Origin of the sequence: Streptomyces nigra (assembly GCF_003074055.1) — a bacterium.
Lineage (GTDB): Bacteria > Actinomycetota > Actinomycetes > Streptomycetales > Streptomycetaceae > Streptomyces > Streptomyces nigra.
In genome coordinates this window covers 2,112,768-2,225,087 of record NZ_CP029043.1, presented here as the reverse complement: position 1 = coordinate 2,225,087, position 112,320 = coordinate 2,112,768, and the positions used below count along the sequence as shown (strand labels likewise).

The 112,320-nt window shown below is 72.3% G+C and carries 106 protein-coding genes and 1 tRNA gene (2 of these 107 running past the window's edge); 46 read left to right on the top strand and 61 right to left on the bottom strand.

Features of this window, described 5'->3' with window-relative positions; translation table 11 throughout:
- The 10 genes from DC008_RS10320 to DC008_RS10275 form a co-directional block, all read right to left on the bottom strand.
- Positions 1-1,784, bottom strand: partial view of an Hsp70 family protein gene (locus tag DC008_RS10320; protein WP_108706713.1) — the 5' portion only. The gene continues 52 nt to the left of window position 1, outside the view; 1,784 of the gene's 1,836 nt are visible here — the first part of the coding sequence; it begins with the start codon at positions 1,782-1,784; its stop codon lies off the left edge, out of view.
- Positions 1,781-3,073, bottom strand: a complete 1,293-nt coding sequence (locus DC008_RS10315) for a KAP family P-loop NTPase fold protein (protein WP_108706712.1) — start codon at positions 3,071-3,073, stop codon at positions 1,781-1,783. Before DC008_RS10315 ends, DC008_RS10320 begins: the two co-directional genes overlap by 4 nt.
- Before the next feature lie 85 nt (positions 3,074-3,158).
- Positions 3,159-4,784, bottom strand: a complete 1,626-nt coding sequence (locus DC008_RS10310; RefSeq protein WP_108706711.1) for a pyridoxal phosphate-dependent aminotransferase — start codon at positions 4,782-4,784, stop codon at positions 3,159-3,161.
- A gap of 127 nt (positions 4,785-4,911) precedes the next feature.
- A complete protein-coding gene (locus DC008_RS10305; protein WP_108706710.1) occupies positions 4,912-6,063 on the bottom strand; it encodes an aldose epimerase family protein in 1,152 nt (383 codons plus the stop codon).
- Positions 6,064-6,122: 59 nt separating this feature from the next.
- Positions 6,123-7,367, bottom strand: coding sequence for a multiple monosaccharide ABC transporter permease (gene mmsB / locus DC008_RS10300; RefSeq protein ID WP_108706709.1), 1,245 nt, complete (start codon positions 7,365-7,367; stop codon positions 6,123-6,125).
- Positions 7,364-8,914, bottom strand: a complete 1,551-nt coding sequence (gene mmsA, locus DC008_RS10295; RefSeq protein ID WP_108706708.1) for a multiple monosaccharide ABC transporter ATP-binding protein — start codon at positions 8,912-8,914, stop codon at positions 7,364-7,366. Before mmsA ends, mmsB begins: the two co-directional genes overlap by 4 nt.
- Positions 8,915-8,946: 32 nt before the next feature.
- Positions 8,947-10,056: a multiple monosaccharide ABC transporter substrate-binding protein gene (chvE, locus tag DC008_RS10290; protein ID WP_374207437.1), complete on the bottom strand. Its 1,110-nt coding sequence runs from the start codon at positions 10,054-10,056 to the stop codon at positions 8,947-8,949.
- A 182-nt stretch (positions 10,057-10,238) separates the two neighbouring features.
- A complete protein-coding gene (locus DC008_RS10285; RefSeq protein ID WP_108706706.1) occupies positions 10,239-11,201 on the bottom strand; it encodes a hypothetical protein in 963 nt (320 codons plus the stop codon).
- A gap of 154 nt (positions 11,202-11,355) precedes the next feature.
- Positions 11,356-12,360: a zinc-dependent alcohol dehydrogenase gene (locus DC008_RS10280; protein WP_108706705.1), complete on the bottom strand. Its 1,005-nt coding sequence runs from the start codon at positions 12,358-12,360 to the stop codon at positions 11,356-11,358.
- Positions 12,357-13,514 (bottom strand): mandelate racemase/muconate lactonizing enzyme family protein, encoded by a 1,158-nt coding sequence (locus tag DC008_RS10275; protein WP_108706704.1) that lies wholly within the window; start codon positions 13,512-13,514, stop codon positions 12,357-12,359. The genes DC008_RS10280 and DC008_RS10275 overlap by 4 nt, the downstream gene beginning before the upstream one ends.
- Positions 13,515-13,828: 314 nt before the next feature.
- Here DC008_RS10275 and DC008_RS35695 point away from each other — a divergent pair, with 314 nt between their 5' ends.
- On the top strand, positions 13,829-14,815 hold the full coding sequence (locus tag DC008_RS35695; RefSeq protein WP_208645838.1) for an SCO2400 family protein: 987 nt from the start codon (positions 13,829-13,831) through the stop codon (positions 14,813-14,815).
- Positions 14,816-14,834: 19 nt separating this feature from the next.
- Here DC008_RS35695 and DC008_RS10260 read toward each other — a convergent pair whose 3' ends face one another.
- Positions 14,835-15,272 carry a MarR family winged helix-turn-helix transcriptional regulator gene (locus tag DC008_RS10260; protein ID WP_108706702.1) on the bottom strand — a complete coding sequence of 146 codons (438 nt, stop codon included), beginning with the start codon at positions 15,270-15,272 and terminating at the stop codon, positions 14,835-14,837.
- Between the two features lie 91 nt (positions 15,273-15,363).
- On the opposite strand from DC008_RS10260, the gene DC008_RS10255 reads away from it, so the two are divergent.
- Both DC008_RS10255 and DC008_RS10250 read left to right on the top strand, forming a co-directional pair.
- Positions 15,364-16,362 (top strand): NADP-dependent oxidoreductase, encoded by a 999-nt coding sequence (locus DC008_RS10255; RefSeq protein WP_108706701.1) that lies wholly within the window; start codon positions 15,364-15,366, stop codon positions 16,360-16,362.
- Positions 16,363-16,456: 94 nt separating this feature from the next.
- A complete protein-coding gene (locus DC008_RS10250; RefSeq protein WP_108706700.1) occupies positions 16,457-16,876 on the top strand; it encodes an organic hydroperoxide resistance protein in 420 nt (139 codons plus the stop codon).
- 55 nt (positions 16,877-16,931) lie between these two features.
- On the opposite strand, the gene DC008_RS10245 is transcribed toward DC008_RS10250, so the two are convergent.
- Complete coding sequence (locus tag DC008_RS10245; protein WP_108706699.1) at positions 16,932-18,083, bottom strand: serine hydrolase domain-containing protein; 1,152 nt, start codon at positions 18,081-18,083, stop codon at positions 16,932-16,934.
- A gap of 157 nt (positions 18,084-18,240) precedes the next feature.
- Between DC008_RS10245 and DC008_RS10240 the strand changes: the two genes are divergently transcribed.
- Positions 18,241-19,029 carry an EI24 domain-containing protein gene (locus DC008_RS10240; RefSeq protein ID WP_108706698.1) on the top strand — a complete coding sequence of 263 codons (789 nt, stop codon included), beginning with the start codon at positions 18,241-18,243 and terminating at the stop codon, positions 19,027-19,029.
- Here DC008_RS10240 and DC008_RS10235 read toward each other — a convergent pair.
- Together DC008_RS10235 and DC008_RS10230 are read right to left on the bottom strand one after the other, a co-directional pair.
- On the bottom strand, positions 19,019-20,296 hold the full coding sequence (locus DC008_RS10235; protein WP_208645837.1) for a pyroglutamyl-peptidase I: 1,278 nt from the start codon (positions 20,294-20,296) through the stop codon (positions 19,019-19,021). The genes DC008_RS10240 and DC008_RS10235 overlap by 11 nt on opposite strands.
- Before the next feature lie 105 nt (positions 20,297-20,401).
- Positions 20,402-20,983, bottom strand: coding sequence for a TetR/AcrR family transcriptional regulator (locus DC008_RS10230; protein WP_108710633.1), 582 nt, complete (start codon positions 20,981-20,983; stop codon positions 20,402-20,404).
- Positions 20,984-21,086: 103 nt separating this feature from the next.
- On the opposite strand from DC008_RS10230, the gene DC008_RS10225 reads away from it, so the two are divergent.
- Positions 21,087-23,522 carry a glycoside hydrolase family 3 protein gene (locus DC008_RS10225; protein WP_108706697.1) on the top strand — a complete coding sequence of 812 codons (2,436 nt, stop codon included), beginning with the start codon at positions 21,087-21,089 and terminating at the stop codon, positions 23,520-23,522.
- A gap of 84 nt (positions 23,523-23,606) precedes the next feature.
- On the opposite strand, the gene DC008_RS10220 is transcribed toward DC008_RS10225, so the two are convergent.
- On the bottom strand, positions 23,607-24,584 hold the full coding sequence (locus tag DC008_RS10220; protein ID WP_108706696.1) for an aldose epimerase family protein: 978 nt from the start codon (positions 24,582-24,584) through the stop codon (positions 23,607-23,609).
- Between the two features lie 10 nt (positions 24,585-24,594).
- On the bottom strand, positions 24,595-25,485 hold the full coding sequence (locus DC008_RS10215; protein WP_108706695.1) for an SGNH/GDSL hydrolase family protein: 891 nt from the start codon (positions 25,483-25,485) through the stop codon (positions 24,595-24,597).
- A 253-nt stretch (positions 25,486-25,738) separates the two neighbouring features.
- On the opposite strand from DC008_RS10215, the gene DC008_RS10210 reads away from it, so the two are divergent.
- Positions 25,739-26,233, top strand: a complete 495-nt coding sequence (locus DC008_RS10210) for a DUF3145 domain-containing protein (RefSeq protein WP_055620771.1) — start codon at positions 25,739-25,741, stop codon at positions 26,231-26,233.
- An 85-nt stretch (positions 26,234-26,318) separates the two neighbouring features.
- On the opposite strand, the gene fabF is transcribed toward DC008_RS10210, so the two are convergent.
- The 5 genes from fabF to fasR form a co-directional block, all read right to left on the bottom strand.
- Positions 26,319-27,590 (bottom strand): beta-ketoacyl-ACP synthase II, encoded by a 1,272-nt coding sequence (gene fabF / locus DC008_RS10205; protein ID WP_055620770.1) that lies wholly within the window; start codon positions 27,588-27,590, stop codon positions 26,319-26,321.
- Between the two features lie 86 nt (positions 27,591-27,676).
- Positions 27,677-27,925 (bottom strand): acyl carrier protein, encoded by a 249-nt coding sequence (locus DC008_RS10200; protein WP_004001566.1) that lies wholly within the window; start codon positions 27,923-27,925, stop codon positions 27,677-27,679.
- A 109-nt stretch (positions 27,926-28,034) separates the two neighbouring features.
- Positions 28,035-29,033 (bottom strand): ketoacyl-ACP synthase III, encoded by a 999-nt coding sequence (locus DC008_RS10195; protein WP_108706694.1) that lies wholly within the window; start codon positions 29,031-29,033, stop codon positions 28,035-28,037.
- A gap of 15 nt (positions 29,034-29,048) precedes the next feature.
- The gene (locus tag DC008_RS10190) at positions 29,049-29,960 is read right to left on the bottom strand and encodes an ACP S-malonyltransferase (RefSeq protein WP_108706693.1); all 912 of its coding nucleotides are present in this window, start codon (positions 29,958-29,960) and stop codon (positions 29,049-29,051) included.
- Positions 29,961-30,049: 89 nt separating this feature from the next.
- Positions 30,050-31,255, bottom strand: coding sequence for a fatty acid biosynthesis transcriptional regulator FasR (gene fasR, locus DC008_RS10185; protein ID WP_055620767.1), 1,206 nt, complete (start codon positions 31,253-31,255; stop codon positions 30,050-30,052).
- An 85-nt stretch (positions 31,256-31,340) separates the two neighbouring features.
- Between fasR and DC008_RS10180 the strand changes: the two genes are divergently transcribed.
- Both DC008_RS10180 and DC008_RS10175 read left to right on the top strand, forming a co-directional pair.
- On the top strand, positions 31,341-31,994 hold the full coding sequence (locus DC008_RS10180; protein ID WP_108710632.1) for a pirin family protein: 654 nt from the start codon (positions 31,341-31,343) through the stop codon (positions 31,992-31,994).
- Positions 31,995-32,102: 108 nt separating this feature from the next.
- Positions 32,103-34,352: an MMPL family transporter gene (locus tag DC008_RS10175; protein ID WP_108706692.1), complete on the top strand. Its 2,250-nt coding sequence runs from the start codon at positions 32,103-32,105 to the stop codon at positions 34,350-34,352.
- A gap of 6 nt (positions 34,353-34,358) precedes the next feature.
- Here the strand turns inward: DC008_RS10175 and DC008_RS10170 are convergent, their stop codons facing one another.
- A complete protein-coding gene (locus DC008_RS10170) occupies positions 34,359-35,174 on the bottom strand; it encodes a serine hydrolase domain-containing protein (RefSeq protein ID WP_108706691.1) in 816 nt (271 codons plus the stop codon).
- A gap of 140 nt (positions 35,175-35,314) precedes the next feature.
- Here DC008_RS10170 and DC008_RS10165 point away from each other — a divergent pair, with 140 nt between their 5' ends.
- Together DC008_RS10165 and DC008_RS10160 are read left to right on the top strand one after the other, a co-directional pair.
- Positions 35,315-35,797 (top strand): MerR family transcriptional regulator, encoded by a 483-nt coding sequence (locus tag DC008_RS10165; RefSeq protein ID WP_108706690.1) that lies wholly within the window; start codon positions 35,315-35,317, stop codon positions 35,795-35,797.
- Positions 35,794-36,807: an aldo/keto reductase gene (locus DC008_RS10160; protein WP_108706689.1), complete on the top strand. Its 1,014-nt coding sequence runs from the start codon at positions 35,794-35,796 to the stop codon at positions 36,805-36,807. Before DC008_RS10165 ends, DC008_RS10160 begins: the two co-directional genes overlap by 4 nt.
- 26 nt (positions 36,808-36,833) lie before the next feature.
- On the opposite strand, the gene DC008_RS10155 is transcribed toward DC008_RS10160, so the two are convergent.
- The 3 genes from DC008_RS10155 to DC008_RS10145 form a co-directional block, all read right to left on the bottom strand.
- Positions 36,834-37,697 (bottom strand): DUF4429 domain-containing protein, encoded by an 864-nt coding sequence (locus tag DC008_RS10155; protein ID WP_108706688.1) that lies wholly within the window; start codon positions 37,695-37,697, stop codon positions 36,834-36,836.
- Between the two features lie 58 nt (positions 37,698-37,755).
- On the bottom strand, positions 37,756-38,973 hold the full coding sequence (locus tag DC008_RS10150; protein WP_108706687.1) for an alpha/beta hydrolase: 1,218 nt from the start codon (positions 38,971-38,973) through the stop codon (positions 37,756-37,758).
- A gap of 93 nt (positions 38,974-39,066) precedes the next feature.
- A complete protein-coding gene (locus tag DC008_RS10145; RefSeq protein ID WP_108706686.1) occupies positions 39,067-39,693 on the bottom strand; it encodes a TetR/AcrR family transcriptional regulator in 627 nt (208 codons plus the stop codon).
- A gap of 150 nt (positions 39,694-39,843) precedes the next feature.
- On the opposite strand from DC008_RS10145, the gene DC008_RS10140 reads away from it, so the two are divergent.
- Both DC008_RS10140 and DC008_RS10135 read left to right on the top strand, forming a co-directional pair.
- Entirely contained in the window at positions 39,844-41,379 is a 1,536-nt protein-coding gene (locus DC008_RS10140) for an MFS transporter (RefSeq protein WP_374207443.1), read from the top strand.
- A gap of 271 nt (positions 41,380-41,650) precedes the next feature.
- Positions 41,651-41,956 (top strand): hypothetical protein, encoded by a 306-nt coding sequence (locus DC008_RS10135; RefSeq protein WP_055620758.1) that lies wholly within the window; start codon positions 41,651-41,653, stop codon positions 41,954-41,956.
- A gap of 148 nt (positions 41,957-42,104) precedes the next feature.
- Here the strand turns inward: DC008_RS10135 and aceE are convergent, their stop codons facing one another.
- The gene (aceE, locus tag DC008_RS10130) at positions 42,105-44,852 is read right to left on the bottom strand and encodes a pyruvate dehydrogenase (acetyl-transferring), homodimeric type (RefSeq protein WP_108706684.1); all 2,748 of its coding nucleotides are present in this window, start codon (positions 44,850-44,852) and stop codon (positions 42,105-42,107) included.
- Positions 44,853-45,215: 363 nt separating this feature from the next.
- On the opposite strand from aceE, the gene DC008_RS10125 reads away from it, so the two are divergent.
- The 6 genes from DC008_RS10125 to DC008_RS10100 all read left to right on the top strand — a co-directional run bounded on the left by DC008_RS10125 (position 45,216) and on the right by DC008_RS10100 (position 49,768).
- Positions 45,216-45,653: a DUF3052 domain-containing protein gene (locus DC008_RS10125; RefSeq protein WP_055620756.1), complete on the top strand. Its 438-nt coding sequence runs from the start codon at positions 45,216-45,218 to the stop codon at positions 45,651-45,653.
- Positions 45,654-45,769: 116 nt separating this feature from the next.
- The gene (locus DC008_RS10120; protein ID WP_055620755.1) at positions 45,770-46,228 is read left to right on the top strand and encodes a peroxiredoxin; all 459 of its coding nucleotides are present in this window, start codon (positions 45,770-45,772) and stop codon (positions 46,226-46,228) included.
- Between the two features lie 150 nt (positions 46,229-46,378).
- Positions 46,379-46,954, top strand: a complete 576-nt coding sequence (locus tag DC008_RS10115) for a TerD family protein (RefSeq protein ID WP_055620754.1) — start codon at positions 46,379-46,381, stop codon at positions 46,952-46,954.
- A 116-nt stretch (positions 46,955-47,070) separates the two neighbouring features.
- Positions 47,071-47,646 (top strand): TerD family protein, encoded by a 576-nt coding sequence (locus tag DC008_RS10110; RefSeq protein WP_055620753.1) that lies wholly within the window; start codon positions 47,071-47,073, stop codon positions 47,644-47,646.
- A gap of 126 nt (positions 47,647-47,772) precedes the next feature.
- Positions 47,773-48,918 carry a DUF475 domain-containing protein gene (locus DC008_RS10105; RefSeq protein WP_108706683.1) on the top strand — a complete coding sequence of 382 codons (1,146 nt, stop codon included), beginning with the start codon at positions 47,773-47,775 and terminating at the stop codon, positions 48,916-48,918.
- 106 nt (positions 48,919-49,024) lie between these two features.
- The gene (locus tag DC008_RS10100; RefSeq protein ID WP_108706682.1) at positions 49,025-49,768 is read left to right on the top strand and encodes a TerD family protein; all 744 of its coding nucleotides are present in this window, start codon (positions 49,025-49,027) and stop codon (positions 49,766-49,768) included.
- Positions 49,769-49,783: 15 nt separating this feature from the next.
- On the opposite strand, the gene DC008_RS10095 is transcribed toward DC008_RS10100, so the two are convergent.
- Positions 49,784-50,596: a TerD family protein gene (locus DC008_RS10095; RefSeq protein WP_108706681.1), complete on the bottom strand. Its 813-nt coding sequence runs from the start codon at positions 50,594-50,596 to the stop codon at positions 49,784-49,786.
- 186 nt (positions 50,597-50,782) lie between these two features.
- Between DC008_RS10095 and DC008_RS10090 the strand changes: the two genes are divergently transcribed.
- The 3 genes from DC008_RS10090 to DC008_RS10080 all read left to right on the top strand — a co-directional run bounded on the left by DC008_RS10090 (position 50,783) and on the right by DC008_RS10080 (position 55,289).
- Entirely contained in the window at positions 50,783-51,952 is a 1,170-nt protein-coding gene (locus DC008_RS10090; RefSeq protein ID WP_108706680.1) for an HpcH/HpaI aldolase/citrate lyase family protein, read from the top strand.
- A gap of 62 nt (positions 51,953-52,014) precedes the next feature.
- Positions 52,015-54,465, top strand: a complete 2,451-nt coding sequence (locus DC008_RS10085) for a phosphoribosyltransferase (protein ID WP_108706679.1) — start codon at positions 52,015-52,017, stop codon at positions 54,463-54,465.
- Entirely contained in the window at positions 54,465-55,289 is an 825-nt protein-coding gene (locus tag DC008_RS10080) for an HAD family hydrolase (RefSeq protein ID WP_055620747.1), read from the top strand. Before DC008_RS10085 ends, DC008_RS10080 begins: the two co-directional genes overlap by 1 nt.
- On the opposite strand, the gene DC008_RS10075 is transcribed toward DC008_RS10080, so the two are convergent.
- The 3 genes from DC008_RS10075 to DC008_RS10065 all read right to left on the bottom strand — a co-directional run bounded on the left by DC008_RS10075 (position 55,286) and on the right by DC008_RS10065 (position 57,776).
- A complete protein-coding gene (locus tag DC008_RS10075) occupies positions 55,286-55,501 on the bottom strand; it encodes an FmdB family zinc ribbon protein (protein ID WP_108710631.1) in 216 nt (71 codons plus the stop codon). The genes DC008_RS10080 and DC008_RS10075 overlap by 4 nt on opposite strands.
- 9 nt (positions 55,502-55,510) lie before the next feature.
- Complete coding sequence (locus DC008_RS10070; protein WP_108706678.1) at positions 55,511-56,932, bottom strand: coiled-coil domain-containing protein; 1,422 nt, start codon at positions 56,930-56,932, stop codon at positions 55,511-55,513.
- Between the two features lie 73 nt (positions 56,933-57,005).
- Entirely contained in the window at positions 57,006-57,776 is a 771-nt protein-coding gene (locus DC008_RS10065) for a DUF4097 family beta strand repeat-containing protein (RefSeq protein WP_108706677.1), read from the bottom strand.
- A gap of 186 nt (positions 57,777-57,962) precedes the next feature.
- Here DC008_RS10065 and DC008_RS10060 point away from each other — a divergent pair.
- A tRNA-Val gene (locus DC008_RS10060) sits at positions 57,963-58,034 on the top strand.
- Positions 58,035-58,080: 46 nt separating this feature from the next.
- Here DC008_RS10060 and DC008_RS10055 read toward each other — a convergent pair.
- Positions 58,081-58,422: a hypothetical protein gene (locus DC008_RS10055; protein ID WP_108710630.1), complete on the bottom strand. Its 342-nt coding sequence runs from the start codon at positions 58,420-58,422 to the stop codon at positions 58,081-58,083.
- 117 nt (positions 58,423-58,539) lie between these two features.
- Between DC008_RS10055 and DC008_RS10050 the strand changes: the two genes are divergently transcribed.
- Together DC008_RS10050 and DC008_RS10045 are read left to right on the top strand one after the other, a co-directional pair.
- Positions 58,540-59,283: a class I SAM-dependent methyltransferase gene (locus tag DC008_RS10050; protein ID WP_164492283.1), complete on the top strand. Its 744-nt coding sequence runs from the start codon at positions 58,540-58,542 to the stop codon at positions 59,281-59,283.
- 40 nt (positions 59,284-59,323) lie between these two features.
- On the top strand, positions 59,324-59,554 hold the full coding sequence (locus DC008_RS10045) for a DUF2277 domain-containing protein (RefSeq protein ID WP_108706675.1): 231 nt from the start codon (positions 59,324-59,326) through the stop codon (positions 59,552-59,554).
- Between the two features lie 24 nt (positions 59,555-59,578).
- Here the strand turns inward: DC008_RS10045 and DC008_RS10040 are convergent, their stop codons facing one another.
- From DC008_RS10040 to DC008_RS10025, 4 genes are all read right to left on the bottom strand, one after another.
- Positions 59,579-60,220, bottom strand: coding sequence for a hypothetical protein (locus tag DC008_RS10040; protein WP_108706674.1), 642 nt, complete (start codon positions 60,218-60,220; stop codon positions 59,579-59,581).
- Between the two features lie 109 nt (positions 60,221-60,329).
- Positions 60,330-60,950, bottom strand: a complete 621-nt coding sequence (locus DC008_RS10035) for a DedA family protein (protein WP_055620741.1) — start codon at positions 60,948-60,950, stop codon at positions 60,330-60,332.
- Between the two features lie 176 nt (positions 60,951-61,126).
- Positions 61,127-62,770, bottom strand: coding sequence for an alkaline phosphatase D family protein (locus tag DC008_RS10030; protein ID WP_108706673.1), 1,644 nt, complete (start codon positions 62,768-62,770; stop codon positions 61,127-61,129).
- Between the two features lie 101 nt (positions 62,771-62,871).
- Positions 62,872-63,516, bottom strand: a complete 645-nt coding sequence (locus DC008_RS10025) for an HNH endonuclease family protein (protein WP_108706672.1) — start codon at positions 63,514-63,516, stop codon at positions 62,872-62,874.
- 372 nt (positions 63,517-63,888) lie between these two features.
- On the opposite strand from DC008_RS10025, the gene DC008_RS10020 reads away from it, so the two are divergent.
- Positions 63,889-64,467, top strand: a complete 579-nt coding sequence (locus DC008_RS10020) for a TMEM165/GDT1 family protein (protein ID WP_108706671.1) — start codon at positions 63,889-63,891, stop codon at positions 64,465-64,467.
- Positions 64,468-64,691: 224 nt separating this feature from the next.
- A complete protein-coding gene (locus tag DC008_RS10015) occupies positions 64,692-65,360 on the top strand; it encodes an HAD family hydrolase (RefSeq protein WP_108706670.1) in 669 nt (222 codons plus the stop codon).
- 458 nt (positions 65,361-65,818) lie between these two features.
- On the opposite strand, the gene DC008_RS10010 is transcribed toward DC008_RS10015, so the two are convergent.
- The gene (locus tag DC008_RS10010) at positions 65,819-66,691 is read right to left on the bottom strand and encodes a peptidoglycan-binding domain-containing protein (RefSeq protein WP_108706669.1); all 873 of its coding nucleotides are present in this window, start codon (positions 66,689-66,691) and stop codon (positions 65,819-65,821) included.
- Positions 66,692-66,982: 291 nt separating this feature from the next.
- Between DC008_RS10010 and DC008_RS10005 the strand changes: the two genes are divergently transcribed.
- Positions 66,983-69,052, top strand: coding sequence for an MDR family MFS transporter (locus tag DC008_RS10005; protein WP_108706668.1), 2,070 nt, complete (start codon positions 66,983-66,985; stop codon positions 69,050-69,052).
- A 12-nt stretch (positions 69,053-69,064) separates the two neighbouring features.
- On the opposite strand, the gene DC008_RS10000 is transcribed toward DC008_RS10005, so the two are convergent.
- The gene (locus DC008_RS10000; RefSeq protein ID WP_208645836.1) at positions 69,065-69,556 is read right to left on the bottom strand and encodes a GNAT family N-acetyltransferase; all 492 of its coding nucleotides are present in this window, start codon (positions 69,554-69,556) and stop codon (positions 69,065-69,067) included.
- Positions 69,557-69,711: 155 nt separating this feature from the next.
- On the opposite strand from DC008_RS10000, the gene DC008_RS09995 reads away from it, so the two are divergent.
- Together DC008_RS09995 and DC008_RS09990 are read left to right on the top strand one after the other, a co-directional pair.
- Positions 69,712-70,317 (top strand): hypothetical protein, encoded by a 606-nt coding sequence (locus DC008_RS09995; RefSeq protein WP_108706666.1) that lies wholly within the window; start codon positions 69,712-69,714, stop codon positions 70,315-70,317.
- Position 70,318: 1 nt separating this feature from the next.
- Positions 70,319-70,945 (top strand): hypothetical protein, encoded by a 627-nt coding sequence (locus DC008_RS09990; protein WP_108706665.1) that lies wholly within the window; start codon positions 70,319-70,321, stop codon positions 70,943-70,945.
- Here DC008_RS09990 and DC008_RS09985 read toward each other — a convergent pair.
- On the bottom strand, positions 70,934-71,383 hold the full coding sequence (locus tag DC008_RS09985; RefSeq protein ID WP_055620731.1) for a DnaJ family domain-containing protein: 450 nt from the start codon (positions 71,381-71,383) through the stop codon (positions 70,934-70,936). The genes DC008_RS09990 and DC008_RS09985 overlap by 12 nt on opposite strands.
- Positions 71,384-71,481: 98 nt before the next feature.
- Between DC008_RS09985 and DC008_RS09980 the strand changes: the two genes are divergently transcribed.
- A complete protein-coding gene (locus DC008_RS09980) occupies positions 71,482-71,874 on the top strand; it encodes an FHA domain-containing protein (RefSeq protein ID WP_108706664.1) in 393 nt (130 codons plus the stop codon).
- A gap of 58 nt (positions 71,875-71,932) precedes the next feature.
- On the opposite strand, the gene DC008_RS09975 is transcribed toward DC008_RS09980, so the two are convergent.
- Positions 71,933-72,604: an O-methyltransferase gene (locus DC008_RS09975; protein WP_108706663.1), complete on the bottom strand. Its 672-nt coding sequence runs from the start codon at positions 72,602-72,604 to the stop codon at positions 71,933-71,935.
- A 291-nt stretch (positions 72,605-72,895) separates the two neighbouring features.
- On the opposite strand from DC008_RS09975, the gene DC008_RS09970 reads away from it, so the two are divergent.
- Positions 72,896-74,950 (top strand): bifunctional glycosyltransferase 87/phosphatase PAP2 family protein, encoded by a 2,055-nt coding sequence (locus tag DC008_RS09970; protein WP_108706662.1) that lies wholly within the window; start codon positions 72,896-72,898, stop codon positions 74,948-74,950.
- Here DC008_RS09970 and DC008_RS09965 read toward each other — a convergent pair.
- Together DC008_RS09965 and DC008_RS09960 are read right to left on the bottom strand one after the other, a co-directional pair.
- A complete protein-coding gene (locus DC008_RS09965; RefSeq protein ID WP_425276565.1) occupies positions 74,883-76,535 on the bottom strand; it encodes a glycosyltransferase family 87 protein in 1,653 nt (550 codons plus the stop codon). The genes DC008_RS09970 and DC008_RS09965 overlap by 68 nt on opposite strands.
- Before the next feature lie 89 nt (positions 76,536-76,624).
- On the bottom strand, positions 76,625-77,794 hold the full coding sequence (locus tag DC008_RS09960) for a steroid 3-ketoacyl-CoA thiolase (RefSeq protein WP_108706660.1): 1,170 nt from the start codon (positions 77,792-77,794) through the stop codon (positions 76,625-76,627).
- 229 nt (positions 77,795-78,023) lie between these two features.
- Here DC008_RS09960 and DC008_RS09955 point away from each other — a divergent pair, with 229 nt between their 5' ends.
- Entirely contained in the window at positions 78,024-79,259 is a 1,236-nt protein-coding gene (locus tag DC008_RS09955; RefSeq protein WP_108706659.1) for a cytochrome P450, read from the top strand.
- A 61-nt stretch (positions 79,260-79,320) separates the two neighbouring features.
- Here DC008_RS09955 and DC008_RS09950 read toward each other — a convergent pair whose 3' ends face one another.
- The 6 genes from DC008_RS09950 to DC008_RS09925 all read right to left on the bottom strand — a co-directional run bounded on the left by DC008_RS09950 (position 79,321) and on the right by DC008_RS09925 (position 85,613).
- Positions 79,321-79,737: an aggregation-promoting factor C-terminal-like domain-containing protein gene (locus DC008_RS09950; protein WP_164492281.1), complete on the bottom strand. Its 417-nt coding sequence runs from the start codon at positions 79,735-79,737 to the stop codon at positions 79,321-79,323.
- Positions 79,738-80,067: 330 nt separating this feature from the next.
- On the bottom strand, positions 80,068-80,895 hold the full coding sequence (locus DC008_RS09945) for an ECF transporter S component (protein WP_108706657.1): 828 nt from the start codon (positions 80,893-80,895) through the stop codon (positions 80,068-80,070).
- Positions 80,892-82,583: an ABC transporter ATP-binding protein gene (locus DC008_RS09940; RefSeq protein ID WP_108706656.1), complete on the bottom strand. Its 1,692-nt coding sequence runs from the start codon at positions 82,581-82,583 to the stop codon at positions 80,892-80,894. Before DC008_RS09940 ends, DC008_RS09945 begins: the two co-directional genes overlap by 4 nt.
- Complete coding sequence (locus tag DC008_RS09935) at positions 82,580-83,767, bottom strand: energy-coupling factor transporter transmembrane component T (RefSeq protein WP_108706655.1); 1,188 nt, start codon at positions 83,765-83,767, stop codon at positions 82,580-82,582. Before DC008_RS09935 ends, DC008_RS09940 begins: the two co-directional genes overlap by 4 nt.
- Positions 83,767-84,405, bottom strand: a complete 639-nt coding sequence (locus DC008_RS09930; RefSeq protein WP_108706654.1) for an SCO2322 family protein — start codon at positions 84,403-84,405, stop codon at positions 83,767-83,769. The genes DC008_RS09935 and DC008_RS09930 overlap by 1 nt, the downstream gene beginning before the upstream one ends.
- Positions 84,402-85,613, bottom strand: a complete 1,212-nt coding sequence (locus DC008_RS09925) for an SCO2321 family membrane protein (protein WP_108706653.1) — start codon at positions 85,611-85,613, stop codon at positions 84,402-84,404. The genes DC008_RS09930 and DC008_RS09925 overlap by 4 nt, the downstream gene beginning before the upstream one ends.
- 343 nt (positions 85,614-85,956) lie before the next feature.
- On the opposite strand from DC008_RS09925, the gene DC008_RS09920 reads away from it, so the two are divergent.
- Positions 85,957-86,610, top strand: coding sequence for a phosphotransferase (locus DC008_RS09920; RefSeq protein ID WP_108706652.1), 654 nt, complete (start codon positions 85,957-85,959; stop codon positions 86,608-86,610).
- Position 86,611: 1 nt separating this feature from the next.
- Here DC008_RS09920 and DC008_RS09915 read toward each other — a convergent pair whose 3' ends face one another.
- Positions 86,612-87,640 (bottom strand): Strvi_7410 family MBL fold metallo-hydrolase, encoded by a 1,029-nt coding sequence (locus tag DC008_RS09915; RefSeq protein WP_108706651.1) that lies wholly within the window; start codon positions 87,638-87,640, stop codon positions 86,612-86,614.
- Positions 87,641-87,881: 241 nt separating this feature from the next.
- Here DC008_RS09915 and DC008_RS09910 point away from each other — a divergent pair, with 241 nt between their 5' ends.
- Both DC008_RS09910 and DC008_RS09905 read left to right on the top strand, forming a co-directional pair.
- Positions 87,882-89,339, top strand: coding sequence for an aldehyde dehydrogenase (locus DC008_RS09910; RefSeq protein ID WP_108706650.1), 1,458 nt, complete (start codon positions 87,882-87,884; stop codon positions 89,337-89,339).
- A 2-nt stretch (positions 89,340-89,341) separates the two neighbouring features.
- Positions 89,342-89,575, top strand: a complete 234-nt coding sequence (locus DC008_RS09905; protein ID WP_108706649.1) for a ferredoxin — start codon at positions 89,342-89,344, stop codon at positions 89,573-89,575.
- Positions 89,576-89,580: 5 nt separating this feature from the next.
- Here the strand turns inward: DC008_RS09905 and DC008_RS09900 are convergent, their stop codons facing one another.
- Complete coding sequence (locus DC008_RS09900; protein ID WP_055620712.1) at positions 89,581-90,210, bottom strand: TetR family transcriptional regulator; 630 nt, start codon at positions 90,208-90,210, stop codon at positions 89,581-89,583.
- A gap of 209 nt (positions 90,211-90,419) precedes the next feature.
- On the opposite strand from DC008_RS09900, the gene DC008_RS09895 reads away from it, so the two are divergent.
- The 3 genes from DC008_RS09895 to DC008_RS09885 are packed head-to-tail and all read left to right on the top strand — an operon-like array spanning position 90,420 to position 93,660.
- Entirely contained in the window at positions 90,420-91,868 is a 1,449-nt protein-coding gene (locus tag DC008_RS09895; protein WP_108706648.1) for a glycosyltransferase family 4 protein, read from the top strand.
- The gene (locus DC008_RS09890) at positions 91,862-92,596 is read left to right on the top strand and encodes a class I SAM-dependent methyltransferase (protein WP_108706647.1); all 735 of its coding nucleotides are present in this window, start codon (positions 91,862-91,864) and stop codon (positions 92,594-92,596) included. Before DC008_RS09895 ends, DC008_RS09890 begins: the two co-directional genes overlap by 7 nt.
- Positions 92,593-93,660: a prenyltransferase/squalene oxidase repeat-containing protein gene (locus tag DC008_RS09885; protein ID WP_108706646.1), complete on the top strand. Its 1,068-nt coding sequence runs from the start codon at positions 92,593-92,595 to the stop codon at positions 93,658-93,660. Before DC008_RS09890 ends, DC008_RS09885 begins: the two co-directional genes overlap by 4 nt.
- Positions 93,661-93,676: 16 nt before the next feature.
- Here DC008_RS09885 and DC008_RS09880 read toward each other — a convergent pair whose 3' ends face one another.
- From DC008_RS09880 to DC008_RS09855, 6 genes are all read right to left on the bottom strand, one after another.
- A complete protein-coding gene (locus DC008_RS09880; RefSeq protein ID WP_108706645.1) occupies positions 93,677-93,970 on the bottom strand; it encodes a hypothetical protein in 294 nt (97 codons plus the stop codon).
- 45 nt (positions 93,971-94,015) lie between these two features.
- The gene (locus DC008_RS09875; protein ID WP_108706644.1) at positions 94,016-95,026 is read right to left on the bottom strand and encodes an LLM class F420-dependent oxidoreductase; all 1,011 of its coding nucleotides are present in this window, start codon (positions 95,024-95,026) and stop codon (positions 94,016-94,018) included.
- Between the two features lie 93 nt (positions 95,027-95,119).
- Positions 95,120-95,830, bottom strand: coding sequence for a hypothetical protein (locus DC008_RS09870; protein ID WP_108706643.1), 711 nt, complete (start codon positions 95,828-95,830; stop codon positions 95,120-95,122).
- A gap of 197 nt (positions 95,831-96,027) precedes the next feature.
- A complete protein-coding gene (locus DC008_RS09865; protein ID WP_108706642.1) occupies positions 96,028-96,951 on the bottom strand; it encodes an N-acetylmuramoyl-L-alanine amidase in 924 nt (307 codons plus the stop codon).
- A 46-nt stretch (positions 96,952-96,997) separates the two neighbouring features.
- Positions 96,998-97,648 (bottom strand): class I SAM-dependent methyltransferase, encoded by a 651-nt coding sequence (locus tag DC008_RS09860; RefSeq protein WP_108706641.1) that lies wholly within the window; start codon positions 97,646-97,648, stop codon positions 96,998-97,000.
- Between the two features lie 100 nt (positions 97,649-97,748).
- Positions 97,749-99,491, bottom strand: coding sequence for an MFS transporter (locus DC008_RS09855; protein WP_108706640.1), 1,743 nt, complete (start codon positions 99,489-99,491; stop codon positions 97,749-97,751).
- Between the two features lie 229 nt (positions 99,492-99,720).
- Here DC008_RS09855 and DC008_RS09850 point away from each other — a divergent pair, with 229 nt between their 5' ends.
- Both DC008_RS09850 and DC008_RS09845 read left to right on the top strand, forming a co-directional pair.
- Positions 99,721-100,263: a SigE family RNA polymerase sigma factor gene (locus DC008_RS09850; protein ID WP_108706639.1), complete on the top strand. Its 543-nt coding sequence runs from the start codon at positions 99,721-99,723 to the stop codon at positions 100,261-100,263.
- A complete protein-coding gene (locus DC008_RS09845) occupies positions 100,260-101,207 on the top strand; it encodes a hypothetical protein (RefSeq protein WP_244221340.1) in 948 nt (315 codons plus the stop codon). The genes DC008_RS09850 and DC008_RS09845 overlap by 4 nt, the downstream gene beginning before the upstream one ends.
- A gap of 49 nt (positions 101,208-101,256) precedes the next feature.
- On the opposite strand, the gene DC008_RS09840 is transcribed toward DC008_RS09845, so the two are convergent.
- Complete coding sequence (locus DC008_RS09840; RefSeq protein WP_108710628.1) at positions 101,257-101,889, bottom strand: response regulator transcription factor; 633 nt, start codon at positions 101,887-101,889, stop codon at positions 101,257-101,259.
- Between the two features lie 58 nt (positions 101,890-101,947).
- Positions 101,948-103,159 carry a sensor histidine kinase gene (locus DC008_RS09835; RefSeq protein ID WP_108706638.1) on the bottom strand — a complete coding sequence of 404 codons (1,212 nt, stop codon included), beginning with the start codon at positions 103,157-103,159 and terminating at the stop codon, positions 101,948-101,950.
- Between the two features lie 331 nt (positions 103,160-103,490).
- Between DC008_RS09835 and DC008_RS09830 the strand changes: the two genes are divergently transcribed.
- Genes DC008_RS09830 through DC008_RS09820 form a run of 3 tightly spaced genes read left to right on the top strand, consistent with a single transcriptional unit; the run spans position 103,491 to position 106,447 of the window.
- On the top strand, positions 103,491-104,348 hold the full coding sequence (locus DC008_RS09830) for a MaoC/PaaZ C-terminal domain-containing protein (protein WP_108706637.1): 858 nt from the start codon (positions 103,491-103,493) through the stop codon (positions 104,346-104,348).
- Positions 104,349-104,387: 39 nt separating this feature from the next.
- Positions 104,388-105,464, top strand: a complete 1,077-nt coding sequence (locus DC008_RS09825; RefSeq protein WP_108706636.1) for a Zn-dependent alcohol dehydrogenase — start codon at positions 104,388-104,390, stop codon at positions 105,462-105,464.
- Between the two features lie 41 nt (positions 105,465-105,505).
- Positions 105,506-106,447 carry a 3-oxoacyl-ACP reductase gene (locus tag DC008_RS09820; RefSeq protein WP_108706635.1) on the top strand — a complete coding sequence of 314 codons (942 nt, stop codon included), beginning with the start codon at positions 105,506-105,508 and terminating at the stop codon, positions 106,445-106,447.
- 70 nt (positions 106,448-106,517) lie between these two features.
- Here DC008_RS09820 and DC008_RS35400 read toward each other — a convergent pair whose 3' ends face one another.
- Together DC008_RS35400 and DC008_RS09815 are read right to left on the bottom strand one after the other, a co-directional pair.
- On the bottom strand, positions 106,518-106,685 hold the full coding sequence (locus DC008_RS35400; RefSeq protein ID WP_164492280.1) for a hypothetical protein: 168 nt from the start codon (positions 106,683-106,685) through the stop codon (positions 106,518-106,520).
- A 96-nt stretch (positions 106,686-106,781) separates the two neighbouring features.
- A complete protein-coding gene (locus DC008_RS09815; protein ID WP_108706634.1) occupies positions 106,782-107,933 on the bottom strand; it encodes a hypothetical protein in 1,152 nt (383 codons plus the stop codon).
- A gap of 257 nt (positions 107,934-108,190) precedes the next feature.
- Between DC008_RS09815 and DC008_RS09810 the strand changes: the two genes are divergently transcribed.
- From DC008_RS09810 to DC008_RS09800, 3 genes are read left to right on the top strand one after another with little or no spacing between them, the layout of a single operon-like run.
- A complete protein-coding gene (locus DC008_RS09810; protein WP_108706633.1) occupies positions 108,191-109,045 on the top strand; it encodes a Nif3-like dinuclear metal center hexameric protein in 855 nt (284 codons plus the stop codon).
- Positions 109,042-109,785, top strand: coding sequence for a zinc ribbon domain-containing protein (locus tag DC008_RS09805; protein ID WP_108710627.1), 744 nt, complete (start codon positions 109,042-109,044; stop codon positions 109,783-109,785). The genes DC008_RS09810 and DC008_RS09805 overlap by 4 nt, the downstream gene beginning before the upstream one ends.
- A 19-nt stretch (positions 109,786-109,804) precedes the next feature.
- Positions 109,805-111,016 carry a bifunctional RNase H/acid phosphatase gene (locus DC008_RS09800; protein WP_108706632.1) on the top strand — a complete coding sequence of 404 codons (1,212 nt, stop codon included), beginning with the start codon at positions 109,805-109,807 and terminating at the stop codon, positions 111,014-111,016.
- Here the strand turns inward: DC008_RS09800 and eda are convergent.
- Positions 110,999-111,631 (bottom strand): bifunctional 4-hydroxy-2-oxoglutarate aldolase/2-dehydro-3-deoxy-phosphogluconate aldolase, encoded by a 633-nt coding sequence (gene eda, locus DC008_RS09795; RefSeq protein WP_108706631.1) that lies wholly within the window; start codon positions 111,629-111,631, stop codon positions 110,999-111,001. The genes DC008_RS09800 and eda overlap by 18 nt on opposite strands.
- 75 nt (positions 111,632-111,706) lie before the next feature.
- A protein-coding gene (gene yaaA / locus DC008_RS09790; RefSeq protein WP_108706630.1) for a peroxide stress protein YaaA crosses the window boundary here: on the bottom strand, positions 111,707-112,320 show its 3' portion. Its footprint extends 169 nt past the window's final position; only the last 614 of its 783 coding nucleotides appear in the window; its start codon lies off the right edge, out of view — the gene reads right to left on this strand; it ends in the stop codon at positions 111,707-111,709.

The following is a 112,320-nucleotide window of genomic DNA, read 5'->3' as shown; positions in this document are numbered from 1 at the left end:
ATATGGGCGCGGATGTTCTCCGTCAGCTCATCAGCCTTCCCCTCGTCCAGGGAAAGCGCCTCGATCTCCTTGACCATCCTGCTCACGGACCACTCCTGCATGGCCCAGAGGGCCACCGGCACGCCCCATACCGCGGCGGTCCGGGCGATGTCCGCATAGGGGTTGCCGCTGTGAGCCGGTCGGAACGTGTTCTTGCGCTGCTGCCACCACTCGGCCGTGCGCCGGGAGGCCTGCATGCTCCAGGCGCGCACACCGGACTGAAGGTTGCTCTGCCGTTTTGCGAACCGTGTCAGCTGGTCGGTGAGGGCCTCCGCGACGCTGAGCGGCAGCTGGAAGTCCAGATCCAGCGCGTCGTGAGGCACGCCGTGGTCCCGGCACAGCGAGCTGACACGTTCACCGAGATGCTGGTTCAAGGCTTCGCGCAAGGCCGTGATGGCCGGGGGCTCGCCCCCGTCCACGGGCTCCACGGCAGTGGTCGCGGTGATGTCAGCGGCGCCGCGCACACGTCCGGCCAGACGCCTCTTGAGCTCGGCGAAGCCTTCCGAGATGTGCTTCGAGCACAGGGCGTCGAGCGCCGACTCCTCCAGCAACTCGGTCAACGACGCCCGGAAGCGCTCCAGGCGCAGCTCCGTGTAGCCGGCCAGGGCCAGACCCCGGGCCACCGAGAAGGCGGGATCGGGATCGTTGTCGATGGCCGCCTCGGGGAAGACCTCGCGGCATATCCGCCTCGTCAGCGGCATACGCGAGCCGCCTCCGGTGAGCACCACCTGGTCGGGGTCCTGGTCTTCCATCAGCCGGCGGGCCTGCTTCAGCAGGGCCCGGAACTCGTCGGCCCAGCCGCCAGGGGCGGACACCTGCGCCGGGATCTCCGCCTGGCGCAGCCAACCCCAGGCCAGCTTCATGATGGGCTCGAAGCGGGGGTTCACCGGCTGGTCGAAAGTGGCGGCCTGGGTGCCCGAGAACTGCGCCTCCTTGGCCCGGCGGCAGGCCAGCAGAAGGAACTCCCGGCCACCGTCGGCGGCGAGCGCGGCGTTCAGGGTCTCGTTGTCGCGGTGGTGAGCCGTGACCAGATCGGCGACCTCGAAGTCGATCCTGCGGCAGCCGAAGTCGGCCCCGAGAGCCAGACTGCGCGGCTCCATGTCCGTGATGAGAGTGAAGTCGGTGGTCGAGGATCCGATGTCGACCACCAGGACCCGGCCCGCCGTGGGCTGTTCGGCCATGCTCCGATCCGACGCCTCGGACCCGGCCGTGGCTCCCGGCCGGCGAACATGCACGAGCGCCGCCTGCGACTCCGGCAGCAAACGGGTGTGAACGCCGCGCAGCTGGAGATGGCGCGCGTAGGCCTCGACCACCTCGGGTTCCCAGCCGGCCGGGTGGCCGACGACCATCATGGGCTCGGCGGCCGACTCGGCGGTGTCCGCCTGGTCCGTGGACCGGGCGGGACCGGTGCGCTCCGGCGGCGTCCCGTGTTCCGCCAGAAACTCCGCGAGCAGCGCCTGGACGAACAGCACCGCCTCGGGCGTCTCCAGGCCTCCGGGGTCCGGGCCCTGCTTGAAGTTCAGGCTGAACTCGGCCGCGCCGGCCGCGCACACGGCCTCCTCCCCGAGGAGCCGACGCCGGTCGCCGACGGAGCGGGCCATGGCTGTGAGGACACTGCGTTCCCCGGTGGACCGGCGCTTGAAGACCTGGATGCCCCCGTCGCCGTAGCGCGTCGTCCAGGCGAGCGTGGTCTCGCCGTCCCCCAGGTCGAAGCCGATGACCAGGCCGTCCGGGCCGCCGCTCACCGTGTCCCGACCCCCGCGACGGAAGTGCCGGGCTCGGGGGAGCCGTCGGACCCGCCGCCGGTCGTCACACTCAGCACCTCCGTCAGCGCGTCGATCTCGGTCTTGCCGGGCGGCGGCGGGAAGGCCGGTTCCCGGCGGCTGCTGGAGGTCGCGTGCAGAAGCTCGGCGAGGTCGTTGTCCCGCTGGAAGAGGACGAGCTCTTCCTGGCGCAGCGCGCTGATGTCGCCGTTGGCCGCCTCGTCCATCCGCCGCCACGACTCCGGGCTACGGCTGATCATGGCGTAGAACTCCGGGTGCTGCAGCCGGATGGTGAGCAGGACCGCGGCGTGCAGCATGCGGTCGCGGCTGGGCATGGAGTGCATCCGCAGGGACACGACGGTGAGGTTGAGCGCGTTGACGAAGCGGCGGACGCGCCGGGGGTTCTGGCCGTAGGCGACGCGGATGAGCTGCCACAGGGCCGAGTCGTCGCCGAGGCCCACGACCTCCTGACGGAGGTGACTGAACATGGACTCGAAGGTGACATGGGGCAGGTGGTAGGGGAACTGGACCAGCTTCTCGAGGTATCGCCGGCCTATCTCCTCGTCGCCGCTGAACCGCTGCGCCACGGCCGAGGCGATCACCTGCTGGTCCATCGCCAGGACGAAGACGCAGGACGCCTCGCCAAGAAAGAGCTTCAGCGAGTCCAGGACGGTGATGGCGGCCTCGGGTGTGCAGCGGTCCAGGTCGTCGATGAGGATGACCAGACGGCCGCCGCCGGTGAACTCCTCGACGACCTCGGCGAAGTCGTGCTCGAACTGGTTGACGTGCCGGTACTCGAGAAGATTGCCGTCGTCCCACGCCTCCTTGAGCGCGTCCGCGTCGGCAGTCGAGACAAGACCGCCGCTGAGCGGCACGACCGCCTTGCGGGTCATCAGCCAGGCAGCGGTGCGGCTCAGGGTGGCGGCCTTCTTCAGCGCGTGCTGGAGCTGCACGCTGCGTCCGGCCTCCGGGCCCTGGGTGATCTTGGCTGCGATCTCGTCCAGGATGGTCTGGATCAGCGCATGCCAGATCTCCTCCCGTTGGTCGTACTTCCACGGGTTGAACGTCACCACCGGCGTGCCCTGCTCCTCGAAGAGCGAGCGGCAGATGTTCATGAAGCTGGATTTCCCAGTGCCCCAGGCCCCGTAGAGGGCCACGCTGAGGGGGAGGTCACGAGTCGCCTTGATCGCGTCGCACAGGACCCGGGCATGGGGGACGAAGCCGAAGCGGTCACCCGTCGAGTCCAGCACCGGGTTGTCGGTCAGGAGCATTCACACATGGTGACAGTGCATCACCGCAGTGTCAGGAGATTATCGGAAAGTCCAACCTATACGGGATGAGTGTGCAGGTGCCGGTTCAGGCGCCCGCCGCGTTCGGCCAGCTCTGGGCGGCGGGCCAGCCGGTGGCCGGGGCCGGGGCGAGGCCCGGGACCGGGCCGGTGGTGCCGCGGACCTGGGCGGCGGTGAGGCCGCCCCGGGCCGGTACGCCGGGCGGGGTGGGGCCCGGCGGCACCATCGTCGCGGCCGGCGCCACGGGGGACGGGAACGGCATCGGTGTCGGGGTGGGCTGGGGAGCCGGGGCAGGCGCGGGGGCCACGGCCGCCGCGGCCGGGACCGGGGCGGGGGCAGGCATGGGCGCGGGGGCGGGGGCGGGGGCGGGGGCCACCGGGACCGGGGCCGGCATGGGGGCGGCCACCGGCTGGGGGACCTGCTGCGGCATCTGCTGAGGTGCTTGCTGCGGTACCGGCTGCGGCTGGGGCACCGCCGTGAAGCCCGCCCCGTTGGTGGAGCCGACCAGGCGGTCCACGGCCGCCGTACCCGAGCTGTAGCTGGTCCCGTTGCCCAGCTCGGGTACGGCGGCTCCCCTCCTGGTCCCGTAGAGCACCTGTTCCAGACCGGACACCAGGCGACGCACGTCCGTCTGGGGGCGCACCACGAGTCTCAGGAAGCGGCTGGACGAACCGATCTTGTTGCCGCACTCGCGGACCAGGATCCGGTGCTCGGTGAGCAGCCGGTCGCGGACCACGGTGCCCTCGGCGCCCACGGGCAGGCGCACGAAGAGGAAGTTGCCCTGGGACGGGTAGACCGTCAGACCGGGCAGCGCGGAGAGGGCCCCGGCCATCTCCAGCCGGTCCTTGCGGACCTGCTGGAGGCTCTGCGCGTACTCCGCGCCATGGTCCTTCAGCATGAACACCACGTGCTCGGCGAAGGAGTTGAGGTTCCACTTCGGCAGCATCGAGCGGACCATCCGCGCGAGCGCCGGGTTGGCCACCAGGTAGCCGAAGCGGATGCCGTGCAGGCCGAAGTTCTTGCCGAGGCTGCGCAGCACGATGACGTTCGGCCGCAGCATGGCCTCCTGCACGACCGACGGCTCCTGCTCGGCGTCCGCGAACTCCAGGAAGCTCTCGTCGACGACGACCAGGTCCAGATCGGCCATCGCGTCCATGAACTGCACGATCGCGTGCTTGTGCAGGAAGCCGCCGTCGGGGTTGTTCGGGTTGCAGATCACCGCGACCCGGGTGCCCCTGGCCCGGATGAACTCGGCGTACTGGGCGAGGTCCAGGGCGAACCCGCTGGACTCCTGGAGCGGGAACATGTCGACGCGCTTGCCGGTCTCCATCGGCTGGTCGGTCCAGCGGCCGAACGTGGGGACGGGGATGGCGAGGGACTCACGGACCATCAGATGGTCGATCCAGGTGATCAGCTCGGTGGATCCGTTGCCCATCGCCACGCACTGCGGCGGAAGCTGGAGCAGGCTGCACAGCTCGGCCGTGATGGTGTCGGCGCTGCTCGGGTAGTACGTGATGATGTCCCGCAGCTTCCCCGCCATGTCGTCGAACATCTCGGGGGTGGGGAAGTACGGGTTGCAGGGGATGCAGAAGTCGACCGGGCCGGCCCCGTCGCCGCCCTCGCGTGCCAGCGCCGCCATCGACGGGCTGTGTGCCGCGGTGCTGCGGAACAGCGAGGTGACGTTGTCGGCCATGGAACCTCCGTATGGGGCGGGCCCGGCGGGGACGACCGGGCCCGTCGTCATTGGGTGGCCCGCGCGGGGGAGCACGGGCCGCCGTTACATACGGAGACTGGGGTGACGCCGTTCAATCACCGGGGAATCAGCGGGTGAACGAGTGCACCGTCGTGGATCGGTAGGTCTGGCCCGGCCGCAGCACCGTGGACGGGAACGACGGACGGTTCGGCGAGTCCGGGAAGTGCTGGGTCTCCAGGCACAGTCCGTCGCCCTGCCGGTAGACCCGGCCGCCCGTGCCGACGAGGGTGCCGTCGAGGAAGTTGCCGGAGTAGAACTGCAGCCCCGGCTCGGTCGTCGCGATGCGCAGGGTGCGCCCCGAGGACGGGTCCTGGAGGGTGGCGGCCCACTCCGGGCGCGGTGAGATCCCCTTGTCCAGCACCCAGTTGTGGTCGAAGCCCTGGCCGTACAGGAGCTGCTGATGGGCTACGCGCAGATCCTCGCCGACCGTCTTGGCGCGGCGGAAGTCGAACGGGGTGCCCGCGACCCGCGCCTGTTCGCCGGTGGGGATGAGGCCCGCGTCGACGGGGGTGTAGCGGGAGCCGTCGATCTTCAGCCGGTGGCCCTCGATGCTGCCGCTGCCCTCGCCGGCGAGGTTCCAGTAGACGTGGCTGGTCAGATTGACGACGGTCGGCTTGTCGGTGGTCGCCGCGTAGTCGATGCGCCAGTCGCCGTACCGGGTCAGCGTGTACGTCACCTTCACCCGCAGTGTGCCCGGGTAGCCCATCTCGCCGTCACGGGAGGTGAGATGGAGGTGCAGGCCGACGTCGGCGCCCTTCGTGAACGGCTCGACGTCCCACACCCGCTTGTCGAACCCCTGGGCGCCGCCGTGCAGGCTGTTCTCGCCGTCGTTGACGTCGACCTGGTACGTCCGGCCGTCGAGGGTGAAGCGCCCCTTGCCGATCCGGTTGCCGTACCGGCCGATCAGCGCGCCGAAGTACGGGCTGGAGGCGACGTAGTCGTCGAGGGAGCGGAAACCCAGCGAGACGTTGGCGAGCCGGCCCCGGCGGTCGGGGACCTCCAGGGACTGCACGACACCGCCGTAGGAGAGGACCTTCATCCGGGTGCCGCCGTTGGCGAGCGACCAGCTGTGGACCTTGGTGCCGTCGGGGAGGACGCCGAAGAGGGACCTGACCGGGGCGGCGGCCCCGCTTCCCGTGGCGTGCGCGCTGCCGAGGGTCGCGGCGGTGAGACCCGCCGCCGCGGCTCCGGCGATGACCGTGCGTCTGCTCATGTCCATGTGCGGCTCCTGTTCAGGAAGGCGGGGCCCCGCCGTGCGGCGGGGCCCCGTGCGTGGACCTACGAACCGACCTTGCGCTTGTTCCACACGTCGAAGCCGACCGCCGCCAGCAGGACCAGGCCCTTGATGACCTGCTGCCAGTCGGTGCCGATGCCGACGAGGTTCATGCCGTTGTTCAGCACACCCAGGACCAGACCGCCGATGATCGCGCCGAGGACGGTGCCGACACCGCCGCTCATCGACGCGCCGCCGATGAACGACGCGGCGATCGCCTCCAGCTCGAAGTTGAGGCCCGCCTTGGGGGAGGCCGCGTTGAAGCGGGCGGCGAAGACCAGACCCGCCAGGGCCGCGAGCATGCCCATGTTCAGGAAGACCAGGAAGGTGACCTTCTTGTCCTTCACGCCCGACAGCTTGGCCGCGGGCAGGTTGCCGCCGATCGCGTAGATGTGCCGGCCGATGATCGCGTTGCGCATGACGTAGCCGAACCCGACGAGCAGCACACCGAGGATGAGCAGCACGATCGGGGCGCCCTTGTAGCTGGCCAGCAGCATCGTCAGGGTGAGGATGGCGGCGGCCAGTGCCACCAGCTTCAGCAGGAACAGGTTGAACGGCGGGACGTCGAGGTGGAACTCCAGCTGCCGGCGGCGGTCGCGGAACTCCTGGAAGACCACGAACGCGACCATCGCGAAGCCCAGCAGCAGGGTGAGGTTGTGGTAGTTGGTGTCCGGGCCGACCTCGGGCAGGAAGCCGTTGGCGACCTTCTGCAGCCCCTCCGGGAAGGGGCCGAGCGTCTGCCCCTCCAGGAAGATCTCCGTCAGACCGCGGAAGATCAGCATGCCTGCGAGGGTCACGATGAACGACGGTATGCCGCCGTACGCGATGAAGAACCCTTGTGCGGCACCGGCGACGGCGCCCATCGCGAGGCAGAGGATGACGGCGACCGGCCAGGGCAGATCGTTCTTGACCATGAAGACGGCTGCCATCGAGCCGATGAACGCCGTCAGCGATCCCACCGACAGATCGATGTGGCCGGCGATGATGACCAGCATCATGCCGATCGCGAGGATCAGGATGTAGCTGTTCTGCAGCACCAGGTTGGAGACGTTGCGCGGCAGCAGCAGGTCGCCCTCGGTCCACACGGCGAACAGCACCACGATCAGGCCGAGCGCGATCAGCATGCCGTACTGGCGCATGTTGCGGCGCAGGCCCGCCAGCACCAGCTGGAGCAGGCCGTCGGCCCCGCCCTGCGCGCTCTTCCCCGGCGGCGCGGGGGCCGGGCTCTTGGCGGTCACATCCGTGCTCATCGGGTTACCTCTTTGTCCTTCGTCATCTGACGCATCAGCGATTCCTGCGAGGCCTCTTCGCGCGAGAACTCGCCGGTGAGCCGGCCCGCGGCCATCGTGTAGATGCGGTCGCACATGCCGAGCAGCTCGGGCAGCTCGGAGGAGATGAAGACGACCGCCTTGCCCTGGGCGGCCAGCTGGTCGATGACCGTGTAGATCTCGTACTTGGCGCCCACGTCGATGCCGCGGGTGGGCTCGTCCAGGATCAGCACATCGGGACCCGCGAAGATCCACTTGCTGAGGACGACCTTCTGCTGGTTGCCGCCGGAGAGCTTGCCGACCGGCTCGAAGACGGTCGGCGCCTTGATGTTCATGGACTTCCGGAAGCCCTCGGCGACCTGCCGCTCGCCGTGCTCGTCGACCACGCCCCGCTTGGAGACCTTGCCCAGCGCGCTGAGCGAGATGTTGCGGTTGATGGTGTCGATGAGGTTCAGGCCGTAGTGCTTGCGGTCCTCGGTGACGTACGCGATCCCGTGCTTCACCGCCTCCGGGACGGTCTTGGTGCGGATCTCCTTGCCGTCCTTGAGGACCGAGCCGCCGTGATAGCGGCCGTAGGTGCGCCCGAAGACGCTCATCGCCAGCTCGGTGCGGCCCGCGCCCATCAGCCCGGCGATGCCCACGATCTCCCCGCGCCGCACCTGGAGCGACACGTCGTCGACGACCTTGCGCTGCTGGTCGATCGGGTGGTGCACGGTCCAGTTGCGGATCTCCAGGGCCGGCGCCGCGCCCTCCTCCGGCTCGTGCGGAGTGCGCTCGGGGAAGCGGTGCTCCAGGTCCCGGCCGACCATCCCGCTGATGATCCGGTCCTCGGTGGTCTCCGGGGCCTTCACGTCGAGCGTCTCGATGGTCCGCCCGTCGCGCAGGATCGTCACCGAGTCGGCGACCTTGCGGATCTCGTTGAGCTTGTGGCTGATGATGATCGAGGTGATGCCCTGCTTCTTCAGCTCCAGGATGAGATCCAGGAGCTTGCCGCTGTCCTCGTCGTTGAGCGCCGCGGTCGGCTCGTCGAGGATGAGCAGCTTCACCTTCTTCGACAGCGCCTTGGCGATCTCCACCAACTGCTGCTTGCCGACGCCGATGTCGGCGACCCGGGTGTCCGGGTGGTCGGACAGCCCCACCCGGCGCAGCAGTTCGGTGGCGTGCCGCAGCGTCTCCCGCCAGTCGATGAAGCCGCCCTTGGCGTGCTCGTTGCCGAGGAAGATGTTCTCCGCGAGGGAGAGGAACGGCGACAGCGCCAGCTCCTGGTGGATGATGACGATGCCGCGCTGCTCGCTCGCCCGGATGTCCTTGAACTCGCAGACCTCGCCCTCGAAGAGGATGTCCCCCTCGTAGGTGCCGTGCGGGTGGACTCCGGAGAGGACTTTCATCAGCGTCGACTTGCCGGCGCCGTTCTCCCCGCAGATGGCGTGGACCTCGCCCTGCCGGACGGTCAGGGTGACGTCCGACAGCGCCTTGACGCCGGGAAAGGTCTTGACGATCGAGCGCATTTCCAGGACGGGTCCCGCCATGGTCGTGCCTTCCAATCAGAGTGGGCGGGCGGTTACTTGAGGTCGCTCTCCTTGATGTAGCCGGAGTCCACGACCTCCTTCTGGTAGTTGCCCTTGTCGACGGCGACCGGCTCGAGCAGGAAGGCGGGGACGACCTTCGAGCCGTTGTCGTAGGTCTTGGTGTCGTTGACCTCGGGCTTCTTGTCGTTGAGCAGGGCGTCGACCATGCCCGAGGCGACCTTGGCGAGTTCGCGGGTGTCCTTGTAGACGGTCATCGACTGCTCGTCGGCGATGATCGACTTCACCGAGGCGACCTCGGCGTCCTGACCGGTGACGACCGGCAGCGGCTTGTTCTTGGAGCCGTAGTCGTCCGACTTCAGGGCGGACAGGATGCCGATGGAGATGCCGTCGTACGGCGAGAGCACCGCGTCGACCCGCTCGGACTTGTAGGCCGAGGTGAGGATGTCGTCCATGCGCTTCTGGGCGGTGCCGCCGTCCCAGCGCAGGGTGGTGACCTGGGTCAGCTCGGTCTGGCCGGAGCGGACGACGAGCTGCTTCTTGTCGATGTAGGGCTGGAGCACCTTCATCGCGCCGCCGAAGAAGTAGCGGGTGTTGTTGTCGTCGTTGGAGCCGGCGAACAGCTCGATGTTGAACGGGCCCTTCTTGCCGGACTTCAGGCCGAGCTTGTCGACGATGTAGCTGGCCTGCAGCTCGCCGACCTTCTCGTTGTCGAAGGAGGCGTAGTAGTCGACGTTCGGGGTGCCGAGGATCAGGCGGTCGTAGGAGATGACCGGGATGTCCGCGTCCTTGGCCTGCTGGAGCACGTTGTTCATCGACTTGTTGTCGATGGCGGCCACGATCAGCGCCTTGACGCCCTGGGTGATCAGGTTCTCGATCTGGGAGACCTGCTGGTCGGGGTCGTCCTCGCCGTAGACCAGCTTGGTCTTGTAGCCCTTGGACTGGAGGTCCTTCACGACGTTGTTGCCGTCGGCTATCCAGCGCTCGGAGGACTTGGTGGGCATCGCGATGCCGATCGTCGCCCCCTTCGTGCTGCCGTTGTCGTCCTTGCTCCCGCCCTCGCTGTCCTGGCCGCAGGCGGTCAGGGTGAGCGCGAGGGAGGCGACGGAGGCCATGGCGGCGAGTGCGGCTCTGCGACTACGCATGATCATCATCCTTGATGTGAGTGGAGCGGGGCTCGGTCGGGCCGGTCCGGTCGGGCCGGGTGCTGCGAGGGGCGATGCGAGGACGTGTCCGGGGCTGTTCGGGTCGGTCGGCCGTTCGACCGAGGGTGTGTGGGATTGTGTTCGCCTGCGTCCGCTTCTGTGAAGGGGGTTTCGCCGGAACGTTATGCGCGCGTTTCGAAACGGGTCAGCGTTCCGGGCAGCCGTGAACCGAGCGGCGCCATCGCGCCGTCGGCCCCGTGCCGGGCGAGCAGGTCCAGGGCCAGCCGTCCGCGCCGGACGCGTTCGCGGGCGGTGGCCAGCGTCAGCTCTCTCATGTGGTGGCCGTAGGGGTAGATGCCGGGCGCCTTGGAGAGCCCGAACTTCAGGTACAGCGGGGCGCCGCGCCGGATGAGCTCGGCGACCTCGTACATGCGCACATAGCCGCCGAGGTCGTCGGGGGCCTCGATGTACAGGTCCATGGGGGCCGCGGAGACCCGCCGGATCTCGGTGAGGTGGTCGAGCGTCAGATCGCTCGGCACATTGACCGAGTCGGCGCCGAGCCGCTCGTACACCGCGTACGAGGCCGGGTTGACCGGGCCGATCAGGGCGCTGACCTTCAGGGTGGTGTCGGCCGGGATGATGCCGGCGACCCGCGCCCGGTGCAGCGTCCACAGCACGCCCTCGTCGGCGACCAGCAGGCACTTCACGCCGAGTTCGGTGGCGCGTACGGCGTCCTCCACACAGCCGGCGACCGCGTCGTGGCCGCGGGCGCGCAGCCCGGCCCCCCGGGAGTCGGTGCGGGTCGAGGCCCCGATGTCCCAGGTGCCGCGCGGGCCGGTGAAGAGGCAGAGCTCGATGTCCCGTTCGGCGGTCGCCTCGGCCATCTCGGTGATCTCGGCGTCGGTCAGCATCCAGACGCCGCTGCCCTGGCTGATCCGGTGGATCGGCACGTCCAGCCGGGAGGCTTCCTTCAGGACGACGGCCAGCGCCTCGGGACCCTCGCACGAGGGGATCTCGGTGCGCCAGCGGCCCCCGCCCGGGAAGGTGTGGGGCGAGGCGTCGGCGGGGGAGAGGTCGGGCGCGCCCAGGCCGAGGGCGGCGAGCGCCGGCTCACCGGGTCGTCGGGCTGCGGAGGCGTCGGTCACGGGCTGTCCTTAGTGTTCGGTATTTCGGACGAGGTTCGCGTCTCGGGGCGTGCGGACCTCGGGTACGCCGGCACGGGGACCGTCAGGGTGCCCCCGTGCCGGCGTACGGCGAAGGGATGGCGCGTACGGCGGGAGCCGCGTGGGCGGAGGGCCGTCAGGGGCGGAGGAGGACCTTGCCCACCTTCGGGTCGCCGGACCCGACCAGCTCGATCGCCTGCGCGAACTCCGTCAGCGGCAGTTCGTGCGTGACCAGCGGCAGCGGGTCGAGCAGCCCGGCGGAGAACACCCGCACGGCGTGCGCCCAGGCGTCGGGCGGCGCCCCGAAGACCGTCTGCACCTCCAGCTGCCGTACGACCAGATCGGTCGGGTCGAGCCCCGGCGCGCGCGGCGCCGGGATCCCGGTGAGGACCAGCCGCCCGCCCCGCCGCAGCAGCGCGGCAGAGGTACGCGCCGCCTCGGCGGACCCGGCGGTCTCCACGACCACGTCGTAACCACCCCCGAGATCCTCGTCCTTGGTGCGGAAGCCGGTCGCCCCGTACGCGTACGCCGGCTGCTCCCGGTCGCGGCGCGTGCCGACCACGAGCAGCTCGCCGGGCGAGCCCGCCGCCAGGAACTGCACGGCGAACATCCCGAGCGTCCCGGTCCCGACCACCGCCACCCGCTCCCCGGGCAGCGCCCGCGCCTTCATCGCCGCGGCGGCGATACAGGCGGCCGGCTCCAGCAGGGCGGCGGCGGTGAGGTCGCAGTCGTCCGGCAGGACGTGCAGCAGCCGGGCCGGAAGGGTGAGCGTGGCCGCCATGGCGCCCGGCTGGGTGAACCCGGTCTCCTCGTACCCCGCCTCGCACAGCGTCGTCTCACCGGCGTGACAGCGGTCGCAGACCTGGCAGTTGCGGAACCCCTCGCCGACCACCTTGCGGCCCACCAGCCGCTCCGGCACCCCGGCGCCGACGGCGGCGACGGTCCCGGACCACTCGTGGCCCGGGGTCAGCGGGTAACGGACGTACCCCTCGGGCCGGTTGCCCTGGTACAGCTCGCGGTCGCTGCCGCAGATCCCGGCCGCGTGCACCCGGACCAGCGCCTCGCCGGGACCGGGATCGCGCGGGGTGTGCTCGACGAGCCGGTGGGCGCCGGGCGCCTCGACGACGACCGCGACGCTCATCGCGTCCCCTTCGGCTTGCGCTGCTCCCAGCCCTCGGCCCACAGGTCGAACCGGGCCTGCTGCTGCGGGAACTCGGCGGCGGCCTCGGCGTCGAACTCCACGCCGAGCCCGGGGGCGTCGGAGAGATGGAAGTAGCCGTCCACGACCTGCGGCGCGCCCTTGACCACCTTCTTGATCTCGGCGTCGGCGAAGTCGTTGAAGTGCTCCAGGATCTTGAAGTTCGGCGAGGTGAAGCCGACTTGGAGCGAGGCGGCGGTGAGCACCGAACCGCCGACGTTGTGCGGGGCGATCAGCGTGTAGTGGGTCTCGGCGGTCGCGGCGAGCTTGCGGGTCTCCCAGATGCCGCCGATATGGCCGACGTCGGGCTGGATGATGTCGGCCGCCTGGCTCTCGAACAGCTCCCGGAACTCGATCCGGTCGTGGATGCGCTCGCCGGTGGCGACCGGGATGTCGACCTTGGCGGCGACCTTCTCCAGCGCCTTCAGGTTCTCCGGCGGGCAGGGCTCCTCCAGCCAGGCGGGCTTGAAGGGGGCCAGCTCGTGCGCGAGGCGTACGGCGGTGGCGGGGGAGAAGCGGCCGTGCATCTCCAGCATCAGCTCGGCGTCGGGGCCGATGGCGTCCCGTACGGCCTCGATGAGGGAGACGGCGTACAGGGTCTGCTCGTGGTCGAGCTCGAAGTGCCCGGTGCCGAAGGGGTCGATCTTGAGCGCCCGGTACCCGCGCTCCATCACGCCCCGGGCGGCCTTGTGGTACGCCTCGGGCGTGCGCTCGGTGGTGTACCAGCCGTTGGCGTACGCCTTCACCCTGTCGGTGACCTTGCCGCCGAGCAGCTGCCAGACCGGCACCCCGAGCGCCTTGCCCTTGATGTCCCAGCAGGCCATCTCGATCACGGCGATACCGGACATCACGATCTCGCCGGCCCGGCCGTAGTCGCCGTACTTCATACGGCGCACCAGGTCCTCGACGGCGAACGGGTCGGAGCCGATGATGTGGTTGGCCTCGGCCTCCCGCAGATAGCCGATCAGCGCGTCGGTGTGGCCCAGCATCCTGGTCTCGCCGACTCCGGTCAGCCCTTCGTCGGTGTGCACCTGGACGTAGGTCAGATTGCGCCACGGCGTCCCGACCACGTGTGTGCTGATTCCGGTGATGCGCACGGCAGTTGCCCCTTGATGCGTCGTCGGCTCATTCGGTTGTGCATCCGACGGTGTTCGATATTTCGTCACACGTTCGAAATGCTGACGTGACAGTAGGGAGGGGGCGACGGGGGTGTCAATGGGTCGCGCGTATAACGGTTTCGACACCACTCGCGGGGCTCAGAACGGGGCTCTTCGTCGCGCAGTGTGCGGGGCGTGTCTGGCGTGTCCTGGCATATCCGCCAACTGGTCATGCCTGTGCGCATTGTTGTCCACAAAACTTTCACAGCCGTGACTAGGAACGGCGCGCGTCCGGAACCTAGTCTTCCCGCGTCATGGACTACTGCCACCCGTGCCGACGGCACCTGAACGGCGCCCTCGCCTGCCCGGGGTGCGGCGCCACGACCGAACAGCCGCACGTGTACGCGGACGCCATGGGCGGCGCCCGGTACCCGCAGCAGGCCGAGCGGTCCCCGGGCGCGCCCGCGGCGCACGCGGGGCAGTACGGCGAGCCCTCCGGCGGCTCCTACGGCGCCCCGGTGCCGGCACCGGACGCCCCCGAGAGCACGTACGAGGCCGAGAGCACCTATGAGGCCGAGGGCGCCGGTGAGACGGCCGAGGCGGCACCCGAGGGCGGCCGGGCCGCACGGCGCGCGGCACAGCGGCGCGGCGGCCGGGGCCGCCGGCGCGGCCGCGACGAGCAGCCGGTCCCCGATACGTACGACGACGGCGAGGCCTACGACGACGCCGACGCGTACGACGAAGAGGACGGTGACCCCGAGGACGAGTCCGGGACCGGCACGAGCCGCCGGGACCGCAAGGCCGCCGCGCACCGCCGCCGCAGGCGCCGCACCCTGCTCGTCACCGCCGGCTTCGTCCTGGCCGCCGGCGGGCTGAGCCTCGCCGAACTCGGCATGGACGCCCCGGGCGACAGCCCCAAGTCGGCCGTGGCCGGGGACTCCTCGGCGGACGGCGCCGCCAAGGGCGAGCTGACGACATCACCCGGCGCCACCGACCCCGCCGCCCTCCCGGGCGGGGGCGCGGCCTCGGGGAACCCGTCCGCCTCCCCCTCGGCGTCCGAGTCCGGCAAGGACAAGGACGACGAGGACGAGAAGAAGGACGAGGACGCCGACGGCACCCCGGACCCCGAGTCGCAGTCGGCGACCACCGGCACCGGTGTGGACACCCCGCCCCCGGCCCCCGATCCCACGCCCACCTCGGGCGGCGACTCCACCCCCACCGAGGAACCGCCCCCCGCGAACCCCACGCCCGACCCCAAGCCGACGGACGAGTGCAAGCGGTTCCTCTGGTGGTGCACGTAGTCGGGAAAGCGGGCGGGCGTCAGTCCGCCAGCATCCGGCGCAGCAGATCGCGCAGCGCCAGCCGTTCGTCCTCCGACAGGCCCGCCAGCGGCTCCCGGGCGAACCGCAGGGACTCCCTGAGGCTCCGGGCCACCTGACGGCCCTCCTCGGTCGCGGCGGCCAGCTTCACCCGGCGGTCCGCCGGGTCCGGCCTGCGCTCCACCAGCCCCCGGGCCTCCAGCCGGTCCACGATGCCGGTCACGTTCGACGGCTCGCAGCGCAGTCGCTGCGCCAGCTTGCGCATCGGCAGCGGCTCCAGCGAGAGCAGGCTCAGCAGCCGCGCCTGCGCGCCCGTGAGCGCGTGCTCCGCGGCCGCCTCCTCGTACTCCGCGTGATAGCGGGCCACGACCGCGCCGATGAGGTCGACGACCTCGAAGGTCAGTTCATCCGGACGGTGGGTCTTGGGTGGAGTGGTCACGCTTCCAGGGTACTCGGTTACTTGACATCCTGAAATGTTCAGGCGCATGGTTGTTTCAGGTACTGAAGTATTTTGATGGAAGGGCACCCCCGTGATCAACCGCGAATGGCACCTCGTCTCCCGTCCCGTCGGCTGGCCCAAGACCGAGGACTTCGCCCTGGTCGAGGCCGAGGTGCCGACCCCGGGCGAGGGCCAGGTGCTCGTCCGCAACAAGTACCTCTCGGTCGACCCGTACATGCGCGGCCGCATGTCGGCCGCCAAGTCCTACGCCGACCCCTATGAGCTCGGCAAGGTCATGCAGGGTGGCGCGGTCGGCGAGGTCGTCGAGTCGAACGCCGAGGGCATCGCGGTCGGCGACCACGTCCTGCACTTCTTCGGCTGGCGCGAGTACGCGGCCCTGGACGCCCGGCACGCCGTCAAGGTCGACGCGGACGCCGCGCCGCTGTCCACGTATCTCGGCGTCCTCGGCATGACCGGCCTCACCGCCTACGCCGGCCTGCTGCGCACCGCCGCCTTCAAGGAGGGCGACGCGGTGTTCGTCTCCGGCGCGGCCGGTGCCGTCGGCAGCCAGGTCGGGCAGATCGCCAGGCTCAAGGGCGCCTCGCGGGTCATCGGCTCGGCCGGCTCCGACGAGAAGGTGAAGCTCCTGGTCGAGGAGTACGGCTTCGACGCCGCGTTCAACTACAGGAACGGCCCCGTCGCCGAGCAGCTGAAGCAGGCCGCCCCGGACGGCATCGACGTGTACTTCGACAACGTCGGCGGCGAGCACCTGGAGGCCGCCATCGGCCGGCTCAACCGGAACGGCCGGATCGCCGTCTGCGGCATGATCTCCGTCTACAACGACACCGAGCCCGCCCCCGGCCCGCGCAACCTCGCCCGGCTGATCCAGACCCGCGGCCGGATCGAGGGCTTCCTGGTCGGCGACCACTACGACCTCCAGCCGCAGTTCGTCCAGGAGGGCGGCCCCTGGGTCGCCTCGGGCGGGCTGAAGTACCGCGAGACGGTCGTCGAGGGCATCGAGAACAACCTGGAGGCGTTCTTCGGGGTCCTGCGCGGCGACAACATCGGCAAGATGATCGTCAAGCTCTGACCCCTACTGCGGGATTTCGGTATGCGGTAACTTCTTTCCGAAACCGTCGTCGATCGTGGGCGCGAGTCGCGGCGGACCGAGAAGGAGACACCGCATGCCCATCCAGCCCGCAGACGTCCTCTACGCCGCCGTCGCCACCGCCGAGAACGGCCGTGACGGCCGGGTCGCCACCGACGACGGCACGCTCGACGTCGTCGTGAACCCGCCGAAGGAGATGGGCGGCAGCGGCACGGGGACCAACCCCGAGCAGCTGTTCGCCGCCGGCTACAGCGCCTGCTTCCAGGGCGCCCTCGCCGTCGTCGCCCGCCGGGAGAAGGCGGACGTCACCGGCTCCACCGTCACCGCGAAGGTCGGCATCGGCAAGAACGACGACGGCTTCGGCCTGATCGTGGAGATCTCCGCGAACATCCCGAACGTGGACGGGGAAACGGCTCGCGCCCTGCTGAAGAAGGCCCACGAGGTGTGCCCGTACTCCAGGGCGACACGCGGGAACATCACCGTGACCCTGGTCTGACCCGGCACGAAGGCCGCACCCTCGCACGCGGGGTGCGGCCTCACGCGTTCCCGCCTCAGACGGCCAGCGCCGCGCTGTGCACCAGCCGCACCAGCCGGTCGTTCTCCAGGGCCGCCCCGCCCGGATAGGCGTAGCGGCGCCGCGTGTAGCCGTACGCGAGACCGCTGCGGGGGTCGGCGAACGCCTGGGAGCCGCTCGCGCCGGCGTGCCCGAACGACCCGGCGCCCAGGAACGGGTACCACGGGTCCGCGACCGCCTGGAAGCCGAGCCCGAACGACTTGTACGTCCCGGACACCAGGTCCTGGCCGGTGGAGTGGATCTGCCCGACCTCGGCGACCATGTCCGGCTTGAGCAGCGGCGGCCGCCCGTCCAGCCCGCTCACGGCGGCCGCGTACATCCCCGCCAGGCCCCGCGCGGACCCGACCCCGCCCGCAGAGGAGGGCCCGTTCGCCCGCACCGCGCGGGAGTTGGGGTAGTCCGCCAGCTCACCCGGCATCGGCACATGCGTGTTGAACGCGATCGAGGCCAGCGTGTGCGGGCCGGTCGGCGTCGCGTCCAGCACCGCCTGCTGCTCCGGCGTCGGCGCCATCGGCTGCACGGACCGGTAGCGGGGCTCCAGGGCCTCGGGAAGCCCGAGATGGAGGCCCAGGTCGTGCGGGGCGCGCACACGCTCCTCCCACACCTCCTGCAGGGTGCGGCCGGTGGCGCGCCGGACGACCTCGCCGGTGAGCGCGCCGATGGTGAGCCCGTGGTAGCCGAAGGCCGTGCCCGGCCGCCAGAACGGCCGCTGCCCGGCGAGGCGCTCCGCGATGGCGCGGTCGTCGGCCAGCTCCTCCACCGTGAACCCCGCGTCGAGCCCGACGACCCCGGCGCGGTGCGCGATCAGCTCGCGCAGGGTGATCCGGGCCTTGCCCTCGGCCGCGAACTCCGGCCAGTACGACGCCACTTCGCGGTCCAGGTCCAGCACACCGTCCTGGACGAGCAGCGCCACCACCAGATGGGCGGCGCCCTTCGTGGAGGAGAACACCCCGTAGAGGGAGTCGGCCTCGGCGCCCGGGCCCGCCCACAGGTCGACCAGCCGCCGTCCGTGCACATACGCGCACACCTGGCCCTCGTAGTCCGCCCGCTCCGTGGCCACGAAGGCCGCGAACTCCTCCCGCACCGCCTCGAAGCCGTCCGCGACCGTGCCGTGGATCTCCGCTGTCATCCGCTCTCCTCACCCAGGGGCCAGTGATGTCCGCCACGATCTCAACACCCTCCGTACACGGGCCCATTCCCCCTCGCGGCGAGCGCGCCGGCCGCCGTGACCGGGTGCCGAAACCGCCGTGACGGCCGTGTGACACACCCCGGCTACAGTGATCCGCATGCGCGATCTCGGCTCCGGTTTCCGGTACTTCCTCAAAGGCCAGCGATGGGTGGCCCGGCACGGCAGGCAGTACGGCTTCGGGCTGATCCCGGGCCTGATCACCCTCGTGCTCTACGCGGGCACGCTCGTGGCGCTCGCGCTGTGGGGCCAGGACCTCGTGGCCTGGTCGACCCCGTTCGCCGACGACTGGTCCAGCCCGTGGCAGGGCCTGTTCCGGGGGCTGCTCACCGCCGTCCTGTTCGCCCTGGGCCTGCTCCTGTCCGTGGTCACCTTCACCGCCGTGACCCTGCTGATCGGCCAGCCCTTCTACGAGAACCTCTCGGAGAAGGTCGACCGGGACGTCTCGCCCGACGGCACGGCACCCGAATCCGGGCTGCCGCTCTGGCGCGAGCTGTGGATCTCGGGCCGCGACAGCCTGCGGATCGTCGTGCGCGCCGCCCTCTGGGGCGTGCTGCTGTTCGCGGCCGGTTTCATCCCGGTCGTCGGCCAGACGGCCGTCCCGGTCCTCGGTGTCGTCGTCACCGGCTTCTTCCTCACCGAGGAGCTGACGGCCGTCGCCCTCCAGCGCCGCCGGGTCGAGCTGCGGGAGCGCCTGGCGCTGCTGCGCTCCCGCAAGAGGCTTGTCTGGGGCTTCGGCACCCCGCTCGCCGCCGCCTTCCTGGTGCCGTTCGTCGCGGTGTTCCTGATGCCGGGCGCGGTCGCGGGCGCCACCCTGATGGCCCGGGAGCTGTCCGGCGAGGAGACACGGGAGGACGAGCCGGCCGAGCCCGAGAAGGTCACCTGGTGACCGGGCTGCCGGCCGCCACCTTCAGGATCGTCCGGACCTGGGCGATGATGTCCAGCCGGTTGCGGACGAACTCCGGGTCCGTCACCGCCCCCGACGCCGGATCGGTGTTCCCGGCGCCGAACTGCAGCACCGGTGTGTGCACATGCCCGCCCGGCAGCGTGTCGTGCAGCCCCAGCCGGTCGCGCAGCAGCGTCGCCCGGTAGGCGATCTCGTTCGACAGGTAGTCGCCGCCGCCCCCGGCCCGGGCGCTCGACCCGGGCGTCGGCCCGTCCGGCCGGACGACGGGCGTGGTGCCCCCCGCCGGGATCTCGGTCACGCTCGTGTTGTCGTACACGGGGAACCGTCCGGTGGGCGCGGCGACGATCGCCGCGTACGGCAGCGTGGTCGTCGTCCACTGCGGCTGCGAGCCGGGGTCCGCGACCGGGGCGAGGCCGGTGCTGGAGGCGTTCTCGTTGTCCGCGAAGCCGCCCCGCCAGGCCCCGTTGGTCCGCTCCACGTCGAACCGCCCCACCCGTCCCTGGCTCACGGTCGTGAACAGGTCGACCCGCTCCAGATACGGCCGCAGCGCCCGCTCCACCGTGCCCTCGGCGAAGTCCCGCCAGCGCACCGGGAACACGGCGGTCTCGACCCGCGCCGGACCGTCCGCCGTCTCGACGACCGTGCCGTCCAGCGCCAGCGCGGTCGCCCCGGACGGGTTGGAGATACGGATGTCCCGGTCGAGCGTGAACGGGTCGAACCCGGTGAGCAGAATGCGCCGGACCCCCTTCTCGCCCTTGTCGCGCCCCTCATGCGGGAGCCGGATGTCGCGCTGCCCGCGCGAGGTGCGCTCCAGGGCGTCGAGGAGCGCCGCCCGCCGGGTCTCGCCGAGCGCGAAGCCCGGCTCCCAGGTGCGCAGTTCCCGCGTCATCGTCAGCCGGGCCCAGTACAGCGGCCGGTCGTCGTCCCGGCTGAGGTCGCCGCCCGCCGGGCCCCGCCCCTGCGCCCGGTCGACGGCTCGCCGCCACAGCGCCGTCCCATGGCGCTCGACGGCGCGGCGGGCCGACGCGTAGCCGCGCGCGGAGTCCAGGGCGCGGGTGAAGGCGGCGGTGGCGGTGTCGAATCCGGAGCGGCGCAGGATCTCCTGCGGCACCGCCCGGGTGAGCCGTTGTTCCTCGACGGTGGGTGCGGCGGCCGTCCCGGCGGCGGCAGCGGTGCCGGTGGCGGGTGCGGCGAGGCCGGTCAGCAGGGCCAGGGCGAGCACTCCGGTCCGAACACGGGGGGATATCACAGGGGTTCCGGTCCTTCCGTCACGGTGGGGGTCGTGCGGGACGCCGGAAGTATCGCGTGACAGGAGAGGTCCACGCCATGGTGCGTACGGGCTCATCCGCCGCCGTCAGTCGCGGAGTTCGCCCAGCAACCGCAGGAAGTCGCGGAAGGCGCCGGGCATGTCGACCGACGAGGGGTCCAGGAGCCACTGGTACTGCAGGCCGTCCATGACGGCGACCAGCAGCGGGGCGGTGCGTTCGGGCGTCAGCCCGTTCGGCAGCCGGTCGCCGTACTCGGCGCGCAGCATCTCCGCCATGCTGGCGCGCACCCGGGTGTACCGCTCGGAGAAGAACGCCCGCGCCGGGTGCCCCTCCGTCACGCTCTCGCCGAGCAGCGCCGAGAAGGTCTGCACGATCCCTGGCCGCATCGCGTTGTACTCGACCAGCGCGGCCAGCAGATCGGTCCGCCACCGGCTGCCCGGCACGGCGTCCCACTGGTCCCGCTCCTGGAGCACGGCGACGAGCAGCGCGTCCTTGGTCGGGAAGTGGTGCATCAGGCCCTGCTGGGTGAGCCCCACCCGCTCGGCGACCGCGGCCAGGCTCGCGCCCCGGTAGCCGCGCTCGGCGATCACCTCCAGCGTCGCCCGGACGATCTCGGCGCGGCGCTCCTCGCTCCTGACCCTCGCGTTCATGGCGTCACGGTACGGGATGCCCACCGCACATGTGTAACACGCGGATAACGAAACCTACCGGTCGACAAGTGGCCGATGCAGGATGGTGCCCACAGCCCGGACTCGACGAGGAGGCACCGCGATGGCGGGAACGCGCACCCAGGCCGATGCAGCACGCGAGGCAGTCGTGGAGGCGGCCCTCGCCCGGCTCGACCTCGACGCGAAGACACGGCTGCTGTCCGGCCGGGACATGTGGTCCCTGCCCGACCTCCCCGAGATCGGCCTGCCCTCCCTCGTGATGTCCGACGGCCCGATCGGTGTCCGCGGGGTGCGCTGGACCGCCGACGACCCGTCCGTCGCCCTGCCGTCCCCGACCGCCCTCGCCGCCACCTGGGACCCGGACCTCGCCCACCGGGCCGGCGTCCTCCTCGCCCAGGAGGCCCGCCGCAAGGGCGTCCACGTCCTGCTCGCCCCCACCGTCAACCTGCACCGCTCCCCGCTCGGCGGCCGCCACTTCGAGGCGTACAGCGAGGACCCGTTGCTCACCGGGGCCATCGGCGCGGCCTATGTCTCCGGGGTGCAGTCCGGCGGCGTCGGCACCACCGTGAAGCACTTCGTCGCCAACGACGCCGAGACCGAACGCTTCACGGTCGACAACGTCGTCGGCGAACGCGCCCTGCGCGAGCTGTACCTGGCGCCCTTCGAGCACATCGTGGAACACGCCCGACCCTGGGGCGTGATGACCGCGTACAACTCCGTCAACGGCACGACCATGACCGAGCACCGCCGGCTGGTCGAGGACGTGCTGCGCGGCGAATGGGGCTTCGACGGCGTCAACGTCTCCGACTGGGCCGCCGCACGCGACACCGCCGCCGCCCTCCACGGCGGCCTCGACATCGCCATGCCCGGCCCTCGCACCGTCTACGGCAAGGCCCTCGCCCGGGCCGTGCGCGCCGGCCAGGTGCCCGAGACCCGGGTCGACGACGCGGTGCGCAACGTCCTGCGGCTGGCCGCCCGCGTCGGCCTCCTCCCCGGCGCCGAACCGGCCGTCACCGAGCTCCCGCCCGAGACCGACGGCCCCGCCCTGGCCCGCGAGATCGCCCGCCGCTCCTTCGTCCTGGTCCGCAACCAGGACGTCCTGCCGCTGCCGCCCGGCGGCACGGTCGCGCTGATCGGCGGCGCCGCCCGCGACGCCCGGGTCCTCGGCGGCGGCTCCGCGACCGTCTTCCCGGCCCGCACCGTCTCCCCGCTGGACGGCCTCACCGCCGCCCTCCCCGAGGGCGCCCTCACCTACGCCGTCGGCGCCGACCCCAGCACCGAACTCGGCGTCGCCGACCGGGGGTTCGAGCTGCGGGCCGTATGCCGGGACGCCGACGGCCGTGTCCTCGGCACCGGTTCCGCGCCCAGCGGGCACATCCAGTGGATGGGCTCCGACCTCCCCGACGGCGTGACCCACGAGAGCCTGCACAGCGTCGAGCTGACCGGCACCTTCACCCCCCGCGACACCGGCACCCACACCTTCGGCATCAAGGGCATCGGCGCCTTCCGGCTCGTCGTCGACGGCACCACCCACTACGACGACGTCCAGCGCCCCACCAAGGACGACCCCTTCATCAGCTTCTTCGGCGCCCCCGTCGCGCACGCCCGGCCCCACCTCACCGCCGGCGTCCCGGTCGAGGTCTCCCTCACCCACGTCGTCGAGCACCCCGAGGACGCCCCGCTGAGGGTCGTCGGCTTCACGCTCGCCCACCAGGAGCCGCTGCGCGACCCCGACGAGCTGATCGCCGAGGCCGCCGAGGCCGCGCGCGCCGCCGACACCGCCGTCGTCGTGGTCGCCACCACCGAGCGGGTCGAGTCGGAGGGCTTCGACCGCACCGATCTGCGGCTGCCCGGCCGCCAGGACGACCTGGTCCGCGCCGTCGCCGCCGCCAACCCCCGCACGGTCGTCGTCGTCAACTCCGGCTCCCCGGTGGAGCTTCCGTGGCGCGACGAGGTCGCCGCGGTGCTGCTGAGCTGGTTCCCGGGGCAGGAGGGCGGCGCGGCCCTCGCCGACGTGCTCACCGGCGCCGAGGAGCCCGGCGGCCGGCTGCCCACCACCTGGGGGTCGCTCGCTGACGCCCCGGTCACCGAGGTCGCCCCCACCGACGGCACCCTCGTCTACTCCGAGGGCGTCTTCGTCGGCCACCGGGCCTGGGAGAAGGCGGGCCGCAGCCCGTCGTACCCGTTCGGGCACGGCCTCGGCTACACCACGTGGGCGTACGAGTCCGCCGAGGTCAAGGGCACCACGGTCCGGGTGCGGGTGCGCAACACCGGCGAGCGGGCGGGCCGCGAGGTCGTGCAGGTCTATCTGGCGCCCGCGAAGCCGGACGCCGGGCGCCCGGCGCGCTGGCTCGCCGGATTCGCCGGGGTCTCGGCCGAGCCGGGGGAGAGCGGCGAGGCCGTGATCGAACTGTCCCGCCGCGCTTTCGAAGTGTGGGACGAGACGACCGAGGCGTGGACCTTTGTGAAGGGTTCGTACGAGATTCAGCTCGGACGCTCGATCGCCGACCGCAGGCTGACCGCGACCATTAACGTCTGATCGGGAGAAGTACCCAGGAACAGCCCCGGTCCGGGCCCTGACACCGGGACCGGGGCTCGGGCCTCCACCGCGCCTCGGCGCCTGTCAGCGCGCCGAGAAGGCGTACACCGTCTCCGAGTGGTACACCTCGCCGGGCCGCAGCACCGTGCTCGGGAAGTCCGGCCGGTTCGGGGAGTCCGGGAAGTGCTGTGTCTCCAGCGCGACGCCGTCACCGGGGGAGAAGGGCTCCTCGATCTGGTCGGCGGTGTAGAGCTGCAGACCGGGCTCGGTGGTGGACACCGTCAGCACCCGTCCGCTCGACGGGTCGTACAGCTCGGCGACCTCCCGCGCGTCCTCCGTCACCCCCTTGTCCAGCGCGAAGTTGTGGTCGTACCCGGAGCCGACCTTGCGCGCCTGGCGGAAGTCGAAGCGGGTGCCCGTGACGTCCTCCAGGACGCCGGTCGGGATCAGGTCCGCGTCGACCGGGGTGAACCGGGAGGCGTCCAGCCGCAGTTCATGGCCGCCCGCGTCACCGGACCCGGCCCCGGCGAGGTTGAAGTAGCTGTGGTTGGTCAGATTGACGACGGTCGGCGCGTCCGTCACCGCCTCGTACACGAACCGAAGCGCCCCGTCGGCCTCCAGCGTGTACGTCGCCGTCACCTCCAGCCGCCCCGGGAAGCCCTCCTCGCCGTGCGGGCTGACCCGGGTCAGCCGCAGCCCGTGCTCGACCGGCGCCACGTCCCACACCCGCTTGTCGAACCCGTGGGCACCGCCGTGCAGGGAGTTGGGCGGGGTGTTGGGGTCGAGCGCGTAGGTGACGCCGTCCAGCGGGAAGCGGCCGCCCGCGATCCGGTTGGCGTACCGGCCGATCAGAGCGCCGAGATACGGCCCGGGATGCGTCACATACCCGTCGAGATCGGCGAACCCGAGGACCACGTCCGCCGTCCGGCCGTCCCGGTCGGGCACCTCCAGTGACTGCACGATCCCGCCGTACGAGAGGACTCGCACCCGAACGCCCGCGCGCTCCAGGGTCCAGCGGTGGACCTCCGTGCCGTCGGAAAGTGTGCCGAAGTGTTCGCTCATGAGCGGAACACTAGTTCGTGACCGTCCGGTAGGCGATCTCCGCCAGCCGGGCCTGACCGTCGACGCTCGGATGGAAGAAGTCCCACTGGCTCAACTGCGCCTGGCCGAACCGGAAGTCGTGCACCGCCCCGCCGTCGAAGCGGCACCGGCGGTCCTTGGCGCAGACGTCCTTCAGCACCTTGTTGTACGCCTCGACCCGGTCCTGCACGGTGGACCGGCGCTGCTTCGCCCCCGCCGTCAGGGACTCCGCGTCCCCCAGCATCGACGGGCAGATCCCCAGCTTCCACACCTGCAGGCCCATCGGGCTGGTGCGGCCCTGCTCCCACAGCCGCATCAGATTCGGCACGCTCGCCACGTACACCTGCGACTTCGGCAGCGAGCGGCGCAGGGTGCGCAGCGCCTCCTCGAAACTCGCGCGGAACTCCGCGACCGGCGTCATCGAGTCGACCGACCTGCGGCAGGCGTCGTTGGCGCCCGCCATCACCGTGACCAGCTCGGGCCGGTGCGTCACGGCCCGCGCCATCTGGGCGGGCACGTCCTCCATCCGGGCCCCGGTCACCGCGAGGTTCCAGCTGCGGTCCGCCGCCTTCGCCCGGCCCAGCAGCCGCACCGCCAGACTGTCCACCGAGGCCCGGCTCCCGGTCGCCCAGGACACCTCGGGGCAGTCCGACAGGATCGCACACGCGTCGAAACCGGTCGTGATGGAGTCGCCCACCGCCGCGACGGAGGCCGGACTGCGGTCCCACACCGGCGTCGGCCTCGGCGACGGCCGCGCGCCCCGCGCCTCGGTCCCGGACGGCGCGGGGGAGGCCCCGCCCACGGCGTCACAGCCGGCCGCGCCCAGCACGGCCGCGGCCACGGCGGCGAGGACGGCGCGCGAGACATGCCGTGGCTTCCGCATACCCGTCCATCCCCTCGTCGGACCCGTCGAAGTGTCCAACCCATGACACCGCACCCGGGTTCCCGGGCCGCGCATGCAACGGCTCACACCCGCACAAGCGTCCTGCCGGGTGAATGGCGGGCGTTTCACGGCCCCGGGACCGACGGTACGTCACACTCCTTGCGCCGCCGCACGGTAGCCTCGCCTCAAACGTGGCTCCCCGGCCACGATCGTCCGCCAGTTCGCAAGATGTCCGCTCAGCCCGGAGGTCCCGGTGACGACACGTGGAGTTCTGTACGTGCACTCCGCGCCGCGCGCGTTGTGCCCGCACGTCGAGTGGGCCGTCGCCGGGGTGCTCGGCGCGCGTGTCAATCTCGACTGGATCCGGCAGCCCGCCGCGCCCGGCACCTGGCGCTCGGAGTTCTCCTGGCAGGGCGAGGCGGGCACCGCGTCCAAGCTGGCGTCCGCCCTGCGCGGCTGGCAGCTGCTGCGCTTCGAGGTGACGGCCGAGCCGTGCCCCACCGCCGAGGGCGAGCGCTACAGCTGCACCCCCGACCTGGGCATCTTCCACGCCGTCACCGGTATGCACGGCGACATCCTGATCCCCGAGGACCGGCTGCGCGCCGCGCTGACCCGCGCCCAGCGCGAGGAGACCGACCTGGAGGCGGAGATCGCCAAGCTGCTGGGCAAGCCCTGGGACGACGAACTGGAACCCTTCCGCTACGCCGGCGAGGGCGCGCCGGTGCGCTGGCTGCACCAGGTGGTCTGACGGGTCTGACCCCCGCTCAGCTCAAGGCACACGAAAGGGCCCCCGCCACGAAGGCGGGGGCCCTTCCTGTGCGTACGGGGGTCGCTCAGACCGTCCGGAACGCCAGCACCACGTTGTGGCCGCCGAAGCCGAACGAGTCGTTCAGCGCGGCGATACGGCCCTCCACGGGCAGCTTGCGGGCCTCGCCGCGGACCACGTCGGCGTTCGCCTCGGCCTCCGGGTCGAGGTTCTCCACGTTGATCGTCGGCGGGGCCACCCGGTGGTAGAGCGCCAGCACGGCCGCCACGCTCTCGACACCGCCGGCGCCGCCCAGCAGATGACCCGTCATCGACTTGGTCGCCGAGACGGCCATGTGGTCGGCGTCGTCGCCGAAGACCTTGCGCAGCGCCTTCAGTTCCGCGATGTCACCGGCCGGGGTCGACGTGGCGTGCGCGTTCACGTGCACGATCTCCGCCGGGTCCAGGTCGGTGCGGTCCAGCAGGTTCTGCAGGGCGTGCGAGATGCCGCGGCCCTCCGGCTCCGGCTGCACGATGTCGTGCGCGTCGGCGGAGATGCCCTGCCCGACGGCCTCGGCGTACACGCGGGCACCGCGCTTGGCGGCGTGCTCCGCGGACTCCAGGACGATCACGCCGGCGCCCTCGCCGAGGACGAAGCCGTCCCGGGCGACGTCGTAGGGACGCGACGCGCCCTGCGGGTCGTCGTTGTTCTTGGACATCGCCATCATGTTGCCGAACGCGGCGATCGGCAGCGGGTGGATGGCCGCCTCCGTGCCGCCCGCGATCACCACGTCGGCACGGCCGCTGCGGATCATCTCGATGGCGTAGCCGATGGCCTCGGCGCCCGAGGCGCACGCCGACACCGGCGTGTGCACGCCCGCGCGGGCGCCCACGGCCAGACCGACGTTGGCGGAGGGGCCGTTCGGCATCAGCATGGGGACGGTGTGCGGGGAGACGCGACGGACGCCCTTCTCCTTCAGCACGTCGTACTGGTCGAGCAGCGTCGTCACACCGCCGATGCCGGAGGCGATGACCGCGCCCAGCCGGTCGGGGTCGACGTTCGGGTCCTCACCGGCCTTGGCCTCGAACCCGGCGTCCTTCCACGCCTCCTGAGCGGCGATCAGCGCGAACTGCGCCGAACGGTCCAGACGGCGGGCCTGCGGCCGCGGGATGACCTCGGTGGGCTCCACCGCGATCGTCGCGGCGATACGGACCGCCTGGTCGGCGGCCCACTCCTGCTCCAGGGGCTTGACGCCGGAACGTCCGGCGACCAGGCCCTCCCAGGTAGAGGCTGCGTCGCCACCCAGCGGTGTGGTTGCGCCGATACCGGTGACGACCACGGTGCGATTGGTCGGGCTCACGGGAATTCTTTCTCCAACGGATACGAGGATTCAGCGGCGCCACCGCCGGGTGGCGGGGCAGTCGGCCCAGAAGCCGGATCGGCAGATCAGCCCTGGTGCTTGAGGATGTAGTCGGTCGCGTCGCCGACGGTCTTGAGGTTCTTGACGTCCTCGTCGGGGATCTTCACGTCGAAGCGCTCCTCGGCGGCGACGACGACCTCGACCATGGACAGCGAGTCGACGTCCAGGTCGTCGGTGAAGGACTTGTCCAGCTGGACGTCCTCGACCGGGATGCCGGCGATCTCGTTCACGATGTCGGCGAGACCGGCGACGATCTCTTCCTGAGTGGCGGCCATGGTGGCGCTCCTTCGTTGTTGTTCAGGTTCTTCAGAGGGTTGGGCGCCCGCCGCACGAGCGGCAGGTGGTGCGCGTCCCGTGCCGGTTCAATGATCCGGCACGGAGTGCCTAGGGGAGAGTAACGACCGTGGCGGCGTAGACGAGACCCGCCCCGAATCCGATGACGAGCGCGGTGTCGCCGCTCTTCGCCTCACCGGTCGCCAGGAGCCGCTCCATCGCGAGCGGGATCGAGGCGGCCGAGGTGTTGCCGGTGGTGCGCACGTCACGGGCGACCGTGACATGCTCCGGCAGCTTGAGTGTCTTCACCATCGAGTCGATGATCCGCTCGTTGGCCTGGTGCGGGATGAAGACGTCCAGGTCGTCCGGGCTGATCCCGGCCGCGTCCAGCGCCTGCTGGGCGACCTTCGCCATCTCGAACACGGCCCAGCGGAAGACCGCCTGGCCCTCCTGCGTGATCGCGGGGAACTTGTCCGTGGAGCTGTCGTACTCGTTCCACGGCACGGTCTGCTTGATCGTCTCGGACTTGTCGCCCTCGGAACCCCAGACCGTGGGGCCGATCGCCGGCTCCTGGGAGGGGCCCACGACGACCGCGCCGGCGCCGTCGCCGAACAGGAAGGCCGTCGCGCGGTCCTCCAGGTCGGTCAGGTCGCTCAGCCGCTCCACACCGATCACCAGCACGTACTCGGCGCTGCCCTCGACGATCATGCCCTTGGCGAGGGTCAGGCCGTAGCCGAAGCCCGCGCAGCCGGCCGAGATGTCGAAGGCGGCGGCCTTGTTCGTGCCGAGCTTGTCGGCGATCTCCGTGGCGACGGCCGGCGTCTGCTTGAAGTGCGAGACGGTCGAGACGATCACGCCGCCGATCTGCTCGGCGGCGATGCCGGCGTCGGCGATCGCCTTGCCGGACGCCTCGATGGACATCGCGGCGACGGTCTCCTCGTCGTTCGCCCAGTGCCGCGTCTGGATGCCGGAGCGCGAACGGATCCACTCGTCGGACGAGTCGATCTTCTCCAGGATCACCTCGTTGGGCACCACCCGCGTGGGCCGGTACCCGCCCACGCCGAGGACGCGCGCGTACGGGGCGCCCTTGCTGGGCTTCAGCTTCGCCATGCTCCGGGCTCCTTGTCAGGCGTGCTCTGCGACGAGCTCGCGAGCAGCGTCGAGATCGTCGGGGGTCTTCAGCGCCAGGGTCTTCACACCCGGCAGTGCGCGCTTGGCCAGACCGGTCAGCGTGCCGCCCGGGCACGCCTCGATCAGGGCCGTCACGCCGAGCTCCTTGAAGGTCTCCATGCACAGGTCCCAGCGGACCGGGTTGGCGACCTGGCCGACGAGACGCTCCAGCACCTCGGTGCCGGTGGTCACCGTCCTGCCGTCCTTGTTGGAGACGTAGGCGACCGTCGGGTCGGCCGGGACGAGCTCCTTGGCGGCCTCGGCCAGCTTCTCCACCGCCGGGCCCATGTGGTGCGTGTGGAACGCGCCGGCGACCTTCAGCGGGACGACCTTGCGCACGCCCTCGGGCTTGTCCTCGTTGAGCGCGGCGAGCTGCTCCATGGTGCCGGCGGCCACGATCTGCCCGGCGCCGTTCATGTTCGCCGGGGTCAGGCCCAGCTTCTCCAGGTGCGCGACGCTGACCTCGGAGTCGCCGCCGAGCAGCGCCGACATGCCGGTCTCGGTGATCGCGGCGGCCTCGGCCATCGCCAGGCCGCGCTTGCGTACGAGGGTCAGCGCGGCGGTGTCGTCGAGGACGCCCGCGTAGGCGGCCGCGGTGATCTCGCCGACGCTGTGGCCGGCGACGGCGCCGGGGACGATGTCACCCAGTGCCGCGGCGGACAGCAGGCCGGCCGCGACGAGCAGCGGCTGGGCCACCGCGGTGTCCCGGATGGCGTCCGCGTCGGCCTGCGTCCCGTAGTGGGCGAGGTCCAGTCCGATGGCGTCCGACCAGGCGCCGAGGCGGTCGGCGGCACCGGGCAGTTCGAGCCAGGGGGTCAGGAAGCCGGGCGTCTGGGCGCCCTGGCCGGGAGCGACGAGTACGAGCACTCTCACACTCTCTCTTGGGGACGGCCGACGCCGCCCGTGGGGACAAGGACGAAGAACACGAGGGGGTTTTGTGGGCCCCCGACAAAAGACTAGAGCTGGAGATCGCCGTCGGCCAGGCGCCCCAGGATCAGCGCGATTCGCAGTGTGAACGCGGAGCGTACATCGGACGGTGACCAGCCGGTGACGTCAGTCACACGTCGAAGCCGGTAGCGCACGGTGTTGGGATGCACGAACAGCATCCGTGCCGCGCCCTCCAGACTGCTCGCCTGTTCGAGATAGACGGAGAGCGTCTCCAGCAGAGCCGACCCCGCCTCCTCCAGCGGTCTGTAGATCTCCTCCACCAACTGCTCGCGCGCGCTGGGATCTCCGGCTATGGCGCGCTCCGGGAGGAGATCGTCCGCGAGGACCGGGCGGGGCGCGTCCTGCCAGGCCGTGCACGCCTTCAGCCCGGCGGCTGCCGCCTGCGCGGACCGGGTCGCGGCCAGCAGGTCCGGTACGACGGGCCCGGCCACCACGGGGCCGGCCGCATACGGTCCGATCAGCGACTTCGCCACCGCGAGCGGGTTGTCGCTGCCGCCCGCGATCACCACGAGCCGGTCCCCGAGCACCCCGGTCAGCACCTGGAGCTTGGCGTGCCGGGCGGCCCGCCGGATGGCCTCCACGGTCAGTTCGCTGTCGCCGTCGGGCGCCGTTCCGAGCACCACGCACACATGCTCCGGCGAGTTCCAGCCCAGCGCCGCCGCCCGGGAGACGGCCCCCTCGTCGGCCTCGCCGCTGAGCACGGCGTTGACCACCAGGGACTCCAGCCGGGCGTCCCAGGCACCGCGTGCCTCGGCGGCCTGGGCGTAGACCTGCGCGGTCGCGAAGGCGATCTCCCGGGCGTACACGAGGAGCGCCTCACGCAGCACCCGCTCGTCGCCGGGCGCCGCGACCTCGTCGATCGCCGACTCCATGACCTCGATGGTGGTGCGCACCATCTCCACGGTCTGCCGCAGCGTGATGGCCCGGGTCAGCTCGCGCGGCGCCGTGCCGAACACGTCGGTGGAGATGGCCTGCGGGGCGTCGGGATGCCGGAACCACTCGGTGAACGCGGCGATACCGGCCTGGGCGACGAGACCGATCCAGGAACGGTTCTCCGGGGGCATGGCCCGGTACCACGGCAGCGTCTCGTCCATGCGCGCGATGGCCTGCGCGGCGAGCGAGCCGGACGACTTCTCCAGTCGCTTCAGGGTCGCGGCGTGGGCGTGGACGTCGTGCGCGGCGGCTTCGGACTTTCGGGTTACGGGTTCGGGCACGGGGACAAGACTGCCTTATCGGGACGCCGGTGCGTGCCGGAGGGTCGCCCGCGGGCTCCCCGGTGGGTCTACGGTGGTCCCCGTGATGGACGTACGGCGCGCCGCTGAGCGCTATCCGGGAGGGGATCCGGCAGCGGGCATCACCTCCCGCCACGCCTTCTCCTTCGGACCCCACTACGACCCGGACAACCTCCGCTTCGGCGCGGTCATCGCCTGCAACGAGGAGCGGCTCGCGCCCGGCGCCGGCTTCGACGAGCACCCGCACAGCCACACCGAGATCGTGACCTGGGTGGTCGAGGGCGAGCTGACCCACCGCGACTCCACCGGGCACGCCACCGTGGTGCGCCCCGGCGACGTCCAGCGGCTCAGCTCGGCGGGCGGCGTCCGGCACGTCGAACGCAACGACGCCGACGTGCCCCTCGTCTTCGTGCAGACCTGGCTGGCCCCGCTGTCGCCGGGCGGCGACCCGGCGTACGAGATCGTCCACGGCATCGCGGACTCCACCCCGTACGCCGTCCCCGAGGCCGGCGCGATGCTCCATGTACGGCGGCTCGCGGCGGGGGAGCGGACGGCCGTACCGGACGCCGCCCGTCTGTACGTGCACGTCGCGCGCGGCGAGGTGCGGCTGGCCGGGGAGGAGCTGGGCCCCGGCGACGCGGCGCGGATCACCGGCGCCGCGGACCTGGAGGCGGTCGCGCTGGCCCCGGCGGAGCTGCTGGTCTGGGAGATGACCGGCTGACCGGCGTCAGCCGAACGGCCCACGACGGCTCCGGCACGGGATGCCGGAACGATCTCCCCGGCATCCAATGAAGAGGTCAGTGACCGCTCGGCAGAGATGAGCCGGGGCATGGCCGGCAAGACCGCGGAAGTGCGGGGCGGAGCCCCGAAGGGGGGCCTGCGCCGGCTCGGCGAGTGGTGCGCACGGCACTTCGTGATCGTGATCGCCGCCTGGGTCGTGGCGCTCGGTGTGCTCCAGGCCCTGAACCACATCCACGGCGGCGAGTACTCCGACAACTTCGCCCTGTCCGACGTGCAGTCCGAGAAGGGCCTGGACGTCCTGAAGGCGCACGACCCGCAGGCCGGCGGGTACAGCAGCCAGATCGTCCTGCACGACGCGGACAAGCCCCTCAGCTCCTCCGGCTCGCAGCTGTCGACCGCCGTCTCCGACCTCCAGAAGCTGCCCCACGTCCTGAGCGTGCAGAACCCGCTGGAGGGCACCTCCTCCAAGGTGGGGCCGCTGTCCTCGGACGGGAAGACCGGGTACATCACCATCCGCTTCGACGAACAGCCCTCGCTGCTCGGCGACAGCTATCTGGACGGCGTCGACAACGCCGTGGAGCCACTGCGGCAGGCCGGTGTCGAGGTCGAGTACGGCGGATCGCTGGGCGAGCTCGAGCGGCCCGCCGGCAACGACCGGATCAGCGAGGCCATCGGGTTCGGCGTCGCCGTCGTCGTCCTGCTGATCGGCTTCGGCAGTGTGATCGCGGCCGTCCTGCCGCTGCTCTCCGCCCTGATCGCCGTGGTCGGCGGACTGGCCTGCCTCGGGCTGCTCGCCCTCGCCTTCACCTTCGCCACGGTCTCGCCCACGCTGGCCACGATGATCGGGCTCGGCGTCGGCATCGACTACGCGCTCTTCCTGCTCACCCGGCACCGGCAGAACCTCATGGACGGCGCCGACCCGGTGCGCGCCGCCGGGCACGCCGCGGCCACCAGCGGACGCGCGGTCCTGGTCTCCGGCACCACCGTCATCGTCGCCCTGATGGGCCTGTGGGTGTCCGGCGTGACCTTCATCGGCCTGCTCGGCGTGGCCGCCGCCGTCACCGTCGTCTCCGCCGTGCTCGGTGCCCTGACCCTGGTCCCGGCCCTGCTCGGGCTGGTCGGACGCGCCCTCGACCGCTGGCACGTCCGCACCCCCATCGCCGAGACCGAGGCCGGCCGCGACACGGCCCAGGGCACCTGGCACCGGTACGCCAAGCGCGTCGAGCACCATCCCTGGCGGTATCTGTCCGCCGGCGTGGTCACCGTCGCGGTGCTGGCCATCCCCGTCTTCTCGATCCAGCTCGGGCACATCGGCGACGGCGCCGACCCCACGTCCTTCACCGACCGGCGGGCCTTCGACCTGATGACGGACGCCTTCGGCGCGGGCTCCAACGGACCGCTCACCGTCGTCGTCGACCAGAGCGGCGTACCGGACTCGCAGCGCTCCGACCTGTCCTCGAAGACCCAGCAGGCGCTGAACGACGAGTCAGGGACGTCCTTCGTCAGCCCGCTGCAGCCGACACAGGACGGCGACGTCCTGGTCGGCACGGTCTATTCGTCGGTGTCCCCGCAGAACAAGGACACCACGAACCTCGTCAACCGCCTCTACGACCACACGCTCCCCGACGCGGCGTCCGGCACCGCCGCCAAGGGCTATGTCACCGGGACCACCGCCGCCCAGGTCGACTTCCGCGACATCGTCGCGGAGCGGCTGCCCTGGATCATCCTCGTCGTGGTCGGCCTGGCGTTCCTGATCGTCCTCGCCGTCTTCCGCGGGCTGCTGGTCGCCGTGAAGGCGGCCGTCCTCAACGTCCTGTCCATCACGGCCTCGTACGGCGTCGTCGTCGCCGTCTTCCAGTGGGGCTGGGGCGGGCCCGCGCTGGGCGTGCACGGCAAGGTGCCCATCGAGAGCTATGTGCCGATGATGATGTTCGCGATCATCTTCGGCCTGAGCATGGACTACGAGATCTTCCTGCTCTCCCGGGTGCACGAGGCGTGGAAGCGCACCGGCGACGCCAAGGACTCCGTCGCCCACGCGCTGGAGATCACCGCCCGGGTCATCACCTGCGCGGCCCTGATCATGGTGAGCGTCTTCGCGGCGTTCATCATCAGCGACAACATCGTCGTCAAGATGCTCGGGCTCGGGCTCGCCGTCAGCGTGCTCATCGACGCGACGGTGGTCCGGCTGCTCATGGTGCCCGCCGTGATGACCCTGCTCGGCGAGCACGCCTGGTGGACCCCCCGGTGGCTGGACCGGATCCTGCCGCACATCGACACCGAGGGGACCGGCGAGAAGCTCGGCGCCCTGCCCGCGCCCGGCGCGCCGGACGACCGCTGACCCGGGCTACACCTCGGCCAGCACCGCGTCCGTGAACGGCGGCCACACCTCGGCCGCCCACGGCCCGAACGCCCGGTCCGCGAGCGCGACACAGGCCACGCCCGCGTCCGGGTCGATCCACAGGAACGTCCCCGACTGGCCGAAGTGCCCGAAGGTGCGGGGCGAGGACGAGGCGCCCGTCCAGTGCGGCGCCTTGCCGTCCCGGATCTCGAAGCCCAGCCCCCAGTCGTTGGGGTTCTGGTGCCCGTACCCCGGCAGAACCCCCTTCGTCCCCGGGTACTGCACGGTCATCGCCTCGGCGACCGTCCGCGGGTCCAGCAGCCGGGGCGTCTGCACCTCCGCCGCGAACCGCAGGAGATCCCCGACCGTCGACACGGCGTCCTTCGCCGGGGACCCCTCCAGCGAGGTGTCCGTCATGCCCAGCGGCTCCAGCACCGCCTGGCGCAGGTACTCCCCGAACGGGATGTCGGTCGCCTTGGCGATGTGGTCCCCGAGCTGCTCGAACCCGGCGTTGGAGTACAGCCGCCGCTCCCCGGGCGGGGCCGTCACCCGGTGCTCGTCGAAGGCGAGGCCCGAGGTGTGCGCGAGCAGATGCCGCACCGTCGAGCCCTCGGGCCCGGCCGGCTCGTCGAGTTCGACCGCGCCCTCCTCGTAGGCGACCAGCGCCGCGTACGCGGCCAGCGGCTTGGTCACCGAGGCCAGGGGGAAGCGGTGTGCGACGGGGCCGTGGGTACCGAGGACCGTGCCGTCGGCGCGGACGACCCCGGCGGCGGCGGTGGGAACAGGCCAGTTCTCGATCAGTGCGAGGCTGCTCAGCGACATGCCGTCGAGCTTAGGGGGTGTCCTGTCGATCATGCCGGGCTCCCGTACGGCAGGGGGGCCGCGGGGATCAGGCCAGGTCCCACTCTTTTCTCACCGTTCTCCTTGCTTGGAGCGCACTCCAAGGTCATAGCGTGGACGGTATGACGGTGATGGAGACCACGAGCACCGACAGCTGCGCCGCCCCACCGCGCCCGGACCGGCGACCCCAGGGCCAGGACAGCTACACGATCAGCGAGGTCGTCGCGTTCACCGGCCTGACGGCCCACACGCTGCGCTGGTACGAGCGCATCGGCCTCATGCCGCACATCGACCGCTCGCACACCGGCCAGCGCCGCTACAGCAACCGGGACCTGGACTGGCTCGACCTCGTCGGCAAGCTGCGGCTCACCGGGATGCCGGTCGCCGACATGGTCCGCTACGCCGAGCTGGTGCGCGAGGGCGACCACACCTTCGGCGAGCGCTTCGAGCTGCTGGAGACGACCCGCCGCGACGTCCTCGCCCGGATCGCCGAGCTGCAGGACACGCTGGCGGTGCTCGACCGGAAGATCAACTTCTACGCCGACGCGGGCCGCCTCCACGAGCGGCAGGCGTACACCGAGCAGAAGACGGAGCAGGCCGGATGAGCGACGGCAGGGCAGGCACGGCACGCCTCGGCGCGGACGGCCCCGAGGTGGGCGTCCAGGGCCTCGGCTGCATGGGCATGAGCTTCGCCTACGGACCGTCCGACGCGGACGCGTCCCGGGCCACCCTGGAGCGGGCACTGGACCTGGGCGTCACGCTGTACGACACGGCGGACGCGTACGGCAGCGGCGAGAACGAACGGTTCCTCGCGCCCTTCTTCAAGGCGCACCGCGACGAGGTGGTGATCGCCACCAAGTTCGGTCTGGCGATCCACCCCGACGACCCCACGAAGCGGATCATCCGCAACGACGAGCCCTACATACGCCGCTGTGTCGAGGCGAGCCTGAAGCGGCTGGACGTCGATGTCATCGACCTCTATTACATGCACCGCCTCCAGGTGGAGATCCCCCTGGAGGACACCGTCGGCGTGATGGCCGACCTGGTCCGCGAGGGCAAGGTGCGCCGGCTGGGCCTGAGCGAGGTCACGGCCGGCGAGCTGCGCCAGGCGCAGGCTGTGCACCCGATCGCGGCCGTGCAGTCCGAGTGGTCGCTGTTCAGCCGTGACATCGAGACCGGCGTCGTCCCGGCCGCCCGCGAGCTGGGTGTGACCCTGGTGCCGTACTCCCCGCTGGGCCGGGGCTTCCTCACCGGCTCGTTCGCCCGGGCCGAGGAGCTGAGCACCGACGACTTCCGCCGCGGGCAGCCCCGGTACACGGGCGAGAACGCCGCGGCCAACGCGGCCCTGCTCGACCCGATCCGCGCGATCGCGCAGGCGCGGGGCGCGACGGCCGGGCAGATCGCCCTGGCCTGGGTCCAGCAGCGCGCGGAGGTGCACGGCCTGCCCGTCGTCCCGATCCCGGGCACCCGCAGCCCGGCCCGGGTGGAGGAGAACACGGCGGCGACCCGGATCGAGCTGGACGCGGCGGAGCTGGCCCTGCTGGAGCCGCTGGCGGACCGGGTGTCCGGCACCCGCTACGCGGACATGTCCTTCACGTCCGCGGGCCGGGAGTAGGACCCGGGACCCCGGAGCGGGAGTGCTCACAGCTCGGCGAGCAGCTCCGCCTTCTTGCCCGCGAACTCCTCGTCCGTGACGAGCCCTGCCTGGTGCAGCTCGCCCAGGTGGCGGATCCGCTCGGCGATGTCGGCCGGATCGCGCCGCGGCGCCCCGGCCGGCGCCGCGGTCACCGGTTCGGCGCGGCGCACGGCCTCGAGCACGGCGGCGGCGAAGGGCAGCGACTCGTGCACCGGCCCGTAGCCGAGCCCGAAGACGACGGCCGCCGGGTCCTGGTCGGCCTGGGCCGGCTGGGCCTGCGCGGTGTCGCGCCGGAGCAGCCGCAGATGCCCCTCGAAGAGTTCGGGGGAGCGCCACTCGACGCCGCTCAGCTCCGACACCGGGAAGCTCTGGTCGCCGGCTTTCCACTTCGCCGAGGACGCACCGGTCCAGAACCACCTGAAATGGACTATTTTTCCGTCAAACGACGCTTTGCCGTCGTATGCCTTGAACTGCAAGGGCACTTCGGGCGCTCCCACGAGGAAGTCCTCGGCCGCCGAGGGGTCCTCCGTCAGCCGGTCGCGCACCTCGTCGCGGTAGTACTCGGCGAGCGTCTCGCGCTCGGCCGGCAGCACCAGCCGGTACGGATCGCTTCCTTCCTTCAGCTGCCCCGCGGCCGCCGTGAGCAACGGATCGGCACCCGGGCGCAGTTCGAGGCGCAGCACCACGGTCCCGCGCCGGCCCGGCGCCAGCGTCGCGCCGGCGAGGGCCCGGTAGGGGACACGGCGCTCCCCGAGCGCCTGGAACAGCTTCGGTGTCCGAAGGCCCCGTTCGTAGCGGATGAGCACGGAGTCGGACTCGAACTCCCAGGCGGCATGAAATCCGGCCAGTACGTCACCCATGCGGCTCATCGTATGCGGCACGTGTTCCTCCGTCCCCACCCCGCGCACACCGCAATTCCTTCCGTCTCTACGCGCGTCCGGCCGACGCGGCGTCGGACAGGCCCGCACGGCACCCGACCGTGCCGTCGGCGCACCGCACCGACTCGTACGCGCCGACCCCGATCTCCGCGAAGTTCTTCACACTCTCCGTGCCGGGCTCGAAGTAGCCGCTGTGGCCCTTCGCGTCCCGCGCCGACAGCACCCGCGCGCCGAACACCGAGGCCACCGGGTCCTCGCCGTGCCCGAGCCCGCCGAGCTCCAGATACGGCACGTCCTGCACCCAGTCGTCGGCGTCCCGCATCGCCCACACATGGGCGGACGTGCGCAGCTGCGAGGCCCGCTCCACCCGCATGCCGGGGCTGCCCGCCACCGCTATGTCGGTCACCCGGCCCGGCAGTTCGCGTGCGGCCAGACCGCACAGCACCGAGCCGTAGCTGTGGCAGAACAGGGAGACGGGCGAGCGGCCGGGCAGCGTGCGCACCAGCGCGTTCAGCCGTACGGCCCCGTCGGCGGCACGGGTCGCGGTCGCCGAGTCGAGCCCGAGACCGCCGGGCGAGGTGTAGTCCGCCCAGGCGATGACCGCCGTACGCGTCCTGGGCGCGGCCCGGCGCTCGGCGTCGTACAGGGAACGGGCCATGCCGACCGGCGCGGAGTACGCGCGGTGCGTGCGCTGGAAGGTGAGCACGTCGGTGTCGACGCCGGGGACGACGACCGAGACCCGCTCGGCCCGCTCCAGATCGCCGAAGACCTCCGCGGCCCGTCCGGTGCCGGCCGGGTCGAAGGCGAGGATCCGGCGGTCGGAGTGCATCAGCACCCCGAAGCGCTCGGCGCGGCGTGCCGCCTCGCGCTGCCCGTCCGGCGTGAGTCCCTTGTCGTGCACCCGCTTGCGCTCCACCTCGCGCGCCTCGCCGAGCGCCACCCGATTGGCCCGGTAGCGCAGTTCGACGGGCGCGCCGTTCATGTTGCCGATCGCGAGCGGATAGCGGCGTACGAGATGGGCGCGCTGGTGCTCGGTCAGCGAGTCGAAGAACGCGGCGAGCCGGGTGGGCGGGGAGTCCGCCGCCGGAAGCCGGTGGCCGGCGATGCTGCCGTGCTCCCAGGCGCTGATCGACGCCTGGAGCGGCGCGGCACCGCGATGGTGCCGCAGAGCGGTCCAGCCCGTGGTCGCCAGCATCACGAACACGACGGCCAGAGCGAGCAGTGCGCGCCGGACGTTCAGCTGCGGGGTGGTGTCGAAGGAAGTCACTGGGAGGACACACTAGGAGAACGAGAGGGTCTCGCGTTAACCAAGTGACGGGTATCACGTTTTGATCAAGGTGACGTGAACGCGCCGATCTTCTCAGTGTGTTCGCCAGCTCCCGGTGAGTGCCGGACCCACCTGTTCCAGGTACTGGACCGTCAACGCCCGTATGGCGTCGAGGCTCGCCTCCTCGCCGGTGCTCCACCGGCGTTCCGTGAGCCGCATCACCCCGCCGAACACGGCCACCGCCAGCCGCGGCCGCGGGTCGGCGTCGATGTCGACGCGCTCCCGCTCGGCCAGCACCCGCGCGATCGCCTCCTCCGTCTCCAGCGAGCGCCGCAGATGCGCGGCGAGCAGCACCGGGGTCGACTCGATGACCTGGTACATGCGCAGGAACACCTCGACCGGCGCCACCGACTCGACGACCTCGCTGAGGCTGTCCCAGCTCTCCAGGACGGCCTGCCGCAGCGCCTCCATCGGGGGCTCGTGGGCCGGCCGCTCGCGCACCGCCTGCAGGAAGTGCGTCTCCGTCATCTCCTGGAGCGCGAGGGCGGCCTCCTCCTTGCCGGCGAAGTACCGGAAGAACGTGCGTTGCGACACCTCGACCGCGTCGGCGATGTCGTCGACGGTCGTGTCCTCGTACCCGCGTGTCGTGAAGAGCTCCAGCGCGGTCCGCAGCAGCGCTTCCCGGGTGCGCTGTTTCTTGCGTTCGCGCAGCGTTTCCATATGTGTCAGTTACCGACTTGTGAATTGGTTTGTCAATTGTCAGTGACTGTCACTAGCCTCGAACACATGACTAGTCAGACCACCATCGACACGACGGGGTCGGGGGGCGACGCGCAGGCGGTCCCCTCGGACGCGACGTCGGCCAAGGGGATGCGCGGACACCCCTGGCTCACGCTCATCACCGTCGCAGTGGGGGTCATGATGGTGGCCCTCGACGGCACCATCGTGGCCATCGCCAACCCCGCCATCGGCGACGACCTGAAAGCCAGCTGGTCCGATCTGCAGTGGATCACCAACGCGTACTTCCTCGCGCTGGCCGTCTCGCTGATCACCGCCGGCAAGCTCGGCGACCGCTTCGGGCACCGCCAGACCTTCCTCATCGGCGTGGCGGGCTTCGCCGCCTCCTCCGCCGCCATCGGGCTGTCCCAGGGCATCACGATGGTCATCGTCTTCCGTGTCTTCCAGGGCCTCTTCGGCGCCCTGCTGATGCCGGCCGCGCTCGGCCTGCTGCGCGCGACCTTCCCGGCCGAGAAGCTCAACATGGCCATCGGCATCTGGGGCATGGTCATCGGCGCCTCCACCGCCGGCGGCCCGATCCTCGGCGGTGTCCTCGTCGAGCACGTCAACTGGCAGTCGGTGTTCTTCATCAACGTGCCGGTCGGCGTCCTCGCCGTCGCGCTCGGCGTGTGGATCCTGCTCGACCACCGCGCGGAGAACGCGCCCCGCTCCTTCGACCTGCTCGGCATCGCCCTGCTGTCCGCGGCGGTGTTCTGTCTCGTCTGGGCCATCATCAAGGCCCCCGAGTGGGGCTGGGGCGACACCGGCGTCTGGGCGTTCATCATCGCCTCGCTCGCCAGCTTCGGGTTCTTCGCCTACTGGGAGACGAAGGTCAAGGAGCCCCTCATCCCGCTGGGCCTCTTCCGCTCGGTCCCGCTGTCCGCGGGTGTCGTGCTGATGGTCCTGATGGCCATCTCCTTCATGGGCGGCCTGTTCTTCGTCACCTTCTATCTGCAGGGTGTCCGCGGTCTGGGCCCGGTCGACGCCGGTCTGCACCTGCTGCCCCTGACCGGCATGATGATCGTCGGCTCCCCGCTCGCGGGCGCCATGATCACCAAGGTCGGCCCGCGCGTCCCGCTCGCGGGCGGTATGGCCCTCACCGCGCTCGCCATGTACGGCATGTCGACGCTCGACACCAACACCGGCAGCGGCCTGATGTCGCTCTGGTTCGCCCTGCTCGGCCTGGGTCTCGCCCCCGTCATGGTCGGCGCCACCGAGGTCATCGTGGGCAACGCCCCGCTGGAGCTGTCCGGGGTCGCCGGCGGTCTGCAGCAGTCCGCGATGCAGGTCGGCGGAAGCCTCGGTACGGCGGTGCTGGGCGCCGTCATGGCCTCGAAGGTCGACAGCGACCTCCCGGGCAACTGGACGGACGCGGGACTGCCGCCGCTGGCCCCGGAGCAGCTCGAAGGGGCGGCGACGGCCGTGCAGAAGGGCGGCGCCCCCGTTCCCCCGGGCACCCCCGAGGCCATCGCCACCAAGATCACGGATGTCGCCCACGACACCTTCATCTCCGGGATGAGCGCGGCCTCGCTGGTCGCCGCCGGGGTGGCCGTCGTCGCCGTCCTCGTCGCCTTCCTCACCAAGAGGGGCGAGAACGCGGGCGCGGGCGCGGGCGCCGCGCACATCTGACGCGTGCGAACGGAGGGGTTCGCGGCGGGAGTTCCCTCATCAGGGTGACAACCGCCGCGGATCCCTCCCGTCGTCCGGCGCCTCGGGTGACAGTAAGTCAAGCCCTCCGTACGGCACGGTCCACGGGCAGGTGGACGCCGTGGGGGAGGGTGACCGCGGCCAGCGGCGCGCTGCCGGAGGGGGATGGCGCGCCGACGGTCCGGCCCGCGCGGGCATGAAGTCCGCCGCATCGGTTACTCGTCAAGTCCAACGCCGAACCAGGGAGTTGACGATGGCGGGCTTCGGACACGGCACGCGCAGGCACCCCCGCTCACGTGGCCGGACGTGGTCACGGACCGGGCCGGATCGCGCGACGCTGGGAATCGTCGGAGCCATCTGCGCGATCGCCGGATTCTTCGTACTGGGCATCATCCTCGGCCCGGTGGCGATCGTCTGCGGCTGGCTGGCCATGGGCCGCTCATGGTCGGGAGCCCGCCCGGCACCCGCCCTGGTGGCGCTGGTCCTGGGCGCGATCGACACACTGCTGGCGGTCATCTGGCTGGCGGGCGCGGCCACCCCGGGCATGGGCCTGGCCTGACGCGCCCTCGCCGCGGTGAACGGCGACGGCGGCGCGTCACCCGGCGCCCTGATGTTCCCCTTCAGTACCTGATCTTCAGCACATGACGACGGGGTGGGGCGCTCCGCGGATCATCCGCGGAGCGCCCCACCCCGTCGCTCCGTCCTGCCTAGGCGTCGCCGCCGGCCGCGCCCGGGTCCGCCGCCGACACGTCGAGCAGCTGGTACCGGTCGATCGCCTGCTTCAGGGCCGAGCGGTCCACCTTGCCCTCCTTCGCCAGCTCGGTGAGCACCGCCAGCACGATCGAGTGCGCGTCGATGTGGAAGAACCGCCGCGCCGCACCGCGCGTGTCCGCGAAGCCGAAGCCGTCGGCCCCCAGCGACTGGTACGTGCCCGGCACCCAGCGCGCGATCTGGTCCGGCACCGCCCGCATCCAGTCGGAGACGGCCACGAACGGCCCCTCCGCGCCGGTGAGCTTGCGCGTCACGTACGGCACGCGCTGCTCCTCCTCCGGGTGCAGCAGGTTGTGCTCCTCGCAGGCCACCGCCTCGCGCCGCAGTTCGTTCCAGGAGGTCGCCGACCAGACGTCCGCCTTGACGTTCCACTCCTCGGCGAGGATCTTCTGCGCCTCCAGGGCCCACGGCACGGCCACACCGGACGCCATGATCTGCGCCGGCACCGCGCCGGAGGCGCCCTGGCTCAGCCGGTACACGCCCTTGAGGATGCCCTCGACATCGACGTCCGCCGGCTCGGCCGGGTGCTGGATCGGCTCGTTGTAGACGGTGAGGTAGTAGAAGACGTCCTCGCCGTGCGGGTGCTCGGCGTCGCCGCCGTACATCCGGCCCAGACCGTCCTGGACGATGTGCGCGATCTCGTAGCCGTACGCCGGGTCGTAGGCGACACAGCCCGGGTTGGTCGAGGCGAGCAGCTGCGAGTGCCCGTCCGCGTGCTGCAGGCCCTCACCGGTCAGCGTCGTACGCCCGGCGGTGGCGCCCAGGACGAAACCGCGCGCCAGCTGGTCGGCCATCTGCCAGAACTGGTCACCGGTGCGCTGGAAACCGAACATCGAGTAGAAGACGTACACCGGGATCAGCGGCTCGCCGTGGGTGGCGTAGGCCGAGCCCGCCGCGATCAGGGAGGCGGTGCAGCCCGCCTCCGAGATGCCGTCGTGCAGCATCTGGCCCTGCGGCGACTCCTTGTAGGCGAGCAGCAGATCGCGGTCGACCGCCTCGTACTGCTGCCCGAGCGGGTTGTAGATCTTCGCGCTCGGGAAGAACGAGTCCATGCCGAACGTGCGGTACTCGTCCGGCGCGATCAGCACGAACCGCCTGCCGAGCTCCTTGTCCCGCATGAGGTCCTTCAGCAGCCGGACGAACGCCATGGTCGTGGCGATCGACTGCTGACCGGAGCCCTTCTTCACGGTCGCGTACGTCTTGTCGTCCGGCAGGGCCAGCGGCTTGGACCGCACGACCCGGGTGGGCACATAACCGCCGAGGCTCCGGCGGCGGTCGTGCATGTACTGGATCTCCTCGGAGTCGCGCCCCGGGTGGTAGTACGGCGGGAGCCCGCTCTCCAGCTCCCTGTCGGCGATCGGCAGATGCAGCCGGTCGCGGAATCGCTTGAGGTCGTCGACCGTCAGCTTCTTCATCTGGTGCGTGGCGTTGCGGCCCTCGAAGTTGGGGCCGAGGGTCCAGCCCTTGATCGTCTTGGCGAGGATCACCGTCGGCTGACCCTTGTGCGCCTTGGCCGCCGAGAACGCCGCGAAGATCTTCCGGTGGTCGTGACCGCCGCGCCCCAGGTGCAGGATCTGGTCGTCGGTCATGCCTTCGACCATGGCGCGCAGCCGCTGGTCGTCGCCGAAGAAGTGCTCGCGGATGTACGCGCCGGTCTCGGTGGCGTACGTCTGGAACTGGCCGTCCGGCGTGGTGTTCATCTTGTTGACCAGGATGCCGTCGCGGTCCTGCGCGAGCAGCGGGTCCCACGAGCGGTCCCAGATCAGCTTGATCACGTTCCAGCCGGCGCCGCGGAAGATCGACTCCAGCTCCTGGATGACCTTGCCGTTGCCCCGGACGGGGCCGTCGAGGCGCTGCAGATTGCAGTTCACCACGAACGTCAGGTTGTCCAGGCTCTCGCGCGCGGCGATGGACAGCTGGCCCAGCGACTCCGGCTCGTCCATCTCGCCGTCGCCGAGGAACGCCCACACATGCGACTTGGCGGTGTCCGCGATGCCGCGCGCCTCCATGTAGCGGTTCATCCGCGCCTGGTAGATCGCGCCGATCGGGCCGAGGCCCATGGACACGGTCGGGAACTCCCAGAAGTCCGGCATCAGCCGGGGGTGCGGGTACGACGACAGGCCGTGCGGCGCCTTGGACTTCTCCTGGCGGAACGCGTCCAGGTTCTGCTCGCTGAGACGGTCCAGCAGGTAGGCGCGGGCGTAGATGCCCGGGGAGGCGTGCCCCTGGAAGAAGACCTGGTCGCCGCCGTCGCCCTCGTCCTTGCCGCGGAAGAAGTGGTTGAAGCCGACGTCGTAGAGCGAGGCGGAGGAGGCGAACGTGGCGATGTGGCCGCCGACGCCGATGCCGGGGCGCTGGGCCCGGGACACCATCACCGCGGCGTTCCACCGGGTGGCGTTCAGGATGCGGCGCTCGATCTCCTCGTTGCCCGGGAAGAACGGCTCGTCCTTGGTGGCGATCGTGTTGACGTAGTCCGTGCTGCGCATCTCGGGCACGGCGACGCGCTTCTCGCGGGCCCGCTCGATCAGGCGCAGCATCAGGTACCGGGCCCGCTCCCGGCCGCGCTCGTCCACGGCGGCGTCGAGCGAGTCGAGCCACTCCTGGGTTTCCTCGGGATCGAAGTCAGGAACCTGACTCGGAAGGCCGCCAATGATGATCGGGTTGCGATCTGAACCGGAAGCCACGCTGTTCCTTACCTGTCGGAGGGCCGTGTTTCTGGGGACTCTGGGTGCCAGCACCGCTCCCCATCGTGTACCTCGGGGGGCCGGACGTCATCTTTACTGCGAGGTAACCGCCGGTCCGGACAACGGTCGAGACCCCCTAGAGGGTTCCCAAACTCACAAAGGGGGCACATTGGTGTGGTGCACGTCACCATGGAGGCATGTTCGCGTGCCAGGAGTTGCGGTGACACGTTCCGGATCGTCACCGTTTCGGCGGTCCGGACGGCCGGGTACTTGCGCGATCCGCCCCGCCCGTGTGGACTACGGCCAATGCTTCGCGCACGCGCGTGGCTGAGTTATTCCCAAGACATGATCAGGAGGCAACCCGTGAGCGCGACCGCGGACCACGCGGAGGAGCGGACGAGCCCTGCCGTCAGGCTGGGGTTCCAGCCCGAGCAGGTGGTCCAGGAGATCGGCTTCGACGACGACGTCGACCAGGAGCTCCGCGAGGCCATTGAGGAAGTCATCGGCAGCGAGCTGGTGGACGAGGAGTACGACGACGTCGCCGACGCCGTGGTGCTGTGGTTCCGCGACGAGGACGGCGACCTGACGGATGCGCTGGTGGACGCCACCACGTACATCGAGGAGGGTGGCTCGATCCTTCTCCTGACGCCGAAGACCGGCCGTGACGGCTACGTGGAGCCCAGCGACATCTCTGAAGCCGCGACCACGGCGGGGCTGTCGGCGTCCAAGAGCGTCAGCGTCGGCAAGGACTGGAGCGGCAGCCGGCTGGTGACGCCCAAGGCCGCGAAGTCCAAGAAGTAACCGGTGGCCGAGCCGGGCCGGACCCCAGGGCCCGGCCCGGCCTTCTGCGCGGCCCCCGGTGGCCGCTGCATAGGGTGGACACCACCCGAACAGCCCACCGAAGGGACACGACGACGATGGCGATCCAGGTCGGCGACAAGGCTCCGGACTTCGCGCTCAAGGACAACCACGGCCGCACGGTGCGGCTCTCCGACTTCCGTGGCGCGCAGAACGTCGTCCTTCTCTTCTATCCCTTCGCCTTCACCGGCGTGTGCACCGGCGAGCTCTGCGCCGTGCGGGACAACCTGCCGCGGTTCACCGACCGCGACACCCGGATCCTCGCCGTCTCCAACGACTCCGTCCCCACCCTGCGCGTCTTCGGCGAGCAGGAGGGCCTGGAGTACCCGCTGCTCAGCGACTTCTGGCCGCACGGCGAGGTCAGCCGCGCCTACGGCGTCTTCGCCGAGGACAAGGGCTGCGCGGTGCGCGGCACCTTCGTCATCGACAAGGAGGGCGTCGTGCGCTGGACCGTCGTCAACGCCCTGCCGGACGCACGCGACCTCAACGAGTACGTCGAGGCACTCGACGCGCTCTGAACCCCCTACGGCACCGACTCGACCCCGACACCCGCGATCGGTGGGTTCCAAGCCCTGCGAGCCGCGGGAACCCGTCACTAGGATCGAGTCGTTGATCCGATACCGAACGCACGGCGGGGCTCCCAGCCCCCGGACATCAATGGAGGACTCGTGGGAGTCAGCCTCAGCAAGGGCGGCAACGTATCACTGACCAAGGAGGCCCCCGGCCTCACCGCGGTCATCGTCGGTCTGGGGTGGGACGTCCGCACCACGACCGGCACCGACTTCGACCTCGACGCCAGCGCTCTGCTGCTGAACAACACGGGCAAGGTCGCCAACGACCAGAACTTCGTGTTCTTCAACAACCTCAAGAGCCCCGACGGCTCCGTGGAGCACACCGGTGACAACCTCACCGGTGAGGGCGAGGGCGACGACGAGCAGATCAAGGTCAACCTGGCGGGCGTCCCGGCCGACATCGAGAAGATCGTCTTCCCGGTCTCGATCTACGACGCGGAGAACCGTCAGCAGTCCTTCGGCCAGGTGCGCAACGCCTTCATCCGCGTCGTGAACCAGGACGGCGGCGCCGAGATCGCCCGCTACGACCTCTCGGAGGACGCGTCCACCGAGACGGCCATGGTCTTCGGTGAGCTGTACCGGCACGGTGCGGAGTGGAAGTTCCGCGCCATCGGCCAGGGCTACGCCTCGGGTCTGCGCGGCATCGCCCAGGACTTCGGGGTCAACGTCTGACGTCACCGCACGTGCCCGTCCAGGACACGTCCGGCCGATTCCGGCGCCGTACCGTTTCGGTGCGGCGCCGGACGCGCAGAACAACCGAGAAGCACCACCCGGGGAGGACCAGCATCATGGGCGTCACACTCGCCAAGGGAGGGAACGTCTCCCTGTCCAAGGCCGCACCCAATCTCACCCAGGTGATGATCGGGCTCGGCTGGGACGCGCGCTCGACCACAGGAGCACCCTTCGACCTCGACGCCAGCGCCCTGGTGTGCAGCGGCGGCCGGGTCATGGGAGACGAGTGGTTCGTCTTCTACAACCAGCTCAAGAGCCCCGACGGCTCGGTCGAGCACACCGGGGACAACCTGACCGGCGAGGGCGACGGCGACGACGAGTCGATCCTGATCGACCTGTCGAAGGTGCCCGCCCAGTGCGACAAGATCGTCTTCCCCGTCTCCATCCATATGGCCGACGAGCGCGGCCAGACGTTCGGCCAGGTCAGCAACGCCTTCATCCGTGTGGTCAACCAGGCCGACGGCCAGGAGCTCGCCCGCTACGACCTCAGCGAGGACGCCTCCACCGAGACCGCCATGATCTTCGGCGAGGTCTACCGCTATCAGGGCGAGTGGAAGTTCCGCGCGGTCGGACAGGGGTACGCGTCGGGTCTACGCGGCATCGCCCTGGACTTCGGGGTCAACGTCTCATGACGCGATATGGGCAAAACCAGGGTCCGGGTGGGGTCCGCCACTAGGCCGACATAGACTCCGGGTTCAAAGTTTCGTAAAGCCGAGTACGGCGCGGGGGAGCCCCGTACACACAGGATTGGGTAGCCAGTGGTTCTGAAAACCTTCGGCTGGTCGTTCGCGGTCACCGCGCTCGGCTTGGTCGCAGCGGTCCTCTTCGGGGGGTGGACCGCCCTCGGTATCGTGGCGATCCTCTCGGTCCTGGAGATCTCGCTGTCCTTCGACAACGCGGTGGTCAACGCCGGGATCCTGAAGAAGATGAACGCCTTCTGGCAGAAGATCTTCCTCACCATCGGCATCCTGATCGCCGTGTTCGGCATGCGGCTGGTCTTCCCCGTCGTGATCGTGGCGATCAGCGCGCAGCTCGGTCCGATCGAGGCCGTCGACCTCGCACTGAGCGACAAGGACCGCTACCAGGAGCTCGTCACCGACGCCCACCCGGCGATCGCCGCCTTCGGTGGCATGTTCCTGCTGATGATCTTCCTGGACTTCATCTTCGAGGACCGGGACATCAAGTGGCTGGGCTGGCTGGAGCGGCCGCTGGCCAAGCTCGGCAAGGTCGACATGCTGTCGGTCTGCATCGCGCTGATCGTGCTGCTGATCTCCGCGCTGACCTTCGCGACCCACGCCCACCAGCACGGCGGCACCCATGTCGACAAGGCCGAGACGGTCCTGCTGTCCGGAATCGGCGGTCTGATCACGTACATGGTCGTGGGCGGTCTCTCCGGGTTCTTCGAGGAACGCCTCGAGGAACAGGAGGAGCGTGAGCACGAGGCCGAGGAGGAGGCCGAGCGCAGCGGCAAACCCCGCTCCGCGGTCGCCCTGGCCGGCGAGGCCGCCCTCTTCATGTTCCTGTACCTCGAGGTCCTGGACGCCTCCTTCTCGTTCGACGGCGTCATCGGCGCCTTCGCGATCACCAACGACATCGTCCTCATGGCCCTCGGCCTCGGCATCGGCGCGATGTACGTCCGGTCGCTCACGGTCTACCTGGTCCGCCAGGGCACCCTCGACGACTACGTGTACCTGGAGCACGGCGCCCACTACGCCATCGGCGCCCTCGCCATGATCCTGCTGGTCACCATCCAGTACCAGATCAACGAGATCATCACCGGCCTGATCGGTGTCGTGCTGATCGGCGCCTCCTTCTGGTCCTCGGTCCGCCGCAACCGCGCCCTCGCGGCGGCGGAGGGAAAAGCGGAGACCCCGGACAAGACTGAGGTGTCGTCCGGGGTGTGACACCCCCGAGGGTGAGGAACGCTCTGAGCGGGGCGGCCGGACGTCCGGCCGCCCCGCCGGTTTGTGTGCGGACACTGGGAACGTCCCGCGGGACGTGGGGGGCGCAATGGGCTTCTTGGACGGGTTCTGGCGTGGACGGGCGGCCGAGTTCGACTCGGGCAGCGCGTCGTCGAACGCGATAGAGCTGACGAAACGGCACGACCGGGTCTCACTCACCCGGCAGGGGGCGGCCACCGGCCATCTGCGGATCAATCTGACGTGGCGCATGCGCACGTCCGACATCGGCGGGTCCCAGCGGGAGAGCCTGCTGCGGCACCCCTTCAAGGCGCTGAAGCCCCCGGAGGTCCTCGGGCACAGCCAGTCCATGGTCAACGTCGACCTCGACCTCGGCTGCCTGTACGAGCTGGCCGACGGCACCAAGGGCGTCGTCCAGCCGCTCGGCGGCTTCCTCGGCGATGTCAACGCACCGCCCTATGTGAAGCTCAGCGGCGACGACCGGTTCGGCTCCGCGTCCGGCGAGACGATCTACGTCAACCTCGACCACCGGGACGACATCAAGCGGCTGCTGGTGTTCGTCTACATCTACGACCAGACCCCGGCCTTCGACCGCACCCACGCCATCGTCACGCTCTACCCGAGCAACGGGCCGCGCATCGAGATCGGCCTCGACGAACGGCACCCGCAGGCCCGCTCCTGCGCGGTCGTCACCATCGAGAACGTCAAGGGTGAGGTGTGGGTCCGCCGCGAGGTCAAGTTCGTCTACGGCTTCCAGGCCGAGCTCGACCGCCTCTTCGGCTGGGGACTGCAGTGGGGCCGCGGCTACAAGACCAAGGCCGAGCCCCAGCACTGAGCGGGAGCGCCCCGCTCAGCGGCCGATGAACTGCGGGCCCTGCGGAGGCAGCCGGACCTCCGACGCCGGCCCCGGGGCGGTCGCCGGGGGCGGATAGCCGTACCCCGCGGCGGCGGCCGTCCCGGCCGGCTGCGGGTAGCCGTACGCCGGCTGGGTCGGCGGGGGCTGCTGCGGATAGCCGTACGACGGCTGCGGCGGCACCACCGTCGTGGGCTGCTCCGGCGGCAGGGGCTGGGAGACCTCGGGCGCCGGGTGGGCCGCCGGCGGCTCCTGCGCCGCCGCCTCCGACTCGTCCACCGAGATCCCGAAGTCCGTGGCCAGCCCCTTCAGGCCGTTCGAATAGCCCTCGCCCAGCGCGCGGAACTTCCAGCCCTCGCCCCGGCGGTACAGCTCGCCGCAGATCAGCGCGGTCTCCTCGCCGGTCTCCGGCTTGATGTCGAAATGAGCCAGCGGATCGCCGTCGGAAGCCGAGGCGTCGTACAGCACGATGCACAGGTCGCGTACGCGGTCGAACGGCACACCGTCCGCCGACGCGACGAGCAGAATCTGGCCGACGGCGGGCTCGACACCGCCCAGGTCTGTCTGGATCGTGTCGGTGAGGCCCTCGGCGTCCCGCTTCTTGCCGAGCCGCCACACCGTCCCGGAAGGGTGCCGGGGCTGGTTGTAGAAGACGAAGTCCTCGTCGGAGCGCACACGACCGTCGGGGCCGAGGAGCAGAGCCGAGGCATCGACGTCGGGGACCCCCTGCCCGGGCGTCCAGCGCAGCACGGCGCGTACCGTGGTGGCCTCCAGCGGGATGTTCGACCCCTTCAGCATCGCGTGCGTCATACGGTCATCCTGCCTTCTCCGTCCTGGTCACGACAACGCGGGGTACACGGGATGTGCGCGGACGTGCAGGTCCGCGTTACCAGAAATTCATGCCCGTCGGGAACCCCCGACATGGGTATCTACGTACTATTACCGGCCACCTGTGAACAGGTCACAGGGGCCACTGAGTCACCACGGGGGAGTTCCATGCGTCATTTCGGGCATATCGCCCCAGAGGTGCGTCAGCGTCTCTTCCACCGGGAGCCGGCCTCCTTCACCGCCGACTCCGCGCCCCGGCTGCTCTCCGCGGCCCTGGGCGCCACGCTCTACAGCCCCGCCACCCGGCCGCGGCTGACCGACGACATCGTCAAACAGAGCGGCCGCGGTGTGGTCTCGATGGTGCTGTGCCTGGAGGACTCCATCGGCGACGAGGACGTGCAGGCCGGCGAGGCCAACCTCGTCACCCAGCTCACCGAGCTCGCCCGGCAGCCCGACGCCGACGACCCGCCGCTGCTCTTCATCCGGGTCCGCACCCCCGAGCAGATCCCCGACCTCGTGCGCCGCCTCGGCCCCGCCGTACGGCTGCTGTCCGGATTCGTCCTGCCGAAGTTCACCGAGGAACGCGGCATACCGTTCCTGGAGGCCCTCGCGAGCGCCGAGACCGACAGCGGACGCCGGCTGTTCGCCATGCCCGTCCTGGAGTCGCCCGAGCTGCTCTACCGCGAATCCCGCGTGGAGACCCTGGAGGGCATCTTCCGGGCCGTCGACAAGTACCGCGACCGGGTCCTGGCGCTGCGCCTCGGCGTCACCGACTTCTGCTCCTCGTACGGCCTGCGCCGCGCCCCCGACATGACCGCCTACGACGTGCAGATCGTCGCCTCCGTCATCTCCGACGTGGTCAACATGCTCGGCCGCGCCGACGGCACCGGCTTCACCGTCACCGGACCCGTCTGGGAGTACTTCCGGGTCCAGGAGCGCATGTTCAAGCCGCAGCTGCGCCGCAGCCCCTTCCTGGAGGGCCGGGCCGAGGCCCTGCGCGAGGCCCTCATCGAGCACGCCATGGACGGCCTGCTGCGCGAGATCACCCTCGACCACGCCAACGGACTGCTCGGGAAGACCTGCATCCACCCCTCCCACGTCCTGCCCGTGCACGCGCTGTCCGTCGTCAGCCACGAGGAGTTCAGCGACGCCCAGGACATCCTCAAGCCGGAACGCTGCGGCGGGGGTGTACTGAGGTCGCAGTACACGAACAAGATGAACGAGGTGAAACCCCACCGCGCCTGGGCCGAACGCACGCTGCTGCGTGCCGAGGCGTTCGGCGTGGCCAACGAGGACATCGGCTTCGTGGAGCTGCTCGCCGCCGGCATCCCGGCCTGACCGGACCGGCAACCACCCGGCCGGGCCCACGCCGACGCCCGGCCCCTCGAACCAAGGGACGCATGAACAACGCAGTGAACGACGGGGACTGGTCCGGCAGCTGGGTCGCCGAACGGCTCGGAGTCCAGCTCGTGGGCGACGACACGCTCACCGACCTGCTGGGCCTGGCCCTGCGCCGCAACCCGAAACGAGCCCACCTGCTCGTCTCCAACGTGCTCGGCAAACACGTCCCCCAGTCCCCGTCCGTGGTCCACGGCGCCGGTTACGACCTCGGCCGCCGCGTCCGCGACCTGCTGGGCGCCGAGGACGCCGCCGCCGCGGTCGTCCTGGGCTACGCCGAGACCGCCACCGGCCTCGGCCACTGCGTCGCCGACGGCCTCGGCTCCGCGCCCTACCTGCACTCCACCCGGCGCCCCGTCCCCGGCGTCGCCCGCGCCGGCGGCTTCGAGGAGTCCCACTCCCACGCCACCTCCCACCTGCTGCTCCCCGAGGACCCCACCCTCCTCGTCGGTGACGGCCCGCTCGTCCTCGTCGACGACGAGTTCTCCACCGGCAACACGGTGCTCAACACCATCCGCGAACTCCACGAGCGCTACCCGCGCGGCCGGTACGTCGTAGTCGCCCTCGTCGACATGCGGTCCCCGGCCGACGCCGGACGCCTGGACGACTTCGCCCGCGAGATCGGCGCCCGCGTCGACCTCGTCACCGCCGCCTCCGGCACCGTACGGCTGCCCGACGGCGTACTGGAGAAGGGCCGGGAACTCGTCGCACGCCACGAGACCGCGCCCCCGGCCGCCCCCGCCACCGGCGCCCCCCGGCCCACCCGCGTCGACCTGCACTGGCCCGCCGGGCTCCCCGACGGCGGCCGGCACGGCTTCACCCCCGCCCACCGCACCCGGCTGGACAGCGCCCTGCCCGCCATGGCCTCCCGCCTGGCCCAGGCCCTCCCCGCCGGCGCGCGCCGCGTCCTCGTCCTCGGCTTCGAGGAACTCATGTACGCCCCGCTCCGGCTCGCCCACGAGCTGGAACAGACCACCGGCCTCGAGGTCCGCTACTCCACCACCACCCGCTCACCCGTCCTCGCCGTCGACGACCCCGGCTACGCGATACGCACCCGCCTCGTCTTCCCCGCCCACGACGACCCCGCCGACGGCCCCGGCGAGCGCTACGCCTACAACGTCGCCGGCGCCGGCTTCGACGCCGTCGTCACCGTCGTCGACTCCGCCGCCGACACGCCCGCCCTGCACGCCCCCGACGGACTCCTCGCCCAGCTCGCCGCGCAGACCCCGCACGTCCTGCTCGCCGTCGTCCCCTCGTACGTCCCCGGCCCCCTCGCCCTGCCCGAAAGGCCCCCGATGCTGCCCGAGCCCCTGCGCGGCCCCGCCTTCTCCTCGTACGCCCCCGAAGAGGTCGGCTGGCTGCTGCAGGACCTCTCGGACGTCACCCTGGAGGCGCCCACCGAGGAACGCGAAGAGGCCATCCAGAGCGGCGGCGCCCACTACGCCGAATCCCTGCCCGTCGAGTACCAGCCCAGCGAGCAGTACCAGGCGCTCTTCCACAGCGCCCTCGACGAGTCCGCCACCCGCCTCGCCCAGGCCGTCGGCGCCGTCACCGAGATCGTCCTCGCCGAACGCTCACCCCGCCCGGTGCTCGTCTCCCTCGCCCGCGCCGGCACCCCCGTCGGCGTCCTCATGCGCCGCTGGGCCCACTTCCGGCACGGCCTCGAACTGCCCCACTACGCCGTCTCCATCGTCCGCGGCCGCGGCATCGACGCCAACGCCCTGCGCTGGCTCGCCCGCCACCACGACCCCCGCGACGTCGTCTTCGTCGACGGCTGGACCGGCAAGGGCGCCATCACCCGCGAACTCGCCGCCGCGATAGGCGAGTTCGAGGCGTCCGACGGCATCACCGGCTTCGACCCCGAGATCGCCGTGCTCGCCGACCCCGGTTCCTGCGTCCGGACCTACGGCACCCGCGACGACTACCTCATCCCGTCCGCCTGCCTCAACTCCACCGTCTCCGGGCTCATCTCCCGCACGGTGCTGCGCGCCGACCTCGTCGGCCCGCACGACTTCCACGGCGCCAAGTTCTACCGCGAACTCGCCGGCTCCGACGTCTCCGTCGCCTTCCTCGACGCCGTCTCCGCCCGCTTCCCCGACGTCACCGACACCGTCGACGCCACCGCCAAGGAACTCCTCTCCACCGACCGCACCCCCACCTGGGAAGGCTGGGCCGCCGTCGAACGCATCAGCGAGGAGTACGGCATCCACGACGTCAACCTCGTCAAGCCCGGCGTCGGCGAGACCACCCGCGTCCTGCTGCGCCGCGTCCCCTGGAAGATCCTCGCCCGCGCCGGAGCCGGCGCCGACCTCGACCACGTACGCCTGCTCGCCGAACAGCGCGGCGTCCCCGTCGAAGAGGTCCCCGGACTGCCCTACACCTGCGTCGGACTCATCCACCCCAAGTACACCCGTGGCGCCACCGGCGCCGACGGCCGGACGGTGAACCTCTGATGCCCGTGATCGTCGCCAGCGACCTCGACCGCACCCTGATCTACTCCGCCGCCGCCCTCGCGCTCACCATGCCCGACGCCCGGGCCCCACGCCTGCTCTGCGTCGAGGTCCACGAGAGCAGACCGCTGTCCTACATGACCGAGACGGCCGCTCAGCTGCTCACCGACCTCGGCGACCGCGCGCTCTTCGTCCCCACCACCACGCGCACCCGCAAGCAGTACCAGCGCATCAACCTGCCCGGCCCGCCCCCCACCTACGCCATCTGCGCCAACGGCGGGCACCTCCTCGTCGACGGCGTCTCCGACCCCGACTGGCACGCCCAGGTCACCGCCCGCCTCGCCGAGAGCTGCGCACCCCTCGCCGAGATCCAGGACCACCTGATGGCCACCGCCTCACCGGCCTGGGTCCGCAAGCACCGCGTCGCCGAGGACCTCTTCGCCTACCTCGTCGTCGAACGCGAACTGCTCCCCGAGGAATGGGTGAAGGAACTCGCCGTCTGGGCCGAGAACCGCGGCTGGACCGTCTCCCTCCAGGGCCGCAAGATCTACGCCGTCCCCAAACCGCTCACCAAGAGCGCGGCCCTGCGTGAACTCGCCCGCCGCACGGGCGCCGAACTCACCCTCGCCGCCGGGGACTCCCTGCTCGACGCCGACCTGCTGCTCGCCGCCGACCGCGGCTGGCGCCCCGGCCACGGCGAACTCGCCGACACCGCCTTCACCGCCCCCGCCGTCACCGCCCTGCCCGAACGAGGCGTCCTCGCGGGCGAACGCATCCTGAGGGAGTTCCTGAAGGCGGCCGGCACGACAGCCGGCGCAACGGGCTAGCCGCAGCAGCCCCCGCCGCAGCAGCCGCCCCCGCCGGACGCCCTGGGCGCCGCGGGGGCGCTCGCGGTCCCACCCACGGCCACCGTCGACAACAGCTTCACCGTGTCGTCGTGCCCGGCCGGGCAATTCGCCGGAGCGGACGACTCCGCCATCGGCCGGCTCAGTTCGAACGTGTCGCCGCAACTGCGGCAGCGGTACTCGTAGCGAGGCATGACCACAGATTAGCCCGGCCCGTGACCGCCGCCCCGCTCCTCACGGATCCGCGCCACCACCCGCGCCACCGACTGCCGCACCGCCTCGGTCTCGGTCAGGAAGTGCCAGTAGTCCGGATGCCGGCCCTCCAGCGTGCCGATCGCCCGCTCCAGCCGCGCCACCGACTCGTCCAACGGCCGCGCGTGCCGCGGATCCGGCGTGTTCCGCCCCGCCATCGCCAGCCGCTGCGCGTCCCGGATCGCGAACCGCGTCCGCTCGATCTCCCGCTCCGGATCCTTCTGCACCTCGTTCAGCCGGCGCAGCCGGTCACCCGCCGCCGACACCGACTCGTCCGTCGCGTTCAGCAGCGCCCGCACCGTCGACAGCAACGCCGTCGCGTCCGGCCAGCGCTGCGCGTCCCGCGCCGCCCGCGCCTCCGCCAGCTTCACCTCGGCCTGCCGTACGTTCTCCGCGGCCGTCTCCGGCACCCCCTGCAGGTCCTGCCAGCACGCCACCGTGAACCGCCGCCGCAACTCGCTCAGCACCGGCTCCACCTGTTCCGCCCGCGTCGTCAGCGCCTGCGCCCGCGTCCGCAGCGACACCAGCCGGTGATCGATCTCCGCCGCGCGCTCCGGCAGCCGCTCCGCCTCCGCCCGGATCGCCCCGGCCTCCCGCGCGACCCGCTCCGCCCGCTCCAGCGTCTGCGGCACACCGTGCCGCCCCGCCCCCTCGTTCAGCAGCGTCAGCTCCGGCCCCAGAGCCGCCAGCCGCGCCGCCAGATCGTCCGCCCGCAGCCCCGACCCCCGCACCGAGTCCAGCGCGTTCGACGCCGCGAGCAGCCCCTGCCGGGCCCGCTCCACCGCCGGCGCCAACCGCGCCAGCTGCGTCTCCGCCTTCCCCAGCAACGGCCCCAGCCCGTCCGCGAACCGGTCCAGCTCACGCCGTACGCCGTCCAGGTCGTCCTTCGCCCGGCTCAGCTCGGCACGCGCCCGGCCCGCCGCCGAGGCCTCCAGATCGTCACGGTCCAGATCGTGCGCGTCGACCGCCTGGATATAGCGGTGGCTGGCCTCGTCGATCCGCCGGCCCAGCGCCTCGAACCCCTCGACCGCCCGGCGAGCCGCCGGCGAGTCGTCCACGGCCGCGATCGTCTCTATCGAGATCCGCAGATCCCGCTGCGCGGTGTCCAGCTCATAGAAGGCGGCAGCCGCGGCGTCCTTCGCCGCCTGCGCCTCCGCCCGCTGATTCTCCGCCCGCCCACCGAACCATCGCCGCGTCCCGCCACCCGCGAACGCGGCCGGCAGCGCGAGAACGGCGACGACGGGAAGGGCGACGGCCAGCACCAGACGGTCCAGGGCGAGACGCGCACCGGGCCGCACCCGGCGCACAGGACGGGGCCGCCGCATCACGGGCGGCACGGACGGCGAGTTCGGCTGCGGAGGTGTCGCCGTCACATCCCTCTCCCGTGCTGTCATTCACCCTGCCGGTGTCATTCTCCCACCGGTGAAGGACGAACACACGGGCCGGTCAGTTCGCCGTTCGCACCGTGATGTTCCCGTCGCCGCTGTGCGCGCTGATCCGACGGGAGCTGGAGGCGTCCCGCGGCACCGACACATCCACCGAACCGTCCCCGGCCTCCGCCTCCACCCGGTAACCGGCCCGAGGCACCTCGACGGTCACCGAACCGTCCCCGCTCCGCGTCTCCACCAGATCCGGCACGCTCCCCAGGGACAGCCGCACCGACCCGTCCCCGGACTTCGCCCGCACCTTGCGCGACGCGACGTCGAACACCCGCACGGAACCGTCCCCGGTCTCCAGATCCAGCGCCCCACTGGAGTCGCTGACCTGCACCGAACCGTCCCCGGTCTTGATGTGCAACGGGTCCTCGAACCCCCGCGCCCGCACACTCCCGTCCCCGTCCAGCACCCGCACGGTGACCCCGCGCGGCACCTCGATCCGATGCCTGGACGAGCAGTCGGCGACCACCCCGGAGCACTTCTCCCGCAGCACCAGCCGGTCGTCCTTCATCGACCAGGTCACCTTCGGATCCGCCCCGAAGACCACCGACCCCTCGAACCACCGCGTCACCTCGACCGCCCCGGCCTCATGCTCCTCGGCCGCGATGATCTCGAGCGCCGAGTCGTCCGAGTCCACGGTCAGCGTCCGCCCCTCCAACGCGAACGACCGCCGCTCCGGCTCCTCGTCGTCCCCGGCGGACGCCCCACACCCACTCACCCCCGCGACCACGGCCACGAGCACCCCGGCGACAGCGATCCGAACAGGAACGGAACGGGCCACGACGATCTCCCCCCGAGCAGCACCCGGCCTCTTCCGGCCCGGCCTCCGACGATGCTCCGACCGTACGGACCGCGCGCCACCCGGAGAATCCGGCCTTCTACCGGACCGGGGGTGGGGTTAGCCCCCGGGCGGGGATATCGGTATGTGGCCCGGAGCCGGGGACAATGTAGGCTGTCGACTCGTCCCGGGTGCGTAGCTCAGTGGTAGAGCGCCTGCCTTACAAGCAGGATGTCGGCGGTTCGAAACCGTCCGCGCCCACACGGGGAAAGGACCCCGGTCGTCATGGCCGGGGTCCTTTCGTGTGTCAGGGCGTCTCCTCCGGGTCGTCCTTCGTGTGCTTGAGCTTCATCCGGGCGTCGACCCGGGCCGCCCCGTCGAGCTGCGACCAGAAGCGGTGGCCGCTGACGAACACCGCGAGTTCGTGTTCGCGGCGGCGGAGCTTCTCCACTTCCGCCTGTTCGTCCTCCGTCCAGCCGGGGGACGCCGGGCGCTCGATCTTGCGCCAGCCGTTGTCGTCGCTGAAGCCGTCCAGGGGCACGACCGACCAGGGCAGCCGTCTCAGCAGGGCCGACAGCTCGGCCCGGACCTGATGCAGCTCCTCCTGGCCGGCGAGGAGGTCACTCGGAAAGTCATAGGGCGTAGCCACGCCTCAATGCTACGCCTGTTCGATTTTGGGTGGCGAGTCGCTTCGGGAGGTTCATGCGAACGGGTGTGTGAGGGGCGGGCGTCGACGCGGAAATGCGGTGGTTGCGCGGAGGCCGCGTTGCCTACGGTCGCGCTCATGGCTGACGACTGTTTCGCTGATCCGCGGCTCGCCGCGCTCTACGACCCCCTGGACTCCGACCGCAGTGATCTCGACGTCTACGTGGGGATCGCCGAGGAGTTCGGGGCGCGGAGTGTGCTGGACATCGGCTGTGGGACGGGGGTGTTCGCGCTGCTGCTGGCCGACCGGGGCATCGAGGTCGTCGCCGTCGATCCCGCCGGGGCGTCGCTCGATGTCGCCCGGGGCAAGCCGGGTGCCGGGCGGGTGCGCTGGATCCACGGGGCTGCCACGGTGCTGCCGCCTTTGACGGTCGATCTCGTGACCATGACGGCGAACGTTGCGCAGGCCATCGTCGATCCCGGTGACTGGCGGGGCACGTTGCGCGGGGCCCGTGAGGCTTTGCGGCCCGGTGGGCGTCTGGTGCTGGAGACGCGGGATCCGGGCCGGCGGGCCTGGGAGGAGTGGACCCGTGAGCGGTCCCGGCGGGTGACGGAGGTTCCGGGGGTCGGGGCCGTCGAGACGTGGTTCGAGTTGACGGATGTGCGGCTGCCGTCGGTGTCCTTCCGGGCGAACTTCGTGTTCGCCGGGGACGGGTCTGTGCTGACCTCGGAGTCGACGTTGCGGTTTCGGGAGCTTGAGGAGGTGGCGGCGGATCTCGTTGCCGAAGGGTTCGTGGTGGACGAGGTGCGGGATGCGCCTGATCGGCCGGGGCGGGAGTTCGTCTTCGTCGCGCGGCGTCCGTGAAAGGTTCACGCGGCGGGGTCGGCGGGGGGAGACTGGGCGCATGTGCCGCAGTATCAAGACGCTTCGTCCGCCCGTGTTGCCCGAGGAGGCGACGGAGGACGAGATCCGTGCCGCCGCGCTCCAGTACGTGCGCAAGGTGTCGGGTTTCCGGGCCCCCGCCGCGCACAACCGCGAGGTCTTCGATCGTGCCGTCGATGTGATCGCGCAGGCCACGGCCGAGTTGCTCGACGGCCTGGAGGTCCGGGGGCAGGCGGCCCGGCAGGCGGGGTGAGTCGAGCGCGGGCTCAGCTCGCCGTCAGTAGCGCTGGGCCTTGGCGATCTCGGCGGTCAGGCGGGGCTCGGGGGGCTTGCGGCTGATGGCGACGGGCTCGGCGCGTTCGCCGGGCTCGAGGTCCTCGGCGCCGACGAACCGGGTCTCGACGACCTTGCCGTCCGGGTCGCGGAAGTCGACCTGCACGGCGTAGGACGCGGTCTCGTCCGTGCGGTTGGTGATGGCCACGACGACGGCCAGCAGGTCGCCGGTGTCGGCGCGGGGTTTGCCGGTGAGGGAGACGTCGGCGGTGGCGTTGCCGCGTCCGTCGACGTCCTTGAGCTGTTCCTGGGCGGCGTCGTTGGCCCGTTGGATCTCCGCCGACACGGAGGCCTCGAACGCGGAGGCGCGGGCGGAGGCGGAGGAGGCGGCGGCCGAGGCGCGTTCGCGGGCGGAGGCCTCCAGGGAGGACAGGCCGGGCGCGGGCGAGCCGGAGAAGGAGGCCGTGTCGGGGGGTGTGGGGGTGGGGCGGGCGGACGCGGAGCCGTCGCCGTCGTCGTCCCCGCCGCATCCGGTGAGGGCCGTCGCACCCAGGACGGCGAGGAGGAGTGCGGTCAGGGCGGTGCGTGCGCGGGCCCGTCGGGGTGGTGTCGTCGCCTTCGGCGCGCGAGCGCTCTTACCGCTCATGGGGGTCCCTTCCGGACGCGGACACGTCGGGCGGGCCGGGCGGCCCTTCCTCGTGACCCATCGTGCACGCGGAGGGGTCCACCGGCCACTCAGGGTCACATGAGCGCGCTCACGCCGGGTTGCGGCGCATCAGGAACGTGGCCACGGCTCCGGCGCCGAAGAGTGCCGCCACCGAGACGAGCGTGGCGACCCAGGTGGCACCCAGCCACTGGGCGCCGAGGTAGCCGAGGGCCACGCTGTAGACGGCCCAGGCGAGGCCGGCGACGGCGGACCAGGGCAGGAAGTCGCGGGGGCTGCGGCGGGTGGCACCGGCGCCGAAGGAGACCAGGGAGCGGCCGGCGGGGGCGAAGCGGGCCAGGACGACGAGGGCGCCGCCGCCCCGGGACAGGGCGGCGCCGAGACGTTCCTGCGCGGAGGCGAGCCGCCGGGACCGGGCGAGGGCGCGGTCGAGGCGGGGGCCGCCGCGCCAGGCGAGCCGGTAGGCGACGAGGTCGCCGAGGACGGACGCGGTGGCGGCGCACAGGGTGAGGGCGAGGATGTCGGGGACGTCGTCGGGGACCTGTCCGGTCGCGGCGCCGGAGCCGGCGGCCGCCGCCGTGGCCGCGGTGATGACGAGGACGCCGCTGGGCAGGACCGGCAGGAACACGTCCAGCAGGACCGACAGCCCGACGGCCGCGTAGATCCATGGGGCCGCCGTCAGCGATCCCACGTCCGCGAGACTTTCGAGCACCGCAACTCCCCGTTTCCACCCCCGTGGCCAACCGTGCCGCGATGTCGCGGGGGAGCGGCAGGAGCGGCCTGTGTCAGCCATACAGCGTACGCCGCCGGTGTGACATCCGGTTCATCGGGGGCTCGTGTGTTCGTTGTGGAGTTTTCTTCTTCCGGGCCCCGGAGCGGGCCGCCGGGTCAGTCCGTCAGGTCGGTCTCCATGACGGTCCGCAGCTGTGCCGGTGCGCCGCGTCGTGCGCGGGCCTGTTCCAGCCGCAGTCGTGCCGAGCGTCCGTCGAGGGTGAGGGTCATCAGCTGGTTGCCGAACCAGGGTCCGCCGGTGCGGCGCCAGTCGATCTTGGGGCGCCGGGAGCGGCCGTGTCCGGCGATCCAGCCGCCGAGGCCGCGGGCGAGTCCGCTCCAGCCGAAGCGGAAGCCGAACCGGATGGCCGCGGGGACCGCGTTGTGCACGGGGGAGCAGGTCAGCTGGAGGACCCGGGCGCGGGGGCTCCTCTCGCCGTCGGGCCAGGTGGGTTCGGCGACGTAGGCGTGGTGGACGTCCCCGGACAGGACGCACACGGTCGCGGGGGCGTCCGGCCCGGACCCGGCCTCGGCGACGAGGTCGGTCAGGGCGTCGAACGACTCAGGGAAGGCCGCCCAGTGCTCGAGGTCGGCGCCGCGCCGCAGCTTCTCCCCGAAGCGGGCCCAGCGCTCCCCGCGGGCGCCCTTGCACAGCGCGGCGTCCCAGGCCTCGGCGTCGTGCACTAGGTGGGGGAGCAGCCAGGGCAGTGAGGTGCCGATGAGGAGGTGGTCGCAGGACTCGGGCGTGTCGAGCGCCTGTTCGCGCAGCCAGCGCTCCTCGCCCGGGTCGAGCATGGAGCGGTTCTGTTCGTCGAGGACGCGGGCGGCCCGGGTGTCGACCATGAGCAGGCGGACGCGTCCGAAGTCGCGCCGGTAGCTCCAGCGCACGGTGGCGGGTTCGGCGTCCGCCTTGCAGGCGAGGTCCCGCAGCGGGTCGGTGCCGTCGGCGACGGCGCGGACGGCGCCGTAGAGCGGGTCGGCGGCGAGTTCGCCGGGGGAGAGGTTCCCGAGGTGCTGATACACCCAGTACGACATGAGGCCGCTCAGGATGCGTTCGCGCCACCAGGGGGTGGCCCGCATGTCGGCGAGCCAGGAGGCGGAGGTGTTCCAGTCGTCGATCACGTCATGGTCGTCGAAGATCATGCAGCTGGGCACGGTGGACAGCAGCCAGCGCACCTCGGGGTCGAGCCAGGACTCGTAGTAGAGGTGGGTGTACTCCTCGTAGTCCGCGACCTCGGCGCCGGGCGGGTCGTTCAGGTCGCGGCGGGCGGCGAGCCAGCGGCGGGTCGCCTTGGAGGTCTCGTCGGCGTACACCTGGTCGCCGAGCAGGACGAGCACGTCGGGGCGTTCGCCGTCGGGCGCGGTGACGATCCGGGCGGCGAGGGTGTCGAGGGCGTCGGGGCCGACGGGGTCCGGTTCACCGGCGGGGGCGGAGGCCCAGCGGCAGGAGCCGAAGGCGAGGCGGACGGGGTCGCCGGGCGCGGGGGTGCGGATGACGGAGGGCGGGAACGGCGAGTCGGGCGGCGGCCAGACGGGTGTGTCGTCGAGGAGCACCTCGTAGGGGTGGTCGGCGCCGGGGGTGAGTCCGGTCACCGGGACGAGCGCGTAGTGGTGGCCGGCGATCTGGAAGGTGCGCGCGGTGCCGCCCGGGGCGCCGCCGACCCGTACCTCGGCGGTGCAGGGGCGGCTCGTCTCGACCCATACGGTCGCCGCCGAGCCGTCGGCGTACCTCAGCAGTGGACCCAGGCGCAGTTCCGCCACGTGACCTCCTCCGTCGCCCCGTACGGTACGGAACGACGGAGGGGGACGGACAGGCCCCGGGGATCACGGTTTCGCCGGAGGGGCCGTCCGGGTGACAGCGGTCAGCAGTTGGCGAGGTACGAGGTGAGGGCGGACTTCTCCGCCGAGTCGACGGAGAGGTCGTAGTAGTACTTCACCTGGACCCAGGCGCGGACGTAGGTGCAGCGGTAGGCCGTGCGCGACGGCATCCAGGTGGCGGGGTCCTGGTCGCCCTTGGACTGGTTGACGTTGTCGGTGACGGCGATGAGCTGGGGGCGGGTCAGGTCGTTGGCGAACGACTGGCGCCGGGAGGTGGTCCAGGAGCCGGCGCCGGAGTCCCAGGCCTCGGCGAGCGGGACGAGGTGGTCGATGTCGAGGTCGGAGGCGGCGGTCCAGGTGGCGCCGTCGTAGGGGGAGTACCAGCTGCCGCTCGTGGCGGCGCAGGAGGAGTCGGTGACGACGCCCGAGCCGTCGCGCTTGAGGACGGTCTCGCGGGTGTTGCAGGTGCCGGACTGGGTGATCCAGTGCGGGAAGAGGTCGCGGTCGTAGCCGGTGCGGTTCTCGGTGGCGACGGTGAGCTGGGCCAGGTAGCTGCGCGCGGTGGCGGCGCTGACCGGGGTGGGGAGCGCGGCGGAGGCCGTCGGCCCGTTGAAGAGTCCGACGGAGGCGATGACGCCGGTCAGCGCCGCGAGTATGCTGACGCGTCGACGCGCGTAGAACTTGGACATGGTGAACTCCCTTGTGGGGTGGGGATGTTGGCGTCCGGGCACGGGCATGCTCGCGACGCCGTGTTGCGGGGAGGTGTGCGCGCGGTAAGAAGTTAGTGGCGCGTACATGACATAACAAGGTTTACGGCGAAACGTTTCGCGTATGCTGGGGGCAGCAGAAGGGGAGTAGCTCTTCGCCGGACCGTCGACATACTGCTCAGCTCGTCTGAGCCGGCGCCCGGAGGCGGACCTCGGTCACGGGGTCGGCCAGCGAGACCTTCGGCCAGCAGTGCACGTCCGTACCCGTGGTGCGGACGCCCGAGCGCTGCCGTGCCGAGGTGTCGCAGCGCAGAGCGCACTCTCGGTGGGGCGGCCCCGACCGATTGAGGACCCTTGATCAGCCTGACCGTGACGGCCGTCGTCTTCGGCGTCGTCTTCCTCGCCGAACTGCCCGACAAGACCGCGCTCGCCGGACTCGTGCTCGGCACCCGCTACCGCGCCTCGTACGTCTTCGCCGGGGTCGCCGCCGCCTTCACCGTCCACGTCGTGCTCGCCGTGGCCGCCGGCAGTGTGCTGACCCTGCTGCCGCAGCAGATCGTGCACGCCCTGACCGGCGTCCTCTTCCTCGGTGGCGCCGCCGTGCTGCTGATGAAGAAGGACGAGAGCGAGGAGGACGTCCGCAAGCCGGAGGACCAGTCCTTCTGGAAGGTCTCCGGCGCCGGGTTCATGCTCATCCTGGTCGCCGAGTTCGGGGACCTGACGCAGATCATGACCGCCAACCTCGCCGCCCGCTACGACGACCCGCTCTCCGTCGGCATCGGCGCGGTGCTCGCCCTGTGGAGCGTGGCCGCCATCGGGATCGTCGGCGGGAAGGCGCTGATGCGCCGGGTGCCGCTGGCGCTGATCACGAAGATCGCGGCGCTCGTGATGCTGGCGCTGGGCGTGTGGAGCCTGTACGAGGCGATCGCCTGAGGATCCGGTGGCCCGGGTGGCGTGAGCGGCGCGGGTGGCGCGACTGGCGCGAGCTGAACATCCGGTGAACGTTCCCGGATGCGGTGGCGCGATCGGGTCCCGGTTTTGTACCGTAGAAAAACAAAGTGGCTCCGCCCGTTCTCCCTGACCGGCGGGCGGATCCACCTTGTCCCTCCCGGGAGCCGTTACGGCGCCCCCGTGTCCCACCCCGCTTGGAGTAGCCGATGCCGGCCGCCGCCACCCCCGCCGTGCTCACCGCCCGCGCCCTCCTGCTCGACATGGACGGCACCCTCGTCAACTCGGACGCGGTGGTGGAGCGCATCTGGCGCCGCTGGGCCGACCGGCACGGGCTGGACGGCGACGAGGTCATGAAGGTCGTGCACGGACGGCAGGGACACGCCTCGATGGCCCTGCTGCTGCCCAACCGTCCCGTCGAGCAGAACCGCGCGGACAACGCGCGCATGCTCGCCGAGGAGACCGCCGACATGGACGGCGTCGTACCGGTGCCTGGCGCGCCCGAGTTCCTGGCCTCCCTGCGCGGGCTGCCGCACGCCCTGGTGACCTCCGCCGACGTCGCGCTGTCCACGGCGCGGATGGCCGCCGCCGGGCTCCCGCTGCCGGACGTCCGGGTGACCGCGGAGTCCGTCGGCGCCAGCAAGCCCGACCCCGAGGGCTTCCTCAAGGGCGCCGCGGAACTCGGTGTCGACCCGGCCGACTGCATCGTCTTCGAGGACTCCGGCGCGGGCATCCGGGCGGGGCGCGCCGCGGGGATGCGGGTGGTCGGCATCGGTCCGCGTGCCGGGCTCCATGAGCCGGATGTGCTGGTCGAAGATCTGCGGCAGGTGCGGGTGGAGAGTGCCGGGGACGGGACGATCCGGCTCGTCGTGGGCTGACGGCCTCCCCGGGCCTGCTGTGCGGTCACGGGTCAGCCGGCCGTCCCCGGGCCGCTCGGGTCGCCGAGTCAGGTGACCGCCCCCGGGTCCGTCGCGCGCGCCACGGGGCGGCTGACAGCCCCGTCTGCCCGTCGCCCGCCGCGCGGGTCACGGCTCGCTGCATCTGGGCCGGGCCGGCTGCGGGATGAGGGTCCTGGGGTCGGGTGACCGCCCCGTCGCCCGTCGTGCGGGTCTCGGGGCAGGTGACCGCCCGGCCGGCTGCCGTGCGCGTCGCGGGGTCAGTGGACCGACCCCCATCCGGTCGTGCGGGTCTCGGGGGCGGTCGATCGCCCCGTCGTGCGGGTCTCGGGGCAGGTGACCGCCCGGCCGGCTGCCGTGCGGGTCTCGGGGGCGGCGCCCCGGCGCCCGCCGCGCGCGGCACGAGGCAACCGACCGTGCCGTTGCCCGCCGCGCGCGCGTCACGGCTCGCTTGTTTCCGACTCCAGCCTCTGGCGTGTCTTCAGGTCGTAGACCCCCCATTCCTGCGGCCAGATGCCGCGGGCCCACTGGTAGCGGGAGACCGCGTCCTCCACATGGCGGTCGTAGGTGCCCCGGGCCGAGTGGGTGTAGAGGCGCAGTTGGGTCAGGCGCAGTTCCAGTTCGACCACCTCGGGGCCCCGTGAACCCCGGCTGAGGACGGGCGGCTCCTCCGGGTCCGCGGCGAGGTTGCCGTCCGCGGGTGCGCTGGACTCCGCCGTCGTCGGGGACGTAGTCGGCTCCGCCGAGGGCGATGGCGTCGGGGAGGCGTCGGCCGACGACGAGGCCGATGCGGATGGTGACACCGTCGGGCTGTCCGACGGGGACGCGGACACCGACGGCGTGGGCGTGGGGCTTCCGCTCGGTGCTCGCGTCGCCTCGGGCGTGCCCGTCGACGGGGCCGGTACGCCTGCCCGGACGTCCTTCCGCTGCGCCTCGTCCCGCACCGGGGTGTCGTACGCGAACAGCCCGCTCGCCAGGCCCGCCGCCGCGATCACGGCGACCACCGCGCCGCCCGCGCCCAGCAGGACCGTACGGCGGCGCCGTGCGCTCGCCCCGGCCGTCCGGCGGCCGTCGTCCACGACCCGCAGGGTCGCCGTCGCCGGGTCGAACAGGCTCAGATCCTGGGCGCTCGGCGCACTCCCACCCGGCGTCAGTGGAGCCGGCAGCGCGGGGACCGCGCGCAGCGCCATCGTCTCCCCGTCGTCCGGCGGGCCGCCGCCCTCCAGCTCCACGTATGGGCGTATGCGCAGCGGATCGAAGTCCTCCGCCGCGGCCGCCTCCGCCGTACGCGCCTCCCGCAGCGCGTCGGACACGTCCTGGGCGCAGCCGCACGCCGGCGTGCGGTCGGCCGCCCTCGCCGCTCCGCACCGCGGGCACGCACGGCCGTCCGGCCCGCCCGGGCTGCCCGTGCCCCCGGCCCCTTCGGTTCCCCTCGGCTCCGTCACGCGTCGGTCCCTCCCCTCGCGAACTCCCCAGATTATGCAGACGCTCTCCACGGCTTCTTCGCATACCCCCGGAAGACGCGCTCCGCTGAGGACTCAACAGGCCATAACGGGATACAGCGATCACGATGGAGAGGAAAACGAGACGGTCGGGAGGTCTTCATGGCCGGGGACGCGCACGGCAGGGCGGGGGAAGTGCGTGAGGCGCAACCCCCGAAGAGGCGGGTCGAGCCGCACGAGAACGTGTCCGGCAACGTCCTCGTCTCCATCGGCGCGCTGCTCCTCGGCATGCTGCTCGCCGCACTCGACCAGACCATCGTCTCGACCGCGCTGCCGACCATCGTCAGCGACCTCGGCGGTCTGGAGCACCTGTCCTGGGTCGTGACGGCCTATCTGCTGGCGTCCACGGCCGCCACCCCGCTGTGGGGCAAGCTCGGCGACCAGTACGGACGCAAACGGCTCTACCAGATCGCCATCGTCATCTTCCTCGTCGGTTCCGCCCTGTGCGGCATGGCGCAGGACATGACCCAGCTCATCGGCTTCCGCGCCCTGCAGGGCCTGGGCGGCGGCGGCCTCATCGTGCTGTCCATGGCGATCGTCGGCGACATCGTGCCGCCCCGCGAACGCGGCCGCTACCAGGGGCTGTTCGGGGCGGTGTTCGGCGCGACCAGCGTCCTCGGGCCGCTGCTCGGCGGGGTGTTCACCGAGCATCTGAGCTGGCGGTGGGTGTTCTACGTCAATCTGCCGGTCGGCGCCGTCGCGCTCGTCGTCATCGCCCTCGTGCTGCACATCCCGCGCCGCAGCACCAAGCACGTCATCGACTACCTCGGCACCGTGCTCATCGCCGCCGTCGCCACGGGCCTGGTGCTGGTGGCGTCCCTCGGCGGGACGACGTGGGGCTGGGGCTCGGCGCAGATCGTGACCCTCGCCGTCGCCTCCGTCGTGCTCGCGTTCGTCTTCGTCGCCGTGGAGCGGCGGGCCGCCGAACCCGTGCTGCCGCTCAAGCTGTTCCGGGTGCGCACCTTCACGCTGTCCGCCGTCATCAGCTTCATCGTCGGCTTCGCCATGTTCGGCGCGATGACCTACCTGCCGACGTTCCTCCAGGTCGTGCAGGGCATCAGCCCCACCCTGTCCGGCGTCCACATGCTCCCGATGGTCGCCGGCATGCTGCTGTCGTCCACCGGGTCCGGGCAGATCGTCAGCCGCACCGGCCGCTGGAAGGTGTTCCCGATCGCCGGCACCGGCGTGACCGCCGTCGGCCTGCTGCTTCTGCACCAGCTCGACACGGGCAGCTCCACCGCCCTGATGAGCGTGTACTTCTTCGTGTTCGGGCTGGGCCTCGGCCTGGTCATGCAGGTCCTCGTGCTCATCGTGCAGAACGCCGTCCCCTACGAGGACCTCGGCGTCGCCACCTCCGGCGCCACGTTCTTCCGCTCGATCGGCGCCTCGTTCGGCGTCGCCATCTTCGGCACCGTCTTCGCGAGCCGCCTCGACGACCTTCTCGTGGACGCCTTCCGCGGCGTACGGCTGCCGCCCGGCGCCTCCCTCGAAGGGCTGGAGGCCGACCCGCGCGGCATCGCCGAACTCCCCGCAGCGCTGCGCCCGGCCGCGCTCGACGCGTACGCGACCGCGATCACCGACGTGTTCCTGTACGCCGTCCCGGTGGCCCTGCTGGGCTTCGTGCTGGCCTGGTTCCTGCGCGAGGACAAGCTCCGCGGCTCGGTCACCGCCCCCGACGTCACCGAGACCCTGGCCAGCAACCCCGTCGAGCGCTCCTCCTACGACGAGGTGTGCCGGGCCCTGTCGGTGCTCGGCACCCGCGAGGGCCGCCGGCGGATCTACGAGACCATCACCGAGCGGGCGGGGTACGACCTGCTGCCCGCCGCGAGCTGGCTGCTGCTGCGGATCAAACGGTACGGCTGGGTCGAGCCGGTCGTGCTCACCGAACGCACCTCCGTACCGCTGCGGGTCATCCTGGACGCCGCCCGGCAGGTGGAGGGGCGAGGACTGGCCGCCCGCGAGGGCGTCGACCTGGTCCTCACCGACCGGGGCCGCGAGGTCGCCGAGGACCTGGCCCGGGTCCGGGAGGAGTCGCTGGCCGAACTGCTCGGCGACTGGTGGGGCCCCGACCGGCCGACCGACCTCGTCCAGCTGGTCAAGGAGCTCAACTCCGAACTGTGCGGCTCCGACCGGGAGCAGCCGCACGACGGGGCACGGCCCGCCGAGGCCTGAGGGAACCCGCCGTCAGGTCAGGGCTTTGGCGAACCAGTGCTCGGCGTACGGGTCGTCGTTGTGCGGGGCGGTCTCCGCGTAGCCGAGCCGGGCATACAGCGCGCGTGCCTCCACCAGGTCGTGCCGGGTGTCCAGGATCAGGCGGGCGGCCCCGAGGGCCCGCGCCGCGTCCTCGGCGGCCCGCACGAGCACCGGCCCACCGCCCCTGCCGCGCAGCGCGTCACGGACGTACACCCGCGTCAGCTCGGCCGCCCCGCCGTCCAGCAGGCGCACCCCCGCCGTGCCGGCCGGCTCGCCCGCCCACCGGGCCACCAGCAACGTGCCCTGCGGGGGCCGCAGTTCGTCCCCGGAGCGCACCGCGATCTCGCGTTCCAGCTCCGCCGGGTCCGTGCGCCGCCCCTCGTGCAGGAGGTACCAACGGTCGCTGACCTCCGTGTAGTACGCCCGCCAGAGAGCCACGGCGGCGGGGGAGTCGGGCGGTTCGGGGGCGACGGTCCAGGACATGGGCGCCATGCTCGCACCGGGGTCCGCGCGGCGGCACCTGGTTTGTGCGGGACGGGCGGTGGGCCCTGAGGTGGGTGAGGACGGGAACCCCGCCCGCCGGAATGTCGTACGGCCCCCGGCCGTTTGAGACGGCCTTTACCGGCAACCCGACGTCCATGTCAACTGGCGTGATCATTCTGATCGTGATCGCGGTCGTCGTCGTTCTCGGCGCGATCGCCCTGGCCCTGCGCACCCGTGGTGGTGCCCGGGGCGGCCGGGGTCTGAAGCGGCGCTTCGGCCCCGAATACGAACGAGCCGTGGCCCGCCACGACGGGGACACCAAGGCGGCCGAGCACGAGCTCGCCCAACTCGTCGAGCGGCACGGCGGGCTGAAGGAGCGCGCCCTGGAACCGGCCGACGCCGAGCGCTTCGAGGCGCGCTGGGCCGCCGCCCAGGAGCACTTCGTCGACGCGCCCCACGAGGCGGTGGCGGAGGCCGAGCGGCTGCTCGCCGAGGTGGCAGGCGCCCGCGGCTACCCGGACGGCGACCGGTACGAGGAGCGGGTCGAGGCCCTGGCCGTGCACCACGCTCCCCACGTGCAGGGCTACCGGCATCTGCACCACGTCGCCCGCAACGGGTCCGGCACGTCCCGTACGTCCGGTACATCCGGCACGGAGGAGATGCGCGAGGCACTGCTGGAGGCGCGGGCCCTGTTCGAGGAACTCGTCGGAGGATCCCGGTCCCGCCGGACCTCCGAGCGCACGCACGCGGGGAGGAGCTGAGATGAAGGACATCACGCACACGGAGACGGAGCCCGGCGCACGCGGCACCGCCCGCACCGGGACCGGAACGGACCGGTGGCCCGCCGCCCCCGAGGACGAGCGGACCGGAACACGCGAGGGCAGCGCGTACGAGGACGCCGGCCTGCGCGAGAACGGGGAGCCCGGCACCCGGGGCACCGGCACGGACCCCGGATTCCCGGACGGGAAGGCGGCCGGGACGCACGGCGACCGCGACCCGCACGGCACCCGCGACACCACCGGCACCCACGACACCCGTCACCACACCACCGGGCACGACACACACGGCACGCACGGCACTCACGACCCGCATGGCACCCCGGACGCCACCGCCACCGGCGCCGCGCTGCTCCCGCACGACGACCGCGACCGGCTGGAGCTGCGGCTGCATGACGCCCTGACGCACTTCGTCGACCGGCCGCGCGACGCCGTGGAGGAAGCCGACCACGCCGTCGAGGAACTGCTCGCCCGGCTCACCGAGGCGATGACCCAGCGGCGCGGCACCCTGCGCAAGTCCTGGCTGAACTCCGACGGCGCCACCGACACCGAGCAACTGCGTCTCGCGCTGCGCGACTACCGCGAACTGGCCGAACGGCTCCTACGCGTCTGACGCACCCGTCCCGCTGGACCCGTCCGCCGCCCGGCGTCCCTCCCGGCGCTCCCGCCACTCCCGTACGACCTCGTCGACGTCGTACGGCCGGCGGCCCAGGGGAGGGCCGGGCGGCGGCTTCAGCAGCATGTCGCGGATCTTGACGTTCACGTCCGTGATGATCTTCCGGACGGCCCGCTCCGTGGGCGCCGCGTACGCCGCGTCCAGCGCGTCCTCCGCCTCCTTGCGCAACGCCAGCGCCGGGGGGAGCACCGACAGGCCCTCACGGGCCATCTTGCGCTTCACCCACCACAGTTCGTCGTACGGCTCCTCCAGATCGCGCGGCAGCGGTCGGCCGGCGCCGGGCAGGCGGTCGAAGTCGCCACGTCCCTGCGCCTGACTGATCTGGTGGTCCACCCACGACTCGAACGGCACACCGGGAGGCTTTCGCTCGGTCATGAGTTCATTGTGCCGGACACGATCGCGCCGGGCGATTTATCATGCGGCGTCGATGGTCGAACCGGCCGTCGGGCAAGGACGTTTCAGAAGGAGCGCACGTGCTCGAACTCACCATGGCCGCCGTGTCCGCGGCGGACGAGGGCGCCACGGCCGGCATGCTCATGGCCGACGCGCCCAGCGAGCCGGGCGCCGTGCTCCGGGTCGGCCGGGACAAGTCCGTGTGCCGGCTGGCGACCCCCGACGACTGGCTGTTCGTCTCCCGCGTCCATCTGGAGTTCCAGTGCGCCGCCGACGGCAGCTGGCATGTGACCTGGCTGCGCGGCTCGCAGGCCGACCCGTCCTCCGAGGTGCGGATGACTGTCGGCGGCCAGGTGCATCCCATCGGGTACGGGCAGACCGTGTCGCTGCCCAGGGGCGGCAGCGGCGAGATCGTCGTCCACGACCGCACCGCCCCGCGCAGCGTCAACGTCGGCTTCCACCTGGAGGTCTGACCCGCCCGGCCCCCGTTTCCGGCCGCGCTGCGCCCGCACCCGGGCCGCACCGCACCCGCTACGCCCGCACCCGGGCCAGCACGAACCCGTCGTAGCCCTTGGCGCCCACCGTCTGCACCGCCGTGGCGGTCAACCGGGGGTGCCTGCCGATCAGTTCCACGGCGGCCCGGGTGCCCCGTACGTCCGGCGCGGCGCTGTCCGCGTCCAGGACCGCGCCGCCCCGCACCACGTTGTCGACGACGATCAGACTGCCGGTGCTCGTCAGCCGCAGCGCCCACTCCACGTAGTGCGCGTTGTTCGCCTTGTCGGCGTCGATGAACACCAGGTCGAAGGGGGCCGGGTTCTCGTCGGCCAGCTTGGGCAGCGACTCCAGGGCCGGCCCGACCCGCACCTGCGCGATCCGGTCCAGGCCCGCCCGCGCCAGATTGCGGACGGCGACCTCGGCGTGCCGGGCGTCGTACTCCAGCGAGACCAGCCGGCCGTCGGCGGGCAGCGCGCGGGCCAGCCAGATCGTGGAGTACCCGCCGAGCGTGCCGATCTCCAGGATGCTGCGGGCGCCCTGGATCTCGGCGAGCAGCCGCAGCAGCTTCCCCTGGGGCGCGGTCACGCTGATGGGCGGCAGACCGGCCGCGTCGCTCTCGCGCCGGGCCGCCACCAGGGCGTCGTCCTCGACGGCGAGGTGGTCGGTGAAGTACGCGTCGACATCGCCCCAGAGCTGGGAGTCGCTCATCGCCCTGCCTTTCGGACTGGCGGCCGGGCACACCGGCCGGATCACGGCTGACGTTCCAGCATCCCCGGGACCGGCGCCGCCGCGCGCGAGGCCGCGCCGGGGCGGGGCCACCCGGCCGCCGCGTCACCGGAGGCGAACGGGCGGACCGCCGACTATCGTCACGGAAAAAGGTGAGGATGTCGGGCAAAAGGGGACATGCCTGCGTCTCCCCGAGGGGCGGCGCGAGCCGTCCGGCGTTCTGAGGATTCCCTGTCGGATGCGGGGCGGACCGGGGCGGGAGGCCGGCGAGGCGTGGCGAAGGCGGAGCACCGAGGGCGACCGGCCGAGGCACCCGGAGCCACGGCGGCCGGCACGGTCCAGGCGCGGGTGCGTGTGGTGCGGCTGGGCCTCTGGGCCGTCGCCGCCGTCCTCGCCGTCCGTCAGGTCGCCGCCGTCCTCGGCACCCCGCGCGGGGAACGGCTCACCGACCTGGAGACCTGGGTCGGACCGCACGGCGTCCTGCATCTGAAGGGCTCCCTGTACGACTCCGAGCGGTTCACCGGCACCCCGTTCGGCGGACTCGTCCTCAAGCCGCTGACCCGTGCCGCCGAGGAGGCCCTCGGTTGGGGGTGGACCTTCGGCACGCTCCTGCTGGTCGTCGCCCTCGGACTGGTCGCCGCCCGCGCCCTGCCGCCACCGGTCGGCCGGCGCACCGCCGTGCTCGCGGCGCCCGTCGCGATCAGCCTGCTGATGGTGTCGCTGCCGGTGCGCAACGCCCTCCACCTCGGCCAGACCAGCATCCTCCCGGTCCTGCTCGTCCTCCTCGGCTGCTTCGCCGTGCGCGGGGAGCGGTTCAGCGGCGCGCTGATCGGGCTTGCGGCCGCGCTCCAGCCGACGCTGCTGCTGTTCACGCCCCTGCTGTGGTGCACCGGGCGGCGCCGGGCCGCCCTGTCCACGGGGGCCGCGTTCACCGGGTGCACGGTGCTGGCCTGGGCGGCGATGCCCCGTGACTCGGCGACCTACTGGCTCCACCACCCCGCCGGCCTCGGCCTGGGCGGGCCCGCCGACGGCCTCGCCAACCAGTCCCTCCACGGCGCCCTGCTCCGGCTCGGCCTGAGCGGACCACCCGAGATCGCCCTCCTGCTCGTCCTCGGCGCCGGTGTCGCCGTGCTCGCGCTGCGCCGGGCCGTGCGCTACGCCCGTGACGGGCAGCTCCTGCTCGCGGTCGCCGTCACCGGCTGCGCGGTGATCGTCGTCTCGCCCGCAGCCTGGCAGCACCAGCTGTTGTGGGTGCTGCTCACGGCCGTCGGCCGGGTCGGCCGGCGGGCCGGTGACCGGTACGCCTGGCCGGTCGCGATCGTGCTGGTCATGACACTGCCGGCCGACGCGCTGGTGCCGGACAAGCTGATCTTCCAGCCGCTGCGCGCCGACCTCGTGCTGTGCGCCGCGCTGGCGGCGGCCGTCGCCGTGCCGTTCCTGCCGCGCGGCTCGCCGTACTGGCGGACGCCGCTGCCGACGCGGTACGCGGACCCGGTGCCGTCCCGGTTCGGGCACATCCCGTTGGTGCCGTTCCTGCGGCGGGCGATCAGCCGCCCCAACCTGCTTTTCGAGCTCGTCCTCATCAGGGTCACCTACGACGCCTACGCCCGGATCCGGCTGGCCGCGGCCGGCCCGTCCTCGGCGTCGGGCCGGGCGACCGCGGAGGAGCACGGCGCGCAGATCCTCTCCGTGGAACGCGCGCTCGGCATCGACATCGAGCGCTGGGCCAACCACGCCGTCGTGGCGGCCGACGGGCTGCGGGACTTCTTCGGCTTCTACTACGAGTCGTTCCACTTCGGGGTGCCGCTGCTGATCCTCGGCGTCCTGTACTGGCGGCGGCCCGTCGACTACCGCTGGGCCCGCACGGCGATCGGCTTCGCGACGATCTTCGCCCTGGTCGGCTTCTGGCTGTATCCGCTCGCACCGCCCCGTCTGATGCCGGGCCTCGGTGTCGTCGACACGGTCAACGGGCCACAGGACTTCACTCAGCCCGACTACGGCACCCTCACCGAGCTGACCAACCAGTACGCGGCGATGCCGTCCCTGCACTTCGGCTGGTCCCTGTGGTGCGGCGTGGTCGTCGCCGTGCTGGCGCCGAGATGGTGGATCAAGGTCCTGGGCCTGTTGCACCCGCTGCTCACGGCGACCGCGATCGTCGTCACCGGCAACCACTGGGTGCTGGACGCGGTGGGCGGCGCGCTGGTCGTGGCGGCGGGCTTCGCCGTGACCTACGCCTTCCAGGGCCCACGCGCCCGGACCGTCACTCCCGCGCGGAGTCAGACCCGCAGTGATCCGCAGGCCGTCGTGCGGGACCGTACTCCGAACTGATCCGGTACTCGCCGGCGGCGGGGACCGTGAGCCGGGTGAACTCGCCGCTCGGCGCCAGGCAGCCACCGCCGTCCACTCGCAGCCACGGGGAGTGGGCTATGCGCACGGTCGTGGCGCCCGCCCCCGGCATCCGTACGACGAGGTCGGCGCCGGACGTCGAGACGACCCGGGCGGATCCGGAGGTCAGCGGCACGGCGTCCTTCACCCGGAACACCCGCCAGTGCGCGTCCCGCCACACCGGCTCCAGCCAGTCCGGCCGGTCCTCGCGGATCAGCCGGGCCTCCGCCTCGGCGTAGCCGTCCGGCTTGCCCAGCGGCAGCACCACGAATCCGACGGCCCAGCGGTCCAGCCACGCCCGGTAGGTGCCGGCCGAGAAGGAGCCGTCGTAGAAGAGGCGGGCCCGTTCCATGTCGAGCTGCCGGTTCCAGCCGCGGGCCATGTTGACGTACGGGGCGAGCCCGCTGGCCTCGCGGTGGTTGCGGGCCGGGACGACCTCGACGCGGGTGCGGCCGGCGCCGAGCCGGTCCAGGGCCCGCACCACCCCCTGGGTCTCGGCGGCCCAGGCGGGCACCCGGGTCGACACGTACAGATCGTCGCCGGTCTTCTTGCCGACCCAGCCGACCGACAGCACCAGCAGGCCCACCAGGGTCTTCCGGCGCCAGCCGGCCAGTTCGGGGCGGGCCAGCAGCACGGCGAGCAGCGCGGCGGGCGCGAACAGCTCGGCGAACCGCTCGACGTTCGTGCCGACGGGGGAGGGGACGAGATACGTCACGACGGTTCCGGCGGCGTAGACGGCGCCGCTCCACCGGGCGACCCGCCAGCCGCGCGGCGCGAACACGGTCACGGCCAGGCCCAGCACGAACGGCGGCCAGATCCGGTCGGCGAACATCAACTGCTCGCCTTCGAAGGGAAACAGCAGGGTGGTCGCGGCGACGGTGACGGCGGGCGGGAGCAGCAGCGCGAGGGCGCGCGGACGGTCCCGGGTGAGCAGGAACGCGGCGCCGACGACGGCCAGGAACAGCCCGGCCACGGGGCTCGCCATCGTCGCCAGCGCGGCGAGCACACCGGCCGGGACGACCCGTCGCCGCCCGGCCAGCAGCAGACAGGCGCCGAGCCCGAAGGCCGTGCCCAGGGCGAACGTGGTGCGCCCGGAGGCCACGTTGCACCACAGGGCGAGCGCGGCGAGCAGGGCCGGACCCTCCGGCCGGCGCAGCGCCTCGACCCGGGTGAGAAGCACGGCCGCCAGCCAGGTCGCCACGATCCCGGAGAGGACCGTGAGGGCACGGACGCCCACGGCGGACATCAGGTACGGGGATATGAGGCTGTAGTTGGCGGTGTGGGTGCCGCCGTACCAGAAGAGGTTGTACGCCGAGCCGCCGTGCCGGGCGGTGAACCCGGCCCAGGCGTACTGGGCGGCCAGGTCCCCGCCGCCGGTGGCGAGGAAGCCCCACCACAGCGCGTACAGCGGCAGAGCGGGGAGGGTCGCGGTCAGCGGGACGCGGTGCCGGTCCCGGAACCGGAGCAGCCACGGCGGGAGGGCGGGGGGTGCCGGCGCGGGGCCGGCGGGACGCGTGCGGCTGCTGATGAGTTCGGTCTCGGGCACGTGTTCGTAGACGCCGGACCCGGTGGGAACGTTCACCGGCGGCCCGCGCGGGGGCCGCCGGGGCGCGGTGCCTACAGGCGCTGGATGATCGTGCCGGTGGCCAGGCCGCCGCCCGCGCACATCGTGATCAGGGCGAACTCCTTGTCCGCGCGTTCCAGTTCGTGCAGTGCCGTGGTGATCAGCCGGGCTCCGGTGGCGCCCACCGGGTGGCCGAGGGCGATCCCGCCGCCGTTGACATTGACCTTGTCCAGATCCTGCTCGAAGACCCGCGCCCAGCTCAGCACCACCGACGCGAACGCCTCGTTGATCTCCACGAGATCGATGTCCTGCAGGCTCATCCCCGCCTTGCCCAGCACGGCCCGCGTGGCGTCGATCGGCCCGTCGAGGTGGAAGTGCGGATCCGAGCCCACCAGCGCCTGCGCCACGATCCGGGCCCGGGGCCGCAGCTTCAGGGCGCGAGCCATCCGCTTGGACGCCCACAACAGCGCCGCCGCGCCGTCGCTGATCTGCGAGGAGTTGCCCGCCGTGTGGACGGCCGCCGGCATCACCGGCTTCAGCCGGGACAGCGCCTCCAGGGACGTGTCGCGCAGCCCCTCGTCCCGGTCGACGAGCCGCCACATACCCTGCCCGGCCTGCTGCTCCTCCTCGGTCGTCGGGACCTGCACGGCGAACGTCTCCCGCTTGAAGCGCTCCTCCGCCCACGCCGCGGCGGCCCGTTGCTGCGACAGCAGGCCGAGCGCGTCGACGTCCCGCCGGGTCAGCCCGCGGTGCCGGGCGATGCGCTCCGCCGCCTCGAACTGGTTGGGCAGGTCGACGTTCCACTCGTCCGGGAACGGCTTGCCCGGCCCGTGCTTGGAGCCCGACCCCAGCGGCACCCGCGACATCGCCTCCACACCACAGCTGATCCCGACGTCGATGACACCGGCCGCGATCATGTTCGCGGCCATGTGGGACGCCTGCTGCGAGGACCCGCACTGGCAGTCGACGGTCGTCGCCGCCGTCTCGTACGGCAGCCCCATGGTCAGCCAGGCCGTGCGCGCGGGGTTCATGGACTGCTCGCCGGCGTGGGTGACGGTGCCGCCGACGATCTGCTCGACGCAGTCGGCGGGGATACGGGTACGGCCCAGGAGTTCGCGGTAGGTCTCGCCCAGCAGATAGGCGGGGTGGAGGTTGGCGAGCGCGCCGCCGCGCTTGCCGATGGGGGTGCGCACTGCTTCGACGATGACGGGTTCGGCAGCCATGGGTGCGGGTCCTCTCGGCTCTCCTCCGGAACTAGTACGTGTTCTAGTTCTTCCAGGCAGTCTGCTGACGCCCGGTCCGTCACCGCAAGGGTCTTGCAGCCTCCGAAGTCGCGAACAGAGCTGATTCCGGCCCGGATTGGGCCTGTCGTGCCCCTTGCCACTTGTAGAACCCGTTACTACCTTCGCCGCGACCATGTTCTGATGAGCCGTCAGATGGCTGGAGCCGCCGATGCCCTGTCCAGCGCTTCCCGACGGGTTCGACTTCACCGACCCCGATGTGCTGCACCACCGCGTGCCCCTCCCGGAGTTCGCCGCGCTGCGCCGGGCCGAACCGGTCCGCTGGATCCCGCAGCGGGGCAACGTCGCCGGGTTCCAGGACGACGGCTACTGGGCGGTGACCCGGCACGCCGACGTCAAGTACGTGTCGACGCACCCCGAGCTGTTCTCGTCGTCCGTCAACACCGCGATCATCCGCTTCAACGAGCACATCGAGCGCGACGCCATCGACGCCCAGCGGCTCATCCTGCTCAACATGGACCCGCCCGAGCACACCCGGGTCCGCCAGATCGTGCAGCGGATGTTCACCCCGCGCGCCATCCGCGCCCTGGAGGACCGGCTGCGCGCCCGCGCCCTGGCCATCGCCGACGGGGCGCGCCGGCACACGGGGTCCTTCGACTTCGTCACCGAGGTCGCCTGCGAACTGCCCCTGCAGGCCATCGCCGAGCTCATCGGCGTCCCGCAGGAGGACCGGTCCCGGATCTTCGACTGGTCCAACAAGATGATCGCCTACGACGACCCCGAGTACGCCATCACCGAGGAGGTCGGCCAGGAGTCGGCCACCGAGATCCTCGCGTACGCGATGAACATGGCCGCCGACCGCAAGCGGTGCCCGGCGAAGGACCTCGTCACCACCCTCGTGGCCGCCGAGGACCAGGGCAGTCTGCGCTCCGACGAGTTCGGCTTCTTCGTCCTGATGCTGGCGGTGGCGGGCAACGAGACCACCCGCAACGCCATCACCCACGGCATGCACGCGTTCCTCACCCACCCCGGACAGTGGGAGCTGTTCAAACGGGAGCGCCCGGCCACGGCCGCCGAGGAGATCGTCCGCTGGGCGACACCGGTGGTGGCCTTCCAGCGCACCGCCACCCAGGACACCGAGCTGGGCGGGAAGCAGGTGCGCAAGGGCGACCGGGTCGGCCTCTTCTACTCCTCTGCCAACCACGACCCCGAGGTCTTCGACGACCCGGACGTCTTCGACATCACCCGCGACCCCAACCCCCACCTCGGCTTCGGCGGCGGCGGACCGCACTACTGCCTGGGCAAGTCCCTCGCGGTCCTGGAGATCGACCTGATCTTCGACGCGGTGGCCGACGCGATGCCCGGCCTCACCCTCGCCGGGGACCCGCGCCGGCTGCGCTCGGCCTGGATCAACGGGGTGAAGGAGCTGCGGGTCGACGCCGGATGACAGGCGAAAGCGGCGACCCGGGGATCGTGGGTCGCCGCTTTCGGTTCATGGTCCGGCCGGATCAGTACCAGCCGTTGGACTGCCAGAAGTCCCAGGCGCCGCAGGCGCTGCCGTAGCGGTCCTTCATGTAGTCGAGGCCCCACTCGATCTGGGTCGCGGGGTTGGTCTTCCAGTCCGAGCCGGCCGAGGCCATCTTGTTCGCCGGCAGGGCCTGGACGAGGCCGTAGGCGCCGGACGAGGCGTTGGTGGCGTGCGGGTTCCAGTCGCTCTCGTGGTCGACGATGTTCGAGAAGCACTGGAACTGGGCCGAGTCCGCGATCATCTTCTTCGCGACCCGCTGGGCCGAGGAGGCGTCGCTCGTGGCGGCCTGGGCGGGAGCCGAGGCGAGCAGGGTGCCGGCCGTGGCGGCGGCCAGGAGGGTACCGGCGAGGGCCTTCTTCGGGGCGGAGAGGCGGCGGAAGGAGGAGGCGACGGACACGGAGCACCTTTCGGTCGGGGACGGGGATCGCGGTGTGCCGGCCACTGAGGTGCAGGCCCGGCATGCGTCGGCGCCGAGACCCTGAGGGCACGTCGGCGCCGTGCGACGTCCTCCACGGAAACAGGTGCGGCGGATGTCCGCAATGAGCCTGTTTGCTAGTGGTGGCCGTATGCCGGGGGCGGGGTGTCCGTGTGACGTGGATCTCAACGCCCAGGTCAGACGGGCTTTTGGTGGAGCCATGACAGCGCTCTGGCCCACTAAGGAAGGTCGTAGGTGACCTGGGTCATGTGGGGTGGTTCACCGCGCCCCTGACGGCCGGCGCACAAGCGCTCACCGTCCGGGTGCGTCGAACGTGACCGGGCTCTCGAAGGCCGCCCGCCGTGTCGCCCGGCGCAGCGCCTTCAGCACCGCCGGACCCAGCGCGACCGTGAGCACCACGGTCACGATCGCCCGCCCCAGGTCCCAGCCCAGCGAGGTGGCCACGCAGTACGCGGCGAACCGGGCCAGGTTCGCGAGGGGACCGAGCTCCGGCGCGGGCGAGATCGTGGAGGTGTCCCGCGGCAGATAGGGCCAGCCCGCCATGTTCATCAGCGTGCCGTACGCGAAGGCGGCCAGGAATCCGTACGCCGCCAGCAGGGCCACCTCCGCGCGGCCCCGCAGCCGCTCCGCGCCCGGCAGCAGCCCCGCGCCCATCGTGAACCAGCCCATGGACAGCATCTGGAACGGCAGCCACGGCCCCACCCCGCCCGTGAGCAGCGCGGACGCGAACATCGTGACCGAGCCCAGGACGAAGCCGAAGCCCGGCCCCAGCACCCGTCCGCTGAGCACCATCAGGAAGAACATCGGCTCGAGCCCCGCCGTGCCGGCGCCGATCGGGCGCAGCGCGGCACCCGTCGCCGCGAGGACGCCGAGCATCGCCACGGCCTTGGGGCCGAGCCCGGACTCCGAGATCGTCGCCGCGACGACCGCGACCAGCAGCATCAGCAGGCCCGTGAACAGCCACGGCGCGTCCTGGGCGTGCGCGTTCACCTGCGAGTCGGGCAGGGCGAGGAACGGCCAGCCGAGTGCGGCGACGCCGACCGCGCCGACCAGCACGAGGGCCGCCACGGACCGGGGTCCGAGCCGGACGGGGCGGGCCTGCCCTCCGGGGCCGCTCATGCCAGCGCCTCCTCGACCTGGGCGACGGTCAGCCACCGCCGCGGGGCGAGGATCTTCGCGACCTGCGGGGCGAAGGACGGCGAGGACACCACCACCTCGGCCGTGGGGCCGTCGGCGATCACCTCGCCCTCGGCGAGCAGCACCACCCGGTGGGCCAGCTCCGCCGCCAGCTCCACGTCGTGCGTCGCGAGCACGATGGCGTGCCCCCGCGCGGCGAGGTCCCGGAGCAGGGCGACGAGGTGCGCCTTCGCCGCGTAGTCGAGCCCCCGCGTCGGCTCGTCCAGCAGAAGCAGCGGCGGACGGGCCGTGAGGACGACGGCCAGCGCGAGCGTCAGCCGCTGGCCCTCGGACAGATCCCGGGGATGCAGATCGTCCGGGATCCCCGGCAGCAGTGTGGACAGCAGCGCCCGGCAGGTGCCCGGCTCGGCCTCCGCGTCGGCGTCGGCGGCCGCGCACTCACCGGCGACCGTGTCGGCGTACAGCAGGTCGCGGGGCTCCTGCGGGACGAGGCCGACCCGGCGGACCAGGTCGCTCGGCGGGGTGCGGTGCGGGACGGACCCGCCGGTCAGCACCGTCCCGGACGACGGCGCCACCAGGCCGACGAGGGCGTTGAGCAGGGTGGACTTCCCGGCGCCGTTACGGCCCATCAGGGCGATCGTCTCGCCGGGGGACACCGTGAGGTCCACGCCCCGCAGCGCCCGGACCCGGTCCCGGGTCACGGCGAGGGACCGCACCTCGGCGGCGTACGGCGACACGGGGGCGGCCGCCTCCGCCCTGGCGCGAGAGCGGCCGAACCAGCGGCGGGCGGTGCCCGTACGGGCCGCCGGCGGGGCGGGCGTCTCGGAGGGCGCGGGCGAGGGCGGGGCGGTGTGGTCGCCGAGGCGCTGCCGCAGGTCGGTCGCCCGGCGGCGGGCGTCGCGGACCGTCAGCGGGAGCGGGGCCCAGCCCGCCAGCCGGCCCAGCGCCACCACCGGCGGATACACCGGGGACATCGCCATGATCTCCGCCGGCTCGCCCAGGACCGGGGGCTCGCCCGGCGACGGCAGCAGGACGACACGGTCCGCGTACTGCACGACCCGTTCCAGCCGGTGCTCGGCCATCAGGACCGTCGTACCCAGGTCGTGCACCAGCCGCTGCAGAACGGCGAGCACCTCCTCGGCTGCGGCCGGGTCCAGAGCCGACGTCGGCTCGTCCAGGACCAGCACCCTCGGATGCGGGGTGAGGACGGAACCGATCGCGACGCGTTGCCGCTGGCCGCCGGACAGCGTGGCGATCGACCGGTCGCGCAGCTCGGCCAGACCCAGCAGATCCAGCGTCTCCTCGACCCGGCGCCGCATCACGTCCGGGGCCAGGCCCAGCGACTCCATGCCGTAGGCCAGCTCCTCCTCGACGGTGTCGGTCACGAAGTGGGAGAGCGGGTCCTGGCCCACCGTGCCGACGACATCGGCGAGTTCACGCGGCTTGTGGGTACGGGTGTCCCGCCCGGCCACCGTGACCCGGCCGCGCAGGGTGCCGCCGGTGAAGTGCGGCACCAGCCCGCTGACCGCGCCGAGCACGGTCGACTTGCCCACCCCCGACGGCCCGACGAGCAGCACCAGCTCCCCCTCGGGGACCTCGAAGTCCACCCCGCGCACGGTCGGTTCGGCCGCACCGTCGTAGGTCACGGAGACGTTCTCGAAGCGGATCACGACGGCTCCTTGCGGGCGGCGGCACCGCGCGGCGCCGGGTTCCTCGGGGCGGGGCTGACGAAGGCCGGGAGCAGCCCGATCAGGACGGCGGCCGCCGGCCACAGCGGAAGGGTGGGGGCGACCAGCGGGATCACCCCCGGGTTCAGGGCCGCCGGTTCACGGCTCGCGGCCAGGGTGAGCAGGGCGGCGACCGCGGCGCCGGACCCGGCGACCAGCCAGGCGCGCGCCCCCCAGGGGTCGGGCCGGTACCGGGTGCGCGGCGACCGGCGCCCGCCCAGCCGCAGCCCCGCCAGCGCCGCCACCAGCCCGGCGAGCAGCACCGGCAGCCCGTACGTGCCGCCTGCGGCGGTCAGCAGCCCGTACGTGCCCGCGCACACGCCCAGCAGCCCGCCGAGGGTGAGCGCGGCCGTCGTACGGCGCACCCGGTCCGGCACCTCGGCGGTGCGGCCGTAGCCGCGCGCGTCCATCGCGGCGGCCAGGGCGACCGAGCGCTCCAGCGCACCCTCCAGCACCGGCAGCCCGACCTGCACCAGGCCGCGCAGCCCCCGGTCGGGCCGCCCCCGCAGCCGCCGGGCGGCCCGCAGCCGCTGCACGTCGGCGATCAGATGGGGGGCGTACGTCAGGGCCACGACCACCGCGACACCCATCTCGTACAGGGCGCCCGGCAGGGACTTCAGCAGCCGGGCCGGATTGGCGAGGGCGTTCGCCGCGCCCACGCAGATGAGCAGCGTGGCCAGCTTCAGCCCCTCGTACAGCGCCCGTACGAGGGTCTCGGCGGTGACCCGGCCGCCCAGCCGGATGCCCTGCGCCCAGTCGGGCAGGGCGATCTCGGGCAGGGTGACGAGCACATGCGTGCCGGGGACGGGGGAGCCGAGGGCCACCGCGAAGAACAGCCGGATCACGAGGACGGCGAGGGCCAGCTTGACGAAGGCGCCGTAGGAACGTGCCCAGGGCGCGTCGGGCCGGCAGGTCGCCACGACGTAGGCGGACGTCGCGATGAGCAGGGCGAGCAGCAGCGGATTGCTGGTACGGGTCGCGGCGGTGCCCAGGGCCAGCGCCCAGACCCACCAGGCACCGGGGTGCAGGGTGTCGCGAACGACCCGCCCGCCGCGAGGCACGGCCGGACCGACCGCTTCCGCCGGTCCCGGACTCTCCCCGCTCCGCGTGCTGCTGCCCCCTCCCATCAGCCGCGCCGCCGCCGGGCCTGCCAGATCGCGGCGCCCCCCAGAACCACGACGGCCGCGACACCGGCCACAAGACCGACCGAGGCACCGCCCTCGGAATCGTCGGAGGAAGTGTTTGCCGCCTCCGGCTTCTCACCCGAGGCGACCTGCTCCCCGCATCCCTTGCGGGGGTAGCCGTCGATGGCGCACAGCAGGGCGTTGGAGTCGTAGCGCAGCGGTCCGGCGACGGCCGCGAGGGCGTCGGCGGTCGTGGCGTCCGGCGCGACGCGCGCGCAGACCGTACGCCGGGCCGGCGGCCTCTCGCCCGACGGGGCGTCGGCGGCCGTACCGAAGTCCAGCACCAGCGCCACCCGCTTCTTGCCGTCCCGCGCGGGAGTACGGGCGCAGATGACGGAGAACTCGGCCGCGCCCCGGGGCCGGGTGGCGTCCTGGGAGTCCTCGCTGACGGCGAAGCGGAAGCCCTGCACGTCGCCGTCCTCGGGACGGGACAGCGAGGGGCCCAGGGACGCGTAGGACCAGGAGCCGCCGTCGCGGTCCCAGAACGACCAGTAGCGGTACCCGGTCGCCTGGGCGGCCTGGGCCGCGCCGGCCGTGAGGACCAGCGCGGCCAGGAGTACGGCGAGGGCGCGCCGGATCACGCCCGTCCGCCCTTGCCGCGGTGGCTCAGCAGGAAGCCGATGCCGATGCCGACGACGAGGAAGACACCGACGTACCACCAGACGCCGAACGGGCTGTCGTCGTCCTTCTCCTCCTGGGCGTCCGCGGTCCGCTCCGCCGCCTTCTGCGGGGCGGGGCCGGTCGCGTCGAGCTTCGCGACGAGGTCGGTGCCGCCGAAGGCGCGGGGGTCGGTGCCGGTGGCGTGCGCGGCGAAGATGAGCTGGGCGTAGGCGGCGGGGCCGTTCTGCGCGGCCCACTCGGCGGCGTTGTCCTTCAGCCAGCCGAGGGGCTTGGCGGCGGCGCCGGCCCCGCCCTGCGCGGCGAGCGCGACGACGGCGTCGGCCGTGTTGCCGTAGTCGGGCTGGTCGTCGGCGCCGGGGAGCGCGGAGATCAGGTGCCCGTCCTTGTCGAGCACGCGCGTCAGATAGGCGGCGCCGTTGGCGGCGGCCTGCTCGGGGGAGGCGGCCTTGGCGCAGTCGGCGCCGGCCTTCGCGCCGGGACCGGTGGCCAGGCCCTTGCCGAGCGCGCCGAGCACACCGGCGGCGGTGGCGTCGGCGTTGGCGGCCAGCCTGCCCTTCTTGTCCGGCTGGTAGGCGAAGGCGCCCGCGTCGTCGCCCTCGCAGGGCAGGGCGAGGGAGAGCAGGGCGTCGTACGGCGACTTGCCGCCCTTGGTGACGTCGGCCGGCTTCTCACCGGCGGCCGCCAGGGCGCCGACGACAACCGACGTCGAGTTGGTGTCGCTGGCCCCGCCCGGGGTGTAGCCCCAGCCGCCGTCCTTGTTCTGGACGGACTTCAGCCAGGTGACGGCCTTTCCGGTGACGGAGTCGTGGCCGCCGAGCGCGGTCAGGGCCTGTACGGCGGCGGCGGTGCTGTTGGTGTCGACCATCACCTTGGCGTCACACGCCTTGGCGGTGTCGGCGCGGTAGGCGGCGAAGGCCCCGTTGGCGCACTGCTGCCCGGTCAGCCAGTCCACGGCCGACGCGGCGGGCCGCACCTTCACGGTGTCCTGGGCGAGCAGAGCGAGGGACTGGCGCCAGACCCCGTCGTACGTCGGGTCGGTGGTGCCGTACAGCCCCTTGGGGAGGGCCGGCGACGGGGACGCGGACGGTGAGTCGGTGGCCATGGCGGGCGCGGCCGCGCCGAGCACGACGGTGGCGGCCAGGGCCGCGGCGCTGCGGCGGACGTTCATGATCGGCGGGTGCCCTCTCCCTGTGGGGGAGCCGGACAGCACGGGAGGACCCCCGGGCGGCTCGGCTCCGTATACCTCGACGGTGCCGTGCTCCGGCAGGCTGCCGGGACACGTGAGCCGGTCACGTCCGTCCAGGGCGGTCCGGCTCACCGGCCTCGGACCGCCCGCCACGGGGGCGGCGGTGCGGGGACCGGTTCACGGTTGCGGGTCAGCGCCGGAATTGCACCGGCTTTCCCCTGAACGGGTGAGTGATGACGACCGGGCCACTGTACCCGGCCGTAACCCGGGCTCTCCGAGGCACCTCGCACCGGGTACCGTCCTGCCGACGCGAGGGGGCAGGACGATGGGGCGACTGATCGGTTCGGGGCGGACCGCCGACGTGTACGAGGTCGACCGGCACTGGGTGCTGCGCCGGGACCGGGAGGGGTACGGCGACGCGCTCGCCGAGGGCGAGGTGATGGCGCACGTGCGCGGCCACGGCTTCCCGGCGCCCCGCGTCCGCCTCGACGGCTCCTCGCGGACCGAGCTGGTGATGGAGCGCCTCACGGGGCCGACGATGCTGGGCGCGCTCATCGCGGGCACCCTCGGCCCGGACGAGGCGGGTGCGGAACTCGCCCGTCTGCTGCGGCGGCTGCACGGCCTGCCCGGACGCCGCCCGGGGACCCGCGTCCTCCACCTGGACCTGCACCCCGACAACGTGATCCTCACCCCGGACGGGCCGTACGTCATCGACTGGAGCAACGCCCGCGACGGCGACCCCGGTCTCGACTGGGGCGCCTCCGCGGTGATCCTCGCCCAGGTCGCGGTCGGCGACGAGGTCCTGGCGGCGAGTGCCCACGCGCTGCTGGCCGCCCTGCTGGCCGACCCCTCGGACCTCACCGAGGCCGGGCTCTCCCAGGCCCTGCGCGACCGGGCGGCCAACCCGACGATGATCGAGCGGGAGACCGGCCTCCTGGGCGCCGCCGAGAAGCTGATCCGCACGTTCCTTCCCGGGTAGGTCAGACCGCCACGTACGCCACCGGCTCGCTCCCCGCCACCGCCTCCGCCCGCCCCAGTTTCACCAGGCGGCGGAGGTGGGCCTCCGCCTCGGCGACCGCGATGGTGCGGGAGCCCGGTGGGATCCGGTCCCAGGGGCGGTTCCACTCCATGCGTTCGGCCAGCTGCCAGGGGGTCAGGGGGGTGGTCAGGAGGGCGAGGAGGCCGGTCAGGCGGGCCTCGTGGTGGTCCAGCAACTCCCGTACGCGCGCCGGGGCGTCCGTGAAGGCGTGCTGGTGGGCGGGCAGGATCTCGGCTGGGGCGAGGGCGGCGACGCGTTCCAGGGAGGCCAGGTAGTCGCCGAGAGGGTCGGTGGACGTCGTGTCGTCGGGGTCCTCGTACAGGCCGATGTGCGGAGTGATCCCGGGGAGCAGGTGGTCGCCGGAGAACAGCCGGCCGTGGCCGGGGAGTCCGGCCGGGTGCTCCTCCTCCAGGTGCAGGCAGACGTGGCCCGGTGTGTGGCCGGGCGTCCAGATCGCGCGCAGACGGCGGCCGGGCAGGTCCAGGAGTTCGCCGGGGACGACCTCCCGGTCGGGGTCGGCGGGGGAGAAGCCCGGCAGGGAGCCGGGGCGGCGCGCTGCGCGCAGCGGGGCCACGTGATCCTCGGGGGCGCCGGCCGCCGCGAGCTTGTCGGCCATGTACGCGAACCAGGTCTCGGGGCGCGTCGCCCGGGTGCGCCGGACGATCGCCGCGTCCGCCGCGTGCATCGCGATCCAGGCGCCGGACGCCTCCCGCACCCGGCCGGACAGGCCGTGGTGGTCGGGGTGGTGGTGGGTGACGACGACGCCGTGGATCTCCTCCGGCCCGGTGCCGCAGGCCGCGAGGCCGTCCGTGAGGGTGTCCCAGGAGTCCGGGTCGTCCCAGCCGGTGTCGACGAGCACCGGGCCGCGGTCGGTGTCGACGACGTGCACGAGCGTGTGGCCGAGGGGGTTGTCCGGGATCGGGACCCGTATGGATCGCACCCCGCCGCCGTGGTCGTACACCTGCGTCATGGGCTCCCCCATCACCGCGACGTCCGCGGCACGAACCGGCCGCCCCGGCCATAGTAACTAGAACGCGTTTCGATGGGAGCCCGAGTCATCCAACGGGTCCCGAGGGTGGTGCGCGTTCCGTGGACTCCTCGGGGTGGAACTGGTATCAGTTGCTCTATATCTGATGGACCGTCAGGGCCCAGCGGCCAAGGCCGTCAGTGTTCATGCGCATCCAGGCGCGGCTCCGGGGAGGCAGTCGGTCATGACCGAACTCGTGGAACACGGGCAGCTGTTCATCGGCGGGGAGTGGACGGGCCCCCTCGGACGGGACGTCATCGAGGTGGTCTCGCCGCACACCGAGGACGTCATCGGACGGGTGCCGCACGCATCGCCCGCCGATGTGGACCGGGCGGTCGACGCGGCGCGGCGGGCCTTCGACGACGGGCCCTGGCCCCGGGCGGGCCTCGCCGAGCGGATCGAGGTCGTCACCCGGATCAAGGACGGGATCGCCGCCCGGCACGACGAGATCGCCCGGCTCATCTCCGCCCAGAACGGCTCCCCTTACTCCTGGAGCGTCCTCGCGCAGGCCCTCGGCGCGATGATGGTGTGGGACGCGGCGATCACGGTCGCCCGTGACTTCTCCTACGAGGAGGCGCGCGACGGTGTCCTCGGGCGCATCATCGTGCGACGCGAGCCCGTCGGCGTCGTGGCGGCCGTGGTTCCCTGGAACGTCCCGCAGTTCGTCGCCGCCGCCAAGCTCGCGCCCGCCCTGCTCGCCGGCTGCTCGGTCGTCCTCAAGCCGTCCCCCGAATCGCCCTTGGACGCCTACCTCCTGGCCGAGATCGCCCGGGACGCCGGGCTGCCGGACGGCGTCCTGTCCGTCCTCCCCGCCGACCGCGAGGTCAGCGAGTATCTGGTCGGGCACCCGCGCATCGACAAGGTCTCCTTCACCGGCTCGGTCGCCGCCGGCCGCCGCGTCATGGAGGTCGCCGCCCGCCATCTGACCCGGGTCACCCTGGAACTCGGCGGCAAGTCGGCGGCCGTCGTCCTGCCCGACGCGGACGTCGAGGCGACCGTCGCCGGGGTCGTGCCGGCGGCCTGGATGAACAACGGCCAGGCGTGCGTCGCCCAGACCCGCATCCTCCTCCCGCGCTCCCGCTACGACGAGTTCGCCGAGGCGTTCGCCGCCGCGGCCGGCGCCCTCGTGGTCGGCGACCCGCTGGACCCGGCGACCCAGGTCGGCCCGCTCGTCGCCCGCCGCCAGCAACGGCGCAGCCTCGACTACATCCGGATCGGGCAGGAGGAGGGCGCGAAGATCCTCACCGGGGGCGGGCGGCCCCAGGGACTGGAGAAGGGCTGGTACGTCGAGCCCACCCTCTTCGGGGACGTCGACAACGGCATGCGCATCGCCCGCGAGGAGATCTTCGGCCCCGTCATCTGCCTGCTCCCGTACGGCGACGAGGCCGAGGCCGTCAGGATCGCCAACGACTCCGAGTACGGCCTGAGCGGCAGCGTCTGGACCGCCGACACCGCGCACGGCGTCGACATCGCCCGCCGGGTGCGCACCGGCACATACTCCGTGAACACCTTCAGCCTGGACATGCTCGGCCCCTTCGGCGGCTACAAGAACTCCGGGCTGGGGCGGGAGTTCGGGCCCGAGGGGTTCGGCGAGTACTTCGAGCACAAGATGATCCATCTGCCCGCCGGCGGGGAGGCGTGACGATGGGCGACCGCTGGCACGTCGAGGTCGACCGGTCGCTGTGCATCGGCTCGGCCCAGTGCCTCCACCACGCCCCCGGCGGCTTCCGCCTCGACACCGCCCGCCAGTCCCATCCGGCCGACCCGGAGACCGACGCCGACGAACGGATCCTCGCGGCGGCGGAGGGCTGCCCCGTGGAGGCCATCGCCATCACGGTGCTGGGCAGCGGGGAGCCGGTGTTCCCGCCCGAGGAGTAGCGCGCTCAGCGGCGGCGCGCCGGCTCCTCGGGCGCCGTCAGGTCGATGAGCCGGCACACCGTCTCGATGTCGATCTTCACCTGGGCGATCGAGGCACGCCCCGACAGCCAGGTGATCAGGGCCGAGTGCCAGGTGTGCTCGATGACGCGGACGGCGGAGAGCTGCTGCGGCGTCGGGTCCTCCAGACCCATCGCGTCCAGGATGATCATCGTCGTCTGCCGGGAGACCTGGTCCACCTCGGGGGAGACGCTGCGGTCCGCGAACGTCAGCGCGCGCACCATCGCGTCCGCCAGATGCGGCTCGCGCTGCAGGGCGCGGAACGCCCGCATCAGGGTCTCCGCGACCCGCTCGGCCGCCGTCGCGCCCTGCGGCGGCTTCTTGCGCAGCGTGCCGTGCATGTGCTCCAACTGCGCCTGCATCGTGGCGACCAGCAGATGCACCTTGGACGGGAAGTAGCGGTACAGCGTGCCGAGCGCCACCTGGGAGGACTCCGCGACCTCGCGCATCTGCACGGCGTCGAAGCCGCCCCGGCTCGCGAGCTGCGCGCTGGCGTGCAGGATGCGTCGGCGGCGGGCCTCCTGCCGCTCGGTGAGAGCCGGTGAGGAGGGGCTCGCGCTACTGACTTCCGCAGGCATGGATCCCGTTCCGTGACAGTCGGTGAGGGTGGGTGACCGGACAGAGCATGCCAGGGCTCGGTCGTGGCGTGAATCACCTGATCCATCGCTCACAGCGGCGCTACCTGCCGGTAGATTCAGAGCCTCCTGAACGATCAAGTCTGAAACTTGTTCTAGATTAGCGTCCCGGCGTAACCTCGCGGGACAGAGCAGGGAGAGAGGGGCCCGGAGTGACCGCTGAGGCCAGGGAGGCCGGGTCCCCGAAGGACCTTGCCGCCGACGGCGGGCGACCGCTCGACATCGCGCTCCTCACCTACAAGGGGAACCCGTTCTGCGGCGGTCAGGGCGTCTACGTCCGCCACCTCTCCCGCGAACTCGCCCGCCTCGGCCACCGCGTCGAGGTCATCGGCTCCCAGCCCTACCCCGTCCTCGACGAACACGAGGACTACGCGGGCCGGCTGACGCTCACCGAGCTGCCCAGCCTCGACCTGTACCGCCAGCCCGACCCCTTCCGCACGCCGAGGCGCGACGAGTACCGCGACTGGGTCGACGCGCTGGAGGTGGCGACGATGTGGACCGGCGGCTTTCCCGAACCGCTGACGTTCTCGCTGCGCGCCCGCCGCCTGCTGCGCGCCCGCCGCGGCGACTTCGACGTCGTGCACGACAACCAGACCCTCGGCTACGGCCTCCTGGGCGACGTCGGCGCCCCCCTCGTCACCACCATCCACCACCCCATCACCGTGGACCGCCGGCTGGAGCTGGACGCCGCCACCACCTGGCAGCGCCGGGCCTCGGTGCGCCGCTGGTACGCCTTCACCCGGATGCAGAAGCGCGTCGCGCGCCGCCTGCCGTCCGTCCTCACCGTCTCCGGCACCTCCCGCCAGGAGATCGTCGACGACCTCGGCGTACGGCAGGACCGCATCCACGTCGTCCACATCGGCGCCGACACCGACCTGTTCAGGCCGGATCCCTCGGTGCGCCGGGTGCCGGGCCGGATAGTGACGACGTCCAGCGCCGACGTACCGCTGAAGGGCCTGGTGTTCCTCGTCGAGGCGCTCGCCAAGGTCCGCACCGAACATCCCGGGGCCCATCTGGTCGTCGTCGGCAAGCGCCCCACCGAGGGCCCGGTCGCCCAGGCCGTCGAGCGCTACGGCCTCGAGGGCGCCGTCGACTTCGTCAAGGGCATCTCCGACGCCGAACTCGTCGACCTGGTCCGCTCGGCCGAGGTCGCCTGCGTGCCGTCGCTGTACGAGGGCTTCTCGCTCCCCGCCGCCGAGGCCATGGCCACCGGCACCCCCCTGGTCGCCACGACCGGCGGGGCGATCCCCGAGGTCGCCGGACGCGACGGCGAGACCTGCCTCGCGGTGCCGCCCGGCGACTCCGGGGCGCTGGCCGCCGGCCTCACCCGGCTGCTCGGCGACACCGCACTGCGCGACCGGCTCGGAGCGGCCGGACGCGAGCGGGTGCTCGCGCACTTCACCTGGGCCAAGGCGGCCGAGGGCACGGTGGCCCGCTACCGCGAGGCGATCGCCGCCGGCCGGCACCCGCGCGGACCCCGCGCCACGGCCGTGGACAGCGCCCCGGCCGGCGCCCCCCTCCACTCCACGACCCCACCCGTCTCCGCCACGAGCTCCCCCCTCGTCGAAGGCGCCGACACCGAAAGCAGGGCCACGTGCTGACCGTCGACTTCTCCCGGTTCCCGCTCGCCCCGGGCGACCGCGTTCTGGACCTCGGCTGCGGTGCCGGACGGCACGCGTTCGAGTGCTACCGGCGCGGCGCCCAGGTCGTCGCGCTGGACCAGAACGGCGAGGAGATCCGCGAGGTCGCGAAGTGGTTCGCGGCGATGAAGGAGGCCGGCGAGGCCCCCGAGGGCGCCACCGCCACCGCCATGGAGGGCGACGCCCTCGCGCTGCCCTTCCCGGACGAGTCCTTCGACGTCGTGATCATCTCCGAGGTCATGGAGGACATCCCCGACGACAAGGGCGTCCTCGCCGAGATGGTCCGGATCCTCAAGCCGGGCGGCCGTATCGCGATCACCGTGCCGCGCTACGGCCCGGAGAAGGTCTGCTGGACGCTGTCCGACGCCTACCACGAGGTCGAGGGCGGCCACATCCGCATCTACAAGGCGGACGAGCTGCTCGCGAAGATCCGCGAGGCGGGCCTCAGGCCCTACGGCACCCACCACGCCCACGCCCTGCACTCCCCGTACTGGTGGCTGAAGTGCGCGTTCGGCGTCGACAACGACAAGGCTCTGCCCGTGCGGGCGTACCACAAGCTCCTCGTCTGGGACATCATGAAGAAGCCGCTGGCCACCCGGGTCGCCGAGCAGGCGCTGAACCCGCTGATCGGCAAGAGCTTCGTGGCGTACGCGACCAAGCCGCACCTGCCCCGGGTGGACGCGCGGTGACCACTCCCCGGACAGAACACCTCGTCCTGCCCGGGGTCCTCACCGCCGAGCAGGCCGCCGCGACCGTGGCCGGCATCCTCGCGGTACAGCGGGAGGACGGGGCGATCCCGTGGTTCCGCGGACACCACCTCGACCCGTGGGACCACGTCGAGGCCGCCATGGCGCTGGACGCCGCCGGAGAACACACGGCGGCCGAGCGGGCGTACACGTGGCTCGCCGAGCATCAGAACGACGACGGTTCCTGGTACGCCGCCTACCGGGACGGCGCCCACGACGACGTCACCGACACCGGGCGCGAGACCAACTTCGTCGCCTACATAGCCGTGGGCGTCTGGCACCACTACCTGTCCACGGGCGACGACACGTTCCTGGACCGCATGTGGCCCACCGTGTACGCGGCGATCGAGTTCGTCCTCGAACTCCAGCAGCCCGGCGGGCAGATCGGCTGGCGGCGCGACGACGACGGCACCTCGGTGCGGGACGCCCTGCTCACCGGCTCCTCGTCGATCCACCACGCGCTGCGGTGCGCGCTGGCCGTCGCCGAGCAGCGGGAGGAACCCCAGCCGGACTGGGAACTCGCCGCGGGCGCGCTGCGGCACGCCATCCGCCGGCACCCCGAGCGGTTCCTCGACAAGAACCGCTACTCGATGGACTGGTACTACCCGGTGCTCGGCGGGGCGCTCACCGGCGCCGAGGCCGAAGCCCGGATGCGAGAAGGCTGGGGCCGGTTCGTCGTGCCCGGACTCGGGGTGCGCTGCGTCGTGCCCAACCCGTGGGTCACCGGCGGCGAGTCCGCCGAACTCGCCCTCGCACTCTGGGCGATGGGCGAGTCCGACCGCGCGCTGGAGATCCTCCAGTCCATCCAGCATCTGCGGGACGCAGACAGCGGGCTGTACTGGACCGGGTACGTCTTCGAGGACGACGCCATCTGGCCGCGTGAACTGACCACATGGACCGCCGGATCCGTCCTGCTGGCCGTCGCCGCGCTCGGCGGGCACGAGGCCACCTGCGCGGTGTTCGGCGGGGACCGCCTGCCGGCCGGCCTGGACCCGGACTGCTGCTGACCGCCGGGGCCGGGTGTCAGTGGCGGTGCACCCGGCCGGCGATGGCGTGGCCGATGAACAGATAGACCACCGCGGCCAGGCCGTACCCGGCGACCACGCGGGCCCACTCCTCGTCGAAGGTGAACAGATCGTGCGACCAGCCCGCCAGCCAGCGGGCGGCGTCATGGACGAACTGCACGAAGTCGTTGCCGGGGTTGGCCCCCAGCAGATACATGAGGATCCACAGGCCCAGGATGAGGGCCATGACATCGGCGACGATCGCAATGACCGTGCCGGCCTGTGACGCACCGTTGCGATATCGAGGGGACATGCATCTCGCTTGACCCCGGAACCGCGAACGAAACCCGGCCACCGGCTATGAGTTGAGTTCGGCCAGCACGCGCAGGGTCCGCCGGTCCGGGGCCAGCGCCAGCAGGTCCGTCACCGGGCCCTTGCGCCACAACTCCAGCCGCTCGGCGATGCGTTCACGCGGCCCGACCAGGGAGATCTCGTCGGCGAACGCGTCCGGCACCGCCTGTACGGCCTCCGCCCTGCGCCCCGCCAGGAACAGCCGCTGGACACGCCGGGCCTCCTCCTCGTACCCCATGCGCGCCATCAGGTCGGCGTGGAAGTTGTGGGCCGCGTGGCCCATGCCGCCGATGTAGAAGCCGAGCATGGCCTTCACCGGGAGCAGGCCCTCGGACACGTCGTCACAGACGTGGACCCGGGCCAGCGGCGCGACCCGGAACCCGGACGGCAGATCGCGCACCGCGTCGCCGTACACCTCGGGCCGGCCCGGCGCCCAGTACAACGGCAGCCAGCCGTCCGCGATCCGCACGGTCTGCGCCACGTTCCTCGGCCCCTCGGCGCCCAGCAGGACGGGCAGTTCGCGGCGGAGCGGATGGGTGATGGACTTCAGCGCCCTGCCCAGACCGGTGGCGTCCGGCCCCCGGTAGGGGTGCGTGTGGAACCGCCCGTCCAGCTCGACCGGCGCCTCGCGCCGCAGCACCTGCCGTACGACGTCGACGTACTCGCGGGTCGCGGTGAGCGGCGAGGCGGGGAACGGCCGCCCGTACCATCCCTCCACCACCTGCGGCCCCGACAGCCCGAGCCCCAGCAGCACCCGCCCGCCCGAGAGATGGTCCAGGGTCAGGGCGTGCATGGCGGTCGCCGTCGGGGAGCGGGCCGCCATCTGCGCCACCGCCGTCCCCAGCCCGATCCGCGAGGTGCGCGCGGCGATCCAGGTCAGCGGTGTGAAGGCGTCGGAGCCCCAGGACTCCGCCGTCCACACCGTGGCGTAGCCGAGCCGCTCGGCCTCCTCGGCGAGCGGTACATGGTCGGCGGAGGGGCCGCGGCCCCAGTAACCGAGAGCGAGCCCGAGCCGCATGCCAGCCTCCTGACGGTGCGTCAGTCAAGAGGCGAGGGTACGGCAACGGCCCCCCACCCGGAAGGGCGAGGGGCCGTCGTACGACGTGCTGACTCAGCCGCGCTGGATGCCGCTCGTGTCCTGGAGGACACCACGACGGCCGTCCTGCGTCTGCGCGACCAGGGCCGCGCCGCGCTGCTCGACGGCCAGGTACCAGGTGCCCGGCGCCAGTTCGGCGATCGCATTGGGCGAGCCGTCCTCCGCGAAGAGGGGACGCGCCACCGGCACGGCGAACCAGAACGGGGAGAAGTCACCGGCGGGCGCGGGCGCCTGCGGCTGACCGCCACCGAACGGCGGCTGCTGCTGCGCCGGCGCACCCGGGTAGCCGTAACCGGCCTGCGGCTGACCGCCGTACGGCTGCGGCGCGGCCGGCCGAGGCGCGGGCACGAGCCCGGCCTGCAGCGCCGGCACGAGCGGCGTCGCGATGGCGGCACCTGCGAGGATGAGGGCGGCGAGGAAGCCGAGGATGAGGCCGGCCGCCGCGCTGGCGCGGTCCGGCACGTCCACCAGCGACCAGAACATGGCCCACGCCGTCAGGATGGCGAAGCCCGTGCCGACGGTGCCGAGATCGAGACCGGCGACCTTGCGCGGCTGGGGGAGAAGGCGGTTCACGACGATCAGCGCGGCGCCGATGACTCCGCCCATGTACACGCCGAGGCCGAGCCCGAGGGAGTCCCACGCGTTCTGGTCCACGTCGAACCCGGAGACGGAGTAGAGGTCCAGGAACGACGCGATGAACAGCAATACCGCTGCTCCGATCACCACGCCGTCGCCTCGAGTGAGGGAGCGGATATTCACTTCAGATCCTTCGTCAGTCGTCTCAACATCGGCATCGCTGGAGGCGTCGCTGTCACCATGTCGCCGTCTGGCCCCGGTGTGAAGCGCGGGGGTGGCCCCTCATCGTAAGGACGACCTTATCGTCCGTCCGACGAAGCTGTCCGCCGGGATCAACTCCCGGACCACTACCCTCGCAGGAAACTCACGATTCCCTCAGAGATTCCCTGCGCCGCCTTCTGGCGCCAGGCGCCGCTGGTGAGCAGTGCCGCGTCCTTGCTATCGCGCATGTTGCCGCACTCGATGAAAACCTTGGGAACCGTTGACAGATTGAGACCGCCCAGGTCCTGACGTGTGACGAGACCGGTTCCGCCGCCCACATAGTCGGAGGGTGCGCTTCCGGTCACGCGGACGAAGGCGCCCGCGACGCGCTCGCCGAGGGCGCGCGACGGGGCCACGATCGGGCCGGTGTCGGCGGCGCCCTTCGCCACCTTGCCGGGGAGGATGACATGGAAGCCGCGCTGTCCGGCGCCCGCGCCGTCGGCGTGGATCGAGACGACGGCGTCGGCCTTCGCCTTGTTGCCGATCTCGGCCCGCTCGTCCACGCACGGGCCCCACGGGCGGTCGCCGTCCTGGGTGAACTTCACCGTGGCGCCCTGCTTCTCCAGCAGCGCGCGCATCCGCCGGGCCACATCGAGCGTGAACTCCGCCTCCGCGTAACCGGCGTTGGTGGACGTCCCCGTCGTGTCGCACTCCTTGCGGTTCGTGCCGATGTCCACCTGACGGTTGATCTCGGACGTGTGCCGGAAGTTGCCGGGGTTGTGGCCCGGGTCGATGACGACGACCTTGCCCGCGAGCGGCTCCGCGCCGGAGGGGGAGGGTGCCGGGCTCGGCTTCTCGTCGTCCTGGGTGGAGGACGCCGTCGGCGGTGTGGTCGCCGGCGGCGTACGGACCGCCGTGTTCCCGGAGCCGCCTCCGCCGTCGCCCACCGTCGCGTACACCAGCCAGCCGAGCAGCGCCCCGGGTACGAGGGCGGTGGCGGCCACGGTCAGGGCGCGGCGACGGCCGCGGCGCGGCTGCGGAGGGTCGAAGTCCGGTCCGAGATATGACACGCCTGCCACCTTACGGGCCGGGTACGAGCCGCGCCGTCGAGGGACCTCAGATGCCGTCACCCGTCCGCCGCAGCACCCGCAGGGAGTCCGTCGCCGACACCTCCGTGAAGGCGCCGGAGGCCAGAGCCCGCAGGTAGACGCGGTACGGGGCCTGGCCGGTGAACTCGTCGGCCGGCTCGGGGAACACGTCGTGGATCACGAGCAGACCGCCCTCGGCGACATGCGGGGCCCAGCCCTCGTAGTCGGCGTTGGCGTGCTCGTCGGTGTGACCTCCGTCGACGAAGACAAGACCGAGGGGCGTGCCCCACACCTTCGCGACCTGCGGGGAACGGCCCACCAGCGCGACCACGTGCTCCTCCAGGCCCGCCCGGTGCAGGGTGCGGCGGAACGTCGGCAGGGTGTCCATCAGACCCAGCTCGGGGTCGACGGTCGCCGGGTCGTGGTACTCCCAGCCGGGCTGCTGCTCCTCGCTGCCGCGGTGGTGGTCGACCGTGAGGGCCGTCACCCCGGCCGCGCGGGCCGCGTCGGCGAGCAGGATCGTGGAGCGCCCGCAGTAGGTGCCGACCTCCAGCAGGGGGAGCCCGAGCCGTCCGGCCTCGACGGCCGCCGCGTACAGCGCCAGGCCCTCACCCGTGGGCATGAAGCCCTTCGCGGCCTCGAAGGCGGCCAGGATGTCGGGCTTGGGGGCGGGGGCCATGGGGGTCCTCTCCGTCGTACGACCGTATGGGCGCCCATGGTGCACCACACCCCCCGTCACCTGGGCGACGGGGGGTGCGGGCGGGCCGGGGAGGCGGGCGTCAGGCGGTGACCGTCTCGCCCGGCAGGGCGAGGTCGACGTCCACCGCGCCGTCCTCGCCGGGATGCGTGGCCGCCGAGGCGAGGGGGGCGTGCCCGTCGGCGCGGGCGGCCAGGACGTACGCGCCGCGCGTGGGGACCGCAAGGGCGTAGCTGCCGTCGTCGTCGGAGAGGGTGGCGCCGGCCTGCCGGCCGCGGCGGTCGATCAGCGTGACCTTGGCGCGGGCGACCGGGGTGCCGGCGGCGTCCAGGACGCGGCCGCGGAAGCCGTGCAGGGCCTCCTCGGCGCGCTGCAGATTGGCGTCCTCCTCGCTGCTGGCGCGCAGCTGCGGGTGGCCGGACGGCCGCTGCCGGGGCAGGAGCAGGGCGAACGCGAGGCCGAGGACGACGGCGCCGGTCGCGATCAGGAAGGACAGCCGGAAGCCGTGCATCGTCGGGACCGCCACCCCGCCGACGTCGTTCGCGGTGTTCGCCAGCACCATGCCGATGACCGCGCTGGACACGGAGGTGCCGATGGACCGCATCAGGGTGTTCAGGCCGTTCGCCGCGCCCGTCTCCGAGACCGGCACCGCCCCGACGATCAGGGCCGGCAGGGACGAGTACGCCAGGCCGATGCCGGCGCCGAGGACCACCGAGATCACCAGGCTCTGCCACGCGGCGCTCATCAGGCCGAGACCGGCGCCGTAGCCGATCGCGATGATCAGCATGCCGAGGATGAGCGTGGTCTTGGGGCCGTACCGGGCCGACAGCCGGGCGTAGACGGGGGCCGTCACCATCATCGTCAGGCCGAGCGGGGCGACGAGGAGGCCCGCGACGACCATCGACTGGCCGAGGCCGTAGCCGGTCGACTCCGGCAGCTGGAGCAGCTGGGGGAGGACCAGCGAGACGACGTAGAAGCTGACGCCGACCATGATCGACGCGAGGTTGGTGAAGAGGACGGCCGGACGGGCGGTGGTGCGCAGGTCGACCAGCGGCGCCTTGGTGCGCAGCTCGTACACGCCCCACAGCAGCAGGACGGCGGCGGCCGCGCCGAACAGCCCGAGGGTCATGCCGGAGCTCCAGCCCCAGTCGCTGCCCTTGGTGATCGGCAGCAGGAAGAGGACCAGACCCGCGGACAGGCCGAGCGCGCCGGGGAGGTCGAAGGTGCCCTCCGCGCGGACCTCGGACTCGGGGACGACCAGCAGGGTCAGGGCGATGGAGAGGACGCCGAGGGCGGCGGCGCCGTAGAAGAGGGCGTGCCAGTTCGCGTGCTGCGCGACCAGGGCCGCGGCCGGCAGCGCCAGACCGCCGCCGACACCGATCGAGGAGCTCATCAGGGCCATCGCCGAGCCGAGCCGCTCGCGGGGCAGCATGTCCCGCATCAGGCCGATGCCGAGCGGGATGGCGCCCATCGCGAAGCCCTGGAGGGTACGGCCGACGATCATCGGCAGCAGGGCGCTCGTCACGGCGCTGAGCAGGGCACCGGCCACCATCACGGTGAGGCTGGCTATCAGCATCCGCCGCTTGCCGAAGAGGTCGCCGAGGCGGCCCATGATCGGGGTGGCCACGGCTCCCGAGAGCAGGGTCGAGGTCAGCACCCAGGTGGCGTTGCTGGGCGTGGTGTCCAGCAGCTGCGGCAGGTCCTTGATCACCGGGACGAGCAGGGTCTGCATCACCGCGACCACGATGCCCGCGAAGGCCAGGACGGGGACCACGGCCCCGGAAGTGGTTCTGCCGGCGCGCCGCTCGATGGTCGTGTGTGTCATGTGTAGACCGAACTCCGTCTGCCAGGGCAACTATTCCGATGCTTTGGCACACTAACGAAATCTTGACCTTCTCTTGGGGAAGGGGGCGCGGATCTTGGGGAGGAGGGGCTGCGGACGCCGCGCGGGCACGGGCTGCGAGCCCTTACGGAAGGGCTGCGAAAATCCGTGCCGGGCGGGAGGCAACGGTCCGGGGGGCTCATGGACTCCTTTGGGCATCAAGGAGGTGCCCATGGGGGATCGCAAGGCGGTCCGGGACGCGGAGTTCCAGAGCTTCGTCACCAGTCGCTGGCCACGCCTGCTGCGGACGGCTTTTCTCCTCACCGGCGAGCAGCACGCCGCGGAGGACCTGACACAGACGACGCTGGAACAGGCGTATGTCGCCTGGCGCCGGGTGGGGGCGGCCGACGACCCGGAAGCGTATGTACGGCGCGTGATGATCAACGCCCACGCGCGAAGACACCGACGGCGGCTCAGGGAGTTCCTCGCGCCGAAGAACGACACGGGCCTGGCCCGCGAGGTGCCGGACACCGGCGACCGTATCGCCCAGGCCGACGACCGTGGCGCCCTGCTGGCGGCGCTGGCGCAGCTGCCGCCCCGGCAGCGGGAGGCCGTCGTCCTGCGCTACTGGGAGGACCTGACCGAGACGCAGACGGCCGAGGCGATGGGCTGCTCCGTCGGCGCCGTGAAGAGCAACGCGGCCAAGGGCATCGCGAAACTCCGCGCCCTGCCGGGACTGGCGGAGATGGTCACGCAGGGAGGGCGGAGCCGATGAGCGCGAAGCGGGAGAGCAAGCGCGAGGCCGGGCAGGCGACGAGGCGGGAGACGAACCACTACATGTCGATCGACGGCCTGACCGTGCACGACCCGGGGGACTCCGGCCGCCCGGCCTCGGACATCGCCCTGCTGCTGGCCGATGCCGCGGACGGCGTCGAGATCGGCACGGCCCCCTACGACGAGGTCGTGCGCGGCGGACGGCGCCGCAGGGGCCGCCGCTGGGCCGCGGCCTCGGCGACCGCCCTGGCCCTGGTCGCCTCGGCCGGCACCCTCGCGGTGACGGGGCTGCCCGCCGGGGGCGGCTCCGGGGACACCTCGGTGGCCACGAACCCCGCGCCGCCGCCCACACCCCCCGGCCCGGACGTGCGCACGCCCTCGCGGTCGGTGCTCGCGAGCGGCACCGACCACGGGAAGCGGTGGCGGGTCCTCGTCGACCTCTGGGACGCCCCGCGCACCGAGCGCCAGGCCGACACCCAGCTCGCCGCGATGCGCTCCTTCGGGCAGCGGCCGGCGAACGTGGCCGACGCCGCCGACCTCGTCGGCCGCAGCACCTACTTCGTGCTGCGCGAGAACGGAAAGGCGGGCACGGCCCGCGTCGTCAGCGAGGGTGCGTTCACGGACGGGCCCGCCTCGTCCGGCGAGGACATCGAGGCGGTGGCGATGCCGCTGATGCCTGGAGCGAAGGACGCCGAGGGCGCGCAACGGCTGGTCGTCGGCAGGGTCGCCCTGGACGCCCGGAAGGTCACCTGCACCTGGAAGGACGGGACGACGACCGAGGTGCCGTCGTTCTTCGAGGCGGCCGGCGGGGCCACCCCCACGAAGTCGGTCGACATGGGCAGCGAGAACCCGTTGATCCGGGTGGTGGACGGCTCACCGGTGGCCTGGTTCGCGTGCGTGGCTCCCGAGGGCACGGCGTTCAAGTCCGTGGCGGTCACCAAGTAGGGGCGGTCACCAAGCAGGGCGGACGGGAGCGGGGGTACGGCGCCGTGGGTCACAGCCACCCCTGCTGCCGTGCCTCCCGCAGTGCCTCCGTGCGGTTGCGGGTGCCCGTCTTGCCGATGGCGGAGGACAGATAGTTGCGGACCGTCGACTCCGACAGGTGCAGCCGGGCCGACACGTCGGCGACCGTCGCGCCGTCCGAGGAGGCGTTCAGCACGTCGCGCTCCCGTGCGGTGAGCGGGTTGGGGCCCGCGCTGAGGGCGGCCGCTGCGAGGGCCGGATCGATCACCGTCTCACCGGTCAGCACCCGGCGGACGGCGACCGCCAGTTCCTCGACGGGACCGTCCTTCACCAGGAAGCCGGCGGCACCGGCCTCCATGGCCCGCCGCAGATAGCCGGGGCGGGCGAACGTCGTCAGGATCAGCACCCGGCAGTCCGGCACCTGCTCGCGCAGTTCGGCGGCGGCGTCCAGGCCGCTCAGGCCCGGCAGCTCGATGTCGAGGAGAGCCACGTCGGGGCGGTGCGTCTGGGCGGCGTCCACGATCGCGTCACCGGCCGCCACCTGCGCCACCACCTCGATGTCCGGCTCCATCCCGAGCAGTAGGGCGAGCGCCCCGCGCATCATGCCCTGGTCCTCGGCGAGCAGCACCCGGATGTGTTTCCCGGGCCGACGGTCCGGCGGCATCTCGTTCACGGGGTCAGCGTAGGGCGGTGGGGAGGGGGCGGCACCGGGTGTGACGGGTTCAGTACGCCGGGCGTCCGGCGGCGAGGGGGACGCCGTCCGTGCCCGGCTCCTCCATGGCGTCCGCCGCCTCCGCCGGAAGTTCCGCCGTCACCACGAAGCCGCCGCGCTCCGGTCCGGCGGTGAGCGTGCCCCCGGCGGCGGCCAGACGCTCGGCGAGCCCTCGCAGTCCGGTGCCGCCGCTGGTCCGGAGCCGGTCGCCGCCGCCGCTGGACGAGGACAGGCCGCCGCCGCCGTCGTCCGTCACCGTCACCCGCGCCCGCTCACCGTCACCGCTCACCGCGATCTCGCAACGGCTCGCCCCGCTGTGCCGGACGACGTTCGTGGCCGCCTCCCGGACCACCCACCCCAGCAGGGCCTCCGTCTGCGGGGCGAGCGGCGGCCCGGAGCGGCGTACGACCGGTTCCACGCCCGCCGCCCGCAGCGCGGAGGCCGCGCCGTCGATCTCCCGGCTCAGGCTGCCCTGCCGGTACCCGGTCACGGCCTCGCGGATCTCCGTGAGCGCCTGACGGCCGACGGACTCGATGTCGACGAGCTGCGCCTGGGCGGCGTCCACGTCCCGGGTGGTCAGCCGCCGGGCCGCCTCCGCCTTCACCACGATCACCGACAGCGTGTGCCCGAGGAGGTCGTGCAGATCGCGGGAGAAGCGCAGCCGCTCCTGTTCGACGGCCCGGTGCGCCAGTTCCTCGCGGGCCGCGCGCAACTGCCGTACGGCGTCGGAGAGGGAGAGGATCGCCGCCGTCACCATGGTGGAGATCCAGGTGGCGTAGGCGATGCCGAGCCCGTCCCAGCCGTCGCGGGAGACGGCCACCGCGCCGGCCAGCACACCCAGGGCCGCCCCGGCCAGGCGCAGGTGCGGGAAGCGCACGGCCGCGCCGGTGGCAAGACCGAGCAGGGGGAAGAACAGCAGCCAGGTGCCGCCGTAGGCCAGGGCGAGGGCGCAGGTGACCCCGGTCATGAGCACCAGGGCCACCCTGGTCGAGGGCGCCTCCCGCGTCTGCCGTGTGAACGAGCGGAACGTGACATAGATGTAGAGCGAGTTGAACGTCAGCAGTCCCAGCCCGCCGAGCAAGGGGTCCGCGGCGTCGCCCCCGAAGACGTTCGACAGGGAGCCCATGCCCAGGAGGAGCCACGGCAGCAGGCTGAAGCCGTTGGGTGCCCGCTCCTCCCCGGCGGCGCACGCGACCTTGTGGTGCTTGAACAGCCAGGCCATGTCCCTGTCCCCTGTCGCCGACGTCCGGTGGCATCGACGGTACGGACTCGGGCGGCCGTCCGGCAGGGGCGTGTGTCCGGCGTCCGGCAGGACAGAAGTCCCGCCGACTGTCGGCTGACACATCGTCAGGAGTCTTCACAAGTGCCGTGGCCTCGGCTATACAGGGGTCGCCGTACTGGAACGCGTTCTACGTCAACGTCCGCGACGAACGGGTTCCACGGCCCCGTGACGACCTCGGTGCGGCCGACGGTGCGGACGGCCGTACCGAGGTCTCGACCCACCCGCACGACCTCAGCCGCAGGACCGCACCCGCCGTCACTTCAGGAGCCGTATGCCCATCGACGCCGCCAAGGCCCTCGCCGCCCCGCCCCGGACCGGCGAGATCTCCTGGAACTCCAAGGACGTCCAGCTCTACCACCTCGGCATCGGCGCCGGAGGCCCCGCCACCGACCCCGACGAACTGCGCTACACCCTGGAGTCGCGGCTGCACGTGCTGCCCAGCTTCGCGACCGTCGCCGGGTCCGGGGCGCCGGGCGTCATCGGCGGACTGTCCATGCCCGGCATCGAGGTCGACCTCGCCCGTGTCCTGCACGGCGGCCAGCACCTCACCGTCCACCGGCCCCTGCCGACCGACGGCACGGCCACCGCCACCCACCGGATCGCCGGCCTGCACGACAAGGGGAAGGCGGCCGTCCTGGTGCTGCGCACCGACGTCGCGGACGCCGACGGGCCGCTGTGGACCAACGACGCCGAGATCTTCATCCGCGGCGAGGGCGGCTTCGGCGGCGACCGGGGCCCGTCGGTCCGGCTCGAACCCCCCGCCGGGGAACCGGACCTGGCCCTCGAACGGCCCGTCCGCGAGGACCAGGCGCTGCTCTACCGCCTCTCCGGCGACTGGAACCCGCTGCACGCCGACCCCGAGTTCGCCGAGCGCGCCGGGTTCGACCGCCCGATCCTGCACGGGCTGTGCACCTACGGCATCACGCTCAAGGCGGTCGTCGACACCCTCCTCGACGGCGATGTGACCCGCGTGCGCTCCTACCGCACCCGTTTCGCCGGTGTCGTCCATCCGGGCGAGACCCTCCGCATCCGCGCCTGGTCCGGCGAGGGTTCCGTACGCGTCGCCGTGAGCGCCGCCGACCGCGCCGACGCCCCCGTCCTCACCGACACGATCGTCGAACACACCTGACCCGCACGCCACATCCGCCCGCCCGAGGGGAGCCGCACCATGCGCGCAGCCGTCCTGCACGAGACCGGCCAGGACAAGCTCGACGTCCTCGACGACGTCGAGGCGGTGGGCTTCGGCCCCGGCAAGGTGAGGGTCCGGGTCCGGGCCACCGGGCTGTGCCACTCGGATCTCTCCGCGATGTCCGGGGTGCTGCCCCAGCCCGCGCCCTTCGTCCCCGGGCACGAGGGCGCCGGGGAGATCCTCGAGGTCGGGGAGGGCGTGCGCGGCCTGCAGCCCGGCGACCGGGTCGTCCTGTGCTGGCTGCCCGCCTGCGGCGCCTGCCCGGCGTGCCGGCGCGGCCAGACCGAGCTGTGCCTGGCCGGGTTCATGAACGCGGGCACCCCCAACTTCAAGCGGTCCGGCGGTGACGTCTTCGGCTTCGCCGGCACCGGCACCTTCGCCGAGGAGGTCGTCGTCGACGCCGGCTGCGCGGTGCCCATCCCCGACGACGTGCCCTTCGACATCGCCGCGCTGATCGGCTGCGGGGTCACCACCGGGCTCGGCGCGGCGCTCAACACCGCCGATCTGGAGGCCGGTTCGTCGGTCGCCGTCATCGGCTGCGGGGGCGTCGGCGTCTCCGCGATCCAGGGCGCGCGGCTGAAGGGCGCCGCCGAGATCGTCGCCGTGGACCCGGTCCCCGCACGCCGCGAGGCCGCGCTGCGGTTCGGGGCCACCCGGGCCGTGGCCCCGGACGGACTGGCCGACGCCAAGCAGCAGGTCACGGCGGGCGAGGGCTTCGACTACGTCTTCGAGGTCGTCGGCAGGTCGGCCACGGCCCGCACGGCGTACGAGTCGACGCGGCGCGGCGGCACCCTGGTGATCGTCGGCGCGGGCGCCATGGACGACGTCCTCCAGCTCAACATGTTCGAGCTGTTCTTCGACGAGAAGCGCATCCTGCCGTCCCTGTACGGCGGCGGCGACGTACTGCGGTCGTACGAACGGGCGATCGCGCTGTGGCGGGCGGGCCGTATCGACCTCGCGGGCCTGATCACCCACCGGGTCCCGCTGTCCGGGATCAACGAGGCGCTGGAACAGATGCGCACCGGCAGCGCGCTGCGGACCTGCATCGAGATCTGAACTCAGGGAGATCCGAACCCACGGGCTGCGAAGGGGCGTCGATGGCACTGCCACTGGAGGGGCGCACGGCGATCGTCACGGGCGCGGGCCGCGGCCTGGGCCGCGCCGAGGCACGTGAACTGGCCCGGCTGGGCGCGGCCGTCGTCGTCAACGACTACGGGCAGCCCGGCCGGGACGGCACCGGCGCCGCGTCGGCCGGGCCCGCCGAGGAGGTCGCCGCCAAGATCCGTGCGGCGGGCGGCCGGGCCGTCGCCCACACCGGGGACGTCGCCGACTTCGGCCGGGCGGGCGGGCTGGTCGCCATGGCCCTCGCCGAGTTCGGCTCGCTGGACATCCTCGTCAACAACGCGGGCATCCTGCGCGACCGCATGGTCTTCTCCATGGCCGAGGAGGAGTGGGACTCGGTGATCCGGGTCCATCTCAAGGGCCACTTCAACACGGTCCGCCATGCCGCCGCCCACTGGCGGGAGCGGGCCAAGGCGACGGGCGCGCCGGTGTACGGGCGGATCGTGAACACCTCCTCGGAGGCGTTCCTCGCCGGGTCCGCCGGGCAGCCCAACTACGCGGCGGCGAAGGGCGGGATCGTCGGGCTCACCACGTCGTCCGCGCTCGCGCTCGGCAAGTACGGCGTCACCGTCAACGCCATCTGCCCACGCGCCCGCACCCGGATGACCGAGGACGTCTTCGCGGGGCTCGCCCCGCCCGAGGAGGGGCTCGACCCGCTCGCGCCCGAGCATGTCGCCCCGCTCGTCGGCTATCTGGCGTCCCCGGCCGCCGCCGGGATCACCGGGCAACTGCTCGTCGTCCACGGCGGCATGGTGGCCGTCGTCGAACGGCCCAGGGTGGCGGCCGTGTTCGACAGCAAGCAGGAGACGTTCACCCACGACGAGCTGGACGCCCGGCTCACCGCGTACTTCGCGGACCGGCCGCCCGGCGAGACGTTCGCCGCGTCCGAGGTGCTGGGCCTGCGGCGCGGCAGGTGAAGGAAACGGACAGGGAAACGGCCCCGCTCCTCCGGGAGGAACGGGGCCGTACGCTCTGCCCGGCGCGGCGTCAGGCCGCCGACTCCGTGGCCTCGGCCGGCTTGCGGTGACGGCCGCGGGGGGCCGTCTGCTGCTCGCCCGCCGAGACGTCGCTGGCCGAGACCGGGCCCCGGTGCCGGCCGTTTCCGGCGGCCTCCTGGACCTCGGGCGACGGCTGGGTCGTGGTGGCGTTGCTCATCGGTAAGGTTCACCCCGTCAACATGATCTTTCCAACAGCCGGGTGAGTCTAACCAACCCCTGACGGGGCGGATCCAGGCAACCGCGCCGACCGCCACTACTTCGTTACAAGACCGCCCAAAGGCGCTTGCTGCAAGGGCACGGGACGGGTCGCAACGGGACCCGGAGGGTCCGTTTCCGCCGGTGAGGGCATGGGTTGCGCGCTGCGGTCCTCCGTCGCCGGGGCGGCCGGCGCCTCCACCCGCGCCACCCCGCACGGCACGTCCGCCGTGGCGTACGGCAGCCGCAGCTCGCCCTCCCGGGACCACACCCCGGCCCCCGTCAACCACCCCACGGGCGCCGCGAGATGACGCACCGCCCGCTCGGCGGGCCGCCACACCCCGACCCAGCTGCCGACCGGTCCGTCGACGCGCAGCGCGACCCCGCAGCTCTCCGGCGTCAGCACCTGCCCCGGCTGGATCGCGAACGGCGCCACCTCGCAGTCCGGCATCCGCAGCGACTCCGGGAAGCGCACCGGCAGGGTGCTGCCGACGACGCCCCAGCCGAGCCGCGGCCGCCCCGGCGAGGGGGCGTCCGAGCGGATCAGCAGCAGCCCGCTGTCCGGGTCGGCGAGCAGGACCCGGTCGTCGCTGTCCGCGGTGATCTGCAGAAGCGGCGACACCTCGCCGTCCCGCTCCAGATCGACCACGACGGCCTTCGTGCGCCCGCCGGACTCCCGGTCGAGGGCCAGCATCCGCCCCTCCCGGTCCAGCCACACCCCGCCCGAGCAGCGTCCCGGGATCTCCGCGAGCCGCACCGGCCCGAAGCCGCCGCCCGCCACCAGCCACACCGCGCTGGAGTCCCGCCCCACCGCCAGGGCGTACGCGCGCTCGCCGCCCGGCGCCGGGGGCAGCATCCGCAGCCGGGTCCCGTCGTCCGGGCACTCGACGGCGCCCAGCAGCAGCTCGCCGGTGCCGGGGCCGGTGGGGTACAGCAGGGAGAAGACATGCCGTCCGTCGGTGGGGCGGCGGACGAGGACCCGCCCGTCGCCCATCGGCTGCACCTCCGTACCCGGCTCCTCCGGCTGATGGCTGGGCAGTGGCACGGCGTAGGGCTCGGGGCCGTCCAGGGTCCAGCGCTCCGGGAACCAGCAGTCGCCGTTCAGCGCGAGGCGGGCGGCGTAGGAGCCGTCCGCGGTGATGATGCACTCCGTCCGAGGCGCGTCGCCGCTGTCGGACTCCGCCGTGGACTCGATCGCACAGGCCGTCATGGTCCGGTCACCTCCGGTCACGACGCTAGTTTTCGCCCGCACAGGTGGGGTGCGGCCCCGTTCCGCTTCACACAAAGGGGTGGCACAGGAACGATTCGCCTGAGGAAACGGGGACCGCTGTGCTGGACGGCACCGGACGCGACGGGGAGGGATCCGCGAGACCGGCGGGAACGGCGGGCACGGGTGCCCGGGGGCCTGCCCCACCGGCTGCCCCGAGCCGGTACGGCCCAGGACAACGGCCAGGTAGCCTGTCCTTCGTGCCCCGTCTGTCTGAAGTCATCGCCGCGCTGGAGACCCTGTGGCCCACCGAGCGGGCCGAGTCCTGGGACGCGGTCGGCACCGTCGTGGGCGACCCCGAGCAGGAGGTCACCCGGGTTCTCTTCGCCGTCGACCCGGTCCAGGAGATCGTGGACGAGGCCGTGAAGCTGGGCGTGGACCTGCTGGTCACCCACCACCCGCTCTATCTGCGCGGGACGACGACGGTCGCGGCCTCCCACTTCAAGGGCCGCGTGGTGCACACCCTCATCAAGAACGACATCGCGCTGCACGTCGCGCACACCAACGCCGACTCCGCCGACCCGGGCGTCAGCGACGCCCTCGCCGGAGCCCTGGACCTGCGCGTCGTGGGGCCCCTCGTGCCGGATCCGACCGACCCGGAGGGCCGCCGCGGCCTCGGCCGCGTGTGCGAGCTGGACCAGCCGCTCACCGTGCGCGCCCTCGCCGCCCGCGCCGCCGAGCGGCTGCCCGCCACCGCGCAGGGCATCCGCGTCGCCGGCGACCCCGAGGCCGTCGTCCGCACGGTCGCCGTCAGCGGCGGCTCCGGCGACAGCCTCTTCGACCAGGTGCGCGCCGCCGGTGCCGACGCCTTCCTGACGGCCGACCTGCGGCACCACCCGGTGTCCGAGGCCGTCGCCCACAGTCCTCTCGCGCTGCTCGACGCGGCGCACTGGGCCACCGAGTGGCCCTGGTGCGAGCTGGCCGCGAGCCAGCTCGACGAGATCTCCGACCGTCATGGATGGAACCTGCGGGTCCATGTGTCCAAGACGGTCACCGACCCCTGGACCGCCCACGCGGCGTCCACCACCACCGATTCCACGGGAGCCCCCAACTGAACGCCGCGCCCGCCGACCAGATCCGCCTCCTCGACGTCCAGGACCTCGACGTCCGGCTGCAGCAGCTCGCGCACAAGCGGAAGTCGCTGCCCGAGCACGCCGAGATCGAGTCCCTCACCAAGGACCACACCCAGCTGCGCGACCTGCTCGTGGCCGCGCAGACCGAGGAGAGCGACTGCGCCCGCGAGCAGACCAAGGCCGAGCAGGACGTGGACCAGGTGCGCCAGCGCGCCGCCCGCGACCAGCAGCGCCTGGACTCCGGTGCCGTCACCTCCCCGAAGGACCTGGAGAACCTCCAGCGGGAGATCGTCTCCCTCGCCAAGCGCCAGGGCGACCTCGAGGACGTCGTCCTGGAGGTCATGGAGCGCCGTGAGTCCGCGCAGGAGCGGGTCGCCGAGCTGACCGAGCGCGTCGGTTCCGTGCAGGGCAAGGTCGACGACGCGATCGCTCGCCGGGACGCCGCGTTCGAGCAGATCGACACCGAGGTGGCCACGGTGACCAAGGAGCGCGAGGTCGTCGCGGCCGCCGTCCCGGCCGACCTGCTGAAGCTCTACGAGAAGCTGCGCGAGCAGCAGGGCGGCGTCGGCGCGGCCAAGCTGTACCAGCGCACCTGCCAGGGCTGCCGCCAGGAGCTCGCCATCACCGAGCTGAACGAGATCCGCTCGGCCGCCCCCGACACCGTGGTGCGCTGCGAGAACTGCCGCCGCATCCTGGTCCGTACGGCCGAGTCCGGCCTCTAGACCTGCGGGAGCCGATGGCGTGCGGGAGTTCATCGTCGAGGCCGACGGCGGGTCGCGGGGCAACCCGGGGCCCGCGGGCTACGGCGCGGTCGTGATCGACGCGGCGACGGGGGAGACGCTGGCCGAGCGGGCCGAGTACATCGGCGTCGCCACCAACAACGTCGCCGAGTACCGGGGCCTGGTCGCCGGGCTGCGCGCCGCGCACGAGCTGGACCCGACGGCCACGGTCCACGTCCGCATGGACTCCAAGCTCGTCATCGAGCAGATGTCGGGCCGCTGGAAGATCAAGCACCCGGACATGAAGCCGCTGGCGTTCGAGGCGGCGCGGGTCTTTCCGCCCGCGCAGGTGACGTACGAGTGGATCCCGCGCGAGCAGAACAAGCACGCGGACCGGCTCGCCAACGAGGCGATGGACGCGGGGAAGCGCGGGGAACGGTGGAGCGCGGCGGACTCCACGGCGGAGCTGGAGGCGGCCGACGCGAAGGCCGCCGGCGCCGCCGGCGGTCACGCTCCCACGGCGGCTGGGGGCACCCGTACGACCGCGCCCGAGGGCGCCGGTACGACCGCCGCCGCCCCCTCGTCCGGCTGGGCCCCCGCCGACATGGGCGCGCCCGCCACCTTCGTGCTGCTGCGGCACGGAGAGACGCCGCTCACCCCGCATAAGCGGTTCTCCGGCAGCGGCGGCACCGACCCGGCGCTGTCCGCCGCCGGCCGGGAGCAGGCCGAGCGCGTGGGTGCCGCCCTCGCCCGGCGCGGCACCGTCCGGGCGATCGTGTCCTCGCCGCTCGCCCGCACCCGGGAGACCGCCGGGATCGTCGCCGCCCGCCTCGGCCTGGACGTCACCGTCGAGGAGGGCCTGCGCGAGACCGACTTCGGCGCCTGGGAGGGCCTCACCTTCGGCGAGGTCCGCGAGCGGCACCCCGACGACCTGACCGCCTGGCTGGCCGACCCCGAGGCCCGCCCGACCGGTGGCGGTGAGAGCTTCGCGGCGACGGCGGAACGGGTCGCAGCCGCCCGCGACAGGCTGATCGCGGCGTACGCGGGCCGTACGGTCCTGCTCGTCACGCACGTCACGCCGATCAAGACGCTGGTGCGCCTGGCCCTGGGCGCGCCGCCGGAGTCCCTGTTCCGTATGGAGCTGTCGGCGGCCTCGCTGTCCGCGATCGCGTACTACGCGGACGGCAACGCGAGCGTGCGGCTCTTCAACGACACCTCACACCTGCGCGGCTGACCGCCCGAGACCGGCCGCCTCGCGCGCCAGCGCCTCGACCCGCGGCCAGTCCTGCGCCGCCACCGCGTCCGCGGGGAGCATCCAACTGCCGCCGACACAGGCCACGTTGGGCAGCGCGAGATAGTCGGGGGCCGAGCCGGGCCCGATGCCGCCCGTCGGGCAGAAGCGCACCTGGGGGAGTGGCCCGTACAGCGACTTGAGGTAGGCCGTACCGCCCGCCGCCTCGGCCGGGAAGAACTTCAGCTCCCGCACGCCGCGCTCCAACAGCGTCAGCACCTCGGACGCCGTCGACACCCCCGGCAGATACGGCACCCCGGACGCCCGCATGGCGTCGAGCAGGGAGTCCGTCCAGCCGGGGCTGACCAGGAACCGCGCCCCCGCCTCCACCGACCGCGTCACCTGCGCGGGCGTGAGCACGGTGCCGGCCCCGACGACGGCCTCCGGCACGGCGTCCGCGACCGCCCGGATCGCGTCGAGCGCGCCCGGCGTCCGCAGGGTCACCTCGATGGCGCGCAGCCCGCCCGCGACCAGCGCCCGGGCCAGCGGGACGGCGTCGGAGGGGTCGTCCACCACGACCACGGGGACGACGGGCGCGAGATCCAGGACCGATGTCATGGCGCACATCCTGCCGAGCGCGAGCATCCTGCGCAAAGCCTGTTGCGCAGGATGCAATGGAGTGGCCCGCGGGCGCTAGTGAACCTCGTCCACCAGTACGTCCAGCGCCCACGGCTTCCCGGCCCCGGCGGGCGCCTGGGCCTCCACCTCGTACCCGAGGTCCCGCAGCGCCTCGACCAGCTCGGCCGGGTCCTTCGGCGCGGCCCCGTCCGTCAGCAGGCTGCGCACGATCCGGCCCTTGGTGGCCTTGTTGAAGTGGCTGACGACCTTCCGGCTCGGCGCGTGCAGCACCCGTACCGTCGCCGTCCGACCGGCCACCTCGCCCTTCGGCTTCCACGCCGCCGCGTACGCCGCCGAGCGCAGATCCAGTACGAGCCCGGTACCGGCCGCCTCCGGCAGCACCTCGGCCATCGGCGCCCGCCAGTGCCCCGCGAGCGCGCCGAGCCCGGGCAGCTTCACCCCCATCGAGCAGCGGTAGGAGGGGATGCGGTCGGTGACCCGGACGGCACCCCACAGCCCCGAGAACACCAGCAGCGACCGCGCCGCCCGCCGCTTGGCCGACGCGTCCAGGGAGGCGAGGCCGAGCGCGTCGTACAGCACACCGGTGTAGATCTCCCCGGCGGGCCGGGCCCCCGCCGTCCGCAGGGCGGCGTTCTTGGCGACCTCGCCGCGCAGCCCCTCGCTCAGCC

What these genes read in the sequence shown, in the direction of transcription:
- DC008_RS10315 (WP_108706712.1), bottom strand. Translation starts at nt 3,073, where the DNA reads ATGCTCCTGACCGACAACCCGGTGCTGGACTCGACGGGTGACCGCTTC.
- DC008_RS10310 (WP_108706711.1), bottom strand. Translation starts at nt 4,784, where the DNA reads ATGGCCGACAACGTCACCTCGCTGTTCCGCAGCACCGCGGCACACAGC.
- DC008_RS10305 (WP_108706710.1), bottom strand. Translation starts at nt 6,063, where the DNA reads ATGGACATGAGCAGACGCACGGTCATCGCCGGAGCCGCGGCGGCGGGT.
- mmsB (WP_108706709.1), bottom strand. Translation starts at nt 7,367, where the DNA reads ATGAGCACGGATGTGACCGCCAAGAGCCCGGCCCCCGCGCCGCCGGGG.
- mmsA (WP_108706708.1), bottom strand. Translation starts at nt 8,914, where the DNA reads ATGGCGGGACCCGTCCTGGAAATGCGCTCGATCGTCAAGACCTTTCCC.
- chvE (WP_374207437.1), bottom strand. Translation starts at nt 10,056, where the DNA reads ATGCGTAGTCGCAGAGCCGCACTCGCCGCCATGGCCTCCGTCGCCTCC.
- DC008_RS10280 (WP_108706705.1), bottom strand. Translation starts at nt 12,360, where the DNA reads ATGAGCGTCGCGGTCGTCGTCGAGGCGCCCGGCGCCCACCGGCTCGTC.
- DC008_RS35695 (WP_208645838.1), top strand. Translation starts at nt 13,829, where the DNA reads ATGGACTACTGCCACCCGTGCCGACGGCACCTGAACGGCGCCCTCGCC.
- DC008_RS10250 (WP_108706700.1), top strand. Translation starts at nt 16,457, where the DNA reads ATGCCCATCCAGCCCGCAGACGTCCTCTACGCCGCCGTCGCCACCGCC.
- DC008_RS10245 (WP_108706699.1), bottom strand. Translation starts at nt 18,083, where the DNA reads ATGACAGCGGAGATCCACGGCACGGTCGCGGACGGCTTCGAGGCGGTG.
- DC008_RS10240 (WP_108706698.1), top strand. Translation starts at nt 18,241, where the DNA reads ATGCGCGATCTCGGCTCCGGTTTCCGGTACTTCCTCAAAGGCCAGCGA.
- DC008_RS10225 (WP_108706697.1), top strand. Translation starts at nt 21,087, where the DNA reads ATGGCGGGAACGCGCACCCAGGCCGATGCAGCACGCGAGGCAGTCGTG.
- DC008_RS10220 (WP_108706696.1), bottom strand. Translation starts at nt 24,584, where the DNA reads ATGAGCGAACACTTCGGCACACTTTCCGACGGCACGGAGGTCCACCGC.
- DC008_RS10215 (WP_108706695.1), bottom strand. Translation starts at nt 25,485, where the DNA reads ATGCGGAAGCCACGGCATGTCTCGCGCGCCGTCCTCGCCGCCGTGGCC.
- DC008_RS10200 (WP_004001566.1), bottom strand. Translation starts at nt 27,925, where the DNA reads ATGGCCGCCACTCAGGAAGAGATCGTCGCCGGTCTCGCCGACATCGTG.
- DC008_RS10195 (WP_108706694.1), bottom strand. Translation starts at nt 29,033, where the DNA reads ATGGCGAAGCTGAAGCCCAGCAAGGGCGCCCCGTACGCGCGCGTCCTC.
- DC008_RS10180 (WP_108710632.1), top strand. Translation starts at nt 31,341, where the DNA reads ATGGACGTACGGCGCGCCGCTGAGCGCTATCCGGGAGGGGATCCGGCA.
- DC008_RS10175 (WP_108706692.1), top strand. Translation starts at nt 32,103, where the DNA reads ATGGCCGGCAAGACCGCGGAAGTGCGGGGCGGAGCCCCGAAGGGGGGC.
- DC008_RS10170 (WP_108706691.1), bottom strand. Translation starts at nt 35,174, where the DNA reads ATGTCGCTGAGCAGCCTCGCACTGATCGAGAACTGGCCTGTTCCCACC.
- DC008_RS10165 (WP_108706690.1), top strand. Translation starts at nt 35,315, where the DNA reads ATGACGGTGATGGAGACCACGAGCACCGACAGCTGCGCCGCCCCACCG.
- DC008_RS10160 (WP_108706689.1), top strand. Translation starts at nt 35,794, where the DNA reads ATGAGCGACGGCAGGGCAGGCACGGCACGCCTCGGCGCGGACGGCCCC.
- DC008_RS10155 (WP_108706688.1), bottom strand. Translation starts at nt 37,697, where the DNA reads ATGAGCCGCATGGGTGACGTACTGGCCGGATTTCATGCCGCCTGGGAG.
- DC008_RS10145 (WP_108706686.1), bottom strand. Translation starts at nt 39,693, where the DNA reads ATGGAAACGCTGCGCGAACGCAAGAAACAGCGCACCCGGGAAGCGCTG.
- DC008_RS10140 (WP_374207443.1), top strand. Translation starts at nt 39,844, where the DNA reads ATGCGCGGACACCCCTGGCTCACGCTCATCACCGTCGCAGTGGGGGTC.
- DC008_RS10135 (WP_055620758.1), top strand. Translation starts at nt 41,651, where the DNA reads ATGGCGGGCTTCGGACACGGCACGCGCAGGCACCCCCGCTCACGTGGC.
- DC008_RS10120 (WP_055620755.1), top strand. Translation starts at nt 45,770, where the DNA reads ATGGCGATCCAGGTCGGCGACAAGGCTCCGGACTTCGCGCTCAAGGAC.
- DC008_RS10110 (WP_055620753.1), top strand. Translation starts at nt 47,071, where the DNA reads ATGGGCGTCACACTCGCCAAGGGAGGGAACGTCTCCCTGTCCAAGGCC.
- DC008_RS10100 (WP_108706682.1), top strand. Translation starts at nt 49,025, where the DNA reads ATGGGCTTCTTGGACGGGTTCTGGCGTGGACGGGCGGCCGAGTTCGAC.
- DC008_RS10095 (WP_108706681.1), bottom strand. Translation starts at nt 50,596, where the DNA reads ATGACGCACGCGATGCTGAAGGGGTCGAACATCCCGCTGGAGGCCACC.
- DC008_RS10090 (WP_108706680.1), top strand. Translation starts at nt 50,783, where the DNA reads ATGCGTCATTTCGGGCATATCGCCCCAGAGGTGCGTCAGCGTCTCTTC.
- DC008_RS10085 (WP_108706679.1), top strand. Translation starts at nt 52,015, where the DNA reads ATGAACAACGCAGTGAACGACGGGGACTGGTCCGGCAGCTGGGTCGCC.
- DC008_RS10080 (WP_055620747.1), top strand. Translation starts at nt 54,465, where the DNA reads ATGCCCGTGATCGTCGCCAGCGACCTCGACCGCACCCTGATCTACTCC.
- DC008_RS10075 (WP_108710631.1), bottom strand. Translation starts at nt 55,501, where the DNA reads ATGCCTCGCTACGAGTACCGCTGCCGCAGTTGCGGCGACACGTTCGAA.
- DC008_RS10045 (WP_108706675.1), top strand. Translation starts at nt 59,324, where the DNA reads ATGTGCCGCAGTATCAAGACGCTTCGTCCGCCCGTGTTGCCCGAGGAG.
- DC008_RS10040 (WP_108706674.1), bottom strand. Translation starts at nt 60,220, where the DNA reads ATGAGCGGTAAGAGCGCTCGCGCGCCGAAGGCGACGACACCACCCCGA.
- DC008_RS10025 (WP_108706672.1), bottom strand. Translation starts at nt 63,516, where the DNA reads ATGTCCAAGTTCTACGCGCGTCGACGCGTCAGCATACTCGCGGCGCTG.
- DC008_RS10015 (WP_108706670.1), top strand. Translation starts at nt 64,692, where the DNA reads ATGCCGGCCGCCGCCACCCCCGCCGTGCTCACCGCCCGCGCCCTCCTG.
- DC008_RS10005 (WP_108706668.1), top strand. Translation starts at nt 66,983, where the DNA reads ATGGCCGGGGACGCGCACGGCAGGGCGGGGGAAGTGCGTGAGGCGCAA.
- DC008_RS10000 (WP_208645836.1), bottom strand. Translation starts at nt 69,556, where the DNA reads ATGTCCTGGACCGTCGCCCCCGAACCGCCCGACTCCCCCGCCGCCGTG.
- DC008_RS09995 (WP_108706666.1), top strand. Translation starts at nt 69,712, where the DNA reads ATGTCAACTGGCGTGATCATTCTGATCGTGATCGCGGTCGTCGTCGTT.
- DC008_RS09990 (WP_108706665.1), top strand. Translation starts at nt 70,319, where the DNA reads ATGAAGGACATCACGCACACGGAGACGGAGCCCGGCGCACGCGGCACC.
- DC008_RS09985 (WP_055620731.1), bottom strand. Translation starts at nt 71,383, where the DNA reads ATGACCGAGCGAAAGCCTCCCGGTGTGCCGTTCGAGTCGTGGGTGGAC.
- DC008_RS09975 (WP_108706663.1), bottom strand. Translation starts at nt 72,604, where the DNA reads ATGAGCGACTCCCAGCTCTGGGGCGATGTCGACGCGTACTTCACCGAC.
- DC008_RS09960 (WP_108706660.1), bottom strand. Translation starts at nt 77,794, where the DNA reads ATGGCTGCCGAACCCGTCATCGTCGAAGCAGTGCGCACCCCCATCGGC.
- DC008_RS09955 (WP_108706659.1), top strand. Translation starts at nt 78,024, where the DNA reads ATGCCCTGTCCAGCGCTTCCCGACGGGTTCGACTTCACCGACCCCGAT.
- DC008_RS09945 (WP_108706657.1), bottom strand. Translation starts at nt 80,895, where the DNA reads ATGAGCGGCCCCGGAGGGCAGGCCCGCCCCGTCCGGCTCGGACCCCGG.
- DC008_RS09935 (WP_108706655.1), bottom strand. Translation starts at nt 83,767, where the DNA reads ATGGGAGGGGGCAGCAGCACGCGGAGCGGGGAGAGTCCGGGACCGGCG.
- DC008_RS09925 (WP_108706653.1), bottom strand. Translation starts at nt 85,613, where the DNA reads ATGAACGTCCGCCGCAGCGCCGCGGCCCTGGCCGCCACCGTCGTGCTC.
- DC008_RS09920 (WP_108706652.1), top strand. Translation starts at nt 85,957, where the DNA reads ATGGGGCGACTGATCGGTTCGGGGCGGACCGCCGACGTGTACGAGGTC.
- DC008_RS09915 (WP_108706651.1), bottom strand. Translation starts at nt 87,640, where the DNA reads ATGACGCAGGTGTACGACCACGGCGGCGGGGTGCGATCCATACGGGTC.
- DC008_RS09910 (WP_108706650.1), top strand. Translation starts at nt 87,882, where the DNA reads ATGACCGAACTCGTGGAACACGGGCAGCTGTTCATCGGCGGGGAGTGG.
- DC008_RS09905 (WP_108706649.1), top strand. Translation starts at nt 89,342, where the DNA reads ATGGGCGACCGCTGGCACGTCGAGGTCGACCGGTCGCTGTGCATCGGC.
- DC008_RS09900 (WP_055620712.1), bottom strand. Translation starts at nt 90,210, where the DNA reads ATGCCTGCGGAAGTCAGTAGCGCGAGCCCCTCCTCACCGGCTCTCACC.
- DC008_RS09880 (WP_108706645.1), bottom strand. Translation starts at nt 93,970, where the DNA reads ATGTCCCCTCGATATCGCAACGGTGCGTCACAGGCCGGCACGGTCATT.
- DC008_RS09875 (WP_108706644.1), bottom strand. Translation starts at nt 95,026, where the DNA reads ATGCGGCTCGGGCTCGCTCTCGGTTACTGGGGCCGCGGCCCCTCCGCC.
- DC008_RS09860 (WP_108706641.1), bottom strand. Translation starts at nt 97,648, where the DNA reads ATGGCCCCCGCCCCCAAGCCCGACATCCTGGCCGCCTTCGAGGCCGCG.
- DC008_RS09855 (WP_108706640.1), bottom strand. Translation starts at nt 99,491, where the DNA reads ATGACACACACGACCATCGAGCGGCGCGCCGGCAGAACCACTTCCGGG.
- DC008_RS09850 (WP_108706639.1), top strand. Translation starts at nt 99,721, where the DNA reads ATGGGGGATCGCAAGGCGGTCCGGGACGCGGAGTTCCAGAGCTTCGTC.
- DC008_RS09845 (WP_244221340.1), top strand. Translation starts at nt 100,260, where the DNA reads ATGAGCGCGAAGCGGGAGAGCAAGCGCGAGGCCGGGCAGGCGACGAGG.
- DC008_RS09840 (WP_108710628.1), bottom strand. Translation starts at nt 101,889, where the DNA reads ATGCCGCCGGACCGTCGGCCCGGGAAACACATCCGGGTGCTGCTCGCC.
- DC008_RS09835 (WP_108706638.1), bottom strand. Translation starts at nt 103,159, where the DNA reads ATGGCCTGGCTGTTCAAGCACCACAAGGTCGCGTGCGCCGCCGGGGAG.
- DC008_RS09830 (WP_108706637.1), top strand. Translation starts at nt 103,491, where the DNA reads ATGCCCATCGACGCCGCCAAGGCCCTCGCCGCCCCGCCCCGGACCGGC.
- DC008_RS09825 (WP_108706636.1), top strand. Translation starts at nt 104,388, where the DNA reads ATGCGCGCAGCCGTCCTGCACGAGACCGGCCAGGACAAGCTCGACGTC.
- DC008_RS09820 (WP_108706635.1), top strand. Translation starts at nt 105,506, where the DNA reads ATGGCACTGCCACTGGAGGGGCGCACGGCGATCGTCACGGGCGCGGGC.
- DC008_RS35400 (WP_164492280.1), bottom strand. Translation starts at nt 106,685, where the DNA reads ATGAGCAACGCCACCACGACCCAGCCGTCGCCCGAGGTCCAGGAGGCC.
- DC008_RS09815 (WP_108706634.1), bottom strand. Translation starts at nt 107,933, where the DNA reads ATGACGGCCTGTGCGATCGAGTCCACGGCGGAGTCCGACAGCGGCGAC.
- eda (WP_108706631.1), bottom strand. Translation starts at nt 111,631, where the DNA reads ATGACATCGGTCCTGGATCTCGCGCCCGTCGTCCCCGTGGTCGTGGTG.